General features: G+C 47.0%; 104 protein-coding genes, 1 other RNA gene and 1 pseudogene (2 of these 106 cut by a window edge). 63 read left to right on the top strand and 43 right to left on the bottom strand.

The genetic code is table 11. From position 1 onward, the window contains the following. From megL to ffs, 3 genes are all read left to right on the top strand, one after another. Positions 1-588, top strand: partial view of a methionine gamma-lyase gene (gene megL, locus K0H59_RS13355; protein ID WP_220053384.1) — the final stretch only. Its footprint begins 606 nt before the window's first position; the window shows 588 of its 1,194 coding nt (coding positions 607-1,194); its start codon lies beyond the left edge, outside the window; it ends in the stop codon at positions 586-588. A gap of 230 nt (positions 589-818) precedes the next feature. After that, a complete protein-coding gene (locus K0H59_RS13350) occupies positions 819-1,184 on the top strand; it encodes a ComEA family DNA-binding protein (RefSeq protein ID WP_088210749.1) in 366 nt (121 codons plus the stop codon). Between the two features lie 225 nt (positions 1,185-1,409). Then, an RNA gene (ffs, locus tag K0H59_RS13345) (signal recognition particle sRNA small type) lies at positions 1,410-1,507 on the top strand. Positions 1,508-1,656: 149 nt separating this feature from the next. Here ffs and K0H59_RS13340 read toward each other — a convergent pair. From K0H59_RS13340 to dinG, 6 genes are read right to left on the bottom strand one after another with little or no spacing between them, the layout of a single operon-like run. Beyond that, positions 1,657-1,944 (bottom strand): late competence development ComFB family protein, encoded by a 288-nt coding sequence (locus tag K0H59_RS13340; protein WP_011717528.1) that lies wholly within the window; start codon positions 1,942-1,944, stop codon positions 1,657-1,659. 33 nt (positions 1,945-1,977) lie between these two features. After that, a complete protein-coding gene (locus K0H59_RS13335; RefSeq protein WP_220053383.1) occupies positions 1,978-2,880 on the bottom strand; it encodes a histone deacetylase in 903 nt (300 codons plus the stop codon). A 5-nt stretch (positions 2,881-2,885) separates the two neighbouring features. Then, on the bottom strand, positions 2,886-3,578 hold the full coding sequence (locus K0H59_RS13330; protein ID WP_220053382.1) for a DUF2057 domain-containing protein: 693 nt from the start codon (positions 3,576-3,578) through the stop codon (positions 2,886-2,888). A gap of 9 nt (positions 3,579-3,587) precedes the next feature. Further along, a complete protein-coding gene (locus tag K0H59_RS13325; RefSeq protein ID WP_220053381.1) occupies positions 3,588-4,256 on the bottom strand; it encodes a primosomal replication protein in 669 nt (222 codons plus the stop codon). After that, on the bottom strand, positions 4,247-5,020 hold the full coding sequence (locus K0H59_RS13320) for a TSUP family transporter (RefSeq protein ID WP_088210758.1): 774 nt from the start codon (positions 5,018-5,020) through the stop codon (positions 4,247-4,249). The genes K0H59_RS13325 and K0H59_RS13320 overlap by 10 nt, the downstream gene beginning before the upstream one ends. Positions 5,021-5,029: 9 nt before the next feature. Continuing rightward, positions 5,030-7,102: an ATP-dependent DNA helicase DinG gene (dinG, locus tag K0H59_RS13315; protein WP_220053380.1), complete on the bottom strand. Its 2,073-nt coding sequence runs from the start codon at positions 7,100-7,102 to the stop codon at positions 5,030-5,032. Between the two features lie 140 nt (positions 7,103-7,242). On the opposite strand from dinG, the gene K0H59_RS13310 reads away from it, so the two are divergent. From K0H59_RS13310 to K0H59_RS13270, 9 genes are all read left to right on the top strand, one after another. Beyond that, positions 7,243-9,675 carry a DNA polymerase II gene (locus K0H59_RS13310; protein WP_220055606.1) on the top strand — a complete coding sequence of 811 codons (2,433 nt, stop codon included), beginning with the start codon at positions 7,243-7,245 and terminating at the stop codon, positions 9,673-9,675. A gap of 220 nt (positions 9,676-9,895) precedes the next feature. Then, positions 9,896-11,104, top strand: a complete 1,209-nt coding sequence (locus K0H59_RS13305; protein WP_220053379.1) for a porin — start codon at positions 9,896-9,898, stop codon at positions 11,102-11,104. A gap of 281 nt (positions 11,105-11,385) precedes the next feature. Continuing rightward, positions 11,386-14,286 carry a TonB-dependent receptor domain-containing protein gene (locus K0H59_RS13300; protein ID WP_088210761.1) on the top strand — a complete coding sequence of 967 codons (2,901 nt, stop codon included), beginning with the start codon at positions 11,386-11,388 and terminating at the stop codon, positions 14,284-14,286. Between the two features lie 464 nt (positions 14,287-14,750). Then, positions 14,751-15,533 (top strand): DUF3450 domain-containing protein, encoded by a 783-nt coding sequence (locus K0H59_RS13295; RefSeq protein ID WP_011717519.1) that lies wholly within the window; start codon positions 14,751-14,753, stop codon positions 15,531-15,533. Beyond that, positions 15,533-16,888, top strand: coding sequence for a MotA/TolQ/ExbB proton channel family protein (locus K0H59_RS13290; protein ID WP_011717518.1), 1,356 nt, complete (start codon positions 15,533-15,535; stop codon positions 16,886-16,888). Before K0H59_RS13295 ends, K0H59_RS13290 begins: the two co-directional genes overlap by 1 nt. Next, complete coding sequence (locus K0H59_RS13285) at positions 16,888-17,415, top strand: MotA/TolQ/ExbB proton channel family protein (protein WP_011626575.1); 528 nt, start codon at positions 16,888-16,890, stop codon at positions 17,413-17,415. Before K0H59_RS13290 ends, K0H59_RS13285 begins: the two co-directional genes overlap by 1 nt. 13 nt (positions 17,416-17,428) lie before the next feature. Next, the gene (locus K0H59_RS13280; RefSeq protein ID WP_011623215.1) at positions 17,429-17,833 is read left to right on the top strand and encodes a biopolymer transporter ExbD; all 405 of its coding nucleotides are present in this window, start codon (positions 17,429-17,431) and stop codon (positions 17,831-17,833) included. A gap of 1 nt (position 17,834) precedes the next feature. After that, entirely contained in the window at positions 17,835-18,458 is a 624-nt protein-coding gene (locus K0H59_RS13275) for an energy transducer TonB (protein WP_011717517.1), read from the top strand. A gap of 2 nt (positions 18,459-18,460) precedes the next feature. Continuing rightward, positions 18,461-19,708, top strand: a complete 1,248-nt coding sequence (locus K0H59_RS13270) for a tetratricopeptide repeat protein (protein ID WP_220053378.1) — start codon at positions 18,461-18,463, stop codon at positions 19,706-19,708. A 51-nt stretch (positions 19,709-19,759) separates the two neighbouring features. Here K0H59_RS13270 and K0H59_RS13265 read toward each other — a convergent pair whose 3' ends face one another. Further along, positions 19,760-20,269, bottom strand: a complete 510-nt coding sequence (locus K0H59_RS13265) for a diguanylate cyclase domain-containing protein (RefSeq protein WP_011717515.1) — start codon at positions 20,267-20,269, stop codon at positions 19,760-19,762. An 80-nt stretch (positions 20,270-20,349) separates the two neighbouring features. Here K0H59_RS13265 and K0H59_RS13260 point away from each other — a divergent pair, with 80 nt between their 5' ends. The 5 genes from K0H59_RS13260 (at position 20,350) to K0H59_RS13240 (ending at position 23,959) form a co-directional block, all read left to right on the top strand. After that, positions 20,350-22,179: a DUF885 family protein gene (locus K0H59_RS13260; RefSeq protein WP_220053377.1), complete on the top strand. Its 1,830-nt coding sequence runs from the start codon at positions 20,350-20,352 to the stop codon at positions 22,177-22,179. Between the two features lie 180 nt (positions 22,180-22,359). Beyond that, entirely contained in the window at positions 22,360-22,638 is a 279-nt protein-coding gene (locus K0H59_RS13255) for a peptidylprolyl isomerase (RefSeq protein WP_011623210.1), read from the top strand. Positions 22,639-22,712: 74 nt separating this feature from the next. Then, positions 22,713-23,249, top strand: a complete 537-nt coding sequence (locus K0H59_RS13250) for a GNAT family N-acetyltransferase (RefSeq protein WP_011717513.1) — start codon at positions 22,713-22,715, stop codon at positions 23,247-23,249. Between the two features lie 70 nt (positions 23,250-23,319). After that, the gene (locus tag K0H59_RS13245) at positions 23,320-23,550 is read left to right on the top strand and encodes an RNA-binding S4 domain-containing protein (protein WP_011623208.1); all 231 of its coding nucleotides are present in this window, start codon (positions 23,320-23,322) and stop codon (positions 23,548-23,550) included. Positions 23,551-23,572: 22 nt separating this feature from the next. Beyond that, a complete protein-coding gene (locus tag K0H59_RS13240) occupies positions 23,573-23,959 on the top strand; it encodes a ribonuclease E inhibitor RraB (protein WP_037417296.1) in 387 nt (128 codons plus the stop codon). 53 nt (positions 23,960-24,012) lie between these two features. Here K0H59_RS13240 and K0H59_RS13235 read toward each other — a convergent pair whose 3' ends face one another. Beyond that, positions 24,013-24,921, bottom strand: coding sequence for a LysR family transcriptional regulator (locus tag K0H59_RS13235; RefSeq protein ID WP_220053376.1), 909 nt, complete (start codon positions 24,919-24,921; stop codon positions 24,013-24,015). Between the two features lie 142 nt (positions 24,922-25,063). On the opposite strand from K0H59_RS13235, the gene K0H59_RS13230 reads away from it, so the two are divergent. The 4 genes from K0H59_RS13230 (at position 25,064) to K0H59_RS13215 (ending at position 31,930) form a co-directional block, all read left to right on the top strand. Then, positions 25,064-25,834, top strand: a complete 771-nt coding sequence (locus tag K0H59_RS13230) for a TSUP family transporter (RefSeq protein WP_220053375.1) — start codon at positions 25,064-25,066, stop codon at positions 25,832-25,834. A 278-nt stretch (positions 25,835-26,112) separates the two neighbouring features. Continuing rightward, a complete protein-coding gene (locus K0H59_RS13225; RefSeq protein WP_220053374.1) occupies positions 26,113-27,315 on the top strand; it encodes an exonuclease SbcCD subunit D in 1,203 nt (400 codons plus the stop codon). Continuing rightward, the gene (locus tag K0H59_RS13220) at positions 27,312-30,368 is read left to right on the top strand and encodes an SbcC/MukB-like Walker B domain-containing protein (protein WP_220053373.1); all 3,057 of its coding nucleotides are present in this window, start codon (positions 27,312-27,314) and stop codon (positions 30,366-30,368) included. Before K0H59_RS13225 ends, K0H59_RS13220 begins: the two co-directional genes overlap by 4 nt. A 266-nt stretch (positions 30,369-30,634) precedes the next feature. Continuing rightward, positions 30,635-31,930, top strand: coding sequence for a peptidoglycan DD-metalloendopeptidase family protein (locus K0H59_RS13215; RefSeq protein WP_088213063.1), 1,296 nt, complete (start codon positions 30,635-30,637; stop codon positions 31,928-31,930). 352 nt (positions 31,931-32,282) lie between these two features. On the opposite strand, the gene K0H59_RS13210 is transcribed toward K0H59_RS13215, so the two are convergent. The 4 genes from K0H59_RS13210 to K0H59_RS13195 all read right to left on the bottom strand — a co-directional run bounded on the left by K0H59_RS13210 (position 32,283) and on the right by K0H59_RS13195 (position 35,319). After that, positions 32,283-32,741 (bottom strand): hypothetical protein, encoded by a 459-nt coding sequence (locus K0H59_RS13210; protein WP_220053372.1) that lies wholly within the window; start codon positions 32,739-32,741, stop codon positions 32,283-32,285. Positions 32,742-32,866: 125 nt separating this feature from the next. Beyond that, positions 32,867-33,376: a M48 family metallopeptidase gene (locus K0H59_RS13205; protein WP_011623200.1), complete on the bottom strand. Its 510-nt coding sequence runs from the start codon at positions 33,374-33,376 to the stop codon at positions 32,867-32,869. Between the two features lie 57 nt (positions 33,377-33,433). Further along, entirely contained in the window at positions 33,434-33,871 is a 438-nt protein-coding gene (locus K0H59_RS13200; RefSeq protein ID WP_011623199.1) for a DUF3010 family protein, read from the bottom strand. Between the two features lie 98 nt (positions 33,872-33,969). Continuing rightward, positions 33,970-35,319: a DEAD/DEAH box helicase gene (locus K0H59_RS13195; protein WP_220053371.1), complete on the bottom strand. Its 1,350-nt coding sequence runs from the start codon at positions 35,317-35,319 to the stop codon at positions 33,970-33,972. Positions 35,320-35,620: 301 nt separating this feature from the next. Between K0H59_RS13195 and rssA the strand changes: the two genes are divergently transcribed. From rssA to K0H59_RS13160, 7 genes are all read left to right on the top strand, one after another. Continuing rightward, positions 35,621-36,568: a patatin-like phospholipase RssA gene (rssA, locus tag K0H59_RS13190; protein WP_088213058.1), complete on the top strand. Its 948-nt coding sequence runs from the start codon at positions 35,621-35,623 to the stop codon at positions 36,566-36,568. Positions 36,569-36,732: 164 nt separating this feature from the next. After that, complete coding sequence (locus K0H59_RS13185) at positions 36,733-37,443, top strand: hypothetical protein (RefSeq protein WP_220053370.1); 711 nt, start codon at positions 36,733-36,735, stop codon at positions 37,441-37,443. Positions 37,444-37,779: 336 nt separating this feature from the next. Beyond that, complete coding sequence (nrdD, locus tag K0H59_RS13180; protein WP_086902592.1) at positions 37,780-39,897, top strand: anaerobic ribonucleoside-triphosphate reductase; 2,118 nt, start codon at positions 37,780-37,782, stop codon at positions 39,895-39,897. Between the two features lie 105 nt (positions 39,898-40,002). Further along, complete coding sequence (nrdG, locus tag K0H59_RS13175; protein ID WP_088213056.1) at positions 40,003-40,464, top strand: anaerobic ribonucleoside-triphosphate reductase-activating protein; 462 nt, start codon at positions 40,003-40,005, stop codon at positions 40,462-40,464. A 125-nt stretch (positions 40,465-40,589) separates the two neighbouring features. Further along, complete coding sequence (locus K0H59_RS13170) at positions 40,590-40,946, top strand: YibL family ribosome-associated protein (protein WP_011717500.1); 357 nt, start codon at positions 40,590-40,592, stop codon at positions 40,944-40,946. 263 nt (positions 40,947-41,209) lie between these two features. Next, the gene (ribA, locus tag K0H59_RS13165; RefSeq protein WP_023267813.1) at positions 41,210-41,821 is read left to right on the top strand and encodes a GTP cyclohydrolase II; all 612 of its coding nucleotides are present in this window, start codon (positions 41,210-41,212) and stop codon (positions 41,819-41,821) included. Positions 41,822-41,935: 114 nt separating this feature from the next. Next, a complete protein-coding gene (locus K0H59_RS13160) occupies positions 41,936-42,805 on the top strand; it encodes a hypothetical protein (RefSeq protein ID WP_258405843.1) in 870 nt (289 codons plus the stop codon). Between the two features lie 64 nt (positions 42,806-42,869). Here the strand turns inward: K0H59_RS13160 and K0H59_RS13155 are convergent, their stop codons facing one another. Next, positions 42,870-43,319, bottom strand: coding sequence for a FlxA-like family protein (locus K0H59_RS13155; RefSeq protein ID WP_088213070.1), 450 nt, complete (start codon positions 43,317-43,319; stop codon positions 42,870-42,872). A 425-nt stretch (positions 43,320-43,744) separates the two neighbouring features. On the opposite strand from K0H59_RS13155, the gene K0H59_RS13150 reads away from it, so the two are divergent. Beyond that, complete coding sequence (locus tag K0H59_RS13150) at positions 43,745-44,788, top strand: sorbosone dehydrogenase family protein (RefSeq protein ID WP_220055604.1); 1,044 nt, start codon at positions 43,745-43,747, stop codon at positions 44,786-44,788. Between the two features lie 131 nt (positions 44,789-44,919). Here the strand turns inward: K0H59_RS13150 and K0H59_RS13145 are convergent, their stop codons facing one another. The 4 genes from K0H59_RS13145 to K0H59_RS13130 form a co-directional block, all read right to left on the bottom strand. Further along, on the bottom strand, positions 44,920-45,288 hold the full coding sequence (locus tag K0H59_RS13145; RefSeq protein WP_220053369.1) for a VF530 family DNA-binding protein: 369 nt from the start codon (positions 45,286-45,288) through the stop codon (positions 44,920-44,922). 138 nt (positions 45,289-45,426) lie between these two features. Next, positions 45,427-46,875 (bottom strand): carbon starvation protein A, encoded by a 1,449-nt coding sequence (locus tag K0H59_RS13140; protein WP_220053368.1) that lies wholly within the window; start codon positions 46,873-46,875, stop codon positions 45,427-45,429. Between the two features lie 195 nt (positions 46,876-47,070). Then, positions 47,071-47,781, bottom strand: a complete 711-nt coding sequence (gene btsR, locus K0H59_RS13135) for a two-component system response regulator BtsR (protein WP_220053367.1) — start codon at positions 47,779-47,781, stop codon at positions 47,071-47,073. After that, positions 47,778-49,460 carry a sensor histidine kinase gene (locus tag K0H59_RS13130; protein ID WP_220053366.1) on the bottom strand — a complete coding sequence of 561 codons (1,683 nt, stop codon included), beginning with the start codon at positions 49,458-49,460 and terminating at the stop codon, positions 47,778-47,780. Before K0H59_RS13130 ends, btsR begins: the two co-directional genes overlap by 4 nt. Before the next feature lie 128 nt (positions 49,461-49,588). Between K0H59_RS13130 and K0H59_RS13125 the strand changes: the two genes are divergently transcribed. Continuing rightward, entirely contained in the window at positions 49,589-49,840 is a 252-nt protein-coding gene (locus K0H59_RS13125) for a YecH family metal-binding protein (RefSeq protein ID WP_088213051.1), read from the top strand. Between the two features lie 281 nt (positions 49,841-50,121). On the opposite strand, the gene K0H59_RS13120 is transcribed toward K0H59_RS13125, so the two are convergent. The 6 genes from K0H59_RS13120 to K0H59_RS13095 form a co-directional block, all read right to left on the bottom strand. Beyond that, positions 50,122-50,463 carry a replication protein RepA gene (locus tag K0H59_RS13120; RefSeq protein WP_088213050.1) on the bottom strand — a complete coding sequence of 114 codons (342 nt, stop codon included), beginning with the start codon at positions 50,461-50,463 and terminating at the stop codon, positions 50,122-50,124. Beyond that, on the bottom strand, positions 50,450-51,118 hold the full coding sequence (locus K0H59_RS13115) for an AAA family ATPase (RefSeq protein WP_086902600.1): 669 nt from the start codon (positions 51,116-51,118) through the stop codon (positions 50,450-50,452). Before K0H59_RS13115 ends, K0H59_RS13120 begins: the two co-directional genes overlap by 14 nt. 77 nt (positions 51,119-51,195) lie before the next feature. Continuing rightward, a complete protein-coding gene (locus K0H59_RS13110; RefSeq protein WP_011717488.1) occupies positions 51,196-51,498 on the bottom strand; it encodes a PilZ domain-containing protein in 303 nt (100 codons plus the stop codon). Between the two features lie 151 nt (positions 51,499-51,649). Next, positions 51,650-52,054, bottom strand: coding sequence for a phosphate-starvation-inducible protein PsiE (locus tag K0H59_RS13105; RefSeq protein WP_011623180.1), 405 nt, complete (start codon positions 52,052-52,054; stop codon positions 51,650-51,652). Positions 52,055-52,203: 149 nt separating this feature from the next. Then, a complete protein-coding gene (locus K0H59_RS13100) occupies positions 52,204-53,376 on the bottom strand; it encodes an NnrS family protein (RefSeq protein WP_220053365.1) in 1,173 nt (390 codons plus the stop codon). A 409-nt stretch (positions 53,377-53,785) separates the two neighbouring features. Next, the gene (locus K0H59_RS13095; RefSeq protein WP_011717486.1) at positions 53,786-54,295 is read right to left on the bottom strand and encodes a DUF2062 domain-containing protein; all 510 of its coding nucleotides are present in this window, start codon (positions 54,293-54,295) and stop codon (positions 53,786-53,788) included. Positions 54,296-54,327: 32 nt separating this feature from the next. Between K0H59_RS13095 and K0H59_RS13090 the strand changes: the two genes are divergently transcribed. Genes K0H59_RS13090 through K0H59_RS13075 form a run of 4 tightly spaced genes read left to right on the top strand, consistent with a single transcriptional unit; the run spans position 54,328 to position 59,661 of the window. Further along, on the top strand, positions 54,328-56,649 hold the full coding sequence (locus tag K0H59_RS13090; protein WP_220053364.1) for a DNA internalization-related competence protein ComEC/Rec2: 2,322 nt from the start codon (positions 54,328-54,330) through the stop codon (positions 56,647-56,649). Positions 56,650-56,681: 32 nt separating this feature from the next. Beyond that, the gene (msbA, locus tag K0H59_RS13085; protein ID WP_220053363.1) at positions 56,682-58,484 is read left to right on the top strand and encodes a lipid A export permease/ATP-binding protein MsbA; all 1,803 of its coding nucleotides are present in this window, start codon (positions 56,682-56,684) and stop codon (positions 58,482-58,484) included. Beyond that, entirely contained in the window at positions 58,485-59,492 is a 1,008-nt protein-coding gene (gene lpxK, locus K0H59_RS13080; RefSeq protein ID WP_220053362.1) for a tetraacyldisaccharide 4'-kinase, read from the top strand. Next, positions 59,482-59,661, top strand: coding sequence for a Trm112 family protein (locus K0H59_RS13075; RefSeq protein WP_011623174.1), 180 nt, complete (start codon positions 59,482-59,484; stop codon positions 59,659-59,661). The genes lpxK and K0H59_RS13075 overlap by 11 nt, the downstream gene beginning before the upstream one ends. 129 nt (positions 59,662-59,790) lie before the next feature. On the opposite strand, the gene K0H59_RS13070 is transcribed toward K0H59_RS13075, so the two are convergent. Beyond that, complete coding sequence (locus K0H59_RS13070) at positions 59,791-60,255, bottom strand: hypothetical protein (RefSeq protein ID WP_220053361.1); 465 nt, start codon at positions 60,253-60,255, stop codon at positions 59,791-59,793. A gap of 165 nt (positions 60,256-60,420) precedes the next feature. Between K0H59_RS13070 and K0H59_RS13065 the strand changes: the two genes are divergently transcribed. Further along, positions 60,421-61,110 (top strand): energy-coupling factor ABC transporter permease, encoded by a 690-nt coding sequence (locus tag K0H59_RS13065; RefSeq protein ID WP_220053360.1) that lies wholly within the window; start codon positions 60,421-60,423, stop codon positions 61,108-61,110. Positions 61,111-61,198: 88 nt separating this feature from the next. Here K0H59_RS13065 and K0H59_RS13060 read toward each other — a convergent pair whose 3' ends face one another. The 3 genes from K0H59_RS13060 to K0H59_RS13050 form a co-directional block, all read right to left on the bottom strand. Beyond that, positions 61,199-61,555, bottom strand: coding sequence for a glutathione S-transferase N-terminal domain-containing protein (locus K0H59_RS13060; protein ID WP_011717480.1), 357 nt, complete (start codon positions 61,553-61,555; stop codon positions 61,199-61,201). Positions 61,556-61,789: 234 nt separating this feature from the next. Further along, positions 61,790-65,008 carry a DUF748 domain-containing protein gene (locus K0H59_RS13055; protein WP_220053359.1) on the bottom strand — a complete coding sequence of 1,073 codons (3,219 nt, stop codon included), beginning with the start codon at positions 65,006-65,008 and terminating at the stop codon, positions 61,790-61,792. Between the two features lie 230 nt (positions 65,009-65,238). Beyond that, positions 65,239-65,619 (bottom strand): VOC family protein, encoded by a 381-nt coding sequence (locus K0H59_RS13050; RefSeq protein WP_011717478.1) that lies wholly within the window; start codon positions 65,617-65,619, stop codon positions 65,239-65,241. Positions 65,620-65,969: 350 nt separating this feature from the next. Between K0H59_RS13050 and K0H59_RS13045 the strand changes: the two genes are divergently transcribed. The 3 genes from K0H59_RS13045 (at position 65,970) to K0H59_RS13035 (ending at position 67,282) form a co-directional block, all read left to right on the top strand. Further along, positions 65,970-66,674 carry a DUF445 domain-containing protein gene (locus tag K0H59_RS13045; RefSeq protein WP_220053358.1) on the top strand — a complete coding sequence of 235 codons (705 nt, stop codon included), beginning with the start codon at positions 65,970-65,972 and terminating at the stop codon, positions 66,672-66,674. A gap of 73 nt (positions 66,675-66,747) precedes the next feature. Next, positions 66,748-67,095 carry a VOC family protein gene (locus K0H59_RS13040; RefSeq protein WP_011717476.1) on the top strand — a complete coding sequence of 116 codons (348 nt, stop codon included), beginning with the start codon at positions 66,748-66,750 and terminating at the stop codon, positions 67,093-67,095. Further along, positions 67,076-67,282: a DUF1289 domain-containing protein gene (locus tag K0H59_RS13035; RefSeq protein ID WP_220053357.1), complete on the top strand. Its 207-nt coding sequence runs from the start codon at positions 67,076-67,078 to the stop codon at positions 67,280-67,282. The genes K0H59_RS13040 and K0H59_RS13035 overlap by 20 nt, the downstream gene beginning before the upstream one ends. A gap of 94 nt (positions 67,283-67,376) precedes the next feature. Here the strand turns inward: K0H59_RS13035 and cdd are convergent, their stop codons facing one another. Beyond that, positions 67,377-68,267: a cytidine deaminase gene (gene cdd, locus K0H59_RS13030; RefSeq protein WP_220053356.1), complete on the bottom strand. Its 891-nt coding sequence runs from the start codon at positions 68,265-68,267 to the stop codon at positions 67,377-67,379. A gap of 212 nt (positions 68,268-68,479) precedes the next feature. Continuing rightward, positions 68,480-69,892 (bottom strand): exodeoxyribonuclease I, encoded by a 1,413-nt coding sequence (gene sbcB, locus K0H59_RS13025; RefSeq protein ID WP_220053355.1) that lies wholly within the window; start codon positions 69,890-69,892, stop codon positions 68,480-68,482. Between the two features lie 175 nt (positions 69,893-70,067). On the opposite strand from sbcB, the gene K0H59_RS13020 reads away from it, so the two are divergent. The 3 genes from K0H59_RS13020 to K0H59_RS13010 all read left to right on the top strand — a co-directional run bounded on the left by K0H59_RS13020 (position 70,068) and on the right by K0H59_RS13010 (position 72,239). Then, on the top strand, positions 70,068-70,874 hold the full coding sequence (locus K0H59_RS13020; protein WP_220053354.1) for a hypothetical protein: 807 nt from the start codon (positions 70,068-70,070) through the stop codon (positions 70,872-70,874). A 33-nt stretch (positions 70,875-70,907) separates the two neighbouring features. Further along, the gene (gene rlmA / locus K0H59_RS13015; protein WP_220053353.1) at positions 70,908-71,723 is read left to right on the top strand and encodes a 23S rRNA (guanine(745)-N(1))-methyltransferase; all 816 of its coding nucleotides are present in this window, start codon (positions 70,908-70,910) and stop codon (positions 71,721-71,723) included. Between the two features lie 306 nt (positions 71,724-72,029). After that, positions 72,030-72,239, top strand: a complete 210-nt coding sequence (locus K0H59_RS13010) for a cold-shock protein (protein ID WP_011072720.1) — start codon at positions 72,030-72,032, stop codon at positions 72,237-72,239. 371 nt (positions 72,240-72,610) lie between these two features. On the opposite strand, the gene K0H59_RS13005 is transcribed toward K0H59_RS13010, so the two are convergent. Further along, the gene (locus K0H59_RS13005; RefSeq protein WP_220053352.1) at positions 72,611-74,170 is read right to left on the bottom strand and encodes a SulP family inorganic anion transporter; all 1,560 of its coding nucleotides are present in this window, start codon (positions 74,168-74,170) and stop codon (positions 72,611-72,613) included. Between the two features lie 145 nt (positions 74,171-74,315). Further along, entirely contained in the window at positions 74,316-77,603 is a 3,288-nt protein-coding gene (gene rne, locus K0H59_RS13000; protein WP_220053351.1) for a ribonuclease E, read from the bottom strand. A gap of 595 nt (positions 77,604-78,198) precedes the next feature. Between rne and rluC the strand changes: the two genes are divergently transcribed. Beyond that, positions 78,199-79,158, top strand: coding sequence for a 23S rRNA pseudouridine(955/2504/2580) synthase RluC (gene rluC, locus K0H59_RS12995; protein ID WP_088211697.1), 960 nt, complete (start codon positions 78,199-78,201; stop codon positions 79,156-79,158). Positions 79,159-79,270: 112 nt separating this feature from the next. After that, complete coding sequence (locus K0H59_RS12990) at positions 79,271-79,942, top strand: HAD-IA family hydrolase (RefSeq protein ID WP_408733581.1); 672 nt, start codon at positions 79,271-79,273, stop codon at positions 79,940-79,942. A 160-nt stretch (positions 79,943-80,102) separates the two neighbouring features. On the opposite strand, the gene K0H59_RS12985 is transcribed toward K0H59_RS12990, so the two are convergent. Beyond that, positions 80,103-80,690 carry a nucleoside triphosphate pyrophosphatase gene (locus tag K0H59_RS12985; RefSeq protein ID WP_220055603.1) on the bottom strand — a complete coding sequence of 196 codons (588 nt, stop codon included), beginning with the start codon at positions 80,688-80,690 and terminating at the stop codon, positions 80,103-80,105. Between the two features lie 285 nt (positions 80,691-80,975). Between K0H59_RS12985 and yceD the strand changes: the two genes are divergently transcribed. The 11 genes from yceD to K0H59_RS12930 all read left to right on the top strand — a co-directional run bounded on the left by yceD (position 80,976) and on the right by K0H59_RS12930 (position 89,691). Beyond that, a complete protein-coding gene (gene yceD / locus K0H59_RS12980; RefSeq protein ID WP_023267847.1) occupies positions 80,976-81,500 on the top strand; it encodes a 23S rRNA accumulation protein YceD in 525 nt (174 codons plus the stop codon). A gap of 17 nt (positions 81,501-81,517) precedes the next feature. After that, positions 81,518-81,688 carry a 50S ribosomal protein L32 gene (rpmF, locus tag K0H59_RS12975; RefSeq protein WP_011072715.1) on the top strand — a complete coding sequence of 57 codons (171 nt, stop codon included), beginning with the start codon at positions 81,518-81,520 and terminating at the stop codon, positions 81,686-81,688. A gap of 15 nt (positions 81,689-81,703) precedes the next feature. After that, positions 81,704-82,732, top strand: coding sequence for a phosphate acyltransferase PlsX (gene plsX / locus K0H59_RS12970; RefSeq protein ID WP_023267848.1), 1,029 nt, complete (start codon positions 81,704-81,706; stop codon positions 82,730-82,732). A 9-nt stretch (positions 82,733-82,741) separates the two neighbouring features. After that, the gene (locus tag K0H59_RS12965; RefSeq protein ID WP_220053350.1) at positions 82,742-83,701 is read left to right on the top strand and encodes a beta-ketoacyl-ACP synthase III; all 960 of its coding nucleotides are present in this window, start codon (positions 82,742-82,744) and stop codon (positions 83,699-83,701) included. Positions 83,702-83,805: 104 nt separating this feature from the next. After that, the gene (gene fabD / locus K0H59_RS12960) at positions 83,806-84,732 is read left to right on the top strand and encodes an ACP S-malonyltransferase (RefSeq protein WP_011623153.1); all 927 of its coding nucleotides are present in this window, start codon (positions 83,806-83,808) and stop codon (positions 84,730-84,732) included. 21 nt (positions 84,733-84,753) lie between these two features. Further along, positions 84,754-85,488, top strand: coding sequence for a 3-oxoacyl-ACP reductase FabG (gene fabG / locus K0H59_RS12955; protein WP_197062292.1), 735 nt, complete (start codon positions 84,754-84,756; stop codon positions 85,486-85,488). Between the two features lie 163 nt (positions 85,489-85,651). Next, positions 85,652-85,885 (top strand): acyl carrier protein, encoded by a 234-nt coding sequence (gene acpP, locus K0H59_RS12950; RefSeq protein WP_006081231.1) that lies wholly within the window; start codon positions 85,652-85,654, stop codon positions 85,883-85,885. Positions 85,886-86,092: 207 nt separating this feature from the next. Continuing rightward, positions 86,093-87,331 carry a beta-ketoacyl-ACP synthase II gene (gene fabF / locus K0H59_RS12945; protein ID WP_039978489.1) on the top strand — a complete coding sequence of 413 codons (1,239 nt, stop codon included), beginning with the start codon at positions 86,093-86,095 and terminating at the stop codon, positions 87,329-87,331. 177 nt (positions 87,332-87,508) lie between these two features. Beyond that, positions 87,509-87,877: a hypothetical protein gene (locus K0H59_RS12940; protein WP_039978490.1), complete on the top strand. Its 369-nt coding sequence runs from the start codon at positions 87,509-87,511 to the stop codon at positions 87,875-87,877. Positions 87,878-87,993: 116 nt separating this feature from the next. Beyond that, the gene (locus tag K0H59_RS12935; protein ID WP_011623149.1) at positions 87,994-88,473 is read left to right on the top strand and encodes an acyl-CoA thioesterase; all 480 of its coding nucleotides are present in this window, start codon (positions 87,994-87,996) and stop codon (positions 88,471-88,473) included. Between the two features lie 342 nt (positions 88,474-88,815). After that, positions 88,816-89,691 carry an NAD(P)-dependent oxidoreductase gene (locus tag K0H59_RS12930; protein ID WP_220053349.1) on the top strand — a complete coding sequence of 292 codons (876 nt, stop codon included), beginning with the start codon at positions 88,816-88,818 and terminating at the stop codon, positions 89,689-89,691. 97 nt (positions 89,692-89,788) lie between these two features. On the opposite strand, the gene K0H59_RS12925 is transcribed toward K0H59_RS12930, so the two are convergent. Continuing rightward, positions 89,789-90,637: a D-hexose-6-phosphate mutarotase gene (locus K0H59_RS12925; protein ID WP_220053348.1), complete on the bottom strand. Its 849-nt coding sequence runs from the start codon at positions 90,635-90,637 to the stop codon at positions 89,789-89,791. Between the two features lie 227 nt (positions 90,638-90,864). Between K0H59_RS12925 and K0H59_RS12920 the strand changes: the two genes are divergently transcribed. The 3 genes from K0H59_RS12920 to K0H59_RS12910 all read left to right on the top strand — a co-directional run bounded on the left by K0H59_RS12920 (position 90,865) and on the right by K0H59_RS12910 (position 96,504). Further along, a complete protein-coding gene (locus tag K0H59_RS12920) occupies positions 90,865-92,655 on the top strand; it encodes an acyl-CoA dehydrogenase C-terminal domain-containing protein (RefSeq protein ID WP_220053347.1) in 1,791 nt (596 codons plus the stop codon). A 336-nt stretch (positions 92,656-92,991) separates the two neighbouring features. Next, positions 92,992-95,220, top strand: coding sequence for a TonB-dependent siderophore receptor (locus tag K0H59_RS12915; RefSeq protein ID WP_220053346.1), 2,229 nt, complete (start codon positions 92,992-92,994; stop codon positions 95,218-95,220). A 276-nt stretch (positions 95,221-95,496) separates the two neighbouring features. Further along, the gene (locus tag K0H59_RS12910; RefSeq protein ID WP_220053345.1) at positions 95,497-96,504 is read left to right on the top strand and encodes a patatin family protein; all 1,008 of its coding nucleotides are present in this window, start codon (positions 95,497-95,499) and stop codon (positions 96,502-96,504) included. 149 nt (positions 96,505-96,653) lie between these two features. On the opposite strand, the gene asnB is transcribed toward K0H59_RS12910, so the two are convergent. From asnB to purM, 7 genes and pseudogenes are all read right to left on the bottom strand, one after another. Next, complete coding sequence (gene asnB / locus K0H59_RS12905; protein WP_011717455.1) at positions 96,654-98,318, bottom strand: asparagine synthase B; 1,665 nt, start codon at positions 98,316-98,318, stop codon at positions 96,654-96,656. A gap of 468 nt (positions 98,319-98,786) precedes the next feature. Next, entirely contained in the window at positions 98,787-100,460 is a 1,674-nt protein-coding gene (locus K0H59_RS12900; protein ID WP_220053344.1) for a M28 family metallopeptidase, read from the bottom strand. A gap of 197 nt (positions 100,461-100,657) precedes the next feature. After that, positions 100,658-100,798 (bottom strand): annotated as a pseudogene (locus K0H59_RS12895) (HAD hydrolase-like protein); the annotation flags it as partial. 143 nt (positions 100,799-100,941) lie between these two features. Beyond that, positions 100,942-101,757, bottom strand: coding sequence for a nucleotide-binding protein (locus tag K0H59_RS12890; RefSeq protein ID WP_258405842.1), 816 nt, complete (start codon positions 101,755-101,757; stop codon positions 100,942-100,944). Positions 101,758-102,064: 307 nt separating this feature from the next. Further along, positions 102,065-102,811: an HAD-IIA family hydrolase gene (locus tag K0H59_RS12885; RefSeq protein WP_011626525.1), complete on the bottom strand. Its 747-nt coding sequence runs from the start codon at positions 102,809-102,811 to the stop codon at positions 102,065-102,067. Positions 102,812-102,951: 140 nt separating this feature from the next. Then, positions 102,952-103,596 (bottom strand): phosphoribosylglycinamide formyltransferase, encoded by a 645-nt coding sequence (gene purN / locus K0H59_RS12880; RefSeq protein ID WP_011623140.1) that lies wholly within the window; start codon positions 103,594-103,596, stop codon positions 102,952-102,954. Next, positions 103,596-104,633 carry a phosphoribosylformylglycinamidine cyclo-ligase gene (gene purM, locus K0H59_RS12875; protein WP_220053342.1) on the bottom strand — a complete coding sequence of 346 codons (1,038 nt, stop codon included), beginning with the start codon at positions 104,631-104,633 and terminating at the stop codon, positions 103,596-103,598. Before purM ends, purN begins: the two co-directional genes overlap by 1 nt. A 327-nt stretch (positions 104,634-104,960) precedes the next feature. Between purM and upp the strand changes: the two genes are divergently transcribed. Together upp and K0H59_RS12865 are read left to right on the top strand one after the other, a co-directional pair. Continuing rightward, positions 104,961-105,587 (top strand): uracil phosphoribosyltransferase, encoded by a 627-nt coding sequence (upp, locus tag K0H59_RS12870; RefSeq protein WP_011072698.1) that lies wholly within the window; start codon positions 104,961-104,963, stop codon positions 105,585-105,587. 203 nt (positions 105,588-105,790) lie between these two features. Next, on the top strand, positions 105,791-107,197 hold the full coding sequence (locus tag K0H59_RS12865; protein ID WP_220053341.1) for a GGDEF domain-containing protein: 1,407 nt from the start codon (positions 105,791-105,793) through the stop codon (positions 107,195-107,197). An 89-nt stretch (positions 107,198-107,286) separates the two neighbouring features. Here K0H59_RS12865 and K0H59_RS12860 read toward each other — a convergent pair whose 3' ends face one another. After that, a complete protein-coding gene (locus K0H59_RS12860; protein WP_011717451.1) occupies positions 107,287-108,606 on the bottom strand; it encodes a Na+/H+ antiporter family protein in 1,320 nt (439 codons plus the stop codon). A gap of 370 nt (positions 108,607-108,976) precedes the next feature. Between K0H59_RS12860 and K0H59_RS12855 the strand changes: the two genes are divergently transcribed. Next, positions 108,977-109,582 carry a peroxiredoxin gene (locus K0H59_RS12855; protein WP_011623136.1) on the top strand — a complete coding sequence of 202 codons (606 nt, stop codon included), beginning with the start codon at positions 108,977-108,979 and terminating at the stop codon, positions 109,580-109,582. Between the two features lie 74 nt (positions 109,583-109,656). Here K0H59_RS12855 and rnt read toward each other — a convergent pair whose 3' ends face one another. Beyond that, entirely contained in the window at positions 109,657-110,325 is a 669-nt protein-coding gene (gene rnt / locus K0H59_RS12850) for a ribonuclease T (RefSeq protein ID WP_220053340.1), read from the bottom strand. 142 nt (positions 110,326-110,467) lie between these two features. Between rnt and motY the strand changes: the two genes are divergently transcribed. Continuing rightward, positions 110,468-111,340: a flagellar protein MotY gene (gene motY, locus K0H59_RS12845; protein WP_011717449.1), complete on the top strand. Its 873-nt coding sequence runs from the start codon at positions 110,468-110,470 to the stop codon at positions 111,338-111,340. Positions 111,341-111,462: 122 nt separating this feature from the next. Here motY and K0H59_RS12840 read toward each other — a convergent pair whose 3' ends face one another. Beyond that, on the bottom strand, positions 111,463-111,870 hold the full coding sequence (locus tag K0H59_RS12840; protein WP_220053339.1) for an Rrf2 family transcriptional regulator: 408 nt from the start codon (positions 111,868-111,870) through the stop codon (positions 111,463-111,465). 116 nt (positions 111,871-111,986) lie between these two features. On the opposite strand from K0H59_RS12840, the gene K0H59_RS12835 reads away from it, so the two are divergent. Both K0H59_RS12835 and K0H59_RS12830 read left to right on the top strand, forming a co-directional pair. Further along, a complete protein-coding gene (locus tag K0H59_RS12835; protein WP_220053338.1) occupies positions 111,987-112,886 on the top strand; it encodes an NAD(P)/FAD-dependent oxidoreductase in 900 nt (299 codons plus the stop codon). A 697-nt stretch (positions 112,887-113,583) separates the two neighbouring features. Further along, on the top strand, positions 113,584-115,343 hold the 5' portion of the coding sequence (locus tag K0H59_RS12830; RefSeq protein WP_220053337.1) for a prolyl oligopeptidase family protein. The gene runs 421 nt beyond the window's last position; only the first 1,760 of its 2,181 coding nucleotides appear in the window; the start codon lies at positions 113,584-113,586; its stop codon lies beyond the right edge, outside the window.

Here is a 115,343-nt window from a genome sequence, read left to right as displayed (position 1 = left end):
GATTTAGTGGTACACAGTGCGACTAAGTATTTGAATGGGCACGGCGATGTAATTGCTGGCATCGTGTGTGGCAGTGAAGAGCCGCTGCACAGAGTGAAATATGAAATCCTAAAGGATATCGGTGCAGTGATGTCTCCCCACGATGCGTGGCTGATTTTGCGCGGGCTGAAAACCTTAGATGTGCGTTTGCAGCGCCATTGTGACAGTGCCCAGCGTGTCGCCGAGTTTTTGGAGCAACATCCCGCAGTGACTCGGGTGTATTATCCCGGGCTCAAATCCCATTCAGGGCATCGATTTATCGGTGGACAGATGGCGAGAGCTGGTGGCGTGATAGCCTTTGAGTTAGCCGCCTCTCTTGAACAAGCCATGGCCTTTGTCGGTAACCTTAAGCTGTTTTCAATTGCCGTGAGTCTAGGGGATGCGGAGTCTCTTATCCAGCATCCGGCCTCCATGACCCATTCACCCTACACGCCAGAGGCACGCCAGGCAGCTGGAATAAGCGATAATTTACTGCGGATCTCAATCGGCTTAGAGGATTGTGACGATATCATCGAGGATTTAAACCAAGCTTTGGCGATGCTGGCGTAATGGTTTTGTGGTTCTTAGCCAAAGGATGCCCTTTGGCATCCTTTTTGTTTTATGGCACGACGTATTGTGTGCTACATCACCAACAACGCTATCTGCAAAGAATGGGTTATGTTAGCGATTCGCAATATTTGTTTTGAGCCGTTTGGAAATTCATAAAAGCTTCGTCTATGTTTGATTGAAGGCCACGGAAGTAGGACGAAAGGCCGAATTTCAAGGAGAGAGGAAGCATTATGAAAATAACACATCGTTTACCCGCGATGGTGAGTGCCATTGCATTTTCCACCCTATTCGCTTTACCTGCGATGGCGGCGGATCCCGCAAAAGATGTTAGCAAAGTTCAAGCGCAAGCTCAGACAGAGGTTAAAAAGGCAACTACCGATGCTAAGCAGGCCATGCCTGATTCGGCTCAGGTGAATATTAATACTGCTTCATCTGAACAGTTACAGCTGCTTAAGGGCATTGGAGCGGCTAAGGCGCAGGCCATCATAGACTATCGAACGCAAAATGGTAAATTTAAGGCCATTGATGAGCTAGCCAATGTCTCTGGCATTGGCGCTAAGTTAATTGAGCAAAATCGTCATATGATAAAGCTCTAGGGATAAGGCACCTCCAGACTCTTGGTGCTGGAGCCCTTATAAGAAAAAGCCTGCATTAGCAGGCTTTTATCATTTTCACTTGGCTAGTTTGCCTATAGATTGTCCAATTAAACCGGATATTTGCCAAACGGACGGATTAGCACTTGATCCCATAGGAGCCATGGGGGATAATCCGCGTCGTTCAGTGATCATCCACCAAGTGATACACTCGAAGTTATGGTGACCCTAGGGTCCCCCCGCAATGATAACTTGTGAACTCGGCCAGGCCCGGAAGGGAGCAACCGCAGCAAGCGACTCGTGTGCCGGGGTGTCGGCTCTAGGGGAACCTCCAAATCTCCTCATCATGTTTTACTATTCTTTATCTTCAATCCGAATTCATTATCTCTAACAACGTAAGCTCATTTATTTAGCCAATTCAGCTGAATTACAAGCTTATGGGCTAATCAACTTAGTTATGCCATTACCGCGCGACTTAGCTGTCGGCTTCTTCCTGCTGCATTCTTTTTTGTAGATTCTGTTTAAGAAAGGCACGAGATTTTTCTAATGCGGCTTGGATTTCTCGTTTCATTTCTTGTAACTCGTTGTAATCTTCGAAGAAATAGGTATCTACTAGGTGGCGAATATAGCGTACTGGCAGTTGATTAAGGGTAACACAGCAGAGATCGGCTAAATAATCCTCCGGCAATTCATCCATTAGACCTTCATCGGATAACATTTCCATTAAGAGAACTTCGTAATAGTTACGGATTTCGAGTTGCATCGCTGTGCTCCATGATGATTTTTATTGAGTTTGCTACCACAAATGGTTGGCTGCAATAAAAAGTTGGCTATGTCTTTGGCTTAATTGTAGTTCGTCTCGGCTGTAGCCGCCGCCAATTACCGCCGCAACAGGAATATTTGCCGCTTTTGCCATAGATAACACGGTTAAATCACGTTGATACAAACCCTGCTTGCTGATCATTAGGTGCCCTAAGTCGTCATCTTGGTGGATATCGACGCCAGCGTCATACAGGATGAGATCCGGCTGATGGAGGCGAATCAGCAGTTCGAGAGTCTGCTCGACGGTTTCCTGGTAAGCGCTATCATCCGAACCCTTAGTCAATTCAATATCATAGTGGGATTGCTGTTTGCGACTCGGGAAATTCTCTTTGCAGTGGATGGAGCAACTTATTATACCTTGATGCCTGTGGCTAAGGGTGGCGGTGCCATCGCCTTGGTGCACATCACAGTCAAAAATCAACACTTTATGTAACTGCTGCTCGGCCATCAGTTTGCGAGCGGCAATAATTAAGTCATTGAAAATACAGTAGCCACTGCCAAAGTCATAATGAGCATGGTGATAGCCGCCAGTTAAGTGAAGGGCGATACCCGTTTGCAAGGCTAAACGTGCGGTCAAACTCGTCCCCGATACCGAGTGCAAGGTGCGCTCGACCAAGGCTTCACTCCATGGAAAGCCGATGCGTCTTAAGGCCGCACTAGCTAAGCTGCCTTGGATAAATTGTTCGACATAATCTTGCTGATGCACTTGCATAACATCTTCAGCCGTCATCGGTGAGGGAGTATGGAATTGAGCCGGTACAGCCAGTTGATTATCGAGCAGATACTGGTAAAGACGCGCGTATTTGGTCGTAGGAAAGCGATGGTGGGAGGGTAACGCCAGCTTGGAGTAGCTGGCGTGATAAACCAATGGGATCATCTTAATTAGAGTTGAGAAATCGCCCAGCTCATAAATTCTTTACGTGTTTTCTCATCGGCCTGTAACCACCAGTATTGCAGCATTTGCTGTGGATTCGCACCAGCTGCTTTAGATGTATCAACTGGAGCGGTTAATGAGGTGGCGTTAACGGCTGCCTGCGCCGAAGTGGGGGCTGGCGCGGCAACAACCGCCGCTGTGCCTGCTGCGCCCGTTGCTGCTGCGGCAGTACCTGACACATCTACCGCTTGATTACCGCTAAAGAGACGGGAGACAAAGCTCTCTTCTTCAATATCGGTGTTTGTCACTTGGTAACTCACCTGACCTTTATCAGCACGGGTTAACACCACTTGTGGGTTTTGAGCGAAGGTTTTAGGCTTTTTAACGACCTTGCCCTCTGCGGCTTGCAAATAATATTGATGATCGCCGTCCACTTCTAAGGTCACGATAAAAGGCGATGACTTAACGAAGGTCTGGCTGTCACTGAAATCGTCTTCAACCATCTCATGGTAACGGATCGCGATTTTGTGAGTGCCGGGCGCCAACTCTAAGCTGCTTTTATGGTTGAATACACTGGACTCGACTTTTTTGCCATCGAGGGCAAGGTATTCGAAGGACATAGGGATATTCAGATCTGCGGCAAAGGCTGAGGCAGAGCCGAGTAGCACTAGCAGGCTGCTGATTGGCAAAAGTGATTTCATTGTTGCTCCTTAACGATTATGGCTCTGATGCGGACGTTCGAATGCTTGAATGCGATCTTCAATATAACTGATGGCTTGCCTGCATTTACCCAAACGACGATGCATCAAAAGGATGTCATTTTGCAAACGGATTTTGTCAGCACTATGACAGTTTTCAAGTTTTGACTCCATTTCTGCAATTCTTTGTTCAAATTTCTTCGCCCAATTCAGATGCTTGTTTAATTCGGCATAGATTTCGTGGCTATTTTGTAACACATTGCTGGCAATCCAAGCAAACCCGCTGGCTTGGTGCGACTGTGCCTGTTGCTGGGCAAAACGCGCGCGCTTACTGGCACGTTGTTGATTTTTAGACTTTATATCGATTGAGGTCGTCAGTAGCGCCCGTTTAACCGCGGTAAAACGGTCTTGAATACGTTCACAGCTTAAGGCGATGGTTTGCGGCGCGAGTTTTAGGGCGATCTGTTTCTCTAACTGGCCGATACTATTACGTATTTGTTCAATGCAGGGCATCAGCTGAGCGCCATTTTGAATAAACAGCGATTGATTAAAGCGCTCAATATCCTGCAAGAGTTTACGCTGACTCGGCGCAAGGTGACTGTCGTGTTGCAGTACTTCTTGCTCAAGGGTTATTAGCTGATTTTTCAACGTGCTGATTAGCTGCGAAGTGTTCAAAACCATGCGCTCCACGCCAGATTAGCGGCAATTGACAGGACAATTAATATAAACAAAGGCCGAATAAAAGGCATACCAAATTTTATCGCGCAGCGGGCGCCGATAAAGGAGCCGAGCATCATAGATAACCCCATCCACAGGCCGATTTGCCAATGGACTTGCCCAAGAAAGCCAAAGATCGCCAGCGCCGTCAAGTTACTGGTAAAGGTCATGGCCCTGGCAAGCGCGCAGCTATGCAACAGCGGTAATTTGTATAAAGTGCCTGAACTCACAGTCCAAAAGGCGCCAATGCCTGGGCCTGCAAAACCATCATAAGCACCCAGCAAGAGCCCTTGCAGACTTTGTTTGAGCTTAGATTGAGCTTTTGTTGGTGCCTGGCAATCGGTATCCGAGATAGCATTGGGGCTCAGTAAGCTGTATATCGCGATGCCAATAATCAATAGTGGTAAGGCTTTTTCAAGCCACTGGGCATTTAATAAGTACACCAACACACTGCCAAGTACCGCGCCAATAAAGGTGGCGATAAACGCCATATACCAAAAACTGGGTTTGAGCAGATGTTGTCGATAATAGGTCCAAGCTGCCATGGAGGAGCCAAAACTGGCGGCAAATTTATTGGTACCTAAGGCGGTGTGGGGCGGGATCCCGAGGGTGAGCAGGGCAGGAATGGAGAGCAGGCCTCCACCACCGACTACGGCATCGATAAAACCTGCAATTAAGCCAATGACAGCCAACAGGGCCCAATTACTGGGCTCGAGTAACAACTCCAAATCTTAATCCTACTCAATGACTCGTCTAAAGGGGGGCAGAGCGTCTAGTAAGGATTTGCCGTAACGTTTGGTCACTAATCGTCTATCTAGGATAGTGACTCGGCCGTAATCCTGCTCTTTACGCAGTAATCTACCACAACTTTGGATTAGCTTTCGCGATGCATCAGGAATGGTGAGTTGCAGAAACGGATTTCCACCCTTTATTTTCACATACTCGGCATGGGCTTGCTCGACGGGTGAGGTTGGCACGGCAAAGGGCAGTTTAGTGACGATGAGATTGGTGAGGTAATCTCCGGGTAAGTCTAGACCTTCAGAAAAACTGCCGGTGCCGAACAAGATACTCGGCTCACCTTTGTCGCACTTGGCTTTATGAGTCTCAAGCAATTGCTGGCGCGGGGCATTACCTTGAATAAGAATTTCCTGCGTGAGTTTGCCCTCGAGCAACTCGGCGACTTTCTCCATTTGCCAGTAAGATGCAAACAACACTAAGGTGGCCATTTCGCCTTCAATCAGCTCCAAAATGTGTTCGGCAAGCTCAGCGGTATAGGCATCGTCCGTCGGCTCGGTTTTCATCTTAGGTAAGTAGAGCGTGGCGTTATTCGGATAATCGAAGGGGGATTGCAGGGCGAGATAACGACTGCCGTCCTTTACCGATAATCCCACTTGATGGGCGAAATGGTCGAAGTTATTCAGCGCCCGAAGCGTTGCACTACATAGCACGACGCCAGCGGCCTTTTGCCACAGCATAGACTCGAGCATAAACCCGACTTCAATCGGTGAGGCGCTAAACAGATAATCGACCTGTTTGCCTGTGAGCAATTCAATCCAGCGGGCGAGGGGCGCGCCTTTCGTGGAATCTTCCTTTGCCATCATTTTCCAGAGCTTTTGTAGATTTTCGAGTCGCTGCAGCATAAAACCCATTTCGGCCTGTAACGCTTCCGCTTGATGCTTAGGAATATCGCCATCTTTTATCGCCTCGGCCAGCAATAATTGCATCTTGTTAAATTGCTTAAGGGCAAGATTAGAGGTGGCCGCGAGATTCTCGGCGGGAATTTTTAGTGCATCGGGCAATTTACCGTGTTCGAACCGATAGCGGCTCTCGGGATTGGCAAACTGTTTGGTTTGAGTGTCACAGTAGTGGGCGACTTGATTGAGCTGAGCGATTAAGTCACCTATATGATCCTGCATCGCCTGCGCTGGGGCGATGATATTGTTGCTCTTTATCTGATTTTGTAACTTTGCACTGGTCTTCCCGACTTTTTCGAGCCAATCGGCGGCGCCCCTAAGCGTTGCCTGTGCGCTAGAAAAGTCCCGGGCAACAATAGGTAAGTGGTGAGCTTCGTCAATGACGTAAAATACGTCTTCGGGATCGGGCAAAATCACCCCGCCACCCAACTCTAAGTCGGCAAACAGCAAACTGTGGTTGGCGATCAGTACATCCCAGGTATCCACATCCTCTCGGGCCTTGTGAAACGGGCAATTTCGATGACTGGCGAGTTGCCGGTGACAACTGTGTTTATCGCAGGCGATTTGTTGCCAGAGATGGTCAGGTATAGGTGTCGATAGCGTATCGATTTCACCGTTCCAGCGGCCTTCATTAAAATCGCTTAGCAGCTCCTGCAGCATGGCAATTTGGCTGTTATCCGGTTTTGTTTGCCACATGGCCATTTGGGTACTGTTATCATCGCCGATCAGCATGGCAAGTTTAGATAAACAGACATAACGCTGGCGCCCTTTAACCAGACCGAAGCGAAAGTTTAGCCCTGATTGTTCGAGAAAAAACGGTAAGTCTTTGTGCAGTAACTGCTCCTGCAGCGCCACGGTTGCCGTGGCGATACAGACCTTTTTCTTACTCGCGAGCGCAAGCGGGATCGTGCCCAAAATATAAGACAATGATTTACCAATCCCCGTACCCGCTTCGACCACTATGATGCGTCTATCTTTGTCATAGTCGCCAGCTAGGGTCTTAGAGATTTCTGCCACCATAAAATTTTGCTCGCGGCGTGGCCTAAAATTAGGCAAAGCCGCGGCAATATCTTTATAGATAGCGCGGATCTGGTTTTTTACGTTGTCAGGTAACATGCGGCACTACTTTATCGAATTAATGCTGTACATAATAACAGTGATTGCATAGCCTAAGAAACTTTTCTGCCATTTTATGGCAATTTTATTCTGTGTCCCGAGAAACAATAAACAGCGAGAGCCTTAGAGTGAAACCGCAGTTGAATCCCCCCGAGAGTCTGACGCCTGACACGGCTGCGCCTGTGAGTGTACAGGGACGCGTCCTCACGCGCCATGCTATTACGCGCGGTGCAACGCTTGTGTTGCAGTATTATCTCGCCACCGTTTCAGGCCCTGTGCTGGTGGAGTTACCGGACTCTGAGTACATTTGTTTTTGTCATCAAAGCGATATGGCGGCATTGCAGTTACAGACGCCGGGGCTGGCGCTGCGCTTTGTGCCGCTTGCACTTAAAAGCTTTAAAAGACAAAGCGTGGCGGCGATATATGCCCCATCGAGTAGTGTGTTTCGTCACTTGCAGCGGATAGCGACGGATGCGGGGATTCCCTTATTTGAGGCGGATATTCGTCCCGAACAGCGTTTTTTAATCGAGCGTTTTGTGGCGCTCGATGTGGCATTTTTAGGGCATTTTGTCGGCAAAGCAGGCATAGATGGACAGTTGCCTGTTTTTAGCGCTATACGCGCCAAAGCGGTTGCGCCGCAGCCTGCAATTAAACTGCGCTCAATCTCCCTCGATTTTGAATGCAGTTTTGACGGTTTACTCTATTCCGTGGCCCTTTATGGACGCGATGCGCAATCTCAGCCCTATGAAAAAGTCATTGTGGTGGGCGAGGCGCAGCCAGATGCTGCAATCTATATCGAATGGGTGAACGATGAGGCCGCACTTATCCATCGTCTCATCACCTGGTTTACAGAGTTTGATCCCGATGTGATTATTGGTTGGTCGGTGGTGACCTTTGACTTGGCCCTGCTATATCGACGTGCGTTACTGCACCGGATCCCGCTGCGTATTGGTCGAGGTGGCGCGCTCCTTGAGTGGAAAGTTGAGAATAAATTTCGGCCAGAAACCTTAAGTTTGCCAGGGCGTGTGGTGCTCGATGGTATCGATTGGTTAAAGGCGGCCTTTTATCAATTTGAGCGTTTCTCCTTGGAGTTTGTCGCCCAAGCTTTACTCGGTGAAGGTAAAGCGATTCATGATGTGGAAAATCGAGCCCAAGAGATTGATGCGTTATTTGCCGAAAATAAACAAGGCCTTGCGCATTATAATCTGACCGATAGTCGCTTAGTGTGGGATATTTTTGAACATACTCAATTGTGGGATTTTGCCCTCGCTCGTGCCGAGTTAACGGGGTTAGAACTGGGGCGCGTAGGCGCCTCGGTCGCCGCATTCAACCACTTGTATCTACCGCATTTACATAGAGCGGGCTTCGTCGCGCCCGCTGAGCCTGCTAGCCAAGGGATTGAAAGCCCTGGCGGTTATGTGATGGATTCTGTCCCTGGTTTTTATCAGCATATTTTAGTATTTGACTTTAAAAGCCTTTATCCATCGATTATCCGAACTTTTTTGATTGATCCTAAGGGGTTGATTGAAGGTTTAGATAATGAGGACGGATCTGCATTAGATGAGCCTGAAACTGTTCCGGGTTTTTTGGGCGCGCGTTTTAATCGGCATCAACCTATTCTGCCCAAACTCATCCAAAATCTCTCAGAGCAACGTGAGAAAGCTAAGCGGGAGGCGAATGCGCCTTTATCGCAAGCGATTAAAATCATTATGAATTCGCTATATGGGGTTTTAGGCTCCCAAGGCTGTGTGTTCCACGATGCGAAACTGGCAAGCTCCATCACCATGCGCGGTCATCAAATTATGAAACAAACCCGCGCGTGGATTGAGGAGATGGGCTACCAAGTCATTTATGGGGATACGGACTCCACCTTCGTCTATTTAGGCCCAGAACCCGATCTCAGTGATATTAATGCCTTAGGTAAGCAGATTGCCGTGCGAATGAATCAGCAATGGCAAAGTAAAATTGCGCAGGAGTTTCAGCTAGAAAGTTTTCTCGAGCTGCAATTTGAGCGCCACTACGAACAGTTTTTTATGCCGACCCTGCGGGGCTCGGAGGAGGGGAGTAAAAAGCGCTATGTTGGAGCTTGGCGTAACCATAGCGGAGCGTTAGAAATCACTTTTAAGGGAATGGAGCAGGTTCGTAGCGATTGGAGCCCCTTAGCCCGCAAGGTGCAGGCTGAACTCTATGAGCGCATGTTTAACCAACGGGATATTAGTGGTTATTTGGCTGATGTTATCGGCGAACTTCAAGCGGGCAAGCGCGATGATGAGTTAGTGTTTAGTAAACGTATGCGCCGAAATTTAGACGAATACACGGCTAAGTCTTCTCCCCATGTGAAAGTCGCGCGCCAGCTTTGTGAGTTAACAGGAAAGGCATCCTTTGGCAAGCGAGGGGCACAGATTGATTATGTAATTACTGTAAACGGTCCTGAACCCGTTTCGCATAGATCGTCTACAATTGATTATCAGTACTACATTGATAAGCAAATTGGCCCTATTGCAGAGCCTGTTTTTTCAATAATGAAACTAAATTACACCAGCATTACGTCGAATCAGCTGTTGTTAATTTAGTGTTTCCATTGTGTGTTTTGTGTTTTGTTTGCTGGTCTTTGTAGTGTTTTAACCTGTTTTATAGAGGTTAAACACGCTGTTTTTGTGATGTTTCTCTACATAATCTTTAGGTTTCGCTTGGAGAGTGTAATGAAAATTTGCTACTCTCACCGGGAAATTGTAAGGAAATATAACAACGGAATGACGTTGATAAAACATAAACGAAAAGGTTAAGCACCAAATGAACAAAACGTTAGTAGCAACTGCGCTAGCAGCACTCTTTCTCGCCCCAACAGTATCTGCAATCGAAATCTACAAAGATGATAAAAATGCGGTAGAAATCGGTGGCTTTATCGATGCGCGTGTAATCAACACTCAAGGTGAAACTGAGGTTGTTAATGGTGCTTCACGAATTAATTTTGGTTTCAGCCGTGAGTTAACCCACGGTTGGAACGCCTTTGCTAAATTGGAATGGGGTGTGAACCCTGTTGGCAGCAGCGATATTGTCTACAACAATCGCTTCGAATCTGTACAAGATGAGTTCTTCTACAACCGTTTAGGTTACGCGGGCATTAGCCACGATGAGTACGGCACTATCACTATTGGTAAGCAATGGGGTGCTTGGTATGACGTGGTTTACAACACCAACTACGGTTTTGTATGGGATGGTAACGCGGCAGGTGTTTACACTTTTAACAAAGACGACGGTGCAGTAAACGGTGTTGGTCGTGGTGACAAAGTTGTTCAATACCGTAACAGCATTGGTGATGTGAGTTTTGCGGTTCAGGCGCAATTGAAAAACAGCAGCTTCTACACCTGTGATATCGAAAACATCACAGAAGAAGCCTGTGAAGTGGAATGGAACGCAGGTAAGAAAGAAGCACAACAAGTCACTTATGATTACACCTATGGCGGCTCTGTAACTTACAAAGCGACAGATAAGCTAAGCTTGATGGCGGGTATTAACCGTGGTGAATTTGATATTGCCTATGGCAATGGCGATCAAAAAACCGCTGTTGATCTGATCTACGGCGTGGGCGCAACTTGGGGCGACTTCGATAAAGATGGCTTATATGTTGCGGCCAACGTTCACAAAGAAGAAAACCACGATACCGATAACATTGGCCGCTTGATCAAAGATGCCTATGGTGTTGAAACTTTAGTTTCTTACAAGTTTGATAACGGTTTACGTCCATTTGTGTCTTACAACATTCTGGATGCTGGTAAAGATTATGTTATTCAACCTAACTTTAACGCCGATCCTAATGATGTGTTCAAGCGTCAGTTTGTAGTCGTAGGTTTACACTTTGTTTGGGATCCAAACACGGTTCTGTATGTTGAAGCACGTAAAGATTACAGCGACTTTACCAGCTCAGATAAAGCGCAAGAAGCAAGAATGTCATTGTCAGAAGACGACGGCATCGCCATTGGTATCCGCTATACGCTTTAAGCCTCAACTGTTTATCTAGAAACTAGATAACTAAAAGTTAACAAAAAACGCCAGTCAGCAATGACTGGCGTTTTTGTTTTTACCGACGCTTCCTCAGTTCTCTTATGATTATCTTGTCTTCATTTTGTTTTATTTGTTTATTTTATGTTGATTAAAGGTTTTATATGTGATTTTATTGTTTTCGCTGAGTGCTCCGTAGTTTTTCGAGGTACTCCTGTTTGAAACTGCTTATTAAATAAGCGGATTATAATAAAGACATAATATGTCCAGGGAGATAGACAATGCATAAGAATAACTTTTTAGCCAAGTCTGTGCGTTTCGCATTGATTGGTGGCGTAGCTGCAACTGCGCTAAACGTGCCATTAGTGATGGCTGCTGATGAAGTCGGCGCTGATAAAGTAGAACGTATTGAGGTAACAGGTTCTCGTCTTAAAAGAACTGACTTAGAAACTGCAACTCCAGTAACCACTGTCACATCAGAACAAATTGCAAGTCTTGGTGTTCAGGATATTGGTGAATTTTTACAATCGACATCTGTTATGTCTGGCTCACCAATTGCGACAACTACTAACAACGGTGGTAATGGTGATGCATATGTTGAATTAAGGGGCCTAGGAGCATCTCGTACGTTGGTGCTTATTAATGGTCGCCGTCCAGTTTCATCAGATATGCAAGGTATTCCTGCATCAATGATTGAGCGTGTTGAAATTCTGAAAGATGGTGCCTCAGCTACTTATGGTGCAGATGCTGTTGCTGGTGTAGTTAACATTATTACTAAGCGTGATTTTGATGGCGTAGAGTTTAATGCTCAGACCAAGCAGAACTTTGATGTAAGTGCTGGTGAACAAACAAGCTTCAGTTTATTAGCTGGTAAGAAATTCGATTCTGGTCATTTCGTTGTAAACCTCGATTATGTTAAGCAGGATGAAGTTTATCAAGGTGATGTAACTGATATCGACTTTTTCCAACATCCATGGAATATAGATGATCCAGAAAGTTTTGCTCAAAACGGCTTAATTCCACCAGGAAGAGATGGTGCGAACGCTTTTGATGCTGGTAGTTCGATTATCCCTTGCGGTAACTTTTTCCTCTTTAGCCAATCAGGTTCATTTACAAATGGTACCTGTCGCGATAATGGTGATGTGGGTTCAGGCGTTGCTACATTAAGTGATATGAGGAAGTATTCTGGTGCAACAGATACTTATAACTATAATCCAGTAAACTACTTACAAACACCGTACGAAAAGATAAACTTTTACGTTGATGGTAGTGTAGAGCTAAATGATTCAGTAACTGTTTATTCTGAAACTCGCATAAACAAACGTAATTCTCGCCAAGAATTAGCGGCAGTTCCATTTAACACGGGTACAGATCCAGGTTACACCGTTATTAACCCGACGACAGGTATTGCTTCAAATGGTGTATCTAAAGACAACTATTACAACCCATTCGGTGAAGATGTAAGACAAGCTCGTCGTCGTATGATTGAAGGTGGTCGTTCATTTGAGCAGGATGTGCTTCGTGCTCAGCAAGTTATAGGTACTGAGATTGCTCTAAACGACACTTGGTCTTTAGATGTAAACTATAACTATGGTATTGAACAAATCCAAAGCACTGACTTTGGTCAATTGTATGGTCCTAACTTAGCTAAGGCACTTGGCCCATCTTTTGAGGATGCAAATGGAAACATCGTCTGCGGTACAGCTGATAACCCAATTGCTGACTGCGTTTCTCTAAACTTATTCGGTGGTGCTGGTAGTATTACTCAGGAGATGTTAGATTACATTACCTCTCCTTTAGTCGATACTTCTAAATACACTCTCGATACATTTACGGCATTCTTAGGTGGTGACATTTTTGATTTGCCAGCTGGCTCTGTAAGTGGTGGCTTTGGTTATGAATATCGCTCTGAGAAATTAGTTTCTCAAGTGGATTCAGGAAAGTACATGGGCCAAGTGTCTGGTAACAAAGGTCAGGGGACTTCTGGTTCTTTCTATGTGAACTCGCTTTTTGCTGAATTCCGTGTGCCATTGCTAGAAGGTTTACCAGGTGTTGAACGTTTAGAAATGCCTGTAGGTATTCGTTATGATAACTTCAATACCTTCGGTGGTGCGACAACTTACCAAGCTGGTTTAGAGTGGGCTATTTTCGATGGTCTGCTTGCCCGTAGTACATATGGTACAGTATTCCGTGCTCCTACGATTAGTAACCTCTATTCACCTGGTGGTGATTCCTTTAATGCAGGTACAGATCCTTGCCGTATAAACAACTGGTCAAATCTCACTGCGGATGCTCAAGCGCGTTGTATGGCCGATGGAGTTCCTGCTGGCGGCTTAAATAACGATGACCAACAGCAACTGGCTAAAGTTGGTGGTAACCCTGAGTTAGAACCTGAAGAAGGTGATACTTTCACTGTTGGGGTTGCCTATTCTCCTGACTTTATTGAAGGTTTAGGCCTTACTTTAGATTATTGGGCTGTAGATATTGATAACGTTATTACAGCAATCGATCCAATTGATTCTCTGGATGCTTGCTATATTGGTGGTTTGGATACTTTATGCCAAAACGTTAATCGTAAGTCCGATGGATCGATTGATTATATCGAAGCTCGTAACACAAACTTAGCTCGCATGACTGCAAAAGGTGTTGATTTTGAAGCTAATTATGCATTAGAAACTGGTTTTGGTGACTTCAGCTTCAATTTTGTGTGGACGCATTTCCTTGAACGTGGCGAAAACTCTTTCGAAACAACTGAAATGCCTGATGGCACCGTGGAATATAGCTATGGCTTTGGTGATGTAGCAGGTACGTTTATTAACGATACTAGCTATGCTAAAGACAAGTGGAACTTCACGACCGCGTACAAACTTGATGATTTAACTGTAACGTACCGTACTAACTATATCTCTAGCATGACTTATCAAGATCTAACTTACTGGACCAAGTCAGATTTACTAGGTGAGTATGGTTACTTACCAACTTATAAGATCCCAAGTGTGATGTATCATGATTTAACTGCAAGTTATGCATTTAAAACTAATACAACAGTTACTCTTGGTGTGACTAACTTGTTCAATGAAAAGCCTCCATATATTGAAACAGGCTTCAATGCTAATACAGACGAAAGTACGTATCGTTTATTTGGACGTAGCTGGTTCTTAAACCTGAATCAGAAGTTTTAATTTAGCTCTCTAATTCAGAGTATTAGTCAAATCTAGGTGCGCTCGGGAAATATCCTTGGGCGCACTTTTATTAAGTTCGGCATTAAAAGCTGCATACCTACAGATAGTTTAATGGCAATAAAAGTAGTACCTGTCAAATATTTTTAAGCTGAATTTTCTCATATTCACCAACTGCATTTACTCCCTTTGACTCAGTTTGTTTAAAAAAACACCTTTCGTAAAAAAATTCATAACTAAGACTTCTTTACACTAGTTTTTACGTGTCCCGAATGTTGACACAGGTCAACATTTTGTGAAATGATGCCAGCGGGTCTATGCCTGTAAAGGCATAGGAAAGGGAAGAAAAAACTAAGAATCACAAGAGAAAGATGGACTTACAGTAAGCATTTACTAAAGTAAGTCTTGCTTAAAGTGATGTTGCTGTTAAGTTAACTTTTTTATTCACTTCAAATTGGTTGGGAACTATGTCCAAGGTAAGCAATAGAACAAAAATCGCTACTGCACTTGTTGGCGTGCTGGCATTAGCGAGCAGCAACTTAGTAGTTGCAGATCCTCTTACCGACGTGCAAAAAGCGGATAGTATGATCCATGCTGATGCTGCTGCGTCGCAAAAGAATGTTGATAAGTATTTCGATCAAGCACAAGACATGCTTTTTGAGTATGGTTCTGTTGCTGATGAGCGTGAATCACTGAAGTCCTATAACGATTACGTTGCCAGCTTAGTCGCTGACCAACAAAAAACGATGGACGCGATTCAAACTGACATTAACGGCGTAGATAAACTGCGTCAGGGCGTTGTGCCTTTAATGTTTAAAATGGTTGAGTCTTTAGAACAGTTCGTTCAATTAGACCTGCCATTTAACTCTGAAGTTCGCGCTAACCGCGTTAAAGAGTTAAAAACACTGTTAAACACTGCTGAAGTAACTTTAGCTGAAAAATACCGTTTGATTCTGGATGCGTACAGCATCGAGCGTGAATACGGTAGTGCTGTTGCAGTTAACCAAGGTAAATTGACCTTAGACGGTAAAGAAGTATTAGTAGACTTCTTTAACTTAGGTCGCGTAGCTCTTTATGCTCAGAGCTTAGATCAAAAGACTGGCTGGATGTACAACCCAGAATCTAAGGGTTGGGATAAGTTAGATGACAGCTATTTGCGTGAACTGACCAAAGGTATCCGCATTGCCCGTAAACAAGGCGCTCTAGATCTATTCGCGTTACCAATTCCTGCTGCGGAGACTGCACAATAATGAAGAAGTTAATTACTACAGCTGTATTAGCTGCAAGTTTTTCTTTAACTGCTGGTATGGCTAGCGCTGCTGATGCGCCTAAGACCATCGATCAATTATTGCAGCAAGTTAAAGTTGATCGCGCTGCTGAAGGCAAAGTTAACAGCAAACGTGAACAAGAGTTCCAAGCTGAGCGTGGCGATAAAGCGGCTCTGTTAAAGCGTGAAAAAGATGCTTTAGCGGCTGAGAAGCAACGCGGTAAAGACCTAAACCAAGCTTTCTTAGACAACGAGCGTAAAATTGCTCAGTTAGAAGAAGACCTGAAAACTGCTCAAGGTGACTTGGGTGAGATGTTCGGTGTGGTTAAAGGTGAAGCGGGCGATTTCGCTGGTAAATTAGCGAGCTCAAACGTAAGTGCTCAATACCCAAATCGCGATAAGTTCATCGCTGATTTAGGTGCGCGTAAGCAATTACCAAAAATCGAAGAGTTAGAGCAATTCTGGCAAGAACAATTATTCGAAATGGCACAATCTGGTAAGGTTGTTAAATTCGAAGGTTCTGTAACCGGTATCGATGGTAGCGTTAAAAACACCACGATTCACCGTATCGGTACTTACAACTTAACTGCTGATGGCAAGTATGTTGTTTACAACCCTGAATTAGGTTTAATTCAAGAGTTATCACAACAGCCAGAAGGCTACCAAGTTAGTGCAGTAGGTAAGTGGGAACAAACTACTTCTGGTACTGCACCATTCTACATCGACCCAGCTCGTGGCGTTCTGTTAAACATCTTCACTAACAAAGCAAGCTTTGAAGATCGTTTAGAAGCGGGTGGTACAATCGGTTACATCATTATCGCTCTGTTAGCATTAGGTCTGTTGATCTCTATCGAACGTTTAGTGACTATGACTATCATCGGCGCTCGTGTGAACAGCCAACGTAAGAACATTGATAAGCCAGGTAACAACGCATTAGGTCGTATCCTGAAAGTGTATCAAGAGAACAAAGACGTTGACGTTGAAACATTAGAGCTGAAACTTGACGAAGCGATTCTGAAAGAAACGCCTGCGTTAGAGTCTCGCATTTCAATCATCAAAGTTCTGGCTGCTATCGCCCCTATGATGGGTCTGTTAGGTACAGTAACCGGTATGATTGCAACCTTCCAAAGTATCCAATTGTTCGGTACTGGCGATCCAAAACTGATGGCTGGCGGTATTTCTATGGCGCTGATCACTACAGTTCAAGGTCTGGTTGCGGCTCTGCCTCTGATGTTAATGCACGCAGTTGTTGTTGCTCGTAGCAAGTCAATCGTGCAAGTTCTGGAAGAGCAAAGTGCTGGTATCATCGCAGCGCACGCTGAGAAGAGGGCTGACTAATGATGATTCACCTGATGGACATATGGGATTCCGTCAGGGGCTTCATGGCCTCCGGAGGCGACGTCCTCTGGTTAGTAGCGTTTGTGCTGTTCTTAATGTGGGTATTGATGCTTGAGCGTTACTGGTATCTTAATTGGATATCACCAAAGCAACATAAAGCAATCATAGCTGCATGGGATGCTAGAGAGGAAACTACCTCTTGGTATGCACACCGTATCCGTGAAGCTTGGCTGTCCCAAGCGAAGCAAGATTTGAATGCACGTATGCTGGTCATTAAAACCTTAGTAGCGATTTGTCCTATGATAGGTTTGTTAGGTACTGTTACCGGTATGATTTCAGTGTTCGATGTGATGGCAGTTCAGGGGACGAGTAATGCTCGTTTAATGGCGGCTGGTATTTCAATGGCAACAATGCCCACTATGGCGGGGATGGTTGCAGCATTATCGGGAGTATTCTTCAGTACTCGCCTTGATGCCAAAATGAAAATCAGCTTAGAAAAGCTAAAAGACAGCATGCCGCACCACTAGAGAGAGATTGAACATGGCACGTAAAAAGCATTCCAGTGTAGACGAGGAAGCGCAAATTGATATGACACCGATGCTCGACATCGTGTTCATCATGCTGATCTTCTTCATTGTAACAACGTCATTCGTGAAACCATCTGGTTTGGACTATAACAAACCAAAAGCTTCACAAGCGACTTCTAAGCCTTCGGCTAACATCTTTATCGGCGTCAGCAAAACTGGCGTGATCATGATGGAAAACCGTCAGGTTGATATCGAGCGTGTAACTGCAAACGTTGAGCGTATGCTAGCTGAAGCGCCTGAAGCAGCTGTGCTGATCCAGGCCGACAAAGATACGCAACACGGCTTAGTTGTTAAAGTTCTAGACCAAGTCAAAGCGGCTGGTATAGATAAGATTTCGGTATCTGCGGGGAACGATTAATATGCTAAGAGCACTAGTATCAATCATTATTGGTGCTGCTGTGACTTTTGGTCTGTTCGCTTTTATGGCGTTCTTGGTCGGTGGTGGGGCGCAACGCGCTGAAACATCGGCCGAGACCCCTGTAATTGAAATCACCATGGATAGACAGGATGCAAAAGCACAGAATAAGCCAAGGGTAGTGCCTAAGCCGCCACCACCACCAGAGCAACCACAGAAGCCTGATACTACGCCACCAGACACTTCATCAAATATTGATACGTCTATGTCGTTCAATATGGGTGGGGTTGAAGCCGGTGGTCACAGTGCCGGTGGTTTCAAATTGGGTAATATGATGACGCGTGACGGTGATGCAACACCTATCGTCCGTATCGAACCACAATATCCAATTGCTGCGGCGCGTGACGGTAAAGAAGGTTGGGTACAATTACGCTTTACGATTAACGAATTAGGTGGTGTAGATGACGTTGAAGTTATCCAAGCTGAACCTAAACGTTTATTCGATAAAGAAGCAATACGTGCACTGAAAAAGTGGAAGTACAAGCCAAAGATTGTTGATGGCAAGCCACTTAAACAACCAGGCATGACAGTACAACTAGACTTCACTTTAGATAAAGGAGGCAAATAACAATGCGTAATGCAAATAAAATCGCAGTTGCGTTATTACTGTCTCTTTGTGGTGGCGCCTTATCTATTTCTTCAGCTGTTGCAGCTGAGAAATGTGAAATTGATAAGCGCCAATCTAAAGCGGTAGGTGAAAGTGCTGCCAAGAAGGTTCAGAAATCCTTTGAAGCTTACACCAATGGCCAGCTTGATGAAGCGATTGCCATATTGTTGGAAGCCAACCCAAAGAACGATTTCGATAAAGCGTATGTTGCGCGTATGCTCGGTAACTTCTATGCCGAAAAAGGCAAGATGGATACTGCGATCAAGTACCTGAAACAAGCTGTTGAAGCGGATATTTTAGGTGGAACAGATCACGCGGCAACACTGCGCCTCTATGCCGACTTGTTGTTACAAGAGAAGAAGTTTAAGGAAGCGATTCCTTACTATTACAAGTGGATGGACTTCACTTGTAAGGCTGACTCTCAAATGTATCGTCGTATCGGTATTGCTTACACTGAACTGAAACAGTGGGACAAAGTGATTGAAGTGGCTGATAAAGGTCTTTCACTCGCCGAAGCTCCTGATAAAGGTCTGTATCAGATGAAACTGACGTCTTACTTCAACCAGAAGAAGTATAAAAAAGCCGTTGGTGTGTTAGAAGTCATGGTGCCGTTATTCCCGGATGATGGCAGATTATGGGTTCAGTTAGCACAGTTTTATCTGATGGTAGAAGACTATGATAAGTCGCTTGCGACTTATGATTTGGCTTACCGTAATGGTTTCTTGGATTCTGGAGCTAACATCACTCGTTTAGCTCAGCTGATGGCACAGAAAGGTGCGCCATATCAAGCAGCTAAAGTATTCCAAAAGAACATGAAGTCGGGCCTCATCACTGAAGATGCAAAATCTTATGAGATTTTGGCTGGCTTCTACCAAAACGCGAAAGAGTTCAAAGAAGCTGCTGAGTTTTATGGAAAAGCGGCTGCTATCAATAACGATGGCAAGCTGTACCTGAAACAAGGTCGTTTACTGAGCTTGAATGAGAAATACTCTGAAGCGATCCCTGTGCTTGAGAAAGCCATCTCTTTAGGTATTGAACATCCTGGTGAAGCAAACTTCGAATTGGCGCTAGCCCATTTAAGTTTGAAACAGTACAAGTCAGCTTATAACCGCGCTGTATTAGCCGCGAAGGATAAGAAGACTGAGAAGAGTGCAAACAGCTATATCTCTTATATTAAAGAGAAAGCGCGTATGCACAATGTCGAACTGTAATTCACTGTATTCGCAATGCAGATCTAAAAAGCCCCGTAAGGGGCTTTTTCTTTATTGAAGCTTTACTAACACCTGCGATTGTTGCTGATTGCGTTCGAGTTCGAGTGACAGCTTTGAGACATTATTAAATAAGGATTCAATACGCTTTTCTTGGGTCGGTAAGCACAGGCAGGCAGCGAGTTTATAATCGATTTTCAGTTTGTGATTTTTACCAAATTCTTGATTAAATTCCTGAATATGTTGTTCTATACGCTTTAACACCACCTCAGTACCTTCCTCATCAATATTGAAAAGTCCTAACGCAAAATGGTTGTGATCTAACCTTGCAATCAAATCTGTCGCCCGTAGCAGTGCTTCTTGTACCTGTTTAGTAAAGAATTCGAGTAAATGGGGTTGTTTGACGGTTTCATGAATGTGAGGGCACAGATACAATAACGCCAAGCTTTGTTGCTCACGTATGTGCCTGTGCCACTCTCGGTTGAATACTTCCATGAAATAGGTTTGGTTATAGACCCCTGTTTCAGGATCCCTAAAACCTGAGTTACGAAATGAGTAGATCATAGATGAATCCCGTAAGCAGACTTTGAACTAAGTATAGGAAGAGTTTGGCTATCACGGACCCAAAAGGAGAAATATAAAAGATGAAATTAAGTTTATTAGCGGGAACGATAGCGTTAGTGTTTGCTTTACAAGGCTGCTCAAAGCCGGAAACAACGACAGCAGTACAGGAAGGTACGACCCAAGCCGCTCCGGCGCAAACTGAAACTCAAACCGCTGAGTCTAAATACGCAGCCTTAGTTGATGCCTATTTTAAAGATTACTTAAAGTTAGAGCCGATTTATGCCACTTTTGTCGGTATAAATGATTACAACGCGCAGTTTGGTGGAGACTTAACCGAGGAATATCTTAAGGCGCGTCATGACCTTAATACCCGTTATTTAGCGCAAGTGAGAGCGATTGACCTTGAGCAATTGCCAGCCGATTTACAACTCAGCTATGCGCTGTTTGTGTATGACCGCGAAATGGCCTTAGTGGACGAAACCTTCCCATCACGCTTTATGCCGATCAGCCAGTTCTACAGCACAGTGATCACTATGGTGCAACTGGGTAGCGGTGAGAGTGCGCAGCCCTTTAACACAGTACAGGATTATCGCAACTGGGAGCAGCGTGTTAACGGCTTTATTGATTGGATCCAATTGGCCGAGAATCGCATGAATGAAGGTATTGCCAGTAAAGTGGTGTTACCGCGCGTGTTAGTTGAGCGGATTATTCCACAGCTTGATGCCATGCTTACTACGGATGCTAGCCAAAGCATTTTCTATTCACCGATTAATCACTTCCCTGAAGGTTTTTCGGATCAAGATAAAGCTGAGCTAACGGCAAGTTATCAGGCGATGATTAATGAGCGTTTAGTGCCTGCATTAACGGGGCTGCGCGATTACTTCAAGCAGACTTATTTGCCAAAGTCCCGTGCAACCGACGGTTGGTCTGGTCTGCCAAACGGTAAGGCGTGGTATCAGCATTTAGCCAATTCCCATACCACCACAACCATGCCAGTGGATGAAATTCATCAAATCGGTCTGAATGAGGTTGCGCGCATTCTTTCTGAGATGGACAAAGTCCGTGAGCAGGTGGGTTTTAAAGGTGACTTAAAAGCCTTTTTCGCCTCCTTATCGTCTGAACCACAATACTTCTATAACGATCGCCAAGGCCTAATCGATGGCTATATGGTGTTAAAAGATAAGATTAACCAAGTTTTGCCACAGTATTTTAATGTGATGCCAAAGGCCGACTATGTGGTTAAACCGGTTGAAAGCTTTAGAGAGCAGTCGGCTGCGGGCGCATCCTATGAATCGCCGGCTGTGGATGGTAGTCGTCCAGGGGTGTTTTATATCAACACCTATAATCTAAAAGCTCAGCCGAAATGGGGCATGACGACGTTATCATTACATGAGGCCGCGCCTGGTCACCATTTCCAAATCGCCATTAAACAAGAGCTCACTGGCGTTCCTGAGTTCCAACGTTTCACTGGCTATACAGCCTTCGAAGAGGGCTGGGCGCTCTATGCTGAATACTTAGGCATCGAAATGGGGCTCTTTAGCGACCCTTATCAATACTTTGGTAAGCTGTCAGACGAAATGCTGCGTGCGATGCGTTTAGTGGTGGATACGGGATTACATGCCAAAGGCTGGAGCCGCGAGCAAGCGATTCAATATATGAAGGATAATTCGCCCATGGCCGAGTCGGATATTATTGCCGAGGTTGAACGTTACATGGCGATTCCGGGTCAAGCGCTCTCCTACAAAGTGGGCCAGCTAAAAATTCTTGCACTGCGTGAGCGTGCTGAAAAAGCCCTGGGTGATAAGTTTGATCTAAAAGCCTTCCATGATCAGATCCTCACCTCTGGTTCGCTACCTATGGCGGTGATGGAACAGAAAATTGATCGCTGGATTGCGGCGACTAAGGCTTAACACTGAGTCAATTATGTTGCGCCGTTATCGATAACAAAATTAATTACGGCGCAGTTTAAGACTTTTTAATTAAACAGAATGTTTTTATACTCAACATTCACATCCCGTTTAGATGTCATAAAAACGGGAACCATATGATATTTGGGGCAAATGTCTCAGGATTATTCAGGGAGTTTTACCATGGTTCAGGCTACAGCAAGACATTTGTTAGTGAGCAGCGAAGAGCAGTGCCAAGCACTTAAACAACAGATCCTAGACGGTGCCGATTTTGCGCAAATCGCCCGCGCCCATTCCTCATGCCCATCAGGTGCTCAAGGTGGTGAATTAGGTTCATTCGGCCCTGGGATGATGGTGCGTGAGTTTGATGAAGTGGTGTTTAGTGCGCCATTAAACGTGGTTCAAGGTCCAGTTAAAACCCAGTTTGGTTACCACTTACTCGAAGTGACCAGCCGCGGTTAATCGTCTCCTTGCCGAGACAATGGCAGCGTTTGGCTGCCATTTTTTTTAGTTCGTCCATCCATTGGGGAGCCGCTATGCTTGAACTCTATACCGACAGATTAAGACTTCGCAGTTTACAGGAGCAGGATTGGCCACACTTCTTGGCATTACATCAAGATCCTGACATCAATCGCTATGTGCGTATTCCTGAAGCTCCCGAAGTGATCCGGCAAAAGTTTGAGCAGCGCTCAGCCACCTGGGACTATGCCTCTGGCGATTGGCTCACACTGGTGATTGAAACCCTAGATAGCGGTGAGTTTATTGGTTTAACCGGACTTCATTGTCAAAGTGTGGAGGAGCAACGTGCCGAGGTCGGTTATTTGCTGGCGCACGCGGGGCACGGTAAAGGCTATGCCACTGAGAGTTTACAGGCGGTTGTTGATTGGGCCTGTTTGAGTTTGTCTGTCCATAAATTGGTTGGGCACTGCGCCAAAGACAATATCGGCTCAGCCCGGGTGATGGAGAAATGTGGCTTTCAACTTGAAGGCGTGTTTCGGCAGCATTTTAAGATAGGTGATGAGTGGCAGGATGAATGCGCCTATGGGCTGCTCGCCGATGAAAGGCAAAGATAAGTTAAATTATCTGCATCCCATTGGACATGCTGCTATAATGCCGCAGGTTTATTTTTTGAGGCGTGTTTAAGTGGCGCAAATTAATCAGTTAGCTTTGTATCCTGGCGAAGATTTTATTGAATTGTACAAAGTATTAAAGGTACAAGGCATGTCGAATGCCGGTGGCGAAGCAAAGCATGTTATTGATGAAGGTTTGGTTACCGTCAATGGCGAAGTGGAAACGCGCAAACGTAAAAAAGTCGTTGCGGGTGACATCGTCAGCTTTAATGGTGAATCGGTTCAAATCATTGCGGCTGAATAAGCCAGATACTGTGGAGTAGGATATGCAATTTCCAGACGACGATAATGGCAAAATGCTGGCTGCGATGGCCGAAGCCGGAATTGACCTCACTAAAGCCCTCGATGTTGATTTCTTTTTAGTTTTCGATGATCAGCGCGATGCTGAAACTGCACTCGAAGAGTTAGCTAACTCCGATTTAGAAGGCGAAGTTGAGCTGAACCTTAACGATGAACTTGGCAAGTGGGAAATCATCGTATGCATCAACATGGTGCCAGACTACGATGACTTGGTTGAGCAAGAAACCATTCTCAATGATTTTGCGGCCGAGTTCGGCGGCATGACCGATGGATGGGGCGTAATGCAACATCAAGACGGTGATGATGAGTTTATGGATGACGACCATGTTCACGATGAACATTGCCATCATTAAGCCTATCGCCAGATAAGCCGTTAAAAACCACCGCTCAGGTGGTTTTTTGTTATCTAGGCTTTGTCGTTATCTGACGATTGCCGATATGGGGCAAATAACTCGAGCATCCAATCGATAAAGGCCTGTACCTTTAGCGGCAGGCTAGGGGATTTGGGCGTGAGCAAGTAATAAGCGTATGGGCTGGTAAAAGGCGCTTGAAACGGGATCACCAAGCTGCCATTGTCCAATTGTTCTTCGATAAAAAAACGTGGGATCAGTGCCGCGCCCATGCCACTGGCTGCGGCTTGACTCAACATATAAAAATGTTCGACGCCAAAGGTTTGCGCCTGCGTGAGGACCAGCCCCACTTTATCCGCCCAATACTCCCACAGCTCTGGCCGAGTGGTGTGTTTAAGTAGCGTAACCTGATTGATGTCTTCGATGCTTTTGAGTTTAGGTGCGAGTGACGGCGCGCACACTAAGCACAAGTCTTCATCCATCAGCTTGATGTAATTAACCCCTCTGGGGAGTTGAGTGCTGCTGCGAATGGCGATGTCGTAACGGCCCTGGCTGAAGTCGACGGCAAAGTCACCGATCGAAAGATCCACATACAAATGCGGATGCCGAGATTTAAATTGCTCCATCCGGGGGATTAACCAGTTGATGGTTAAACTGGGTAACACATTGATCGCTAGGGTTTGTGGTCGTGAACCTTGGCTGCGTAAATCGGCTGTGGCGCTTGATAAGGTTTGCAGAGCCGCTTGCACATGGGGCAAGTAGCGTTTTGCTTCGTCCGTGAGTGCGACTTTTTTATGCAGGCGCACAAAGAGGGCAAAACCTAAGAATTCTTCTAATACACGGATTTGTTTACTGATGGCGCCGTGGGTGACATGCAGTTCTTTGCTCGCAAGTGTCATGCTTTGCAAGCGGGCGGCAGACTCGAAAGCTCGTAATGCATTGAGGGGCGGCAAGGAAGTAAACATAGGCGTATCCGAATCGAGTAAATGATAGGGGGTATTTAGTGTGAGCTTTACTCACGCTAGCGCGACAATATCTCCTTTGCGTTTATAAGGCAAACGCAGTCTAATGTGAAGCCTTAGCTCCTATTACTCAATAATAACAATCATGGAATTTGAACTGACTTTACAAATTGCAGCATTACTCTTTGGCGTGGCTATGGTGGCGGGGTTTATCGACTCTATCGCTGGTGGCGGGGGCTTGCTGACTATCCCTGCGTTAATGTGGGCGGGTTTACCGCCGGCGGTGGCACTCGGGACTAACAAATTACAGGCCTGCGGTGGCAGCTTTTTTGCGAGTTTGTACTTTGTGCGTAAGGGATTGGTCGATTTGAAGGCCGTTAAACTGTCCCTTATCTGTGCCTTTGCGGGCGCCGCCTTAGGCACGATTCTGGTGCAGTTGGTCGATGCCAAAGTACTGGAGTTAGTCTTACCCTTTTTAATCCTCGCTATTGGTTGTTATTTCCTGTTTTCGAAAAAGATTTCGGAAGATGACCGTCATCAAGTGTTAACACCTACCGCCTTTGCCTTTACCGCCGCGCTCGGTGTGGGTTTGTACGATGGCTTTTTTGGCCCTGGCACAGGGAGTTTCTTCGCGCTGGCCTTTGTGACGCTGGCCGGTTTTGGTCTGGCAAAAGCGACGGCACATGCCAAGGTATTAAACTTCTCGACCAATATCGCTTCGCTTATCTTCTTCACCTTGGGTGGCAAAGTGATTTGGGTGCTTGGTTTAGTGATGCTTGCCGGGCAGGCAATCGGCGCCACCTTAGGCTCGCGCTTAGTTGTGACCAAGGGCACTAAGATCATTAAGCCATTAGTGGTGACTATGTCCTTGGCCATGAGCGTGAAACTGTTAGCGAGCCAATATCAACTGTTTTGATATAGCCGCTATCGTATTTGCCTCTCCGTTGATAAGGCCGAATATGTGGTTGTATAAGTGCAGTAAGCACAGTTTTCGGCCTTATTGCTGTAAATCTCTTCACTCCCTTGGTATTCGCTATACTCCGCAGCAATGTTTAGGGTAACCTAGTATTTTTAAAGCGTTTTTAGGGTCAATTGGCGGTGTTATTGCCAAGCGTTTGTGCCGGAACTTCGCAAGTTAAACGGTAAGCACCAGTGCGATAGAATCGGCTTAGTATCCATTAAGGTTTAACAACGATGAGATTTATCCATACCTCGGACTGGCACATTGGCCGCCAGTTACACAATCAATCACTCTTAGAAGACCAAGCCTATGTGCTTGATCAGATTGTGACATTGGCAGAGCAGCACTCTGTCGATGCGGTGATTATTGCCGGGGATATTTACGATAGGTCGATTCCTCCCGCCAGCGCCGTGACTCTGCTCGATGAGGTGCTTAATCGCCTTATCACAGAGTTAGGAGTACAAGTGCTGATGATTGCCGGTAACCACGACGGGCACGAACGCTTAGGTTTTGCAGCTAAGCAAATGGCGGCAAGTGGTTTGCACATTATTGGGCCATTGCAGGCTGATTTAACGCCGATCCGCTTAACCAGCCCAAGTGGCGATGCTTACTTTTATCCGCTGCCTTACGCCGAACCTGCAACCGTGCGCCAAGTATTTGGGGCGGAAGCTAATGGGCTTAGTGTATCCAGCCATGAAGAGGCGATGGCGCTACTGTTAGAACAAATCCACTCCCACGATAGCCAAGGGTTACCTAAGGTCGTTGTTAGTCATTGTTTTTTAGATGGCGGTAGTGAGTCCGAGTCCGAGCGGCCATTGAGTATTGGTGGCGCCGATAAAATTTCCCCACGGCTTTTTAGTGAGTTTGACTATGTCGCCCTTGGCCACTTGCACGGACCGCAATATAAAGGTTGCGAGCATGTACGTTATTCCGGCTCGATTTTGAAATACTCCTTTAGCGAACAGCATCAACACAAGTCAGTCACTTTAGTGGACGTTGCTGCGCAAACTCCGGCGCAGATCCAACTCTTGCCCTTAACCGTACTACGCGATGTGCGGATTATCGAAGGGGAATTGGCACATTTGTTAGACCTTGGGAAAACCGATGCCAAGCGTGAGGATTATCTGATGGTTAGACTCCTCGATAAACACGCCATTTTAGATGCTATGGGCAAACTGCGTAGTGTCTATCCCAATGTGCTGCATCTAGAACGCACAGGATTAATGGCGGGCGAGCAGGCCGTGGCACTCAATCGTGACCATATCAAAAAAGGTGAAATGGCCATGTTCCGTGATTTTTTCAGCCAAGTCTCTGGCGAGGCGCTGAGTGATGCGCAGCAAGCGGTTATGGATGAGATTTTAACTAAGCTTCACAGGGATGAAGGGGATAGCGTTGGATCTACTCGCGTTGTAGCAAAAGGGGAGCAATCCGCATGAAGCCACTCACGCTATCAATGTCGGCCTTTGGCCCCTTTGCCTCGACTCAAACCATTGATTTTACTGAACTGGGGGATAATCCCTTATTCCTGATCAACGGGCCAACTGGCGCGGGCAAAACTACGCTGCTCGACGGAATTTGTTTTGCACTTTACGGCAAAACCACAGGTAACGAGCGCGAAGGCAGCCAGATGCGCTGTGATATGGCCGATGATAACTTGCTCACCGAGGTGACTTTTAGTTTTCAATTAGGTAGTACGGGTTATCGAATTCGCCGCGTCCCTGAGCAGGAAAGATTAAAGAAAAGCGGTGATGGCTCAACGGTACAAAAGAGTGAGGCTCAGCTGTATAAGATTGCCCCAGACGGCAGTGAAACCCTTATCGTCGCCAGTAAAGTATCAGACGCCACGGCCGAAATCGAGGCATTAACCGGCTTAGATGTGGAGCAGTTCCGTCAAGTGATGGTGCTCCCGCAGGGGAAGTTTCGCGAATTGCTGATGGCCGACTCTAAGGCGCGTGAGCAAATTTTTAGCCAGCTATTTCAAACTCATATTTATAAACGCATCGAAGATACCCTAAAAGCCAAGGCGGCGGATATTCGCAACCTTGTCAAAGAGCAGCGCGCCCGCCGCGACGGTATTTTGCAAACGGCAGCACTGACATCCGATGATGAACTTGCCGCAGAGTTTAGTCACATTGAACCCGAATTCGCGGCGGCAACGGCGGCAAAGGAGCAGAGTGTTGCGGCGCATTTAGCGGCATTAAAACAGCGTGATAGCGCGCAGCAACTCTTTGCTGAATTTACTCGCTTACAGGAATTGGAGGCTGAGGCATCTCGCCTTAATGAGCAACAAGGGAAGATTGCAACCCAAACGGCACGGCTTGACATCGCCAAGCAAGCACTGCGTATAAAACCCTTATTAGATAACGCCTTGTCGCGGGAGCAAGAAGCGAGTCTCGCCGCCACTCAGCGCGATAGCGCGCAGTCGACACTCGATGCTGCTAAGCTCGCACTCGCTCATGCTGAAACCGCGGCGCAGGAAATCATTCCCCTCGAACATAAGTTGCGCGACCTTGAGCAGCAACACAGTCATCTCAGTGCGTTAGTGCCACAGCTGGCAGAGTTTGCCAGCCTTGAACAAGCTTTAGCGCAGGCTAAAGAGATACTACAACATACCAAATTGCAGGGGCAGGAGAGTAAAAATGCGCTTGCAACGTTAGTTGAGCAGCGCAGCCATTGTGAGGCTCAACTGCCAGCCTTGCAATCGCAAAGTGAGCAGCAACTTGCCACTGCGCAGGCGCTGCAGCAGCACCGTCATATGCTCGAGCAGTTCAAGCAGTGGCAGCAGATCTGTGCCAAAGTCGCGCACACTCAAGGGATTCTTGAGCAGGTCGGCTCACAAGGAAAAGCACTTAATACCCAATATCAAGGAGCCTCAACGGCTTACAAGTCTTTGCAGCTGACATGGTTTCAAGGTCAGGCTGCTATTTTAGCTAGAGAGTTAAAACCCCATGAGCCATGCCCAGTTTGTGGCAGTTCGGCCCATCCTCAACCCGCGGTGAGCCATGAGGAGTTGCCAACGGATCTACAATTGCAAGCGGCGCAGGATGCCGAGGCCTTGGCGCTCGATAATCTCAATAAAGCGCGGACAGAATATCGCGGGCTGCAAAAGCAATTAGAAACACAGCAACAGCAGGCGAATGAGCTGGCAACAGCCCTTGGTGATAAGGTTGAGTTGTCGCTTGAATCCCATCGCCAAACGTTAGACGAACTGACACTGCAAGCCAAACAGGCAGACGCTGCGGCGCAAGCGCTACAGCAGTTACAGGAACAGATCAAAACCTTGCAACAGCAAGAGTCGACATTGACGCAGCAATTAGAACTTGAGCGTGAGCGTTACCGTGAACAAGAAGGCAAAGTCGAGCGCTTATCGGGTCAATTTGCGGAAAAAGCGCTGCGGATCCCAGAAGAATACCGAACTCTGGAGGTATTGAACCAAGCGATTGCGAATAACCTGCAGCAACTCGAGCAGATAAAACATCAGATAGATACGCTCAGAGCCGCGCAGCAGCAGGCGGCGCAGCAGAGTGTGGCGGCGCAAACGGCATTATCGGCGGCGATAGAGCGTTGTAATGGCGCGGCAGAGCTGCAGGCGCAAGCACAGCAGGCACTATTGGCGGCGCTGGATAATGCAGCCTTTACCGATAGAGATGCATTGCGCGAGGCCTTGCTAACGGATGAACAAATGCAGGTGCTGGCTGAGGGCATAGAGACCTATCATAGGCAGTGCGCCTTAAATCAGTCGCAACTGACTCAGCTTAAAACCAAGTTGAGCGAGTCGACATCACCCGATCTTGATGCCTTAGAGGCCTTGCTCTCGGAGCGACTCGCACAGCTTAAAACGGCGGAAGAGGTATGGAGTCAACTCAATACTCGGCTCACCCTACTTAACAATACCCAAACTCAGCTGGCGATTGTCGATCAAAAGGCCAAATCCCTCGAGGATGAATACGCAGTGATTGGCACTTTGGCCGATGTTGCCAACGGTAATACCGGCAACAAAATTTCACTGCAACGCTTTGTACTTAGCGTATTGCTCGACGATGTGTTACTTGCGGCAACGCAGAGGCTGCATTTAATGAGTAAGGGGCGCTACCGATTATTGCGCAAGGAAGACAGAGCGAAGGGCAATAAGGCTTCAGGGCTGGAGCTTGAAGTCGAGGATGCCTACACCTCTAAAGTGCGTCCCGTGGCGACCTTAAGTGGTGGTGAGAGTTTTATGGCGGCCTTGTCGATGGCCTTGGGCTTATCGGATGTGGTTCAAGCCTACGCGGGGGGGATAAAACTCGATACCTTATTTATCGACGAAGGCTTTGGCAGCTTAGATCAGGACTCACTCGAACTTGCCATTCGAACCCTGATGGATTTGCAGTCGGCGGGCAGGATGATTGGGGTGATTTCCCATGTGTCTGAAATGAAAGAGCAGATAGGCACCCGAATTGATATCTTGAAAACCTCCCATGGGAGTGAAATCAAGGTGATTTTGCCTTAGTGTGACTTAAGTGGAGAAGTATTAGCTTAACACTTTGTTTTTATTGAAATGATAAACGATACTTTGCGCTATTTAACATCTATATACAGAACACACAATCGGTTTAAAGTGCTAACTGACGCATGTTTTTAGTAAATAGTGCTATAAAAGTGCAAAATAGCGTTTGTCATAATCGGTTTTTTGGGATAAGTTGACAAAATTCGGGCTTCCCCCTGTGGGACTGGTTCAAAAATATAACGCAATAACGATAACAAAAGGTGAAAGCGTTGCAGACAGGTAAACCCAATTTGGCTAATTTTCCGCAAATTCGTTTGCAGAATTTATCTTCAGCCCATAAAAATATTCTCCTAGTTGGTGGTTTATTAATCGGTGCGGCGATGTTAATGCCGAATGCCAACCATGTGGTTCCTACAGCTCAACGTATTCCCGTCGCGCTCGATCTTGAGACGATTTTGCCACAGGTTTCTGAGCCTGTTGAAACGGCTCCAATTGTCGATAATACCCCTCATTTTGAACGTGTCATTGCCTCAGGCGATACCTTAAGTGCTTTATTTTCTAAAGCCGGTGTTGACCAACAAACCATGTATAAAGTATTAGAAGCCGACTTAAACATTCTGGCGCTTGATACCTTATTACCCGGTAACCGTATTCAATTTTGGCTGGATAATGAAGGCCAACTGCAAAAGTTAGAACTGTATTTTAACGCTGCCCGCCAAGTGGTATTTACCCGTTACGAAGATGGCAGCTTTAACGTTGAAGAAATTAACGTTGAAGGTGTATGGCAAAACCGTATTGTTACTGGCGATATTAAAGGCTCATTCTATGTTTCGGCGCAAAAAATGGGTTTAGCGGCGGCCGATATTCAGCGGATTGAAGATTTACTCAAAGAGAAAGTGAATTTTGCTCGGGATTTACGTGCGGGTGATAAATTTTCTGTTTTGGTAAATGATCAATATGTTGAGGGCGAAGCAACCGGAAGCAGCCAAATATTAGGCGTGAGCATTAAAACGGGTCGCTCCGAAATTAGTGCATTCCAACATACCGATGGCAGTTATTATGATGCGAAAGGCCAAAGCTTAGTGCGTGCCTTCCAACGTATTCCATTGGCTAAACAACCACGCATGAGTTCTCGTTTTAACCCGACTCGTAAACATCCAATTACTGGCCGTATTTCACCCCATAACGGTACCGACTTTTCAGTGCCTATTGGTACTAAAGTTATTGCCCCTGGCGATGGTGTCGTAAGTTTAGTCACCGATCACCAATTCGCGGGTAAATATATTGTGATTGAACACGGTGGTAAGTACCGTACACGTTATTTACACCTTTCTAAGGCATTAGTGCGCAAAGGTCAGAGAGTCACTCGTGGCCAAGTGATTGCTTTATCAGGTAATACCGGACGTTCTACTGGTCCACATTTACATTATGAATTCCACGTTAATGGTAAGCCAGTGGATCCAATGAGAGCCGATATCCCGATGGCAAGCCAATTAGCGAACCAAGAATTACGTACCTTCACCAATATCGTGAAGAGCCGCCAAGCGTTAATGAATTTAGGTTAAGCCATTCATTAATCCGAGCGAACCGAATATAAAAACGCCGATGAATCTGATGTCATCGGCGTTTTTATTTGCGCTGCGTTTAGTATAACCGCTGGAAAGCGCGGTGTTCATCAACATACAAGCTTAATAGGGTTGGTATTGGGACGAATACGGATTGAGCTTTACTGCTTTAATAAGTGATGGATAGAGTGAAGTAGGCCGCATTAACACGTATATACACAACTGAAAGGATAAAAGTAGATATCGGCTTATAGATGTGTCAGTGCCGAAATAAGCGAGTCACATGGCTTGCGCTAGCTAGCTTGTATTGAGTTTGATGGATTACGGCTAATAAGTCGTTAACTCAAATGAATTAACTAGCCTGACGTTTCTGCATTGCCTTTAACGCACATTTACACAGGCGACCTTTTAAAGCTGGGCAGCCTCCGCAGGGGGATTTTTTAAAGGGACGAAGTGCAAAACTGCGTTCAGTGGGTAATGGACGAATACGCTTAATAACGGCGGATGCTAAAAATTTAGCATCATTCGCGGCACTAAAATGGGCTTTAGCTAATTTAAGTTGTTTCTTGCGGGCGGTCTTATCGAGGGTTTGGATATGCTGTTTTGCCAGATATTCGGACAATAATTGGCTTAAGTGTTTACGCTGCTGTTTTTTATTTTGAGCATGAGTCGTATGCATTATTGGTGTATTTGCCGAAAAAAGGTTTTGCAATTCAATAGGGCGATTGGATTTTGCCTGCTGCTTTTGCAGTTTCTTGGCCTGTTTGTTACACCACTTTTCTAGCTTTTTACTAATCTTTTGCTTTTTCATACGACTTTTACACGGCTGTAGTGCGGTAACGGATAAGACAGATTCATTCTAAATGAAAATTATTATCAGTCAACTGTGCGTGATAAATCGATGAGTAAAATGCGAGCCTAGTCGAATAAGTTTGTTTAGTTTGAGTAGGGCGATTGATTAGCGTCGATACAGGTTAGCAGTAAACGCAGATCGAATTCGAATTGATGGTAATCGGGCTCCATATAAGTACACAACTTATAGAAAGCTTTATTATGATCCTTCTCTTTTAAGTGGGCGAGTTCGTGTACAACCACCATTCTGAGCAAGGGTTCGGGGACGCGCTTTAAACGTGAAGAGATACGGATTTCGTTCTTAGCCTTGATTTTATTCCCTTGCACTCTGGAGACGTAAGAATGTAAGCCAAGTGCATGATGACTCATGCTAATTTTATCATCGAAGATCACTTTCGACAGGGGAGAGGATTGGCGTAAAAACTGATTTTTTATCCCTTGGGTATAGTCATAGAGGGCTTTGTCGCTGCGGATCTCGTGGACTGTGGGATGACGACGCAGCAAAACATCCGCAAGCTTCCCACCTTCGAGTAGCTGTTGAACTTGGCGTTGGATATCCGGACTATAACCGCTTAAATATTTTAAGGTTTGCATTGTTTTGAGCTGTGGGGAAACGAGCTTAGCGCTACTGCCGCGCTAAGCTCACAGGCTTTAAGCTTTACCGAAGATACGGCGATTTTGCTGAGCGTAGGCGGCCTCAAAGGCGGGTTGTTGGACGCGTTTGAGATCTAAGCTGTCAAAATCAACTTGAGGCGGATTACGCTTGTTTTGTTCCTTGATCGCAACAGGCGATAACAAGGTCACCGGCAGATCGCCGAGTTGAATTGCGGCTTCGAGTTTAAAGCTGGTGGCAGAGCCTGCCAGTTTGCCTTTTTGCTCGCGCTCGATAACGACGATTTCATCGACCTTATAATCTTCCATTAACTTATGGAAAGCGAAGTGAAATTCACGGATAGTTTCCGCTGAGGCTGATTGAGCGACGCTAAAAGACACTTTACGGCAGCTTGGTACGTTGAAGGTTTCACCTTCGTAGCTCAGCAGACTGATAATGGCTTCGCCGCCTTTTAATTCAACACCACAAATTCGCATGTTACACCTTTAAATATCAACATTTCTTACATATGGCAGGAGCATATTCCCACCCGTAATGTCGAGAGTCTGCACTATGGACTCTCGCGAGTAAATCATTAACGCTCGTCGTCATAATCCTGCAGCAGAGGCGCCGCAGGTTTTTTACGCATGGGCGCATCACCCACATCAACCCCAGTGATAAAGCGTTTGTCACGGGAGGCGGCTGTTTTAACCGTTTTTGACTTGGTTTTCGCTTTGGCTTTTGTACTAGCCTTAGCGACCGCTTTAGTTGCGGCAGTCTTTGGCTTGTCTTTTAAACCACTAAATTTAGCTTCGAGGCCCTGAATGACACTGATCTCAAAGGTCTTTCTGAGGAAGAGTTGTACTTTCTTAAAGTTATCCCAATCCTTAGGGCCAACGAGGGAGATAGCATCACCTTTTGCGCCCGCGCGGCCGGTACGACCGATACGGTGGACATATTCTTCGGCAAATTTTGGCATGTCGAAGTTAATGACGAGGGAGACATTGAGTAAGTCTAAGCCACGGGATGCCACATCTGTGGTCACCAGAATCTGCTGCTGACCGCGGGCAAATTGGTCCATGATTTGATTACGGGCCGCCTGCTTCAGCTCGCCGCTTAACGCCGCGGTGGCAAAACCTTGCGCCGAGAGTTTGCTGGCTAAGCGCTCGGTATCGGCGCGGGTGGCGGTAAAAATAATCACTTGTTTGTGGGTTTCATCGCTGAGCAAACGCGTGAGCAGGGCTTCTTTGTGATCTAAATGATCACACAGATAAATCCGTTGGGTAATGTCCTGATGCTCAGTGTGGGCTGCACCAATCGCCACATGTGATGGATTTTTGAGTAATGCGGCGGCAATCTCATTGATTTCACTGTGATCTAAGGTGGCCGAAAACATTAAGGTTTGACGGCGCTTATGATCTGCAGCGGCGTTAATGGCTTTTAATTGCGGCGCAAAACCCAGATCCAGCATACGGTCGGCTTCATCGAGGACAAGCAGTTCTAATCCATTGAGGAAGAGGTTTTTTTGCTCTAAATGATCGGCGATACGTCCCGGCGTTGCCACGATAAAATGCGGCTCTTTTGCCAGCGCCTTGGCTTGATCGTTAAAGTTCTCACCGCCCAACACGCTAATGGCTTTGTACTGAGTGTTGGCAACCAGCAAACGTAGCTGGCTATACACTTGGTGGGCCAATTCGCGGGTTGGTAATAAAATCAGTACTCTAGGATCGCGCTTGGTTAAGGCGCGGGTGGAGATAACCCTTTGCATCGCTGGCAACAAAAACGCTAAGGTCTTACCCGATCCTGTTTTTGATGACGCCATTAAATCTTTACCTGCCAATGCGATAGGCAGTGCTTGTTCCTGGATGGCGGTTGGGGTCGCAATCCCCATATGCTTTAAGCTTTGTAACAGACGCTGGTCCAGAGAAAAATCAGTAAACTGCAAAGGTATATCCCCTAAATCTGAGTGAGGGCAGATTATAGCCTTAAATCACTATGCTCAGCTATCTTGATTGGTCATTATCTTACTGGATCCGTTAAATCGCCGCAGATATGGCTAGCCGCCATTGGTTCTTCACTCTCGATATGCAGAACCGTTTCATAGGTTCGTTAGGTAGGCTGGTTGTTAAAATGCTCTTAATGCCACCCATTACTTGAGTTCACAAATAATCAGCTATTAATCATTGACAGTGTTCAGAGCGGAACTTAGCTTATTCAAATCAGTGAGTTGTTAAGGGAAACATATTATGGGCAAGGGGACAAAACCCACCATTGGCATCGCTCTTGGAAGCGGAGCCGCCAAGGGCTGGGCTCACATCGGTGTACTCAATGGCCTTGCCGCCATGGGAGTCAAACCCGATAAAGTGGCCGGATGTTCAATCGGCGCGCTCGTCGGGGCGGCCTATGCCCATAATCATTTGACCGAGCTTGAGGAGTGGGTGCGCAGTTTTTCGAGCTGGGATGTCCTCGGGTTAATGGATATTCGTTGGCGTAAGGGCGGTTTGATCGGCGGCGAGAAAGTCTTCGATGTGCTGCAATCGCGCATCGGTGATATCAATATTGAAGAGCTCGAGCGACCCTTTGCAGCAATCGCGACTGACTTGTATTCGGGGCAAGAAATCTGGTTTCGCCATGGCGATTTACGCCAAGCCGTGCGCGCCTCTTGCTCAATGCCGGGGATATTAGCCCCAGTGCGTCAAGGAGACCGTTGGTTAGTCGATGGCGCTGTGGTGAACCCTGTGCCTGTGTCAGTGAGCCGCGCGATGGGCGTCGATATTGTGATTGCCGTGGATTTGCACGGGTTTCATTCGGGGCGGCTGCAGGTATTGCCCGTCAATATGACCAGCCATAAGGCGCCGAAGGAAGAAACCGAAATGCCCGCGCGCCAAGAAACTGGCTTTATGGATTTATTTGCTAGGGGGCGGGAGTATGTCAGCAGCTTAACCGACAAGTTTTCCCTCGGCACTAAATCTAACCCCGGTATGATTGCGGTGATGTCTCAGTCGATGGGGATTTTAGAGCAGCGCCATAAGCGGGCACGTTTGATGGGAGATCCGCCCGATGTCCTAGTTGTGCCAGAAGTTGCCAATATCGGTACTATGGAATTTCACCGTGCCGATGAGGCCATAGCGGCGGGGGAGGCGGCTGTTGCTAAAGTCGCGCACTTGATTGAAGCCGCGATCTGGAAAGGCTAAGTCGCGAGGATACTTAGGGCGTGTTGACGTTTCGAGATTAGATTTTGTTCGTTCTGGCAAGCACGTGATCGCGAAACGAATAATAATTTAGGCAAGTGACTGTTTGATTGGCTTATTTTTTGCTTTAACCCCATCACACAGTGTTAGATGCCGAATTATTGACGATGAATCCTCTTTTAAATGCCTTAAATCTGAACCGTAGCAGTGTTGCCGATGCCTATGGCCTGAACAGCAAGAAGACGGACACGAGTAAGACAGACACAAGTAAGACTGACGCAAGTAAGACAGAGTCCAGCACGGATGCCAACTCATCCACCAAGGATACGCCTAAAACTGAAGCGAAACCGAGTGATGAGATTGCCTTGTCGCCCCGTGCGCTTCGGGCACAAAAAATCCAAGCCATGTCGAAGGACTTTTTTGCCGATGGCCAGTTTAGTGTGTCCGATATTCCGGCCCTAGTGTCTCGGCTGCAAAAGGACGGCATTTTGTCCGATGCACAGGTTGAGCGCCTGTCACAAAACGGCATTAATTTGCCGAGCCAAAAGCCGAGCAAGCAATCTCTGCAGGATTTTATCGACGACGAGCTGAAGTCCTTAGCGGAAAAGTCACCAAACAGTCCGATGATCAACACCTTAGTTGATGCTAAAAACGTGTTGTCGAATATGGATGATGCGCAATCCCCAGTGCTTGCACAAAAAGCCACCAAGGTATTTGGCCAGTTAACCGATTATCTAAATAGCAATCCAACACTGAGTGACAGCCAAAAGCAGTTATGGCAGGGGCTTAAATCGACGATGCAAGTGGCTTCCTCCATGGGGATGCAGCAATCGGCATCGGGGCAACTGAGTAGTTATCTTGCCTTAGCCAAGCGTTAACCCTGTCTGAGTGTAACCTGAGCTAAGGGCAAACGCCGAGCTAAGGACTTCTTTTCTTCCAAGGACTTTGGCTTTAGGGCCAAGGTCCTTTGTCGTTATTAGCGTTCATTTTTAGCGTCCGCTATCCTGCTTTATGGCCAAGGTCAAGGCTTAAAACTGAGATCATTGGGCTTGGCTACAGTTCTTCTTTGTTCTTTTTATCCATCCGATAAATCATGATCTGGATCATGGAATTTTAGGTGTTAATGCCGCTTAATTGCCTAGATATTGTGTTTGTTGATTATCTAAACACTATATGTAGTGTTAATTTTAATCGGAATGGAGAGGAACTGAACAATGCCAGTCGTGATCAAGCGGGATGGTTGCCGCACACCTTTTGATGAAACAAGGATAAGAGATGCAGTGATAGCGGCTGCAAACTCGGTTGGGATAGAGGATGCAGACTACGCCGCGACGGTTGCCGCCTGTGTGAGGGAGCGAGTGGCCAATCTGGCAGAAGTCGAGATCCACCATTTACAGGACGCAGTTGAAAATCTCTTGATGGAAGGTCCTTACAAATCCTTGGCGCGGGTCTATATCGAGTATCGCCACGACAGAGATATTTGCCGCGATGCGACCAGTAAGCTCAATCTCGAAATCCGTGGTTTAGTCGAGCAGAGCAATGCGGCACTGTTAAATGAAAACGCCAATAAAGACTCTAAAGTGATCCCAACCCAGCGGGATCTGCTCGCGGGTATCGTCGCGAAACATTACGCCAAGAGCCATATTCTGCCTAAGGATGTAGTGGCCGCCCATGAACTTGGCGAAATCCATTATCACGACCTCGATTATTCGCCGTTTTTCCCGATGTTTAACTGTATGTTGATTGATTTGGCGGGCATGTTGACCCACGGTTTTAAGATGGGTAACGCCGAAATTGAGACCCCAAAATCCATCTCCACCGCTACGGCGGTAACAGCACAGATTATTGCCCAAGTGGCGAGCCATATTTATGGCGGCACCACGATTAACCGTATCGATGAAGTGCTCGCACCTTTTGTGGCGAAGAGCTATGACAAGCACTACCAAGTGGCACTCAATTGGCAGATAAAAGATGCCAAGGCCTATGCGACGGCGCTCACCGAAAAAGAATGTCATGATGCTTTCCAATCTCTCGAATATGAAGTGAATACCTTACATACCGCCAATGGGCAAACGCCCTTTGTGACCTTTGGTTTTGGTCTTGGTACCTCGTGGGAGTCGCGCTTAATTCAACAATCCATGTTGAAAGTGCGTATGACGGGCCTAGGTAAAAATCGTAAGACAGCCGTGTTCCCTAAGTTAGTGTTTGCGATTCGTGATGGCATTAACCACAAGGCCGGTGATTGCAACTACGATGTCAAACAAATGGCCCTAAAATGCGCCAGCATGCGTATGTATCCAGATATTTTGAACTACGAGCAAGTGGAAAAGGTCACGGGTTCATTTAAAACCCCAATGGGCTGTCGCAGCTTTTTAGGCTCCTATAAAGAAAATGGCGAGCTGGTCCATGAAGGGCGCAATAACCTTGGAGTTGTGAGCTTAAACTTGCCCCGTGTAGCTCTCGAGGCCAATGGCGATGAAGCTGAATTTTACCGCATTTTAGATGAGCGTTTACTGCTTGCCCGCCGCGCATTAGACACCCGCATCGAACGCTTAAATGGCGTTAAAGCTAGAGTTGCGCCGATTCTGTATATGGAAGGTGCCTGTGGTGTGCGCCTGCGCGCCGATGATGATATCGCCCAAATCTTTAAAAATGGTCGGGCATCGATTTCATTAGGCTATATAGGTTTACATGAAACCATCAATGCGCTCTATGGCACTGAAACCCATGTGTTTGATGATGCCAAGCTTAGAGAAAAAGCGGTGGCGATTGTCGCGCACCTTAAAGCGGCCACCGATGCATGGAAGGCCGAAACTGGTTATGGCTTTAGCCTTTATAGCACTCCGAGTGAGAGCCTCTGCAGCCGTTTCTGTAAACTCGATGCGCGCCAATTCGGTGTGGTTGCAGGCGTAACCGATAAAGGTTATTACACCAATAGCTTCCACTTGGATGTGGAAAAGCGGGTGAATCCTTACGATAAAATTGATTTTGAGCAGCCATATCCTGCGATCGCCAATGGCGGATTTATTTGCTACGGCGAATACCCCAATATGCAGCACAACATTGAAGCGCTCGAAAATGTGTGGGATTACAGCTATAGCCGCGTGCCTTACTACGGCACTAACACGCCGATTGATGAATGTTATGACTGCGGTTTTACCGGTGAGTTTAGTTGTACCAGTAAAGGTTTTACTTGCCCTAAATGCGGCAACCATGAGCCAAGTCGGGTATCTGTCACCCGCCGTGTATGCGGTTACTTAGGTAGCCCCGATGCCAGACCATTCAACCATGGCAAGCAAGAAGAAGTGAAACGCAGGATCAAACACTTGTAACACTTTTGCCTTGTTTGTTTTGTTACACTGGCACAATCGCACTGGTGGCGACTGTGCTTTGATGTTTAGCCCGTGATCATATTGGGCTCTAGCGCGGACGCAGCAATGAACTATCACCAATATTATCCCGTTGACGTGGTGAACGGCCCCGGTACCCGGGTCACCCTATTTGTGTCAGGTTGTGAGCACCAATGCCGAGGTTGCTATAATCAAAGTACTTGGGATGTGCGCTCAGGCCATTTATTTGATAAGGCGATGGAAGATACGCTTATTGCGGATCTGCAGGATGAGCGCATTGTGCGCCGCGGCTTGTCACTCTCTGGGGGCGATCCACTCTTACCCGCCAACCTTGAGGGAATACTCGCGTTAATAAAGCGGGTGAAAACCGAATGTCCGGGTAAAGATATTTGGCTGTGGACAGGTTATACCTGGGATGCGCTAACGGATAAGCAGCGTGCGGTACTGGAATATGTGGACGTGCTGGTGGATGGTAAATTCGAGCAGAGCCTTGCCGATCCGAGTTTGCCATACCGTGGCAGCAGCAATCAGGTGATCCGTTTCTTATAAAAGCGGTAACGAGGATCGCTAACTTGCTGTTATAATCCCACACCTTGACACAGTGACCCAGACATTCAGGCCCAAAATGGTGCAAATATTGACTGGGATTCACTTAAGTAATTTAAGGTAACATGATGAATTTAAAGCAAGAACTGCAGCAGCTTAACGATAAGTTAGACAAGTTTCGTCGTAAACTGGCGGCAGCAGAGCAACGTGGCGATGCCGTTATTGTGGCGCAATTTAAACGCGAGATTGCGGCGGTCACTAAGCAAATCAATAGTGTAAAAACGCAGCAGTCGCGTCTTTTACAAAAGCAAGGTACAGATATTCAACACTTGCCATTCCACCGCGCCCTCACCAAAGCTGAGCAAGCCGACATGGGTCAACTGAAAAAGTCAGTCAAAGGCCTAGTGGTTGTGCATCCTATGACGGCATTAGGACGCGAAATGGGCTTAACCGAAGTGACGGGTTTTGCTCCAGCAAAGTTTTAAGTTTTATTGGCAAGTTATTCATTGAGTTGCAAAATAAGGTACATGCCTATTTTGCAGCGCCTTGAATGGTTGTTCGACGGATTGAGTTATAGCCGTGATAGCGCCGCAGGTTTCGATTTATAGTTGATTAAATTACTAAAGTATTTCGTGATTATGGAAAACGCTTTAGAATAGGCGCTCAGTAGGCGAAGAGCCCAATCATCGTTTTGTTTATGGATGTTCCTTCCGTCTCATGGAATGAGAGTAGTCGTTAAGGTTAAGTCATGTCGATAAAATATGTCGCGACGTCAAAATTACCCACTCCCTGGGGCGTTTTTGCCATGCACGGTTTTGAAGATACCGAAACCGGTAAAGAGCATGTTGCCCTCACATTTGGCACCCTAAGTAGCGATGCCCCCGTATTAGGCCGTATTCACTCTGAGTGTCTTACGGGCGATGCCTTGTTTAGCTTACGCTGTGACTGTGGCTTCCAGCTGCAAACTGCGATGCAAAACATTGCCGAAACCGGCAGTGGATTTATCTTATATTTGCGCCAAGAAGGCCGCGGTATTGGTCTGCTGAATAAGATCCGTGCCTATGAATTGCAGGATAAAGGCGCCAATACGGTTGAGGCGAATGAGCAATTAGGTTTCCCGGCGGATATGCGTAAATACGATATGATCCAACCTATGCTTGAACAAATTGGCGTGAAGCATGTACGCTTAATGACCAATAACCCTCGCAAAGTCAAAGCGATGAAAGAAATCGGCATCGAAGTGGTTGAACGTGTTCCCCTGCAAGTCGGTAAAAACCGCTACAATGAAGCTTACTTAAAGACTAAATCCACCGAACTTGGGCATATGATGTCTGAGTATCATTTTACGGATGAAGAGTAATCTTTAACCAAAGCGATAACCGATTAGGCTTAGCAAATCAGGATCTGTTTGCATAAATTGAAGACCATTTTTAGCCGGTTACTCGTTAAATGCTTTTCCTGTTCGGCGCTATCAATGGGGTGCGTCTTCCCACTGTTGGCGTCGACCGCTCCCATTGCAAGCTATGCACCACCGCAGGCTGCGCAGCTATCTCAGTCGTTTGCTCAAATGAGCCCCGAATCACCGATTGATGGCCAAAATAATCCCAACTCTGTTTATGCCTTTGGCAGTTATCTAGGTACGGGTGTGTATCGGGCCGCCGATCAAAATGCCACTGTGGTGAGCATTCCCTTAAGCTTTGATTTCTTAAAGGACGAAAGTAGTCAAACTTGGCTGCGTTTACCCTTATCCTTCGGTTTTTTTGACTACTTAGCCAAAGACATTACCGATGGTGAATTGCCTTCCTCGGTTGGCACTATGACCATGACACCCGGCATCGAACACCACTGGCAAGCAACGGTAAACACGCGGATGGAAGCCTATCTGGATGTGGGGTTTGGGACGAATTTCGATACCGATGCGAACGTGGCGATTTTAGCCTCGGGCGTGAGTAGCCTGTATGATTTCAGCCTAGCGGGTGAAGACAGCGTTTGGGTATCTAGGCTAAGGTTTGCGGGCTACAGTGAGCGGGTAGGAAAATTAACCGACCAATTTGCGGTATTGCAAACCGGAGTCGATATTGGCCTTTCACCCCGCTGGCAATGGTTGAATATTCAGATGCAGCCGAGAATTTTTGCAGTCGGTTATTGGTATTTCAACGAGCTGGACTTTAGCCAAAATGCTGAAGATGAAACCATAGTCTCCGGCAGCTACGAGTTTGGCGCTACACTCGCCTTTGCTAAGCCTTTGGGTGGCGATCTCCTCGGCATAGATAGAATTGGGATCAGTTATCGCACTGGCGACGGATTAAATATCTGGCGTTTATTATTTAGTTTCCCTATTTAGTCTGTTTCAACCCAAGCTCATGAAGTTTTGATATACAAACACTAGCGCAGATTATCGCTAAGTCTTAGCCTGCGGATTTTTGTGCATCCCGCATTTTCTTATCCATTAACACGGCGATTTGATTGCTAAGCTGCATAATCTGTTCCTGCAGCTGCTTACGTTGCTGATCTGCAGCTTCAGAATCATCACCTTCGAGCTTAGTGAGCATCTCCTGCAATGCTTTGATCTGCTCCTTTATGCGCTTAATTTGTTCATCGATAATTGATGTGGACTCTTCGGTGTCAGTACTCTCCGTCAGTTGCAGTTTTTCTGCCGCTTGACCCCTTAAAGCTGCGCCCACTTCGGTGGCGAGAGCTTGCCTTCCTGCACTAGAGATATTGACGGTTTCTTCAGTCGCAAAGTTTGTTGACTCGCTTGTGGAGGCGTTGGTTGCTGGCGATGTGTTGATATAGGCATTGGACACTGACTTAAAGGCGCCGCTGTTTGCGGTAGTATTTAATCCATTAATGTTCACGATAGACTCCTTTAATACTTCAATGCGATCGCTCAACTATGTTCAATAGAGTAACAAATGTGAGTGCCAAGTGTGCTTTATCGAGTTATCGGCTGATAGATAAAAAACTCAAGCAGATTTTCATCCTTATTTTACAAAGGGCGCGATATGTGGGATTGAGTACATGGCAAACAGAGAGTGAGTTATCGCTTAAGGGGGCGCATAGTCGGATTGACCTGCTAAATCAGAGGATTTGGTAATACGGTATATCTAAGGTAACGTAACAAAGTTAAACGAAGCTAAGTTAATTGTACGACAATAATTTTACCCTACTAGGATGCGAGTCAATGGATCATAAAAAACGCGCCGCACTACTTACGACAACCAGTTTTAAGGCGGTTTCTCTCTTATCACTCAGTGTCTTGAGTGGTATTTCTGCGCCAGCAATGGCTAAGAATATCTTAGATAAATTGACGGTTGCCGAAGGCTTTCACGTAAGTCTATTTGCTGATGATGTTGAAAATGCGCGCGAAATTGCCGTATCCGATAAAGGCATTGTCTATGCGGGCTCAATGAAGGCGGGGAATGTTTATGCCCTTATCGACCGTAACCAGGACGGCGTTGCCGATGAGAAAATCCTAGTTGCCTCAGGACTTAAGCTACCTTCGGGTGTGGTCATTAAAGATGGCGATCTGTATGTCTCCGAAGTCGAGCGCATCATTCGATTCAAAGATATCGATAACAACTTAAACTCACCCAAATTTGAGGTTGTCTTCGATGGTTTTCCAAGTGAAACCCACCATGGCTGGAAGGTGTTAGGCGTTTCCCCGACAGGCGAGTTAATCATTCCGGTGGGCGTACCCTGCAATGTGTGCGCGGAGAGTGAACGCTATGGGCGTATTTTCTCGCTTAATCTTGAGACCAAAAAATTAACGACGATTGCCCAAGGGGTTCGTAATTCCGTTGGGTTTGATTTTCAGCCTGGCACTCAAACCCTTTGGTTTAGCGATAATGGCCGCGACATGATGGGCGATGATATTCCTCCCTGCGAAATCAATAAGGTCAGTTACTTGGGTGAACATTTTGGCTTCCCCTATGTGCATGCAGGTACGATTCTTGACCCTGAGTTTGGCCAAGGTAAAGATCCAGCCAAATACACAGCACCGGCGCTCTCACTAGGGGCGCATGTGGCGCCGCTCGGCATTCATTTTTATTTGGGTAAACAGTTCCCTAGCGACTATCAACAGCAGTTATTTGTGGCCGAGCATGGTTCGTGGAATCGCACGAAGAAAGCGGGTTATAAAGTGGCTGTGGCGACGATAGAGCAAGGCAAGGTGGTCAAATACACCCCGTTTTTAACCGGCTTTATGCAGGATGAACAAACCTTCGGTCGCCCTGTGGCCTTTGCTGAATTGGCCGACGGTAGTTTACTGGTGTCGGATGATTATGCGGGGGCGATTTACCGAGTGACTTATCCGCAGTCAAAGTAGCCGATAGCTAGGCTTAAAGGTAAATCCTACAGATAAACTGCTTAAAAAATAATGCGCGGGATAATCGAGTGAATTATCCCACGCATTTTTTGTCTGCTCTTGTGAATACGCTTTTGAATTTTCTCGCGAAATTAATCGCGCTTACCCCAGATATGGCTATTGATCTGGCCATCCGTTGCGGTTGTGGATGTGGCTGCATTCGCCTGAGCAGGTTTTTGTGCTGGTTTTGCAGGCTTCTTGGCCGCAGCTTTCGCCGGAGCGTTAGATAATTTTGCGGCTGGCAGTGGCAGTTTATTGGTTTTTAAATACAAATATTCCACTTTTTCCCGCGCCCAGTCGGTTTTTCTTAAAAAGCGCAGGCTCGATTTGATACTCGGATCTTCGGTAAAACAACGGATTTTGATGCGCGCGCCGAGTTCTTCCCAGCCATAGTGTTCCACCAGTTGGGTGACTATGGCTTCGAGTGTGATGCCGTGTAATGGGTTATTTGATTGAGTCATCTTGAATAAACTGCCGTGAACAATGGCGGGATTATACCAGTATTATGGGCTTAGGCTTAAGGTGATGGATAAAAAAACGGGCACTGATGAGTGCCCGTTTAATTTTAGTCGCGATATTTCTAGCGGTTTTGCTAGAAATTAGGCTTCATCGGGTAATTCGCTGTCGCTATCGACTTCGCCTTTACCTTTGGTTTTCACAATCAATAACGCAGTGATTACCAAGGTTGAAATGCTTCCTGCAATGGTCGACAGGGTCATAGGCAAACCTGCGCCTAGGGTTGCCGAGTTGAGCAGGAAGGTGATAACCACAGTAGTCATAAACATCGCTGGAATAGTGGTGATCCAGTGCAGCTTGTTATGACGCAATAGGTAAGCAGAAGCCGTCCAGAGCATTAATACAGCGGTCGCTTGGTTAGCCACACCGAAGTAGCGCCAGATCACGCCGAAGTCGACTTGAGTCAATAAACCACCAATCACAAACAATGGGATGGCCAAGACTAAACGTTTTGGTAACGCAACCTGTGGCATTTTAAAGAACTCAGCCAAGATCAAACGGGCAGAGCGGAAAGCGGTGTCGCCTGAGGTAATGGGCAGAATGATTACCCCAAGAATGGCCATAAAGCCACCGACAGCACCTAATAGACCGGTAGAGGCTTCGTATACTACGTTTGCAGGGTTGCCCGCCATGCCAGTGCTTAACCCTTCAACACCGTGGAAGTAAGACAGCGCAATCGCACACCAGAGCAGGGCGATAATACCTTCACCGATCATGGCGCCAAAGAACACGAAACGGCCGTTCTTTTCGTTTTCAACACAACGTGCCATCAGCGGTGATTGTGTCGCGTGGAAGCCTGAAATCGCACCACAAGCAATGGTGATAAACAGTGCAGGCCACAGTGGCATGTCTTTAGGGTTTAAGTTTTGGAAGAAGTCACCCGCTTGCACATTAGGCAGCAGTGTATGTTCGCTCGATAATATGATCGCAAAGGCTAAACCAAAGGACATAAAGAACAGCAGCGCGCCAAAGAAGGGATACAGGCGGCCGATAATTTTATCGACAGGTACCACTGTAGCAATCAGGTAGTAAACGAAGATAATCGCAACGAAAATGCTGACATCCCAACCCGTTAGCTTGCCTAACAGACCCGCTGGCGCAGAGATAAACACCACGCCCACAAGTAACAGCAGTATGATGGCAAACACGTTCATAAAGTGTTTGGCACTCTTACCTAAGTATTTACCCGCAAGGTTAGGCACAGATTGGCCGCCGTTACGGACCGACAGCATACCCGAGAAGTAATCGTGCACTGCACCGGCAAAAATACAACCGATCACAATCCACAGCATGGCCGCTGGCCCGTAAAGCGCACCTAGGATTGGGCCGAAGATTGGACCCACACCCGCGATATTCAATAGTTGGATTAAGTACACTTTACCTTTCGACATAGGCACATAGTCTACGCCGTCGGTTTGGCTAAAAGCCGGTGTTTGACGTTTTTCGTTGATACCAAATACCTTCTCAACAAAGGTACCGTAGATAAAGTAACCGCCGATCAATAGACCGACGCAGAGTAGGAACCACATCATTTTAGTTATCTCCCCATTTTGAGTTGTGCAGAGTGTAAACAAGTTGTTTACACAAAACAGGGCTAACTGGGTGAGAGGTCGATAATGCTGACTCAGCGGCAATAGAATGGGGCGAGCGGTTGCATACGTATGTCATTCATAAGTATTAACCGTCCCGAGCGGTTAGGAGATGAGCATAAGCGGTTAATAATCGGACTATTGGAAGCCAAACAATTGCTTAAGGCTTTTGAGGTAGCGGCGGGATACGGGCACTTTGTCGCCAAGTAGGGTGGTGACTTCGGCGCCGGTATCGAGCAGTTCTATCTCAGCAATGGCCTTGGGCGAAATTAGATATTGACGATGACAGCGCACCAGCGGCGTTTTTTCCTCTAATACCTTCAGCGTGAGCTGGGTGTGGACCTTGCCTTTGGTGCAAGCGACATGAATACCGCTTAAATCGCTAAACACATATTCAACATCTTGAATGGGGATGACTTTTAACTTACTGCCGCTGTAACAGGGCAAATGCTCCAGCGTCGCTGGCGCGATCAGGTTCACTGCTTGTGGCGTCAGATCCTTACGCACTCGTTTCAAGGTTTGGCTGAGACGTTCGGCATCTATGGGTTTGAGTAGATAATCAAAGGCATGATTATCAAAGGCTTTGACTGCAAACTCATCGAACGCGGTCACAAACACGATTTTCGGCAAAGTGTCGGGATCTAGCATGGCAATCAACTCCATGCCGGAAATCCGCGGCATTTGGATGTCGAGAAAAATCAATTGAGGTTTTTCTTTGGCAATGGTTTGCAGCGCTTCAATCGCATTGGAGCATTGGCCGATAAGCTCAATATCGGCTTCTTGGCCGAGCAGATCGGCCAGTTCCTCGCGGGCAAACAATTCATCGTCGACAATTAAACAAGTGATCACGTGTTAGTTTCCGTCTGTTCTATGGGTAAGCGAATGGTGACTTTGGTGTACTCATCCGGCTCGCATTCCACCTGAATGCCGTACTGCTCGCCAAACAGGTTTTGGATCCGTTTATGGACTAAGTTCATGCCTAGCCCTTCAGAACCCATAATGGGTTGATAAAGCCCTGCATTATCAGTGACTTCTAAGACTATTACCTGTTCATCCATCCGGCCTGTCACCTTGATTTGCCCTTGTTCAATCATATGTGAGGTGCCGTGTTTGACGGCATTCTCAATGATCGGCTGCAGGGTAAATGCAGGTACTTTGCAGTGATAGAGTGACTCAGGGATAGCGATATTGACCTGTAATTTATCAATAAATCTCGCTTTCTCAATGGTGAGATAGGAGGCGATGTGATCGAGCTCATCCCCGAGTGTCACTAAACCCGTGGTACGCTTTAAATTGATCCGCAAAAACTGCGATAACTGCTGTAGCAGTTGCTTCGACATATCGGGATCGCGCTTAATAATCGCACTGATGGTATTGAGTGCGTTGAATAAAAAATGGGGATTCACTTGAGCTTGCAGCAATTTGAGTTCGGCTTGGGTCAGCAGATTTTGCTGCTGTTCAAAGCGGCCATAGAGGATCTGGTTTGACAATAGCCGCGCAATCCCTTCGCCTAAGGTGCGATTAATATTCAAGAACAATTTATTTTTTGGCTCGTATAACTTGATGGTGCCAATGACTTCGGTGTCGCTACGAAGTGGGATCACTAGGCTCGAACCGAGTTTACACTGGCTCGAAATCGAGCAGGAATAGGGCATTTCTACCCCATCGGCGAACATCACTTTGTTCTGGTTAATGGCCTCAAGGGTTATTTTTGAGGAAATCGGTGTGCCGGGAATATGATGGTCAGCCCCTATGCCAATAAAAGCCAAGAGTTTTTCGCGGTCGGTAATGGCCACTGCGCCGACATTGGTTTCTTGGATCACAATTTGCGCAACCTTACCGCTACTCTCTTCGTTAAAGCCCTTGGAGAGTAAGCCCACGCTGCGCTCGGCGATCTTGAGCGCCTTGGTCGAGAAGCTGGAGGAAAGCTTATCGAACATGGTTTTTTGGTCACGGATCATGCTCATAAACAGCGCCGCACCGATGGAATTAACTAAGAGCATCGGCGGTGCAATCTGTCGAACTAATTCCCAGGCATCATCTAAGGGGCGGGCGATCAGTAGAATAATGCTCATCTGCATCATTTCGGCGTAAAAGGTCACTAGGCAAACTAACAGTGGATTGTAGATAAGCTCGCTCTTGCCCGCGCGGCGCAGGTAAAAACTGATCATGCCCGCTGACAGGCCTTCGAGGGTAGTGGAAATGGCGCAGGCTAAATCGGTAAAACCACCCATACTGTAGCGGTGCAAACCTCCCGTGATACCGACTAAAAATCCCGTGACAGGACCGCCGAGTAAGCCACCTAATACGGCGCCCATCGCGCGAGTATTGGCAATGGCGCCCGAGGTTTGCTCGCCAAAATAAGTCGCCATGATACAAAAGCTTGAAAAGATAAGATAAATAAATACCTTGTGCGGTAGGCGGGGGGAGGTTTCGGCGAACAGTTTAAAGAGTGGCGTTTTACTGACCAAATACACTATCACTAAGTAGAGTGACATCTGTTGAGTCAGGAGCAAGATCAAGGACATAGTGGCTCACTTTATCGTCATTGCAGTCGGCACAGGCATTGAAATCGGCAGTATGTGCGCAAGATCAGGGTTAAAATTCAACAGTTCGGATATAAAGCTTAATCTTTTTTACATCTTTTGGAGAGACTATGTCCGATTCTGTTCACGGTCATGACGTTATGGCGCTGATGGTAGCGCAAGAAAATCCGCTTTTAAAGCCTGAGTTTATCGCCTTGATGGCACAAACCTTTGGTGACAATGCACGTTACCACACTTGCAGCGCCGATAATCTACAGGCGGAAGAGCTGATTAGCTTATTACTGCGCAAAGGAAAAATGCTGGAGTCTGCGCAAGGTTTGACATTGGTTGTGGGCCGGCAGTGTAATCATTCACACCACTAGATGATTTAAAGTACTCTTGCTAATCGAAGCCTAGCTAATCGAAGCTTAGGCAATAGAAGTTGAGCCTAATTGCAGTCTAGGTCATATGAGCTTGGGCGAACTGACCTTAGTCGATATAGCGTCGGTCCAGTTTAGAACCATTGGCCGCATTAGGTTGCGGCCAATTAAATCTCCCGAAAGCGGAATTTTATAGAGGTTTGCATCGCGGCAGTTTTATTGCAGAAAACTTAAGCAGTTATCACTCACCGATAACCGCTAATATCAATGCATAAATAGTCGAGTTAACCTTCATTTTTCTTACTTTTATTGACTACTTTGAGTTGTTCTTCAGCTGTTCTGTGGCTGAACTCATCAATCAAAATCCGCAGCAGCCGCGATTTAGCAATCTTGGTTTCCTTTGCCAAGCCATCGAGCTGGGAAATACTGGTTTCGGTTAAGGTAAAAGTGGCATGGCGGTAAATCTTGGCGGACTTTTTATCTAATCCCTTAGGCTCGGCAGTGGGGAGGTTAAGAATACTCGCCTTGCCAAGAGCATAGTTATTGGCATCTTCAATAAAATCATCAACAGAAACCGACTTGATGACTTGTTTGGGTTTCTTACGTTTAAGATCAGTTAAGCTCATAACTATTTTCTGGAGGTAAGGTGAACAGCTCATCCACAATTGCGCGGATTTCATCGGCCGCTTTTCCATCGGGCTCAATTTCCATCACGGACGATCCTTTTTCCTCACTGTCATCGTAAATATTGCGGCAGAACGTCACCGAATTGAGCACGCGTAACCCGAAGGATTGCACCACTTCTTTGGCCTCTAAAATACGTTTTACCTGTGTGGGCAGCGCGGGGCATTGGGTGAGCACTATGGTGGCCACCATTTTGGGGTTAACCATTTTACAGGTGCTGAGCATGTCTTCCATATGGGGTAAGGTTTTTAGATCGCGACGCTTTGGTCTTAAGGGGATCACCACATAAGTGGCCACCGACATCGCGGCGCGCATCGCAAGGTTATCTTGACCACCACAGTCGACAATCACATAGTCAAAACGCTCATTGAGACTAAGCAAATCGTTACGAATTTTACCGTAGAGTTGAATACAGTTAATGGCAGGGAGGCTAGGGTCGTTGTTTCGGGCTTGGATCCAATCGGATGTGGTACGTTGTGGGTCACAGTCGACCATCAGCACATTGGCGTCAAATTTCTGTTTTATGTAAACCGCCAGATTTTGCGCGAGGCAACTCTTGCCACTACCACCTTTTTCACCACCCACCAGCAATATCATAGCTATGTCCCCTGTACGAATAGTTCAACTAATTCAGTGTAGAACAGCTCAATCGACCCTGCGTAGCTGGATTGAAATTAAAGCAATTGCATGGCGACATGATAGCTTTGATCATGACGTTTAGAGCAGCGGCAGACCTGACCTTTAACGCTATTCTCATGATCGGTGTCAGGATTAAAGGTCACAGTGACTAAATCACCCAGCGAGAACGGTTTTTTATAATCAAACAAAATGCCTCGACGGGCTAAATCGATGCACACGCCTTGGTCGGTATGGTTTACATCGTCGTTATCTGTCCAATGTAAGAGTACGCGCTCAGCTTCCATATCCACGCGAAGCGACCCACGTTTTTCTTCAAATCCTGTTGGATGGTCACCCATAACTCAATTGCCCCGTAAATAATTGATCTCAGTAAAACTAGCATAATTGCTTTTTGGCAGAATACCAATGTGAAAGCGAGGTCTTTGGTGGGGATTTTACTGGCAAGAACATGGCGCCATTGCCTTTGGCTGGCAATGACGCGCGTGAGAATTAATTATCGTATTCTTGATTTTTAGGGTAGGGCATTTTTAATTGGCCCCAACGGATAACGATAACCGTGGCCGCTAAGATCAAAGTCGAGAGTGAAATGGCGGCAATGCGCCAGTCATCCATGCTCTTCATATCTAAGATTAAGTACCGCGCTAGGGCGACAATCGCAATGTACAGCGGCATACGCACGGGTAATTTGCCCGATTCGGCGTAGTTAGCCACCATGGCGAGCACTTCAAGGTAAATAAACAATAACAGTAGATCGGCAAGCGCGACGGCGCCGACGTTAAAGACATGAACAATTTCTTGGCCGATGGCGACAACGGTCGCAATGGCGATGATGATTAATACCAGATGCTCAACGGCTTTTAAGCCCTTGGCACCGTATTGACGATAAAATGGCATAGGTACTCCCTACTGAATATTTTTATAAATAGTAACAGTAAAAATACCTTAGGTAGGGAAAAGAGGCGTGATTCTCTGTGACTCAATTCACAAGATAACAATTGCTTGTTGAGCCACAGAATCAAAGCGCCGTGATTTTAGACGCCGCTTTAGCCTGGGCGACCATCGGCCCTTACGCGACAAAGCATAGGTCCATAACAGTAACAGAAACAACCAAAGGCTAAGATCCACAGCGCAATGGCGGCGAGCATGAGTTCGATAAACCAGGCACTAAGTAAGCCCGCGAGGACGCGCAGCACTGTGGCGAGGAGGATTAAAGCAAAAGCCAGCGCCATTGGTCGCGGCGGCGTCAGTGTACGCCCCGTATGCCCGAGCGAGACCCGTGACATCATCGCGAGGATCATTCCGCCCAATCCCCCAACAGTAATGGCATGCATGCCAACGGAAAGTGGCAATCCCGCGGCAATCAGCCCTAAACCGATGGGGATACATAAGTAACTTAAATGCAGCGACCATAATAGTGGCACTGGCCAACTGGCATTCCATCCCCAGCGAGACCAACGAATGAAGAGCACTAAGCCTGCGACACCTGCAAGAATACGGGTCAATAATATTTCTGTTAAAAAGAGACTTATCACTAGGGCTAATAGGCTAGCAAAACTTAAATACTCTATTGCTTGGATAGGAGACTGTTTTTGCCATTGGGTCGCTCGCTCAGTAAAAAACGGGATCACCCGTCCGCCGAGCAGCGCAACAATAACCGCGACCAATATCACTGCGGCATAGAGTCCGTTATTCATCCAATTCAATTGATTAGTCATTAAGCTGTAATAACTCACGCCGTTGAAAACGGTGAGTAAACTCAGAATGGGGATAAACACAAAGTTGCGCCACTGGCGAACCTCAATCACCGAAATGGCTAATAAGACCGCCGTTAAGGGTAAAAACAGCAGATCGATGACCATAATGGCCACAAGCGGAATGTTGAAGGGCAATATGAACAACAAACGAGGCAGTAGCCATACTAAAAATAGTCCAGCTAAAGGCATACCTTTAATGCTAGGGCGTCCCGTCCAGTTTTGAACGGCCGTCAGTAAAAAGCCTGCAACTACAGCGCAGACAAAGCCAAAAATCATCTCATGACCATGCCACCAAAGAGGATTGAGTGTGCTTGGCAGTAACGACTTGCCTGAGAGCAATCCGCCCCATATGCCCAAACTTAAGAGACTAAACAGGCTGGCAAACAGGAAAAAGGGTCTAAAACCTAAGCGAAACAAGGCCACTTTGGGTTGTAAGTGTGCGGGTTCATCAATATTCAGCATACAGAGCAGTGGTGAAGGTGAACATAGGAATATTTTAAGCTGCAAATAAAATGAATGTATATATCTCCTTATGAGTAACAGTCAGTTTACTGCAGTGAAAGCTGTTTATTTTGCGGTTAGATGTGATGGATTAGCTCTTAGATCCGAGACGAGATACAGGCTGCTTTACGATTCGAGTTTAGCTAGTTGCAGGTGTGACAAGGTATGGGAGGGGAATGCATATAGGAGTTAACTTGTTCAATATCTAGAGCTGGTGAGCCAGAGAAACTCGATACTACAGGTTAAGCAAATGTATCTAAGCTGGACACTAACAAGACATCTAAGCGCTTATCAAAGTGATTAAATGCGCTTAGATGCTCTTAAATAAAATACGGGTGAGCCACTGGATGGTGCGGCAAAGATTCGGCAATTATTTTGTCTTACGTTTTTGCCATTTAAACATGATGGAGTATTTCCACAGATTACTGATCGTCAGGTATCCCAAGGCGGAAAATATGACTCCCAACACTAAGCAACCAAGCAAAAATGCAGGGCCAATGGTGGCCAATGAAGATTCAATCCATTGCCAGCTGGCTTCAAAGGCAAACTCCTGCGGCGCATGGCCAAGAATTTTTGCGCCCAATAAATAAGCGCCATAAAACATCACTGGCATGGTGAGCGGGTTGGTGATCCACACTAATGCGACAGAGACAGGAATATTGACATTAAACAGGATGGCGAAAGCGGCGGCGACGACCATTTGAAACGGCATTGGGATCCAAGCGACAAACAAACCTATGGCAAAGGCCCCCGGGGCAGAGCGGCGATTAAGCGCCCACAGATTGGGGTTATGTAATAAGCGACCGAAAATGCGTAGGTGTTTGTGCTCACGCAGGGTTTCAGGCTTAGGCATATATTTTTTGATTAATTTTTTTGGCATAGGCTGAAATTGCTGTCTTAACTTAATTCACTATGAATGGATTCATTTTTGGCTTTAGTGCCACCTTATTATCAGCGATGTTGTGGCCCTCGCTGCTGCCAATCAATTCTTTACCCTACCTTTGCCTTGGGGCACTCATCTTATTCAAAAAAGCGCCTAGTTTGTCTGGCGTACTTTTCGCGATGTGTTGGCTTACGGGGTTTTGCTTAGTCTTATCTCGGCAGGATCTTCCTTTATCGCAACAGCCAATTCAAGTGAGGGCCGAAATCATATCACTAGTTAGTCAAAACAGCGACTGGGTTAGCTTCGATATTATTGTCGATAAACCAAATTTAATCTTTTGGCCAAGGGCGAAGTTGCGACTCACTTGGCAATCTCCCGAAGCGGTGCAAGTGGGGCAAGTTTGGACATTCACGCTGATGCCTAAAACTATTTCTAGCGTGTTAAATCAAGGTGGCTACAACGAGCAAAAGCAATTGATTAGTCAGCATATTGTTGGCAAGGGCAGGGTACTACATGCAACGTTAGAAACATCGCATTTTTCATTAAGAAATTATCTGATTAGCCAATTATCCCCTAAGTTGTCGACATTTGCGCAGGGGGATATTTTGCTCGCGCTGATCTTGGGCGATAAGCAACTCATACCAGCCAGTAAGTGGCAGGCATTAAGGCAAACCGGAACTGGGCATTTAGTGGCGATATCTGGGCTGCATTTATCTGTGATCACCGCTTGGGTTTATGTATGCACGCTGTTTCTATTAAGCCGCTTCGCGGCGCATCCGAGCAGGCGAAATCTAGTGATTGCGCTATTGCTCGCCGGAGGTAGTGCCTTATTTTATAGCTATTTAGCGGGGTTTGCCGTTTCGACTCAACGCGCGTTAGTGATGATTTTATTGATCATGCTGCTGAGTTTATTAAGACGCTACTCGAGTGCGTGGGACCGTTTACTGTTTGCACTCTTTATTGTGCTTTTGCTCGATCCGCTTGCCTGTTTGAGTGCTGGCTTTTGGCTGTCGTTTTGCGCCTTGGCGATTATTTTATATACCTTGGAAAGCGCGCCGTGTATTCAGCCCGTTAAAGGTAACGCTACCTTTAGGGCAAAAGCGAGAGGGAGACTCACGCAGTTTTGGTCGATTCAATGGCGTTTAAGTCTGGTGTTAGGGCTGGTACAGGCGGTGTTTTTCGGCGGCCTAAGCGTACACAGTCTGTGGATGAATATGCTGGTGGTGCCGTGGTTTAGCTTAATCGTTATCCCCTTGTCTATGCTGGCGTTTATCCTCTGGTGGTTAAGCACGCTTTTTGGTCAAGCATGGTTTGCGTTGTTCCATCTGGCTGATTTAACACTGTTACCCTATGGCAAGTTATTGGAACTTAGTGGTGATTTACCCGCCCATTGGCATTCGGTCTCTGAGACCTTGCTCGGGGCCAGTCTGTGCGTACTGTTGGCCCTAATACTGTTGCGTTATCTTCCGCATCATAGTCGGTATTGGCTCTGGCATTTACCTTTAGCCTTGCTGTTTATTCCGTTCATATTAGTGATTTTTCCACGAGTGACTGAGTCCTCGTCCCCTCAGTGGACACTACACCTACTCGATGTGGGGCAGGGATTGGCCGTGGTGATTGAACAGGATAAACGCGCACTTATCTATGACACGGGCGCCGCCTTTGGTGAGGATTTTAGCTATAGCGAACGGGTGATTATCCCGTTTATTAACAGCAAAGGCTTAGCTCAGGTGGATTATATTGTTGTGAGTCATGGGGATAACGACCATGCTGGCGGTGCCGAAGTGCTGGCTAAAGCCTATCCAAGGGCAAACTGGATAACCGATGTGGCTCATTTAGAGGGGATGCCCTGTGTGCCGCAGCAAATTCAGTGGCAGCAATTAACGTTAAACTTTATCTCGCCTCAGACTGCCAAGGGAGGGAATAACGCCTCTTGCGTGCTGCGTATTGATGATGGTGTGCACAGTCTGCTACTGAGTGGTGATATTGAAAAGGAAACCGAAGCGGTACTGATTGAACAAGCGCTCGCAGGCGCCGAGCTTAAAAGCCAAGTGCTCATTGCGCCGCACCATGGCAGCCGCACCTCATCAATTCCTGCCTTTATCGATGCAGTCGCCCCTGAATTAGTGTTGTTTCCGGCAGGTCTTAATAATCGTTATGGTTTCCCCAAGCCCGATGTGGTTGCGCGCTATCAAGCGCGTGATATTCATTATTTAACGACGGGGCGAGAAGGGCAGCTCAGCGTTTCTTTTGCTGCTGGACGGCTCGAGGTGAAGACCTATCGGCGTGATTTGGCGCCATTTTGGTATAACCGCTTGTTTAGATTTGGTGACTTGATTAATCCAGAGTAGAATGGCCACTTTGCCATAATTTAGTGTTTTCAATGACAGCATCTCCTAAAGACGAAATGTGGACAGTTTTCAAACGACTACTGGGCTACCTCAAACCGATGAAGGGCATGTTTTTGCTTTCAGTTGTCGGCCTGATTGTATATGGGCTTGTCGACGCGGCCTTTATTTCTTTTATCGGTCCTTTTATCGATAAAGGCTTTTCCAGTACACCGGCGATCAGTAACGGTATCGCACTCCCCACTAGCCAAGGTTTTCATGCCGATAACCAAGTGTTATTAATGGCGCCGATAGTGGTTATTTTGATGTTTTCCCTGCGTGGTTTTGCGAACTTTGTCTCCACCTACGGCATTTCTTACATGAGTGCGCGTTTGATCATGGATATGCGCCAGCAGGTGTTTGAGCATTATCTGAGCTTGCCCGTGAGCTACATGGATAAAGAAAACACCGGGAACTTGATTTCAAAAGTCACCTTCGATACCGAGCAAATTGCCCGCGCATCGGGCAGTGCCTTGATCTCCATCGTGCGAGATGGGGTGACGGTTATCGGTATGCTTGCGCTGATGTTTTATAACTCGTGGAAGCTTTCCCTCTGTATTTTAGTAATTGGCCCGATTATGGGATTGGTGATCACTATTGTCAGTCGCCGCTTCCGTAAGGTATCGAAACAAATCCAAACGGCGATGGGTGATGTCAGTGCCGCCACCGAGCAGATGATCAAAGGTCATAAAAACGTCTTGGCCTTCGGCGGACAAGAAACCGAAACGGCGCGTTTCGCCAAAGTGAATGACAGAAACCGTCATCAAAATATGAAACTCGCCGTGGCGCAGGCCATTAGCCAGCCTCTGATCATGGTGATTGGCTCCTTTGCCTTGGCCTTTGTGCTCTATGCGGCGAGCCTAGATAGCATGAAAGCCGATTTGACCGCAGGTACCTTCGCGACCATCCTCGGCGCTATGATGGCCATGTTACAACCCATCAAAAACCTCACGCGTGTGAATGCCGAATTTCAGCGCGGTATCGCAGCCTGTACCACGGTTTTTGAACTGTTAGACATTTTGCCTGAATCCGATACGGGTACTTATAGCGTCAAGCGTGCTAAGGGCAACTTACGTTTCGATAATGTGTCCTTCAGCTACGACGGGCAGGAGCGTCGCGCCTTAGATAATATCGACTTCGAGGTGACTCAAGGGCAAACCTTGGCTTTAGTCGGTCGTTCTGGTTCGGGTAAATCCACCATTGCCAGTCTGGTGACACGTTTCTACACGGGCTTGGAATCTGGCGACATTCTGCTTGATGATGTCAGCATCTATGATTACTCATTGAAATCGTTACGTAATCAAGTGGCACTTGTGTCGCAGCAAGTGACGCTGTTTAACGATACTATTGCCAACAATATCGCCTATGCCTATCCCGGCGAAGCGACCCGCGAGCAGATTATCCAAGCGGCGACCTTAGCCCATGCGATGGAATTTATCGAGCAACTGCCCGAAGGTTTAGATACCCAAGTGGGTGAAAACGGCGTGTTATTATCGGGCGGTCAGAGACAACGTATCGCGATTGCCCGCGCTATGCTGCGCGATGCGCCTGTGCTGATCCTCGATGAAGCCACCTCAGCACTCGATACCGAATCTGAGAAGGCGATTCAGCAAGGGCTGGATAATCTTCGTCAAAACCGCACCTCGGTCGTGATTGCCCACCGTTTGTCGACCATTGAAAGTGCCGATCAAATTTTAGTGGTCGATCAAGGTCGTATCGTTGAGCGCGGTACCCATAAATCCCTGCTGGAACTTGGCGGCATGTATGCCAAGTTATACCAAATGCAGTTTGGTAGCTAAATGCAGGCGCTGGTAAATAAAATTTGGTACGAGGGCCACCCATTGTGGTGGCTCTTGCTGCCGTTTTCTGTGCTATTCGCTTTAATCACCGCGATTCGTCGCAGCCTGTTTCGCTTAGGACTCAAATCCCAAACCGCATTACCCGTGCCCGTTATCGTCGTCGGCAACATTACCGTTGGCGGCAGCGGTAAAACCCCCACAGTCATCTATTTAATTGAGTTGTTACGGCAACATGGGTTTAATCCAGGTGTGATCAGCCGAGGTTATGGCGCGGATATTCAAGGGGTCAAAGTTGTTACTGCGGTGGATAGCGCGGCGGCTGTGGGCGATGAGCCCGCCATGATAGTAGCGCGCACCAGTGTGCCTATGGTGGTGGGAGCCAAACGTGTCGATACCGCCAAGGCATTGCTGGCAGAGTTTGCCGTGGATGTGATTATCTGTGACGATGGCTTGCAGCATTACGCCCTCGGCCGTGACATTGAGCTGGTGGTGATTGATGGAAAGCGCGGTTTAGGGAATCGTCATTTGCTGCCCGCAGGGCCGCTACGGGAAGGGGCTTGGCGCCTTAATCAAGTGGATTTTGTGGTGGTCAATGGTGGGCCCGCTCAGGCCAATCAATTTGAGATGCAGCTGAGTCCGAGTGCAGTGTTACCAGTCAACCCTAAGGCTGAGGCCGTGTTTAACCCGACGCAGCCCGTGGTGGCAATGGCGGGTATTGGTCATCCGGCGCGCTTTTTTGAGACGTTAACGCAGCAAGGCATTCAACTCGCGTTATCCCATGGTTTTGATGACCACCAAGCCTACGATAAACACGTGTTATGCGAGCTTGCGGCATCTCGCCCGCTGATGATGACAGAAAAAGATGCGGTTAAATGTCGCGATTTTGCACAAGAAAACTGGTGGTATTTGGCTGTGGATGCCAAGCTATCGCCACAATTTGATCAACAGCTGCTGAGCCGTGTGCGCTCTGTGGCTGCAGCTAAACAAGGAAAATCCCATGGCGTTTGATAAAAAACTGTTAGACATAGTCGCTTGCCCTGTGTGCAAGGGAAAATTGGAATACGATAAAACAACGCAGCAATTGATTTGTAAGGCAGACAAATTAGCCTATCCAATCACGGATGGGATCCCTGTGTTACTCGAAAACCGTGCAGTTCCCTTAAACGAAGCGGTTTAATTGCAGACTGAATGAATTGAGGCTTTGATTTAGCGTTCAGTGAGTTAGCTAAGTAAAGCGTTGAAATAAGGGCGATAACTTCGCCCTTATTTTTTTCTTTTTACTGGTAAAGATAAGCACTCAAACTTGCTAAAAGCGCGCAAATTTTTGTTTGTCTTCCTCGGTGGCACCTTCTTTACATTCTCCGCGAATTTCGCCGCGTCCCGATTCAATATTTCGACTCAATTCGAAATAACCCTCGCGGCAATAGCCTGTCATTTCTAAGGTTTTTTCTAAGCCCAGCTCCACCTGTTTACCCCAAATCTCGAGTGAGTCGGCCTGCTCTTTACGACTGCGGCGCTGTTCTCTAGGATCTTGGGCGACTTGGCGCATGCGTTCTTCGTGGGGGAAGGGGCGCTCGGCATTATCCTTTTTCGATTTGTCTTCGGCTAAACCGGCTTGATAGGTAAAGAGTTTTAGGCCATCGGCGCGCAGATCTGTGGTGAGCTTATCTTTAAACTTACCCGCAAACTCAGCGGGATCTATCGGGGCGCTGCTACAGGCGAGTAGGGTAAAGCAGCTCAGCAGTGTCAGACTTATCGATCTTAATGGCATATGAAGGATTACTCTTAGGTGATTCACTTATCGAAGAATACCTTAATATGCCGCGAAATATCATGCAATTATGGGTTTTATTCACGATATACTGACTCTCGTATACCGTGATTATCTTTACCGCTTTATCACGCCGAATGGCGCTGTACTGAGGGAGCCTTTGTCATGTTGGACTTTTGGGCGAATCGTTTGGCACAAATCGAATGGGATATCAGCCCATTGCAGTGCCTAAGTCTATTGCTACTGGCGCTGTGGATTTATGCCATCTGGCCTAAGGAGGAGCTACAGCAAGTACTGAAGGATAAAGGCCTACAATGGCGGCTGTTATTGACCCTGATTGCGGTAAATACCCTGTGGTTGCTCAATGCCAGTATTCAAGTGGGATTGCATTTACACTTCTTAGGCATAGTCACTTGCCTACTGATGTTTGGTTGGCGTTTAGCCACGGTTGCCTTGCTGCTACCGAGCGCATTTTTCAGTGTGTTTGTGTTAAAACAGCCCGCCGAATTTGGTGCCTTTAGCTTGTTTGCTATCGCTATTCCGCTGTTCTGTGCCTTTATCCTCTACAGCCGTAGTTATCATTTGTTTCCTAAGCATATTTTTGTGTTTATTTTTGTCGGCGCCTTTATTAACGCAGGATTGTCGACGGTTTTTCATCAATTCAGTTGGGCGTTCTGGCTGTGGTGGTCAATGGATTATGACTGGGGCGTGTTGATTGATAACTATCTGATGTTAATCCCGCTATTAGCGTTCCCTGAAGCGTTACTCAATGGCATGGCGGTGACGCTGCTCGTGGTGTACCAACCCCAATGGTTGTTTGACTATTCCGATCGCGAATATCTTTGGCGTAAGTAAACGTGGCGTAAGTAAAGAAAGGCGCAAATAAACCTGGTGCTTAAAGCTAGGCGTAAATAAAAAGCGCGCCATAGGGCGCGCATTTCATTTAGGCAAAGCGTTGATCTAAGTAGTTAATAATTTCTTTCGACTCATACAGCCATTGTACTTGGCCATTTTCTTCGATGCGTAAACAAGGAACCTGTTGTTTACCGCCCTGAGCGATCAGCTCATCTTTGTGCGGAGATTGTTTTGCATCAACCGTTTGAATATTCAGTCCTTGACGACGCATAGCGCGGCGCACTTTAACGCAGAAAGGGCAGGCATTGTACTGATATAAGGCCAGCGCTTGGGTCTGGGCGTCAATCTGTTGTTGTTCTGCCTGTGGGCGTTTACGCTTCTTTGGGGTGAACACAAAGTTCAGTAACAAAATGATCCGGCCTAAAATCCAGCGAATAATAAACATAATTACCTCGAATAAAGTGTGTTAGCGCGCCGCAGTATGGGTAGTGCAAAAGGGCATTTCGTTGTCGAAAAGACTTGGCGAAATGTGATTCCGCTCGCATAAAGCCGCAGAGTGTAACCTAAGGGATGCGTGAGGCCAAGTAATTGAGACTGAGGCTGTTAGTCGACTTTAGTTATAAAAACGCCCAGTGGTCACTGGGCGTTTTGTTATCCATGTTTTGGTGTCGGTGAGTATTTAGTTTGCGTCGATACTCATATTCACCTGCGCCGCATCTTGGCTCAGAGTCACGCGGCTCTCGAGTAGGAAAATCCGCTCTGGCGCGATTCCTTTACTGTCGACAAGGTAGGCTTTAACCGACTTAGCCCGCTCTTGGGCTAAATCGCCTAACATGCCAGGGCTAACTGTTTGCGCTTTTACCGTGAGGTTATACAGTGCAATATGCCAACGGGTGGTGAGTTCCTCTTTGCTCAGTGGCGCATCTTTGGTCTCAGCAACAATAGTGTCTTTCACATCATCCGGATTGGTTTTGACTTCCTGCTCATACAGTTTGACCAGCGCATCGGCCAGTGGGCCTTCGGTTGGGAATTGGCTCGGGCTGAGATCCGCGGGTAATTCCGCCAGTGGCAGATTGGCTAGCGTGGCCAGCTTGCGTTTCATCATGCGCTCGGCAATCGCTTGGCTATCCTTGATGGCATCGACGCTGCCCTCAAGACTCAATTTGAGCATTGGGCGATCGTCTAAGCCTTTAGCGAGTTTATCTAAGCTTTCTAGCTCATGTGGGCTGAGTACAAATTGCCCCGGATTGAAGGGGATTTTATCCAAGGTTTCATCTGAACCTACAAGACCCGCAAGGAAAGAGAAGGGCGCTGTCACGGCCTTAGTGATCACATTGGTGATGGCCGTCATGATAATGCCGCCGACACTAAAGCTGGGTGAGTCTAAGTCGCCGGAGACTTCCATCCCAAGGTCAATCACGCCGTGGCGGTCCTGTAACAGGGCAATCGCTAATGTCACGGGCAAACTAGTGGCTAAGTCACTGTTGCTGCGTTTACCCAGTTTGAGCTGATCAATCACTAAGTGGTTGCTGCCCTTGAGTTGGTTTTGCTCCAGTTTGTAGTTGAGCGCTAAGGACAATTGCCCCTTATCGATGTAATAGCCTGCATAGGTGCCTGAATAAGGATTGACAGAGGTTAGCTCGACACTCTTAAACACTAGGTCTAAGTCAAGATAAGGCTTATCCAGCAGTGGGTTAATATCCCCTTTTAGGGTCACTGGCGCATAACGATCGATTTTCCCTTTAATATCGACCGATGCTGTCGTGCCGGGTTTGGAGGATAAGTGACTGATATTGCCTTCAAGCTGCTCAATGCCTGAGGCAAAGTTAGGCGTGAGGGAGTTATCGGCGAAAAATGCCGAGCCTTGGTTAAAGCTGATTTTCTGAATATCTAAGCTTAACTCGGGCTGCTGAGCCGTTGCATCGGGGCTGCTCTGCGGCTTGGCCTCTGTCTTGGCCGTTGTCGCAGTCGTCTTAGACGCGTCAGTCGCAGGCGTTTCCACAATCAGATTACTGATATTGGTCGTGCGATCCTTAGCGATAACCACCTTAGCGTAGGGCTGATTAAAGCTTAGATGGTCGATATTAATTTTATTCAGCTGCTGGTCGAAATCGAGCTGATTAATATGCATTTTTTGCCATTTAACCAAGGGGGCTTTACGAATGTTGTCGAGGATACTCAAATCATCCAGCTCAACACTGCCTTGATAAATCGCTTTGCCTTTGCCGTCGGCATTTAGCTTGCCATCACTGCTGAACAGGCCGCTGCTGAGCTGCATATTCACATAGGGCGCAAGGTAGGGTTGGAATTGGGCTAAGGCGAGCTGCTCGACTTTAAGGTCGGCGTTAATTGACTCACTAGGCACATCGACTTGCCCCTTAGAGATAAAGCGTCCTTTATCATTTAGAGCAAAGGAAAGTTCGTATTCGATAGGCGCCTTTAAATCGCTCACTATGGTTTGTGTTGCAAAATTAAGGGGATAAACACGCCATTGCTGTGCGGTTTGGGTGAGTTTATGTTCCGCAAGTTGAATATCGTAGTTTTCTATACTCAGTCCGCCCAGTGTCACTAACCAGGCATCTTGCTGTTCAGCTGCGCTCGTATCCGAGGCTGCTTGTGAAGCCGATGCGGCTGACGCGTTCGTTTCAGCTGGTGCTTCTGGTGTTTGTGCTTCAGCTGATGTGTTTGGCGCTGCGGTATCTGTGCTGGCAGCCATAGATTTTGGCATTAACAGCTGCGCTAAATCGATGCCTTGTTCGTCCAGCTTGGCTTTAAGGCTTAAACCTTCACTGTGGATTTGCTTAATGTCGACGCGCTGTTTGGCGAGGTTGAGGTTTATTCCATCAATCGCCAGCAAGGGTAAGGCGATAACGGACTGGTCGCCATTGAGTAAATCAACTTTCTCTACAATCACTTGGCCTCGGTCGGCCGTGAGTTGTACGTTTCCATTCGTTGTCAACTCAACTTGGTAATGACTGTTGATACTGAGTTCACCCGCCGCCAGTTTTACCTTGAATTGGTCGGCTACAAATTGCCAGAGTGGTGCGAGTTGCAGTTTGGCGAGCTGTGCATCCCCGATAAGCTTAAAGGGGAAAAGCTGGAATTGTCCGGCAAGGCTGACTTCGCCCGCATGGGCATCCTGCAACTGGGCGACAAATTGGTTGTGCAGAATACTCGGAGGATTCGATGTTGAGTTGGCCTGAGTCGTAGGCGTATCTGTCGCGGGCTTATCCTGAGATGTCGTCGCTTGGCCTTTTGTTGGGCTTGCAGGATTGGCCGTCATCAAATACTCAGTATCTAACTGACTGAGTTTGAAGTTAATATTGGGGTAATCAATCAAGGCCTGGGTGATGTTATCATCAAATTTGAGCTTGCCCGCACTTAAGCTGAATTCACCTAATATCACTCGCGGTGGGTGGGTATTTTCAGCTGCGGTTTCAGGCTCACTCGGCGTTTTAGCCTGATTGAGGGTGGTAATAATATCATCGAAGTTAAACTGGATTTTCCCTTGGGTTTGAAACCGACGGATATTGGCGAAGGGGCCTTGTAGCTGGATATGGTCAATCACCACGGCTTGATTAAACACTGACTGCCAAAAGTTGACTTCAAATTGCAGCTGAGATAATCCTGCAAAGGCTTGATTATCTTTCTCTTTAACTTCGAACTGTTCGATATTGACTTGGAAGGTAAAAGGATTGACCCGCATATCCTGCAGCGTCACAGGACGGCCCAATACTTCTGCAAGCTTCTCTGGGGCGAAAGACACTACGGCCTTGGGGAGTACCAGTCCAAGGATAATCAGGTAACTTAAGTAGATTATCGTTAAATAGGCGAGAATTCGGTGGTATCGAGGACGGCTAAAGAACGCCAGTTTTAACCGTGATAGCTGAGTCAACATAGTGAGATTAAGGCTCCAATACGCACGCAGGCGCGAAATCTATCAATAAATGCGACTATTCTAGCGAATAATGCTCAGGTGTACATGAGTTGTTTTTAGTTTTTCCAATTAAATCTGAGCATTACCTTATGGTAACGAGTTTGAACGTCAAGCAATATTAAACAATAACCCTCTGTTCACAGCAGTAACGTTTCTGCCAATCAAACGCAATTAGATGCAGTCGAAACGGCTTAGGCTGAGAGGTAACTAATTGCGGCGATAATGGCGCCCTGTGGATCTTTTATCCAACAAAAACGACCCACTTTAGGAATATCCTCTGGGCCGAAGAGAATATCACCGCCGAGTTTTTTCGCATTAATAGCGACCAAATCGACGTCGGCCACTGTGACGTACCCCGTCCAATGTGAAGGCAAGGCTGGGATCAGATTATCGGTAATACCGCCAATACCTACGCCTTGATTTTCAATGAGATGATACTGACCATGGGGCATTTTGACCGTTCTAAACTGCCAACCAAACACTTCTCCATAAAAGCGCATGGCTTCTTCGGTATCGTGGGTCGTGAGTTCATGCCAACCTAAAGCACCAGCGGTATTAAATGCAGAGTCCATAAGCACATCCCTTATGTTTACGTGATTGAGCAAGGTTGTGGAGTTTTTGTCCCCTTGAGTGTAGACGATGCTTTTCAATAATTCCTAAGCGCGTTGAGAAATGTGCAATTATTTTTCCTTAAAATCATTAAACTAAGTTAATGTTAATTAATGAAATAACCTCATTGACGCTACTCGCCGTTAGCGGTGTAAGGCTAGCCCGGCTAGCGCTTGAGTTAGCTGGGTTTGCACAATGTTTTATCGGTATTTGGCTGCGTTTTCATCCTTTTTCTGCATTAGACCTGCATCCCCTTCACTTGCTAAACTAGCGCCATTTGCAATCGCATCGATAGCTTAAGAGGGGAGTAAGATTGAATAAGAGTTTAGTGACAAATGTGCTAGCGGCCATTTGCGTTGCATTGGGATACGCATTGAGCCAACCCATTCTGTTTAATGTTGGTTTATTTGCTTTATCTGGCGCCATTACTAACTGGCTTGCGGTGTATATGCTGTTTGAGAAGGTCCCAGGTTTATACGGTTCAGGCGTCGTGCCATCGCGTTTTGAAGAGTTCAAAGCGGGGATTGCACATCTTATGATGAAGCAGTTTTTCACCACTGAGAATATTGACCGTTTTCTGTCGGAAAAAGAGGGAATTAGCCAAATCGATTTAGCGCCTGTGATTGATAAAGTGGACTTAGCGCCATCCTTCGATGCTTTAGTTAACACTGTGGCTCAATCCTCCTTCGGCGGCATGTTATCCATGTTTGGCGGCACTGAGGCGTTAATGCCGTTAAAGGAACCCTTTATCGAGAAGATGAAGGCCTCTTTGGTGGAAATGTCCGAGAGTGAGCAGTTCCGCAACCTATTGAAACAAGAGATTGAACAGCCGAGAGTGATGGCCGATCTACAAACGAAGATCGCTAATATCGTTGAACAACGCCTAAATGAATTAACGCCGCAAATGGTTAAACAAATCGTGCAGGAGATGATCCAGACACATTTAGGTTGGCTCGTAGTGTGGGGCGGGGTATTTGGTGGCGCTATCGGACTTGTCGCCGCCTTAGTACAAGGTTAATCTGGCAATAGCCAGCATACTAAAGGGAGCATTGGCTCCCTTTTTGTTTGATTAATCATGAGCAGGGAAGATTATGGATCATCACAGCATTAATTATTTAGAAATCCCCACCACAGATATTGGTCGCTCGAAGGCCTTTTTTAATACGGTATTTGGTTGGCGCTTTGAGGATTACGGCCCGCAATATAGCTGTTTTATTGATGCGGGGATCACGGGAGGTTTTTATCAAGCAGAGGTAAGTTTTAACCTCGAAAAAGGTTGTCCGCTCATCGTGTTGTACAGCAAGGATTTAGAACAGACACAAGCGGCTGTGAAGGCGGCGGGCGGCGCTATTAGTACAGATATTTTCAGCTTTCCCGGTGGACGGCGTTTCCATTTTATTGAGCCTGCTGGCAACGAATATGCGGTCTGGTCAGAGTAATCACCTCGAACATCCCTGTGTGCGAAATTGCTGCCTCGATCAGCAAGATATCTGTATGGGCTGCTTTAGGCATTTGGATGAGATCTTAGCCTGGCGCACCATGACACAGGCGCAGCGCGAAGATTGTTACTTAAGAATGGCTGAGCGTAAGGTTGCATTCGAGGCAAAACGTAGCGCTAATCGTTAGCTAAGTGACTTAGCACCGCTAGAGGTAAGAGATGAGAAAAACGCGGCGCCCAGCAAATACAATTGTGTAAAGCTAAAGCGCCGCTGGACTCTCGTTAAACGGGGTCGACCACTATATGCTCAAGTTCGATGGCCGCAACGGCATGTAACGCATCCATGGTTGCGCCCACTAAACTGATTTTCCCCTGTGATGACTCGACCAGCACCGCGCGGCGGATCTCGCCAAAATCACGGTTATGTCGAGTCAGATTCGATAAGGCCATTTGCATTGGCAGCATGGAAGGGTTAAACGCCGCGTTTTCAGCGTAGCGACCACAATAGGTTGCGCCGTCCGCTGTTTCTAATACTACGGCCGCATAACTTTGGGTATAAGGGGCATAGCTTAAACCCGCATGATCTAACGCCTCAATCACCATAGGATCGCTGCTATCGAGGGCAAATTCGGTTTCCTGCTTGACCAGCAAGGGCGACTGCACATTTAAATCCTTAGGCCCAAACGCGTAGGGCAGGTAATAGGACAGTAAATGGCTGTCTTGCGATGGCAAATGGATCTTAATTTGGCCACCCTCGACCAGTTCGTTCATAAACTGACGGCAATGACCACAGGGACTAGCATTGACTATCATATCGACAATTTGGCTCTCGCCACTTAACCAAGCGTGACTGATGGCGCTTTGCTCCGCATGTACAGAGTGAAACAGGGCCTCGCCGGGCAGTTCAAGGTTGGCGCCCATATAGATGTCACCACTTTTCCCTTTGGCAATCGCGCCGACATAAAACTCGCTAATAGGCGGTTTCGCCAAGGCGGCGGCAATAGGCAGTAGCGCCAGTAATACTTCGGCTTCGGTCATTTTGCTGCTTTGGACTAACTCTGCCAGTTGCTGTGCATCAATATGTCCCGCAAAGTTTTGATGTAATAGGGAAATTAATGCGTCAGCCAATGGTGTTGGCAGCTGGGTTATGCTTTTGATAAATCTATCTTGCATTTCCCGACTCCTTGTTTGTTAAGTTCATGGAAGAACATTCTAGTAATTTTGTTACGGTATAAATGCGAGTTAGTTCGCGTTTATACCTCAATTTAACGCCAGTTAAGTGACAACTGAAAGAAGTTATCAATGTCTGGCGTTAAATAACTGTCTTATCTAATTGAACTCTCTGCTTAGCGATTGGCTATCGGTGTTGTAGAGTCCGCGTAACTTTAGAGCCCGCGTAGGTAGTGACACAGGGCCGCGAGTAACTTCTGTTTGTGTTCATCACCCTCGGTATCTTGCAGCAGATTTTCAAGTTTGAGTAAATAATCCTGATCGCTCAAACGTTGTTGGCAGAAGGTACGCCAACGCTGAGCTTCTTGATCATTCAGCAGTTCAGGGTAGTTACGTGCTCGGTAGCGAAACAGCATCTCGGGTATGCGTCCATCATCGAACTGCAGATCCAGCGCCGCTAAATTTTGTGGCAAGGTATGGCGAATGATCTCCATCTTGGCTTTATCGGCGGGGCTGAAAAAACCACCCGAATACAGCATCAAGTCAGGATCTGTGGTTGTGACTTCGCCTTCATGCTCAAAGAGTTGGGCCAGTTTTTCACGCAATTCTGGGTGAGCCTTTAAGCGTTTGTATTGCTCTCTCGCAAAAGCTTTATCGATATTAAGTCTTTCTGCCTGGGCATCATCCAAAATTTTGGCCGAGGTAATAAAAGGGCATTTGTTAAGATGAACTTGTTTGACCGGGATAGGTAACTCATCTGCAGCAAGCTCGGCTCTCGGTGTATACATGCGAGTCTTTATTTGCTCGGCATCCAGCTCAAACAGCGGGCTTAAATCCATGGCTAAGTTAACGCAAATAATGGCGTTTTTGTTGCTTGGATGGTGGGCAACAGGGGCAATCAGCGTCGTACAGCCCTGCAGTGCACTGATTTTGGAACTCACATGGGCAAGCGGCTGCATATTCAACACATCGATTTGGGCACTCACGGCCTGTTTACGGCGTAGCTCGAAATAGTATTGATATAACTTGGGTTGCTTTTCTTTAATTAGCTTGGCCATGGCGATGGTGGCGTACACATCAGACATGGCATCGTGGGCTTTTTCATGGCTTAAACCATTGGCTTGCGTTAGGTGCTCTAACTTAAAGCTGGGCGAGCCATCTTCTTTTAATGGCCAATGTATCCCGTCAGGTCTAAACGCATAGCAAGCTCTGACTAAATCGATGATATCCCAGCGTGTATTGCCATTTTGCCATTCGCGGGCATAGGGGTCGATAAAGTTACGGTAGAAACCATAGCGGGTGACTTCATCGTCAAAGCGCAAGGAGTTATAGCCTGCGACACAGGTATTCGGTTGGCTAAAGAGTGTATGAATACGGCCCATAAACTCGGTTTCAGGCAACCCCTTTAAATTGGCTAATTGTGGTGTGATCCCTGTGATTAAAATGGCTTCGGGCGAGGGGAGATAATCCGTTGATTGTTTACAGTAAAAAGTCTCGGGTTCACTGATGATGTTGAGATCTAAATCTGTGCGGATCCCGGCAAACTGGGCGGGTCTATCCTTGGCGGGATTGGCTCCGAAGGTTTCATAATCGTGCCAAAAAATACTTGGCTGAGATGCTGTATACATAATTTCAATCAAATGACGGTTTTGTCGAATAATAGCATCTTAACACTTAAACTCACCGCAATATTCATTAGCAAAAACCGAGATTGAGAAATTATATTGAAAAGATAAGCGCTTAAGAGGTGATCTTTACCTCGGTTGGCAGTTACAATTCCCTTTAGAACAGGGAATAAGTCTTATGCATCATCAATATCTTAATGAACCTATGGTACTCGATGTTGGGCAGAGCTCGACGCTGACCTTAACCTTGCCCAGCAATATCAGCGATTTTATTGTGCTTGAGGCGATGGGGGCACCATTGCTTGAGTTGATTGTGGTGTCTGAAACACCGCAGCCGCAGATTGCCGTCCGCTTTCAACCTATTTTGGGACTCAAACTCAATGCCGAGATAGTGGAATCGACAAGGTTTGCCGCATCGGCATCAAGAAGCTTGGGGCAAGGAGTTCGGCTTTACCATCGTCTAGGCACTGCACCCAAATTTTGCGCGCAGGAACTGCGCGCGGGCATTGTCATTAAAGTCGATGCGCAGGCTGGGATCAGAGTGTCACTGCAAGCAGCCTCTAAATTTGAGCTCGTCGCACTCGAATCCGATGGCCGAGGTTTGCATGAGCCGAAAGTGTTGATGATGGCGAAAGCGATATTAGCGCGGGAATATGACTATAATGCTACCGCTGAATCCTTGGCCGTATGCTTGACTGAAATAGAACAAGTTCGGCTCGAGCTACAAGCGTTTTTACGGGGAGAGTTGGGGCATTGTCATACGGGGTTAGCCGAAGAGGCGGTGCGACTTGATCCCTTGCTGCAACAAAAGCGCCAATGGTTATTTCGCACTTATACTCATATGTTCGAACGACCAAATTTTAGCCGTGCAGCGAATGACGGTTTGAATATTGATAAAGCCTTAAGGAAGCTCGAATGTTTTGAGCTGCTCGCTTCCCCAGAATTACTGCAAATGGTGGAGCGACTCATGGAAGATGAGGCATAAGCCAGCCATTCCAATCATTTATAGAGTTAACCAATGCAATATATATGTCCTTTGTGTGCCTTACCGCTCACCTTGACTGAACGAACTTGGGGATGCCCGCAGGCACACAAGTTCGACATGGCCAAAGAAGGTTATGTGAATCTGCTTCCCGTGCAGAAGAAAAATTCCAAAGATCCTGGCGACAATCAACAGATGATGTTGGCCCGCAGGGAGTTTTTAACTGCGGGTTACTATCAAAGCTTAAGTGACAGAGTGAATGCGTTGGCACTTGAGTATGCCAGCGGGGCGCTGCAGGTCCTCGATATCGGCTGTGGTGAGGGGTATTACAGCCATCGTTTGTACAATACGCTTGTCGCCGAGCATCCTTGCCAGTTACAGGGCGTGGACATCTCCAAATCGGCGATAAAATATGCGGCTAAACGGTACCCGAACCTCAGCTTTTGTGTGGCGAGCGCCTACGAAATGCCGATCCCATCACAGAGTATCGATTTAGCGATTCGTATCTATGCGCCATCGAAGCAGGAAGAGTTGCAGCGGGTCATGGCGCCCAATGGCATTTTGATCACAGTATCGCCTGGGCCTTTACATCATTTTGCGCTGAAACAGCAAATTTATGCCGAACCGAGATTGCATCCTGCGTCCGATGCCAAGATTGCGGGGTTCGAATGTTTACACCAAGAGCGGCTTAGGTCACAACTTGAGCTAAATAATAGCCAAGATATTAGCCATTTTCTGGAAATGACTCCCTACGCTTGGAAGTTTACAGCCGAACAAAAGCACACATTTGCACAGAGCGGATTAAGCTGCGAATTAGACTTTCAGATTGAAGTACATCGCATTTCAGTCTAGAGGTTGATTTTAAGCTATTGAAATAAATTATTTAAAATGCTTAACTGTCGATGCTTACGCCGTAAGAACATGCTGTTCTGCGAGCCGGTGGCAAAACCTGAGATGGGCTTGGTTTAAATAAATTTTTCAAAGTGTCGCAGTATGTTGACTTATCTTTAGAATGGTTTATAGTCTTACTAGCTTGAAGGTTGGGCTTATATTTATGTGTTCAATACGACCAGTTCGTCCTGTAAACATAAGTAATACCGGCATTTTCCAGCTCCACCGCCGTTAAGGCTTTAATTTTTTATTTACAGGATTTATATCATGTCTCAAGTTACTGGTGTTGTTAAGTGGTTCAACTCTGACAAAGGTTTCGGCTTCATCGAGCAAGAATCTGGTCCAGACGTATTCGTACACTTCCGTGCAATCAACTCTGACGGTTTCAAAACTCTTGACGAAGGTCAAAAAGTGTCTTTCACTGTGACTCAAGGTCAAAAAGGTCCTCAAGCTGAAAACGTAACCGTAATCGGTTAATTTTCAGTGCTGTTAGCCTAGCGCTGATAGCAAGGGATTTAAGAGCTGTGGTTTATACCACGGCTCTTTTTATTTGTGTCGTTTTTAAGTTTTCTACACTCTTGCTTTGTATATCTGTGAGTGGATTAGACGATATTCTTTCTTAACCTCTTAACCTCTTAACCTCTTAACCTCTTAACCTCTTAACCTCTGTTCTGGAGCCTATTTATCTGGCCAAAGTTGAGTTCTGAAAGATGAGTTTGATTGTTAAGCTATCAGCTATCGGTGCACATCAAGTCTTGTTTTGCCAGCAATAATAAACCCACAATCTTTTGCGAAGTTAGCCTTCAGATCGTGGGTTAGCAGTTATTGCAGCCTTATTAGGTGCTTATTTAAGAATCGAGCTTATCGTCCGCAACTTTATAGTGGGGATCGTCTAGCAAATTCACTTCAACCAGATCGCCTGCTTTGTGAAGTAAGGCTTTACAATCGGCACTTAAATGCACCAAATGCAGCTTTTTCCCCAGCGCAACATAACGTTCGGCAAGGGTATCTATGGCTTCTAATGCTGAATGATCGGCTACGCGTGAATGTTTGAAATCGATAACGACATCCTGGGGATCCTGCGAGGCATCAAATAATTCGAGGAAACTGGCCACTGAGCCAAAAAACAGTGGGCCGTTCAGCTCATAGACTTTCCAGCCCAGACTATTTGAGGTCACTTTCACACTGATGTGTTTAGCATGTTGCCATGCAAACACGAGTGCGGATACCACGACGCCGACAAAGACAGCAAAGGCGAGATCGGTAAAAACGGTTACTGTGGTCACGAGCACAATCACAAAGGCATCATGTTTAGGGACTTTGCCCATAAATTTAAAGCTTGCCCATTCGAATGTGCCAAGCACCACGATAAACATCACCCCAACCAAAGCGGCAAGCGGAATGATTTCGATAAAAGATGCGCCAAACAGAATAAAGGTCAGTAAACCGATAGCCGCGGTAATACCGGATAATCTGCCACGACCACCCGAGTTAATGTTAATCATCGATTGACCAATCATAGCGCAGCCGCCCATGGCCCCAAAAAAGCCACTGGTGATGTTGCCCACGCCTTGGCCTATACATTCTTTGTTGCTACGTCCGCGGGTATTAGTCATCTCATCGATAACCGTCAAGGTTAACAGGGATTCGATTAATCCGACGGCGGCTAAAATAAAGGAATAGGGGAGAATGATATAGAGCGTCTCAAGGTTAAACGGCACCTGTGGAACAGCAAAGCTTGGGAGTGAACCTGCGATGGTTGCATGCTCATCGCCACTCATGGTTTTAAGAAAATCCAACACATTACGGGTTTCTAAGTCAAAACCCACGACGATGGCGGTCACGCTTAGAATCGCAACTAACGATGAGGGGACTGCTGTAGTTAGTTTGGGTAAAAAGTAAATAATTGCCATGGTCAGAGCGACTAACCCTAGCATCAGCATCAAAGGCTCTTGCGGTAACCAGACTAATTCCCCCGCGGCATTTTTGACTTTAAATTGCCCGAGCTGAGCCAAGAAAATTACAATGGCGAGGCCGTTAACAAAACCTATCATCACAGGATAGGGCACAATGCGGATAAACTTACCCAGTTTAAATATCCCTGCGCTGATTTGGATTAACCCCGCCAGCACCACAGCGGCGAATAAGTATTGCACGCCATGTTCAACCACAAGGGACACCATCACCACAGCCATGGCTCCTGTTGCGCCCGAAATCATGCCTGGGCGGCCGCCAATCAGTGCGGTAACCAATCCCATAATAAAGGCTGCATAGAGGCCGACCATAGGTTCGAGATTAGCGACAAAGGCAAAGGCAACGGCTTCAGGGATAAGTGCAAGTGCGACCGTCAGCCCCGAGAGAATATCGGCTTTGTGACTAGATGTTTTGTGGCGAAAGAGATCGAACATGAAACCTCTGTTAATGACTTGTGTTGGCAAAATAGCCGCGCATACTAACAAAAAAGCCGATTGAGCTAAACCTTAAATATGGCTTAATTTGCTGAAAATAAAAAAGCCACGCAAGAGCATGGCTTTTTTCGCAACGGGTTGAGGATTATGGACGAGCCATATCCGATTCAGCGCTGTTGCTGTGTTTCAGTTTAGGCGCAGCCGCTTCGGCGGAGGCGACACTGTCATACTCGCGACCTTTTGGTACTTCTACCTGAGCTCTAACTTCTACCGTTGGCTTGGTCATTTCTGATGACACCATAGAACCAAAACGACTCGTCGCTTTGGGTTTGCTCACCACCGCTTCTGCTGTAGGCGCTGCTGCGGCTTGAGTCACAACGGGTTTTGCCTGTGGTTTAACGATAGGTGCAGGTTTTGCCATTGGCGCAGAGGCCACAGATTTTACGGCTTCTTTTGCTTCGGCTTTGTCTGCTTCAAGCGTTACGGCTTCGACGGCAACGGCCTTTGCCTCAGCCTTCGATTGAGCTGGAGTTTCGGCTGGGGTAACAACAGCATCAACTGCTACTTCTACGGCTTTAGCTGGCTCAACAGCAACTTCTTCAGTTTTAACGCTTGTCTCAGCCTTGTTGTTTACTGCCGTGTCTGCTGGAACTTCTGTTGGTTCAGCTTTAATCTCAGCCACATGCTCGGTAGCGACAGCCTCAATAACTTCAGTCTCAACAGCGTTATTGGCGGTGGTTTCAGTAACCACATTGACATCTGCTGCTTCGACTACAGTTGCAGGAGGAGTCACAGTCGGTTCAGCCGCAACTTCAATTGCTTTTGCTTCAGTGGTCTCAGCTGCTTCTGCCGTTTGAGCGCTTGGAGCTGGGTAGTCCTGATCTTCACCCAGTGCGTCGTTTGGTACGAATTGTGCAGGTGCAGAGGCGCCTTGCTCATCTTCATCACGGCGACGACGTTGACCAGCTGCTCTTAAATGACGTGGGCTGCGGCGACTACGACGTTGTCCATCGCGAGATTCACGTTTCGCTTTATCATCTGCATCGGCGCTGACGTCTGCGTTATCCGCATCGGTCTCGGCTTCAGTCTTTACGCTTTCTGCTACGTTAGCAGGCGCATCAGCACGGTTTTCTACTACAGGCGCTTCTACAGCCACTTCAGCACTTGCTTCAGCTTGGCTTACTGCATCTGCCGCTTCTACTGTTTCGTTGGCAACCGCAGCTTCTTTGCGTGGTTGGCGACGTGAGCGAGGTGCTTTGGTTTCAGCTTGTGGTTCAGTTGCAACGTCAGTATTGGCAGCATTAACAGCGGCCACTTCGGCTAATACCACTTCTTCTTGAATTGGCGTTTCAGTGGTGTCATTGGCGTTATCGATGCGTACTTTACGACGCATGTTACGGCGCTGACGACGCTCACGGGCCACTTCTTGCTTTGGCGTGTCGTCTTGAGATTCTGCTACTACTTCTTTTGGTGCTTGGTTACGGCTTTTAGGCTCTGGCTTAGTGCGTTTTGCATTCTCGTCTTTTTCACGAGCTGGACGCTCCTGAGCCTGAGGTGCATCAGCCGACTTCTTGGCATTGCGGGTGCGTGGCTCGCGGGTGCCTTCTTTCGCTTTGTCTGCATCTTGGTTATTGCGAGTACGGCGAGTGTCATTACGACGATTACGACGGTTCGCATTGGCCGTTTGGCTGTCAGACTTTTTGGTTTCTGTGGTCTTTTCAGCCGCAGGCTTATCGCTTGAGCTGAAGAAGGCGCCAATAGCACTGAACAGTTTGCTGAAGAAACCTGGCTCGGTTGCTTCCACTTTGTTGGCAGCTGGTGCGGCGGCTTGTTCTACTTTCTGTGGTGCAGTGAAGCCTTTTAGGGCTGGTGCTGGCGCAGCAGTGCGTTCCAGTTTACGGGGCTCGTATAACTTGGCTTCTGGCTGTTCGATGCGCTTGTAGCTGGATTCATCGATTTCATCGTCAGTGCGGTGACGAATCACACGATAATCTGGAGTCATCATGTGCGGATCTGGGATCACATAGACTTCCACATCATGGCGTTGCTCTGTGATACGAATCGCTTTGCGTTTTTCGTTCAGCAGGAAGGCCGCTACATCGACAGGCACAATGGCTTCGATTTGTGAGGTGTTTTCTTTGATGGCTTCTTCTTCCATCAAACGCAGAATCGACAGTGCTAAAGATTCGGTACTGCGGATAGTGCCTTGGCCATGACAGCGAGGGCAGATATGCGCAGCCGATTCTTCTAACGAAGGACGCAGACGTTGACGCGACATTTCCATCAGACCGAAACGAGAAATGCGGCCTAATTGCACGCGGGCACGGTCGTGGTGCACGGCATCACGCAGGCGGTTTTCAACTTCACGTTGATGGCGCACTGGCGTCATATCGATAAAGTCGATAACGACTAAACCACCTAAGTCTCGCAGACGTAATTGACGGGCAATCTCATCGGCGGCTTCAAGGTTGGTGTTTAATGCGGTTTCTTCGATATCGCCGCCCTTAGTTGCGCGGGCAGAGTTGATATCGATTGAGGTTAAAGCTTCAGTCGGGTCGATAACAATCGAACCGCCCGATGGCAGACGCACTTCACGTTGGAACGCCGATTCGATTTGCGACTCGATTTGGAAGTGAGTGAACAATGGCACTTCGGCTTCGTAGAGTTTTACACGCTCAACAAAATCAGGGCGTACCAATGCGATATGCTGTTTGGCTTCTTCAAAAATACGTGGGTGGTCGATTAAAATCTCGCCAACATCGCGGCGCAGATAGTCACGAATTGCACGCACAATCACGTTACTTTCTTGGTGAATTAAGAAAGGCGCTGGTTTACTTTGCGCCGCTTCGGTAATCGCAGCCCAGTGGTGCTGAAGAACTTTTAAGTCCCACTTCAGTTCAGTCGATTCTTTGCCAACACCTGCGGTGCGCACGATAAGGCCCATACCCGCTGGGACTTCTAAATCGGCCATCGCTTCTTTTAATTCTGTGCGCTCGTCACCTTCGATACGGCGAGAAATACCGCCAGCACGAGGGTTGTTTGGCATCAAGACTAAGTAAGAACCCGCTAAACTAATAAAGGTCGTCAGTGCCGCACCTTTGTTGCCGCGCTCTTCTTTGTCAATTTGAACAATAACTTCTTGTCCTTCACTGACCACTTCTTTGATGTTTGGGCGACCTTGGAAAGAATAACCTTTAGGGAAGTATTCTCTGGCGATTTCTTTTAGCGGTAAAAAGCCGTGGCGCTCGGCACCATAATCAACGAAAGCGGCTTCTAAAGAGGGTTCTACGCGGGTAATTTTACCCTTGTAAATGTTGGATTTTTTTTGTTCGTGACCAGGACTTTCAATATCCAGATCGTACAGTTGTTGCCCGTCAACCAGGGCAACACGCAACTCTTCTGATTGAGTTGCATTGATTAACATACGTTTCATGATGACGTCATTCTTCTTTAAATGGAGGTCATCAAACAATCGCGTTTCGCTGCATTACGGGCCTAGCAGTAGGTCAACGAAGCCTCACGGCTGGTGGCTAGGCAAGGTGCGCATTACTGTTAGACGCAGTCGCTGCGTGTCGCATCCTATTTATGGCTTATTTTTTAATGATTACAAAAACAAGGAATTCGTTGTAAAACATCAACCAACCCCATAAATTCTTTCATTTCGTTCCGGTAATGCCCAAGTCGAATCGGTTTGTCTGACGACAAGTTAAAATATATTTCGAAATCGGTGAGAAAAACTTTAGATAAACCTAGTCAAAGTAAGGTTAGATTCTCGATTTAATCGTAAAAAACGCATTTGTGGTATTTTTACTCAGTATACGATTTGCAAATCAATGAGTTGCTATCAAGAAAATCTTTTTTAATCTATAAAGCTTTTCACTTGGGACTGGGACCTTGTGAACACTTTATTCACGGCTTATCCCTAATCGCTGGTGAAATATAGCAATAATCAAAAAATTCAGCAATGGAAAGGCACAATTCTTCTTAAGTGTTGTACAATGGCCGCCGTTTTAAGCAGATGGCACATCATGAATACAGAATCTCCACAGCTACAGGTGCAGTTGATCACGATTGACGAAGACCACCTCGACCAACGAATCGACAATTTTTTAATCACAGTGCTCAAGGGCGTTCCTAAGAGCATGATTTACCGTATCGTCCGTAAGGGCGAGGTACGGGTGAATAAAAAACGCATTAAGCCCGAGTACAAATTGCAAATCGGTGATGTGGTTCGCGTGCCGCCGGTCAGAATGGCTGAGCAGGACAATCGCACCGCGCCTTCAGCAAACTTGAGCAGAGTGTCACAGCTTGAAGACCGTATTTTGCATGAAGACAATCATCTGATTGTATTAAATAAACCTGCGGGGATTGCGGTGCATGGTGGCAGTGGCGTCGATTATGGTGTGATTGAAGCGCTACGGTCGTTACGTCCACAACAAAAGTTTTTAGAACTGGTTCACCGTCTCGATAAAGACACCTCGGGCGTGTTACTGGTGGCGAAAAAACGCAGTGCGCTTAAGCATATGCATGACCAACTGCGTTATAAAAAGATGCAAAAGGATTACTTGGCCTTAGTTAAAGGTGAGTGGTCGGCGCAGGATAAAGTGGTTAAGCAACCACTGTTAAAACTGACACTTAAGTCGGGCGAGCGTATCGTTCGAGTCAATGCCGAAGGTAAACCTTCTGAAACGCGTTTTAAAATTGTACAGCGTTATCAGGGTTGTACGCTTGTGCAGGCGAGCCCTGTAACAGGACGTACCCACCAAATTCGGGTGCATTGCCAATATATGGGACATCCCATCGCCTGTGATGAAAAATACAGCGAGCAGGCGTTCGATGACAGTATGCGCTCACTGGGTCTGACTCGACTGTTTTTACATGCGGCAGAGTTAATGTTTATTCATCCTGAAAACGATGAGGTGATGCGAGTCTCAGCGCCGCTTGATGATAATTTGCAACAACTGCTCGGCAAGTTAAAGCGCGCTTAGCGTTTTTTCTGCGCCTATTACCCATGGATAACTTGAGAGCGTGAAAGTGTCAGAGAGCCATTCAACCCAACGAAAATATGATTTAGTGATTTTTGATTGGGATGGCACGTTAATGGATTCCATCGGCAAGATTGTTGTTTGCATTGAGAATATGGCAAGGGCGCTGGCGTTACCCGTGCCTGCTGAGGCGGATATTCGCAATGTGATTGGCTTGTCGATGACGAAGGCGTTACAGGTGTTATTTCCCGCAGGTTTGACTTCAGGGCAGCCGATTAACGCAGCTGCGAGTGCAACACAAGAAAATGCTGCTCAAGCGCTTGTGGGCACCGATGATTGCTATATTAAGATGCGCGCCGAGTTCAAGACGCAGTATTTGCACCTTGATACCACGCCAACGCCGATTTTTAACCAAGCCCCCCAATTACTCGAATCATTATCAACTGCAGGGTACCAACTAGCCGTCGCGACGGGTAAGGCGAGAGCAGGTTTAGTGCGTGTATGGGAGCAATCCGACTTAGGTCACTATTTTATTGCTTCACGCTGCGCCGATGAGGCGCAGAGTAAACCCCATCCTGAAATGATCTTAAGTCTGCTGCAGGAGTTAGGTGTTCAGCCTGAACGAGCCTTGATGGTCGGAGACTCTTTGTTGGATTTGACCATGGCGGCGAATGCGGGGATTGACGCTGTGGGCGTGACTTACGGCGCCCATAATGAAGCAATGCTCCAGCAAGCCAATCCTATTGCCTTAATTGATTCCCCAGAAAAACTCTTGCTGCATTTATAGTGATGGACTCATTAGTGCAGATTAATGAGCACTGAAAACTTGCACCGTGAGTAATCCAAATGCTTTTTGAATCATCTGAGCAAGCGATATGGCCAAGTGTCATCTAGCTTGCCCATATTGAGTCGCACTTGCGTCATGTAACCTTAATAACCGCTTCACGCTAGTCGGCTAAGACATCGATTCCTTGAGTGAGCAGCATTTCAGTTAACAGTATTAAGGGCAGCCCAATCAGGGTGTTAGGATCTCGGCCTTCTAAGCGATTAAACAAGGCAATCCCTAATCCTTCACTCTTAAAGCTACCCGCACAATAAAAAGGTTGCTCTTTATCGACATAAGCGGCGATTTGCGCGGCCGTCAGCTGACGAAAATGCACGGTGAAAGGTTCGACCTGAGCTGTCACTTCTCCAGTCTTGGCATCATAGAGCGCAAGACCCGTATAAAAGGTGATTGCTTTGCCCGAGGCTTGGCTGAGCTGCTTGATCGCATTGTCTCGATTTAATGGCTTACCAATAATCTTGCCGTCAATCACGGCGACCTGATCTGAGCCTATAATTAATCCATGTGGAAAATGGCTTGCTCCTGCCTCAGCCTTGGCTTTTGCGAGTCGTAAGACTAAGTCTTGGGCGGACTCATTTGCCATGGGGCTTTCATCGATATCCGGATTGCAAGTTTCAAAGGCTAAGCCTAACTTTTGTAATAGTGCTTGTCGGTAAACAGAGGTGGAAGCGAGGATTAACTGGGGCGTCATCGGTAAAATCCATAAGAAAACCTGACTCATTGTCGCTAACCTAGCCGCTTGAATGCAAGCGAGTGGTGGCAGATAGCATGACTTTGGGGCGGTAATCGGGGATTCTTACGATGAGTGCGGCTATTTTAGACGGCTTACGCTTGTGCGCCGCCCCGTGCTTGGGTAAAATTTCGCTTCCGTTAATTTCAATGTTGGGGCTAGAGAATCACTTAAGTCGCAAACTGGGACTTAAGTTAGAAATTTTTCTTTGACTCTAGCGTTTTCAAACTATAATATGCGCGCCTTATGCAAACAGTAAAGATACCGGTTTCAATTGATCCTTTTCGCGCCGCCTCGAGCCGTTCTACCTATGAGGGGATAGTGCCTGGGCAGCAATTGAGAAGATTAAATGAGTTATGTGCCGGCGACTGTTCCGATGTGGCAGTGTCGATTGAATGTGGCGTAGATTTGCAGGGGATAGTCTACCTGAAAGGGAAGGCTGTGACGGAGCTCACTCTGGTTTGTCAACGTTGCATGACGCTATTTACCACTGAGGTTACGGTCGAGTTTTGCTTCGGTCCATGCCGGACTAAGGCAGAAATCGATGAGCTCCCGGATGCGTATGACCCAATTGAGTGCAATGAGATTGGCGAAGTACGTCTGCATCAATTGATCGAAGATGAATTGATAGTCGCTATGCCTATCATCCCGATGCATGAAGAAACTGATTGCAACATCGGGTCAATGGACATAGTTGTAGGCGAGATCGAACCCGCTCAAGAGGAGCGTCCAAATCCGTTTGCAGTGTTAGAAAAACTGAAGAGCAAGTAATCTAGGAGACAGGGCCAATGGCTGTACAACAGAATAAAAAATCTCGTTCTAAGCGCGGTATGCGCCGTTCACATGACGCACTGAGCACTGCTCAGCTGTCTGTTGACGCTACCAGCGGTGAAGTCCATATGCGTCACAACGTGACTGCTGATGGTTTCTATCGCGGTAAAAAGGTAATCAACAAGTAATTTGTTGGTTTCCTAATGACGAGTCTGACGCTCGCGTTAGATGCGATGGGTGGCGATCATGGCCCCCACGTCACGGTGCCTGCAGCCTTGCGGGCACTAAAATCTCACTCTTCCCTTAAAATCATTTTAGTCGGCGATAAGACTGAAATTGATGTCTATCTGCGTCAAGCAGAACAACCGTTACTCTCACGTATTGAAGTCATTCACACCGATGAAGTGGTGAGTATGTCCGATAGACCCGTGCACGCTTTACGTACCCGCAAGAATAGTTCGATGCGCTTATCGATTGAACTGGTGCGAGATGGACGCGCTGCGGCGTGTGTGAGTGCGGGTAATACTGGTGCCTTGATGGCCATGGCCAAGGTGTTATTGAAGACCTTGCCCGGTGTAGACAGACCTGCGTTGGTCAGTTGTTTACCCTCGGTCACGCAAAAGCCAGTTTATTTATTGGACTTAGGTGCCAATATCTCCTGCGATTCAGAAACGCTTTTCCAATTTGCCGTGATGGGCTCTGTGTTGTGCGAGGCGGTGGATAAAAAATCCCGCCCTAAAGTTGCACTCCTTAATGTGGGCACAGAAGAAATCAAAGGCAACGATCAGGTTCAACAGGCGGCGCAAATACTGCAAAACACCGATCAGATTAATTACACCGGCTTTATCGAAGGTGATGAAATCTATTCGGGCAATGTGGATGTGATCGTTTGTGATGGTTTTGTGGGTAACATCACGCTCAAAACCTCTGAAGGCATTGCCAAGTTATTGGTTCATCAGTTAAAACGTGGCCTAACCCAAGGTTTCTTCGTGCGTTTTTTGGCAAAACTCATCGCCCCACGCATTCAGGCGGTCCTCAGCCAGATGAACCCCGACCACTATAATGGTGCAAGTCTGATAGGATTGCGCGGCATAGTTGTAAAGAGCCATGGAAATGCGGATGAAACTGCCTATTTACAAGCAATTAGTTTGGCAGTGACTGAAGCGCAACGTCGACTCCCCGAAATGATAAAAGATCGTTTGGAGTCGATTCTTTTAGATATAAATAACTGATTTCTCCTTATGCATACAAAAATTCTCGGAACTGGTAGTTATCTGCCAGTGCAGGTGCGTAGCAATCAAGATTTGGAAAAAATGGTGGAAACCAGTGACCAATGGATTGTTGAACGTACAGGTATTTCAGAGCGTCGCATCGCGGCGCAAGACGAAACTGTCTCAACTATGGGCTATCAGGCGGCATTAAAGGCGCTCGAAATGGCCGGCATAGAAGCATCAGAGTTAGATATGATCATTTGTGGCACCACCAGTGCGGCAAATGCGTTCCCTGCGGCGGCCTGCGAAATTCAAGCCATGCTCGGCGTACACACCATTCCAGCCTTTGATATTGCGGCGGCTTGTTCAGGTTTTGTGTATGCCTTATCCGTGGCGGACCAATTCGTTAAAAATGGTACCGCGAAAAAAGTCCTCGTGATTGGCGCTGACGTATTATCCCGTCTGTGTGAGCCAGAAGATCGCACTACTATTATCCTATTTGGTGATGGTGCTGGGGCGGCGGTTATCGGTGCTTCCGATGAGCCAGGGATTATTTCAACCCATATTTATGCGGATGGTCGTCAAGGTGACTTGCTTAAGTGCGCCTTCCCACCTCGTCAGGGAGAAACCTCTGAGGCGGTTGGTTTTATGACCATGAAAGGCAATGACGTCTTTAAAGTGGCGGTGACTCAGTTATCCCATGTTGTCACTGAAACATTACGCCTGAATAATATCGATAAGTCGGAAATCGACTGGTTGGTTCCCCATCAGGCTAACTTCCGCATTATTAATGCCACGGCGAAAAAGTTAGACATGAGCTTAGATAAAGTGGTGTTAACCCTTGCCAAACACGGTAATACCTCGGCGGCGTCGGTACCGATTGCCTTAGACGAAGCTGTGCGTGATGGCCGGATCCAACGTGGCCATCTATTGCTGCTCGAAGCCTTCGGGGCCGGTTTTGCGTGGGGCAGTGCGCTCGTCCGTTTTTAACCGTATCTGGATACGACTAAATTCCTAACTATCGTTATCTTGGCTTGCTGTCCAAGATAGCGGTTTAGTGTTCAATAAATTAAGTTCGCCATAGGTAATTTGATATGGAAAATGTAGCTTTTGTATTCCCAGGCCAAGGTTCACAGGCCCTAGGCATGTTAGCCGAGCTGGCTGGTGCGCAGCCGATTGTGGGACAAACCTTTGCCGAAGCGAGTGAAGTGTTAGGGTATGATCTGTGGGCATTAGTGCAAGATGGCCCCGTTGAAACCTTAAATGAAACCGATAAAACCCAGCCTGCCTTATTAGCCGCAAGTGTGGCGATTTGGCGTGCCTATGTTGCTTCTGGCAAGGCCATGCCAGCGATGTTAGCGGGCCATAGCTTGGGTGAATATTCTGCATTAGTTTGTGCTGGTGTAATCGACTTTAAAGATGCGATCAAACTGGTTGAGCTCCGTGGTCAACTGATGCAGCAAGCCGTACCAGCCGGTACTGGCGCCATGTACGCGATTATCGGCCTGGATAATGACGGCATTGCTAATGCGTGTATTGAAGCCGCCCAAGGCGAAGTGGTGAGCCCTGTTAACTTTAACAGCCCAGGCCAAGTGGTTATCGCGGGTCAAAAAGAGGCGGTTGAACGTGCTGCTGCGGCCTGTAAAGCGGCGGGCGCCAAAATGGCGGTTGCGTTGCCTGTCAGCGTGCCATCACACTGCGCATTAATGAAACCTGCCGCTGATAAATTAGCCCTTGCGTTAAACGATGTACAGTTTAATGCGCCAAGCATCACTGTTATCAATAACGTAGATGTGGCATCACCCACTGCGGTTGCCGACATTAAAGATGCGCTAGTTCGTCAACTGTATTGCCCAGTACGCTGGAGCGAAACCGTTGAATTAATGGCCGAAAAAGGTATTACCCAGTTAGTTGAGTGTGGTCCTGGTAAAGTATTGACAGGTCTTGCGAAACGCATTAATAAATCTCTTTCTGCCCAAGCAGTTAATGACGTTGCATCCCTTGCCGCGTTAACTGAATAAGGAGTTTGTATGAGTATCAATCTGAGTTTAGCGGGCAAAGTTGCCTTAGTGACAGGCGCGAGCCGTGGTATTGGCCGCGCGATTGCCGAAACCTTAGTCGAAGCCGGTGCGATTGTGGTAGGAACTGCCACAAGTGAGAAGGGCGCCGCAGCAATTCAAGAATATCTGGGTGACAAAGGTTTTGGTTTAGTGCTTAATGTTACCGATAGTCAATCCGTCACCGATTTATTCGATTCGATCAAAGAAAAAGCGGGTGATGTTGATATTCTAGTCAACAACGCGGGTATCACCCGTGATAACTTGCTGATGCGAATGAAAGATGATGAATGGAACGATATCATCGATACCAACCTGACATCATTGTTCAGACTATCAAAACCTGTGATGCGTACCATGATGAAAAAGCGCTTCGGCCGGATCATCAATATTGGTTCAGTGGTAGGCACTATGGGCAATGCAGGTCAAGTTAACTACTCGGCTGCAAAGGCTGGTTTGATCGGATTTACAAAATCTCTTGCAAGAGAGGTTGCATCTCGTCAAATTACAGTTAATGCTATCGCTCCTGGATTTATCCAGACCGATATGACTGATGAGCTGACCGAAGATCAGCAAAAAGCTATCATGTCTCAGGTTCCGATGGAACGATTAGGGCAAGCGCAAGAGATTGCTAATGCCGTACTCTTCTTAGCGTCGGATTCTGCCGCTTATATCACAGGCGAGACCTTGCATGTGAATGGCGGAATGTACATGGTTTAAGGGCGGATGGCAGGGATACTGTCGCAACTGAGTAGTGATCTGTATCAATTGGTCGCTAAATTTCGTGGTTAGACCACGAAAACTAAGCTTGCATTGTCAGCCAAATCTAATAAACTACTCGCAATCTTACGCAAGTGCGTAATTTGAATAGGAAAGAAAACTAATGAGCAACATCGAAGAACGTGTAAAGAAAATCATTGTAGAGCAACTGGGCGTTAAAGAAGAAGACGTTAAACCAGCGGCATCTTTCGTTGACGATCTGGGTGCAGATTCTCTGGACACTGTTGAGTTGGTTATGGCTCTGGAAGAAGAGTTTGATACCGAGATCCCTGATGAAGAAGCTGAAAAGATCACTACTGTTCAAGCAGCGATCGATTACGTTTCTAAGAATCAGTAATTCTGAATTCTAGAGAACAGGCGGCAAATATGCCGCCTGTTTTTGTTTTAGCCCCGCCCAATTCTGCAATAGTGCCATTCAATCGTCTCTGGAAGCTGTGTTGCATTTGTCCATGAGATGCTCGCCGCAGATTGGCGAAGACTCTTTATGATAGAAACACCGTTATCTGTCATAACCTTATCTATTTAGCATTAAAAGGTGACTGCCGTGTCTAAACGTCGTGTAGTGGTAACCGGTTTAGGGTTAGTAACTCCCGTGGGTAATACTGTCGATACTACTTGGAAGGCGCTGCTTTCGGGTAAGAGTGGTATTGCACCTATAACCAAATTTGATGCCAGCGAATTCACCACTCGTTTCAGTGGTTCTGTAAAAGATTTTGATGTTGAGCAGTACTTAACCAAGAAAGACGCCCGTAAAATGGACCTCTTTATTCAGTATGGTATGGCTGCTGGCATCCAAGCTATCCAAGACTCGGGTCTGGATATGAGCAAAGTAAATCCTGGCCGCGTCGGTACCGCAATTGGTGCGGGCATGGGCGGCATGTGGTTAATCGAACAAAACCACAGCGCGCTATTAAGCGGTGGCCCCCGTAAGATTTCGCCTTTCTTCGTGCCTAGCACCATCATCAATATGATTGCTGGCCATTTATCGATTATGTACGGTATGACTGGCCCTAACTTTGCCGTTACGACCGCTTGTACTACTGGTGTGCACAATATCGGTTTTGCGGCGCGTACTATCGCCTATGGCGATGCCGACGTGATGGTTGCCGGGGGCGCCGAAGATGTCACTTGTCCATTAGGCGTGGGTGGTTTTGGCGCAGCTAAAGCGCTGTCGACCCGTAACGATGACCCAACCGCGGCCAGCCGTCCGTGGGACAAAGACCGTGATGGTTTTGTCATCGGCGATGGCGCGGGTGTGATGGTGATGGAAGAATACGAGCACGCTAAGGCGCGCGGCGCGACCATTTATGGTGAGCTGGTCGGCTTTGGTATGAGCGGTGATGCGTTCCATATGACATCGCCACCAAGCGATGGTGCGGGCGCTGCTGCGGCTATGGTCAATGCAGTGAATGATGCCAAACTGCCATTTGAGAAAATTGGCTATATCAATGCCCACGGCACTTCAACTCCTGCGGGCGATAAAGCCGAAGCGGCCGCGGTGAAATCTGTGTTTGGTGACCACGCTTATAATCTGCTAGTCAGCTCGACTAAGTCTATGACGGGTCACTTGCTGGGCGCTGCGGGTGCGGTGGAAGCGATTTTCACCCTGCTTGCACTACGCGACCAAGCTGTACCACCGACCATCAACCTCGATAATCCAGACGAAGGTTGTGATTTAGACTTCGTGGCGCACACCGCCCGCGATGTGAAGTTAGAGTACGCTCTATGTAACTCCTTCGGTTTTGGTGGTACTAACGGTTCATTGCTGTTTAAGAAAGTTTAAACAGCGGTTAGCTCGATAAAAAATGCGCCAATTGGCGCATTTTTTATGCTCGAATTGTGCCGAATGTCACTTTCTAACGTGCTGATATCCAAATAGTTAACCTTTGTTCATCAAGCTTGTTTAATCCAGCTTGCCGCCGATAATGACAGGCATATATCGCTTAAAAGGATGCTTGTCATGTTAAACCCTCTGGTGATCCCGCTTGTGCCAATCGTTGGCGCCGTAACCGCAAATTTGACCGAACTTATCCGTGGTGAATCCAAAGTTTGGCATCCTAATATGGATATCGGCATGAAGACCTTCACCTTTGCGATTGCGGCATATGTGCTGGTGTGGTTCGCGTTGTTGGTGACTGCCATCAGTGTCGGTGGCAGCAACCATATGTCATCGGGATTTGAAGTGATTGGGCTGTTTTTGGCTGGGTTGGGTATTTACACTTATGGCAAGGGCACTCGCTTTGTCAGCAGTCAATTACAGCTGTGGTTGTATCGCCTGGCGTTGCCGGGATTATTGCTCTCCTGCGGGCTGATAAGCTACTTTGGCTAAATCAGTTCTCTTCACTGGGACAATCGCAATTATCTTTACGCTATTGCGCATTTCTATCGTAAACTCAACTTATTGCAAAATCATTGAGCCACAGAGGCTGAATAAGTTGAGGTTATATGGCTGGTATCGATAGACAAATTACCCTGAGATTTTTGTCTGAGCCTGCGGATGTGAATTTTGGTGGTAAGGTTCACGGCGGCGCTGTGATGAAATGGATTGACCTTGCAGCCTATGCCTGCGCCGCAGGTTGGAGTGGTAAATATTGCATTACCGCCTATGCGGGGGGAATTCGATTTGTACAACCGATCCTCGTGGGCAATATTGTCGAAGTCAGTGCCAAGGTGATTTATACTGGCAAGACTTCGATGCATATCGGTATTGATGTGCGTGCAGGGGATCCTAAGGTCTCTGAGCGCCATCTCACGACTCACTGTATCGTTATCATGGTGGCCGTAGATGAAAACGGACAACCGACACCTGTGCCTGAATGGGTGCCGCAGACTGAGCATGATATTCACCTGCGTGATTCTGCGCTGCGTTTAATGGAAATGCGTAAGAAAATTGGCGCCGAAATGGAAGCCCACGTGCAAAAGTGATTTTGGTTTGTGATTAAAATACAAAGGCGCCTTAGTGCGCCTTTGTTGTTTCTGTCGAACACTGCGTTTGCTGCCAAGGGCGCTTTTGCTCTGACGCTCGCCTAAGCGAGTGCTACACTGCCGCCAGCGTTTTCTCTACCGATTGACCCTGTAAGTTGAAACACTTGCTCGCATTTTTTTAGTTTAGGTCGGGTCTTTCTCGGAGTAACATAAGCGCGCATCCTGCGTGTCGTTAGTCCATTGTGGTCAACTCAGTATTGTCAATCTGGCGGTGTTAATGAACGCAGTCCAAATGTGTGGTGTAAAACGTTTCATCTTGTTTATCAATTAAAGGAATTCCTCATGGCAAAAGTCGCATTTATTGGTTTAGGCGTAATGGGTTACCCCATGGCAAGACACTTACTCAACAAGGGCCATGAGGTTACTGTGTATAACCGCACTTTTGCCAAGGCACAAACTTGGGTCGAGAATTACGGCGGTCGTTGCTGCCCAACGCCTAAAGAAGCGGCTATTGGCCAAGATATTGTTTTTACCTGCGTAGGCAACGATAACGACTTGCGTGAAGTGGTATTAGGCAATGATGGCGTGATCCATGGCATGGCGCCAGGCACAGTATTAGTTGACCATACGACGGCATCTGCCGATGTGGCCCGTGAATTACATAAAGTGCTGGCCGAAAAAGGCATCGATTTTCTCGATGCGCCTGTATCGGGTGGCCAAGCTGGCGCCGAAAATGGCGTACTGACCGTAATGGTCGGTGGCGATCAAGCCGTGTTCGAGCGTGTTAAGCCCGTTATCGAAGCGTTTGCGCGCTGCGCAGAGCGTTTAGGTGAGGTTGGTGCAGGCCAGCTCACTAAGATGGTCAACCAAATTTGTATCGCAGGTGTGGTTCAAGGCCTTGCCGAAGCGCTGCAATTTGCCCGTAAGGCAGGTCTTGACGGTGAAAAAGTGGTTGAAGTGATCAGTAAAGGCGCGGCGCAAAGTTGGCAGATGGAAAATCGCTACAAAACTATGTGGGGCCAAAGCTATGATTTTGGTTTTGCCGTCGATTGGATGCGTAAGGATTTAGGCATTGCCCTAGAAGAAGCTCGCCGCAATGGCTCGCACTTACCCTTAACCGCGCTAGTGGATCAGTTTTATTCTGAAGTTCAAGCGATGGGCGGTAATCGTTGGGACACCTCAAGCTTGTTAGCGCGTTTTGAGAAAAGCACTAAGTAGGTTGTTGCCTAATAGATGGCCATCATAAATTTGATGGCATAAAAAAGCCCAGTCATGCACTGGGCTTTTTCATTGATGGTGTATCAACAAAAACGGATTAGTCTGCCCAGCGAATATGGGTGACTAAACTGTGGCTCTCACCGGGAGCCAGCGTTAATTTATCTTCGAGCACATTGGCGGCTTCTAAACACACCATAGTCAGATAGTCATCGTCATTAAAGCGGGCAAGGCGAGTCGATTTTTCAATCCATGGATTCCACAGCACGGCTGAGTGGCTATTTTCGCGGCTCACTTCAATCACACCTTGGGGCGTATGTAAGTGTTGTACTGGGCCTAGGTTGGTGTACACACGGTCGGTTTCGCGGTCGAATAGCACATCATCTGTCGTTTGCGGGTAAGGCCCTTCGGCAAACTCAATATATTGAGCACCACTAAAACCCGTGGCTTTAAGTTGGTGAATATCTTCAATTGGAAAATAGCTGTGTAATGCTTGAGTGAGCGTTACGGGCACATCGCCAAGGTTAGTATTAACTAAGCTGATACTTAAGGTTTCACCTAAGGTAAAGAGGACGTTGACTTGGGTATGGTGCGGCCAAAAGACCTTATCTTCTTCGCTGATCGTTAAGCTGAAACGCAAATCTACCAATTGATTACGCATCTCAACCGACTCGAGTGTCCAAATACGGGTACGGGCAAAACCATGTTGTGGAAAATTAGCTTGGTTGCTCATGCCAAACCAAGGCCAGCAGACAGGTACACCGCCACGGATCCCATTACCGGGTTGATAGTCATCCGCCGAAGACACCCATAACAAGGGCGGCTTACCTACGGGTTGAAAATGATCGATTTGCGCGCCCTGTAAAAAAATCCTTGCTTGGCATAACGCAGTGTTTACTTCGACATAATCGAGTCCGTTTGCGTGTTTTTTGGTGGTAACAGAACCCATAGTAACAATATCCTTAACCTGATGACGTATCAGCAATACAGGCACTTAGCTTACAAACTTTTGCACTTGAGCATAAGCCTTTGTTGCGATCAATTTACGGTTTCGCTGTTCGATTGTGTAAACAAAAGTCATTGTGCCAAGGTCCAGATGCTTCCTTTTTCAACAGATTTAGCTAAAGTGGTCAGAGCACTTAGTTCATTGCCATAAAACAAGAAAGGGAAGCGATTATGCCAGTCTATCAAGCACCACTACGTGACTATCAATTTATCCTCGATGAAATGTTGCATATTTATCAGCAAGATGCCCTAAAAGGCTTCGATGAAATCGACCCCGATCTGGTCGATGCCATCCTCCAAGGAATGGCGGATTTCAGTACTGAGGTGATGTTACCGTTAAATAGCGTGGGGGATGTGCAGGGCTGCAAACTCGTTGATGGCAAAGTGGTTACTCCCGAAGGTTTTGCCGACGCCTATCAGCAGTTTGTCGACAATGGCTGGCCTACACTGACCTGCGATCCCGCCTATGGCGGCCAAGGACTGCCCGAAGTGGTCGGTATTTTCGCCACCGAGATGCAAACCTCGACCAACATGGCCTTTGCCATGTATCCCGGCCTTACCCATGGTGCCTATGCGGCCATTCATGCCCACGGCAGTGAGGCGCTGAAACAGAAGTATTTAGCCAAATTAGTGAGTGGTGAATGGACTGGCACCATGAACCTAACCGAATCTCATGCTGGAACTGACTTAGCACTGCTGCGTACTAAGGCCGTTCCCGCGGCGGACGGCTATTTTGCCATCACTGGCGAGAAGATTTTTATCTCCTCGGGCGACCATCAATTTACCGATAACATAGTGCACTTGGTGCTCGCCCGTTTACCCGATGCCCCCGAAGGGGTGAAGGGGATTTCGCTGTTTGCCGTGCCCAAAGTGTTAGTCAACAGTGATGGCAGTTTAGGTGAGGCGAACAGCCTCTATGCTAGCGGCCTTGAGCACAAGATGGGGATCCACGGCAATTCAACCTGCGTGATGGTATTTGAGGGGGCACTCGGTGAGTTAGTCGGCGAACCCCATCAAGGGCTGCGTGCCATGTTTACCATGATGAACCAAGCGCGCCTTGGTGTCGGGATGCAGGGATTAGGCGTGTCCGAAATCGCCTATCAAAATGCCTTGGCCTACGCCAAAGACAGATTGCAGAGCCGTGCTATCAGTGGGGCTAAGGCGCCCGAAAAAGCCGCCGATCCGATTTTGGTTCACGGTGATGTGCGCCGAATGTTGTTATCGCAAAAAGCCTTTAATGAAGGTGCCCGGGCACTCGTTGGTCAGCAGGCGCTGTGGCTCGATGAGGCAGAGCGTCATAGCGATCCTGCCAAGGCGAAAGTGGCTGCCCAGTTAGCGGCGTTATTTACACCTGTGGTGAAAGGCTTTATCACAAACCGGGGTTTTAACGCCTGTGTGGATGCCCAGCAAGTGTTTGGCGGCCATGGCTATATCCACGAGTGGGGAATGGAACAATTCGTGCGTGATAGCCGTATCGCTTTGATTTATGAAGGCACAAATGGCATTCAGGCGCTCGATTTAGTTGGGCGTAAATTGCTGAGCGATCGCGGCGCTGCCATGCAGCAATGGTCTGCGCTAGTGACTGAGTTTATTCAATCACAGGGCAAAGATCCGCAAATGCAGCCCTATGTCAGTGGGCTAATGGATTGTGCCACCGATTTACAAAAGGCGAGCGGTTATTTAGCGACCCATGCGGCCAGCAATCCCGACATTATCGGCGCGGCATCGATGGCGTATCTCGAGTTATTTGGCATTACTGCCCTTGCCTGGATGTGGGCGCGTATGGCGAAGATTGCCCTGACTGCGCTCGAAAATGGCACGCAAGAGGCCGACTTTTACCAGGCTAAACTGAAAACGGCGGAGTTTTACATGGCGTATTGGGCCGTGCAGAGCCGCAGTCTGCGTAAACAATTGGAGCAGGCGAGTGAGATGTTAACCACGCTCGATGAGGCGATTTTTTAAGTTTACCTTCAAAGTGTTACAACCAGTCAAAGCCAGCAGCGTGATGCTGGCTTTTTTATTAAGATGGCTTTTATTAAGCGCCATTCAGTAAGAGCTATGCACTAAGATCCAGATACTAAGAACTATGCACTAAGATCCAGATACTAAGAACTATGCACTAAGAGCCATGCAGCTATATCCATACATAAAGAGTGGACTCTCTTTACAATTGTTACAAATCCCGACCGATGTAAATTTAAATGAGAATTATTGTCATCTAGTAATCAAACTTTATAATGACGGCACATTTTAGATGACATGGGTAAACCACAGGTTTGCTCAAGGTTGGGGGACTTTGTGAAATCACGTTTTGCCTATTCAATACTAACGCTTGCCCTGATGCCGCATATGGTCTTTGCGGCTGCGCCTAACGCTCAAGAGCGTCAACCCGAACAAGAAAGTGCTTCAACGGCACAAGCCGATATACAAACCAACACACAGGCCGAAGCACAAGCCAGCGCACAAGCTGAGACTAAGGCGCCAGAGCGCATTGTCGTGCGTGGTCGCGCCATGCAGATGTATGTCGATAAAGAGACGGAAATCGGCACTAAAACGGCAATTAATGTGATGGAGCTGCCGCAGTCAGTACAAGTGCTGACCGAGCAACTGATTGACGACCAAGCCGCCCGCAATATTACTGACTTATACCGATCCATTGCCGGTGTGAGTGAATTTAGCTATTCCGGCGTGACTTTTCGTGGCTTTCGCGACGATGCCAACGTGTTTTACGATGGCGTGCGTGGCGACCCGTATTCGGGATTCTCGGTGCCACAACTGTTCAACGTGCAGCGGGTTGAGGTATTAAAAGGCCCGGCATCGGCACTCTATGGCGGCGGTGAACCCGGCGGCATGATTAACTATGTGACGAAAAAACCAACCTTTGTCGAGCGTAAAGAGCTCACTCTAAGCACGGGCAGCTACGACATGATGGGCGGCTCGCTGGATTTCACCGGCGGCTTAACCGAGGATTTAGCCTATCGATTGGGAGGCTATTATCAACAGGAAGATAGCTTTCGTAACAATGCCGATAGTTTAAACGCCGAAGTGGCTGGTGGCTTACTGTATGAAATCAGTGACGATACTAAGCTGACCACCACATTCGATCTGATAAGACAGGATTTGGGCGGTAATCGACTCCGTGGTGTACCCGTGGATGATGCGGGGAATTTCCTCGTTGACCCTTCCTACAATGCCAACGAGAAGAGCGACTTCCAGAAAATGGATGCCTTGGTGCTGCAAGCGATTCTCGATCATCAATTTAGTGATGATTTTTCGGTAAAAACTCAAATTCGTTATCTGAATAATGAATCCGATCAGCAATATCACGAATCCCGTGGTTGGGTCGATGTGAACGGTGATGGTAAGGCAAACAGCGCCGATGGCACCATCAAACGTGAATATCGTGTCCAATCCCGTGCCAATGACGAAATTAGTTTAACCAATGATTTTGTTTATCGTTTTAATGCCTTAGGTTTTGAGCATGAGTTCCTGTTTGGTGGTGATTATCATTATGTCGAAACCGAATACCATTACAAGTTGGCGACCAGCAAGGAAGGCGTGGGTAATCTCAATATCTTTGAGCTGAATTACGGAGAAACTAATCCGAGTACTTATCAGTTAAAAGACATGGATACCGACGGTACTCGCTCCAACCGTTTTGGCCTTTATCTGCAAGAACATCTGCATTTCAACGAGCAGTGGTCTTTAATTGCGGGTCTACGCTTTAGCCAGTTTGATGATTACGATAAAAAGACCGGATTCTCCTTTAGCGATAATGCTATTACCCCAAGGGCTGGGCTGAATTATCGTCCAATCGAATCTATGTCTTTCTATTTGAACTACTCAGAGAGCTTTAATCCGGCATCATTGTCGGATCAAGAGAGTATTAAAAGTGACGGCGCACTCGAACCCGAAACCGGTAATCAAATAGAACTTGGGATGAAAAACGAATGGCTCGATGGCCAGTTTATGACCACGCTTGCACTCTACCGCATTGAAAAACAAAATGTGGCCCAGGCAAACCCTCTAGATACCGGGGATGACGATGGTATTCCTAACTTAGTCAATTTAGGTGAAGTACGCAGCCAAGGGGTGGAATGGACGCTGGTGGGGGATCTCACAGATAACCTTACCGTAACGGCCAACTATGCCTATAACGATACCGAAGTAATTAAAGGCGTGACCAACGACAGTTTGACCAACACCTTTGGCGACGGCAAACACTTTGCCAATGCGCCGCGTCATCAAGCGGGTTTATGGACGCGTTACGATATTCAAGCGATTGATTCGGCGATTGCTTTTGGGATGGACTATGTGGGCGAGCAATTTAGCCTCAATGGTCAAACGGTGAAACCCCATACAGTGTTTGATATGAGCTGGACGACCCAATGGGATCAAACCCAAGTGCGCGTAAATCTGAAGAATATCTTCGACAAGGAATATGCTGTTAGCGGGTTTAGTGAGCGCAATGGCCATTTCCCCGGTGAGCCACGTAATGTCACCCTCGAATTGACCCATAAGTTCTAGGGTAAAGCTTCCAAGTGTAATCTATGCCCGCGTGATGATGCGCGGGCGTAGGTTTCTTATCAAGGTATTGTATCTAAAGATAAATTTAACTATACCTTTTAATGTGCATGCGTGTTTTAGCATTGCTGCTAACCATGCCATGATCCGCATGAAACGCTTCTCATATTTCATTTATCGATTACAACGATAGGTTCTATCCGTTTTTGACTGTGACAATCTTTGTTTAGACTGAGCTTATCTATTCTCCATTGCGTCTTTGTTGCGATAAGGTCAGTTATGCCGCCGATTAGCCATTTATCTTCTGCCTCTCAATCTGTTACCGCGCCGAAAGTGGCGTTAATTGCAGAAGGCGGTGGCCAGCGCGGCATTTTTACCGCGGGCGTACTCGATGCTTGGCTCGAGGCGGAATTCGACCCTTTTGATTTATTGATTGGTACCTCAGCAGGCTCGCAAAACTTGACCAGTTTTTTAGCCAGGCAAAAGGGTTACGCCAAAAAACTCATCCGGGGTCTTACGCGCCATAAACGCTTCTATCAGTTAGGGCGTGGTTTGATTGGTGCCAATGTGATCGATCTCGACTGGTATTTCGAGCAGACTCAGCGTGGCAGTTTTAAGCTGGATTTAGCGGCGGCCAGTCATTCCCTTAATGGGCGAGAGCTCCTTATCACCACCACGCGAGTCTCTGATCGTCAAGGGTATTTCTTGAGTCCAACCAGTCATGAGCACTGGCGTGAACTACTCAAAGCCTCTAGCGCCTTGCCTTTTTTATATAAACAGGGGGTCAAGTTAACGCCTTGGTTAGGGATTGGATCTGCTAATCATAGCGATGCGACACTCGAGCCCGAGCAAGACTTTTACCTCGATGGCGGCTTAGCGGCCCCGCTGCCCGTGCGTGAGGCGTATAAACGTGGCGCCCGCAAAATTGTGGTCGTGAGAACAGTCAATGAGGACTTTCAAGCCCAATCGGCTTGGGTACATAAGCTTAAATCGTGGATCTGTGTCTCTGGTTTTTGCCCCAAGACCATTGATTACTTAGTGCAGCATGAAGAGGCCTATCAAGCCGAGTTAGATTTTATTGCCAATCTTCCCGATGATGTTGAAATTGTGCAGATTTTTGCGAAGGCGCCCTTACAGAGCAAGTTGTTAGGTAGCACAGATGCGGATTTACGCATTGATTACCAGCAGGGGATAAAGGCGGGGAAGGCGTTTCTTGCAACGTCTTCTTGGCAAATTGCCAAGGCTAACGATGCGACGCCCGTTGCACCGTTGGCGATATCGGCCTAGGTTATTTGTTCGATCTCAAGGTGATATTTCAAAGCAGCATTTATGTTTGGCGCCATGTGGTCAAGCTAAATCCAAGTCTTAAAGAGTTAGATAGTTAAAGATAAAAGCCACCCTAGGGTGGCTTTTATCTTGATGGCATGCGTCAGCGATTAATAGCTGGCGGCATGCACTGAGCGTACGGCGCGGCCAGAGGGGTCGATAATGCCACGTAGGCTTTCATCCCATGCCAGCGCTTCTGGAGTAGAGCAGGCGACCGACTTGCCACCGGGAACCGTTTCGGCGGCGCTTGGCAATGGATAATGCTCCTCAAAGAAACAACGGTAGAAATAGGCTTCCTTGGTTTCTGGCGTGTTGTACGGGAAGCGGAACTTCGCGTTAGCCAGTTGTAAGTCGTCTACTTGCTCTGCAGCATGGGCCTTTAAACCATCGATCCAAGAGTAACCCACGCCATCGCTGAATTGCTCCTTTTGACGCCAAGCGACTTCTTTTGGCAATTTATGCTCAAAGGCTTGGCGCAGAATGTGTTTCTCAATGCGGCCATCCTTAGACATTTTCGCCTCAGGGTTGATACGCATCGCCACATCCATAAATTCCTTGTCGAGGAAAGGCACGCGGGCTTCGAGTCCCCACGCCGCCATGGCTTTGTTGGCGCGCAGACAATCGAACAGATGCAGTTTATCCAGTTTACGCACGAGTTCCTCGTGGAAGGCCTGCGCGTTTGGCGCCTTATGGAAGTACAAGTAACCGCCAAAGAGTTCGTCGGCGCCTTCACCCGATAACACCATTTTGATCCCCATCGCCTTGATTTTACGCGCCATTAGGTACATAGGTGTCGCGGCACGAATGGTGGTCACATCATAGGTTTCTAAGTGGTAGATGACTTCTTTAATCGCATCTAAACCCTCTTGGAAGGTAAAGTTGATCTCGTGGTGAATGGTACCAATCGCATCGGCGACCTTCTTAGCGGCGGCTAAATCCGGCGCGCCTTTTAAACCGACAGCAAAAGAGTGCAGCTGCGGCCACCAAGCGCCACTTTGATCGTCATCTTCGATACGGCGCTTGGCAAAGGTTTGGGTAATGGCTGAGATCACCGATGAATCTAAACCGCCAGACAACAACACGCCGTAGGGCACGTCGGACATCAATTGGCGCTTAACGGCGGCTTCGAGGGCATCACGTAATTCTTCTTGGCTGGCGCCGTTATCTTTCACTGCATCGAAGCTCTGCCAATCGCGAGTGTAGTATTGCACTGGCTCACCGATGCTTGAGTACAGATATTGCCCTGGCTGGAATTCGGCCACGGTTTTACAGACAGGCATCAGTGCCTTCATTTCGGAGGCAACGTAGAAGTTACCCGCCGCATCACGCCCAGTGTAGAGCGGGATAATACCCATATGATCGCGGCCAATAAGGTAGGCGTCTTTGGCTTTATCGTAGAGTACGAAGGCGAAAATACCGTTTAATTTATCAAGGAATTCAGTGCCATATTCCTGGTAAAGTGCCAAGATGACTTCACAGTCAGAGTTGGTTTGATAGCTGTATTTATCGCCGAGTTGGGCTTTGAGTTCTTTATGGTTGTAGATCTCACCGTTGACCGCGAGGATAAGGCTGCCGTCTTCGGTTAGTAGTGGCTGCGCACCGTGTTCAATATCGACAATCGCCAAGCGCTCATGGGCCAAAATTGCTTTATCGCTGGCGTAAATGCCTGACCAATCGGGGCCGCGATGGCGCATCAGTTTGGACATTTCCAGTGCCACTTGGCGCAGCTCTTTCGCATCGGATTGAATATCTAAAATTGAAAAAATCGAACACATAATCCCACTCCTAAACCGCTGTATTTCATTTGAGGATGTCTCAATTGAGTATCAATGTGCCAGCGATTCGGAATTTTGCCAAATACTATTTTTGATGATTTGTTCTATTTATGGTGTTTTTGCTGTGTTTAATTTATTTTAAAAATACTTTTATTTGATGTTTATTTAATTAATTTCGTATTTTTATGAATAAAGTGTTTTTGATTGTTGGTTCCGAAGCGGGATATTGGCAAATACATAATGTTGACTCAAGAAAATCCGTTTTTGGCAAAATCATGATAAATGTGAGCAAGATAGTGGTCCAAGCGCAAATATTGCTGATTTAATAAGCAACTTATCGGCTGTCATTGCACGTGTTGTTACAGTTAAGCTCAAACAGTGAGTCTAAAGTGGGGCGGCTCATCAAATAATAAGGCACCTCTCAAGGTGCCTTATGTGATGTTTCAGCGATGAATCGTTTTCAAGTGTTTACTTTGCGGCCGTGGCAAGTTCCGTTTTGGCAGGACGCAGGCTGTTGAACTCAGTGCCTTGATAATAGCCAGGCCAATCTTGGCTGTTACCTAAGGTGCGAGTCACCTGATAGTAAACTTCGAGATCTTGAATCGCACCGCTCAGATCCCAGTCTTCATGGTATTCATCGCAGACATTGTGGTAGCAGCCCTTCATGGTCGCTTGCATTTGAGTCTTATAGCTTGCGGTTGCAGCATCTATGGGTTCGCTTCCTCCACCGGCAAAGACCGCAGGCACGCCAAGTTTGGCAAAGCTGAAGTGATCAGAGCGGAAGAATCCGCCCGACGCAGGATTCTTTTCACCCAAAGCAATACGGTTTTGCTGTTTGGCGGCATCGACTAAGTAGTTTTCAAGCTCGGACTTGCCTTTACCGACGATAGTGAAGTCCTTGGTTTTTCCATAAATATTGGTGCTATCTAAGTTGAGTACTGCCACTGTTTTATCAATGGGGTAGATTGGGTTGGCAGCGTAATAGCGTGAGCCGAGTAAACCTTGCTCTTCACCTGTCGTCGCGATAAAGGTCACCGAGCGCGCTAAGCCGTGGCCCTGTTTGGCGTTATCGGCCAGTTGTCTGGCGATTTCTAAAATGCCCGCAATGCCCGATGCGTTATCCATGGCACCGTTGTAAATCTTATCGCCTTCTTTACTGTCATCTTTGCCAATATGGTCCCAGTGGCCCGTAAACAGGATTTGCTCATCGGCTTGCTTAGTGCCAGGAAGGGTGGCGACAACGTTATAGCTGTTGGCGTATTCGGCTTTGTTTTTAAAGGCGATGTTGGCCGTTTGCTCAAGGGGTAAGTTAATTGGACTATCGGCGGCGCGCGCCATCAGTGTTGGTAGGGATAAACCCGCTTTTTCAAATAATTGTGTTGCAGCATCTAAGGTTAACCAGCCTTCGACTTGCACGCGACTGTCTTGCTCGGCTTTGCTGAGGACTAAATCCTGCTGCGCGCCAGTCCAGCTGTTTTCAACCACGGACCAAGGATAAGAAGCAGGCTCTGTATCGTGAATGATCAATGCGCCGAGCGCGCCTTGGCGGCTGGCTTCTTCAAATTTGTAACTCCAGCGACCATAGTAGGTCATGGCTTTACCGTTAAACTTGCCAGAGTCAGGGCGGGCAAAGCCGGGATCGTTCACAAGGATCACCGCAATTTTGCCTTTCATATCCACATCTTGGTAATCGTTCCAGCCATATTCAGGTGCATTCACACCGTAGCCAACAAACACTAAGGGCGCGTTTTCGATATTGACGCCGCCATTATCGTGGCGACTGTTTAAGACGATATCTTTGCGATAGGTTAATGGAAGTCCCGCCAAGCTGATTTGCTGCGCTTCGGCGGCGGTATAACTCACCATAGGTACAGGTTGTAAAAAACTGCCTTGGTAGGCGCCTTTGAGCCCCATTTCGGCAAAGGCTTTAGACAGATAGTCTAAGGTGAGCTTTTCACCGTGGGTGGTGGGGGCGCGGCCTTCAAACTCATCGGAGGAAAGGTTTTTAATATCGTCTCTAAAGCGTGCTTCATTCATTTGCACGGGTTTCAGTGCTGTACTGCTGTTGGCATCGGGCTGGGCCGAATTAGGGCTGCAGGCGCTGAGCATGGCTAGCGCGCAGACAGGATACAAACGTCGCATAGGTTAATCCTACTGTTGTTTTTAGGGCGTATTTCACGCATATATCAAAGGGGTATGTCGCGCCTTATCATGAAGCAAGCGATATTGGGGAACAAGGGAGAGCCAAGGGGAAAAATGTTACTTAATGTTGCTTTACCGTATCGAGTCTGTTGTGGTTCTCAGCACGCTAAGGTGCTGAGAATCGGGCGATTTAAGATTTAAACTACATCAATATCGCCGGCGCAGGCGAATACATGATTGGGTCGGAATGGCTCTTTATCGATATCTTCAAGCTTGCTCACGTCGCTGGTGACCAGAATGGTCTCCAGCCCCGCTTGAAAACCCGCCAGAATATCGGTGAAAACAGGGCATCACAGACAGGACTGTAAGTGGTATCGTGAGGGTTGGGGAAATGTCGGTGATGATTGGCATCTGACTTAGGAGGTAACCCTTACTATAACAACAAGACGCTGATGTGTTAGTAAGGGCTTTCAATCAAAACTTAGAAAAGCTTGTTGAAGTCGATCTCGTAACCTGCTTTCTTCATTTCTTTAGCTATAGCTGTTTGCCAGTCATCTTTAACGTATACCACACCACTAATGTCGTTTGGTATTTCAATGTTATCAGCAACTAATGGCACAACATTTTCTCGCTTAAGTAGGCCAATCAACAAGCCATGTTCAAAGACAACATTTTGTCGTGCTCTTGGTTTAAGATCGTTCGGTTCTGTATTCTTTATTCCACCTACATCATCAGCGGTGTAGAGGACAATCGCGAAGCCAGTTGTCTTGGCATACTCCAAGATCTTCTCGATGATTGTAGTACTGCCGCCACTAGCTTGTTCGTGAAGAATGATTGGTTCAAAACCTAGCTTTTGTATAAAACGTGCGGTTCGCTCTTTGACTTCGTTGTTGTGCCCGTGCACGATGAACACTTTTTTTGATTTTTCTTTAGGTGAAGCTTCCACTTGGGTTACTTCCTTGTTGATTGGGGTGAAATCATATTCATCATTTTGGATATCAAGAATTAACGAATCTAAAAATGAATCAACTTTGACACCCGTGGTTCTAATAAAGTAGTCAGCATCCGACTCGCCATACCTAGTTTGATAAATTTCATATGGAGAGAATAATTGATTGTAGTTTTTTATTGCTCTTGGTAATTGTTTTTTGAAGTATTGATTTAATGCTCTTTGCCAAGCAGAGAAGCGTTGTTCCCCAAATTCTTTATTGCGTTTTTGGTAGGCTGCTACGACGACTTCGTCTACTAAACGCTCTCTAAATTTTGTTAACTCATTGATAATTTCTTGCTTATTCATCCATGCCTCACAAAACAATTCTATTAGAAGCATTCTATCGCGTTATATGGATATGGCAATAAGTAGGGAGGTAACTAGCTGTTTTAAAATGAGGTTTGTGATGTCGTTCTAGAGGTATTACTAGCAATTTGATCCACAATTGGAATTTGACACTGTCACAGGTTTCAAACCATTTTAAGGGACGTTTAGAAAACCACATCAATAACCTAACACAGAGTTATAAACAGCTTCTATTTAGTTTATGGTGCCCAGCGGCGTAAGCATTGGGCACACATTGGGGAAATGAGCTTAATCAAAGAGAGAAGAGTTAAACCACATCAATATCGCCGGCACAGGCGAATACATGATTCGGGCGGAATGGCTCTTTATCGATATCTTCAAGCTTACTTACGCCGCTGGTGACCAGAATGGTCTCAAGCCCCGCTTGAAAACCCGCCAGAATATCGGTGCGCATATTGTCGCCAATGATCACGGTATTTTCGGAATGGCCGTCGATATGGTTGAGCGCCGAGCGGATAATCCACGAACTGGGCTTGCCCACATAAAAGGGCTTTTTGCCAGTAATACGCTCTATCGGTGAACACAGGGCGCCGCAGGCTGGACTGTAAGCGGGGCCGTGAGTGTCGGGATTGGTGGCAATAAAACGGGCGCCGCGGGCGACGAATCCTGCGGCCTTATGGATCATATCCCAGTTATAGGAGCGGGTTTCACCCACAATCACGAAGTCGGGATTAATGTCAGTAATGGTAAAGCCAGCCTTGTAGAGCTCATGGGTGAGGGCGCCTTCGCCAATCACAAAGGCTTTACTGCCTTCCTGATGCTTTAAAAAGTCGGCGGTGGCCATGGCTGAGGTGTAAAAACATTCTTCTGGTACGTCTATCCCGGCGGCGCTGAGGCGGTTTTGCAGATCTTTACCCGTTTGTACTGGGTAATTGGTCAGAATAACGAGGGGATTGCCTTGGTCGAGAACGCGGTGGATAAATTTATCACTGCCGGGGATCAGTTTATTGTCGTGCAGGAGTACACCATCGATATCGCAGATAATATTTTTCATCTAATAGTCTCTTGTATGCCGAACAAAATCACTTTTCGTTAGCTTATCTAATGCCACATTAGGCGAGAAAACAATGATTTTGTATGACAAGACGAAAAAAAAGAGACCCTTAAGGTCTCTTTTTTTTCGCGAGGCAATGTTTAATCGGGGGCGTAGCCGTTAGGTCCGATTAAGGTGCCATCGAGATAGGCTTGGCCGTCCTGCATCTTGAGGCGCTGATGGCTGAACCATTTCACCACTAAAGGATAAATCGCATGCTCTTGCTCATGGACACGAGCGGCGAGCATCTCTGCGGTATCATCCTCATAAACAGGGACTTTTGCCTGTAATATCACCGGGCCTGCATCCAGCTCTGGCGTGACAAAATGCACACTGGCGCCATGTTCAGTGTCTTTCGCATCGATGGCGCGCTGGTGGGTGTTTAATCCGGTATATTTAGGCAGCAATGAAGGATGGATATTGATCATGCGTCCTAAGTAACGATTCACAAAATCGTTGGTCAGAATACGCATAAATCCGGCCAACACGATCAAATCGGGTTGGTACTTTTCAATCGTTGCCATTAACCGTGCATCGTAATCAGAGCGAGATTCACCTGAATGAGCAATCACGCAGCTGGTATCAATTTCACTATGATGGGCGCGAATTAAACCGTAGGCATCGGGTTTATTACTGATCACTCCGACAACTTCGGCCTGCAGATTATCGTCACAACCGTCGATAACGGCTTGCAGGTTACTGCCATTTCCGGAAATTAATACAACTACACGACAGCTTTGGGGCATTACAGGATCTCCACTTGCTCTTCATTGCCTTCGCGAGCAGCGATAGCACCGATTAGCCAAGCTTGTTCGCCTTCGGCGGCGAGCAGTGCCAGTGCGGCATCGACTTTATCGGCTGGCAGCGCAACGATCATGCCGACACCACAGTTAAAGGTGCGGTACATTTCATATTCTGCAATGTTACCGTTTTCCATTAACCAATTGAAAACGACAGGCCACTGCCATGAATCACCTTGGATAACGGCTTTGCAGTTTTCAGGCAGTACGCGGGGGATGTTTTCCCAGAAACCGCCGCCAGTGATGTGCGCCATTGCGTGCACGTCTGATGCTTCGATCAGCTTGAGCAATGATTTAACGTAAATTTTGGTTGGTTCTAACAGATGTTGGATCAATGGCTTGCCATTGAGATCCTGTTGAGGGTCCGCTTGGCTGACTTCTAATACTTTACGCACTAATGAATAGCCATTTGAATGAGGACCGCTTGAGGCTAAGGCGATCAGCGCATCACCCGCAGCCACTTTACTCCCGTCAATGATGTCGGCCTTTTCAACCACGCCCACACAGAAACCTGCGAGGTCGTAATCTTCGCCTTCATACATGCCTGGCATTTCAGCGGTTTCGCCGCCGATTAACGCACAACCAGATTGGAAACAACCTTCGCCGATGCCGTTAACAACAGAGGTTGCTGTTTCTACATCGAGCTTGCCTGTTGCGTAGTAATCGAGGAAAAACAACGGCTCAGCGCCTTGAACGATCAAGTCGTTCACACACATGGCCACTAAGTCGATACCGACTGTGTCGTGTTTTTTGTAATCGATAGCTAAACGCAATTTAGTACCAACACCATCGGTGCCTGACACTAAAACAGGTTGCTTGTATTTAGTGGGTAATTCACACAATGCGCCAAAACCACCTAAGTTGCCCATTACCTCTGGACGACGGGTACGTTTAACAGCCGCTTTAATGTTACTTACCAGTGCATTACCAGCATCAATATCAACGCCAGCGTCTTTATAGCTCAGTGGGGTAGGAGTGCTCACGGAGGATCCTCTCGGGTACATCGTTATTGGATTTTTATGCGGCGGTATTCTACCAGCTTGTGCTAGGGGTCGAAAGCCATGATTTGGATTTATCGACTTGCGGGGAGTATTTTTAGCTTCACAGGGGGATATTTCACATTTTCTATCCTGCGATTGGTCATAAAATAGTAGATGAATGGGTGTATCTTAAGCGATAGGCAATAATTCTTGGGATATTGCTCACGATTAGCTCGAATGGCAAAACTTTATGTTTTACCCAATAAACAAATCATCTAAAATCTGAAAAATTTGCCTAAGATATTTCGCGAACAACAGTAGGAGAGAAAAATGAAAGTTGTCGAGGTTAAACACCCGTTAGTGCGTCACAAAATCGGCCTGATGCGTGAAGGCGACATTAGCACTAAACGTTTCCGTGAGCTAGCCGCCGAAGTGGGCAGCTTGTTAACCTATGAAGCTACCGCAGATTTCGAAACCGAAACTGTTACGATTGAAGGCTGGAATGGTCCAGTGGATGTGGATCAGATCAAGGGCAAAAAAGTGACTGTTGTGCCAATCCTGCGTGCGGGTTTAGGCATGATGGACGGCGTACTTGAGCATATTCCAAGTGCGCGTATTTCGGTTGTAGGTATCTACCGCGACGAAGAAACCTTAGAGCCTGTGCCATATTTTGAAAAGCTGGCCAGCGACATGAACGAACGTATCGCGCTGATCGTTGACCCTATGCTGGCAACTGGCGGCTCTATGATTGCGACTATCGACCTGCTGAAAAAACGCGGTTGTACATCAATTAAAGCCCTAGTGTTAGTTGCCGCGCCTGAAGGGATTAAAGCCCTTGAAGCGGCTCACCCAGATGTAGAGCTGTATACTGCCGCTATCGACAGATGCTTAAACGAGAAAGGCTATATTCTGCCTGGTTTAGGCGATGCTGGTGATAAAATCTTCGGTACTAAATAAAAACGAGATGACTTAACCGTCATTAAGATTCGATAGGGGAGCTTAGGCTCCCTTTTTGTTTTTGGCGTTCGTAATACAATATTCATCGCCCCTTCCCAGTGCTTGAACTAGAGTTAACAATAAGATTTATTTCAATTTAATACTTGAACAATGCAATTGTTCGTTATATTCAATTCATTTTAAGTAAGATGATCGCAGGGATTATGATTAGTACAAAACTCAGTTGGGCACTGGTTCGTCAATCCTGTTCACTGGCAACATTGATATTTGTTGTCCTGCTGCTGATCCTCTTACCCTTCAAAATCGACAAGGAACATAAGGCCTTCGTTCATTTCCTGAGGGCAAAACACACTGTGCCAAGTTATGTGGAGCTGCTAGGAAAAGGCTTGTCGTTACACGATATTATTGATTTTGATAGCGCGCTACTTGGGCCCTTTAAGCTCGACCCTTCGCGCTTATTATTGCCTCCCGGGAGCCATTTGCTACCGGAGGAAGAGCAAATTATTCGTTATTTTGACTACCTCTACTCGAGTCGCAAGAATGCGGTTCGCGGGGCTTTTGTCTATATCGGCTTATATAAAAGCAATGCCTTGTATGTGGCATCCCCAATTCCGGAAGAAGTGAAAAACCGATTAATTCACGATCATATTTTGACCAATGAGTTCTGTCAGCGGCTGCATTATTGCAGTAAGGACGCATCGGCGGAGTCCTTGGCGGACGGTATCGTGTTATCGATTCCTTACGTCGATGAAATTACAGGAAATGTTATTTTCTCTATGGCGGCGCCGATTTCATCTTCCCACGATCCTGCGCATATGTGGGGGGATGTGATTGCCGATACGGCATTTATGGCATCGGGATTTATGCGGGGTAAAGACTATGAGTCGGTGATGACCCCTTATGGCACCGATATCGTGATCACTGGCGACAGCCTCTGGACGCGTATTACGCCCGAGTTCTTGTTTTATCCCATGAGTAATCATTTGGATAACCTCACCACATTAACCTACAAAGTCAGTGTATTACGCTTTGTGGTTCAGTATGTTCCCCTATGGTTCTTGTTGTGCGTGTTAACTGTTATCTTCCAACTCAGGTATATGCGCCTTAAACAGCTGCGAGTAGAACGTCAACGATTCGGCGAGGCGATGCTGCAGGATCCTTTTACTAAAACCTACAATAAGAAGGTCTATGAGACACTGACATTCAAGGCGGCGACTGAGGGCCTGTATGCGGTGATCTGTATCGATGGCGATAAAATCAAAACCATCAATGACACCTACGGACATAAACTGGGCGATATGGCAATTCTGCAAATTGTTGAAGCCATGCGGGCGGTATTTCGGGAGAATGACTTGTTCATCCGCACTGGTGGGGACGAATTTGTGGTGATCCTCAGTAATTGCTCCCAAGATAAAGCGTTACAACTTGCTCATAAGCTTAAAGAGAATGTTGAGCAGCGCCAGTTCTTAAGCATGCTAACGGTATCGTGCGGGGTGGCCGATTCGAGCGACTATCCATCCTTTGACTCAGTGTTACAGGCGGCGGATAAGGCTTTATACGTGGATAAGGCCAAAAAGGGTGGGCATGTGTCCGATAATAGCCAGCGCTGAGTTCCTTTTATTGAGCTAGCTAGAGCTAGACATTAAAAATTAGGCATAAAAAAGCGTGGTCTTGCCACGCTTTTTTATTGCTATCAGCCCTAGAGCACCATGGCGGCAATCCAACCAAAGACCAGTAAAGGAATATTGTAATGGATAAAGGTTGGGATCACGCTGTCGCGAATATGGTCGTGCTGACCATCGGCATTTAAACCCGAGGTCGGGCCCAATGTTGAGTCAGATGCTGGTGAGCCAGCATCGCCCAAGGCCGCAGCGGTGCCGACTAACGCGATAGTTGCGGGCACTGAAAAACCAAAGCTTAAGGCTAAGGGCACGTAAATCGTCGCGATAATCGGAATGGTCGAGAAGGACGAGCCAATGCCCATGGTGATCAAAAGGCCGACCAGTAACATCAAAAAGGCGGCGAGGGCTTTATTGTCGCCAATCAATGAACTTAATGACGAGACAAGTGTGCCGACTTCGCCGGTTTCTTTGACTACCGCAGCAAAACCTGCAGCGGAGATCATGATAAAGCCGATATTGGCCATCATGCGCACGCCTTGAGTGAAAATATCTTGATCGGCAACGTGCTTGAGCGCGCCCGAAAAACTGAAGATCATAAAGCCGACTAAGGCGCCGAAGATCATCGAATCGGTTTCAAGTTGCACAAACAGGGTCGCCAGAATCGCAAACGCAGCGATAACAATATTGCGTTTATTGAGGCTTTCTTCAGGCTCGGCGGTCAGTACCTTAGCTTCGTCGTAAACCCTAGGTTTGCGGTAACTGAAAAATACTGCGATCAACAAGCCAACCACCATACCGGCGGCGGGGATCAGCATAGCAGGGGGAATTTGATCGCGTACGGCGACCAATCCATTGCCCGTCAGGTTAGAGAGCAAAATATCATTCAAGAAAATCCCACCAAAGCCCACGGGTAAAATCATGTAGGTGGTCACAAGGCCAAAGGTCAGCACGCAGGCGACCAGACGGCGGTCGATATTCAGCTTGGTCATCACATGCAGCAGCGGCGGCACGAGTATCGGAATAAAGGCAATATGGATCGGCAGGATATTTTGCGACGCCATCGACATAGCAAGCAGGGATAACAACAATAACCAGCGCACCCAGTTGGTGTTGGTGGCATTGGGGTCCTTGCCAAGGCTTTTAATGATGGAGTTGGAGATCAGTGTAGTTAGGCCCGAATGGGAGAGTGCTACGGCAAACGCCCCGAGTAAGGCATAACTGAGGGCGATTTGTGCGCCGCCACCTAATCCCGTATTGAAGGCATCAATCGTTTGATGCAGATCCATTCCCCCGACCAAACCGGCAACGAGGGCACTGATAGTGAGTGCAATCACCACATTCACCCTCGCTAAACTGAGGGCTAACATTAAACACACCGCAATAACGACTGCATTCATAGACAATATCTTAATTCTGTAAACCAAAGGGACTATTTTTGACTGCAAAGGCCGTGTCTGTCCAGTTTACGGCGGCTTAATCTGAAAAATATCTGAAAATGTGAATTGGGTGGGTTTTTACTGTTAGACGAATGTGTTCTCGAACGCTTACCAGTCGTCCAGATTGCTCTATCCTTAAGCAGTAGTGGCAAAATGCCCTTGAAAAATGTGATATTGGTCTTAAATAGGTTGTAAGGCAAAACGCACGACTTATAATGCCTAAAGATTTGATTGGTAAGCTCCCTCAAAGACACTCGCGCAAATCGGTGCAAGCGTGTTTAAGGGATGTTTTACTTTAATAGTTAGTTCAACTCATAGATGGAGATATAAAATGAGCGTATTAGTAGGCCGTCCGGCTCCTGATTTTACTGCTGCAGCTGTATTAGGTTCTGGCGAAATCGTAGATAGCTTTAACTTAACTGCGGCCATCAAAGGTAAGCCAGCGGTTGTATTTTTCTATCCACTTGACTTCACTTTCGTTTGTCCATCAGAGTTGATCGCTTTCGATCACCGCATGGAAGAGTTCACTAAGCGTGGTGTTGAAGTGATCGGTGTATCTATCGATTCTCAATTCACTCACAACGCATGGCGCAACACCCCAGTAGAAAAAGGTGGTATTGGCCAAGTGAAATACACTTTAGTTGCTGACGTTAAACACGACATCTGTAAAGCATACGATGTTGAGCACCCAGAAGCTGGCGTGGCTTTCCGTGGTTCATTCCTGATCGACAAAGAAGGTATGGTACGTCACCAAGTGGTTAACGATCTGCCATTAGGCCGTAACGTTGACGAAATGCTGCGTATGATCGACGCTCTGCAATTCCACGAAGAGCACGGTGATGTATGCCCAGCGGGTTGGGAAAAAGGCGACAAAGGTATGAACGCAAGCACTGAAGGTGTTGCGGCTTACTTAGCAGAAAACGCAAGCTCTCTGTAATTTGCAGATTTTCTTGTAATAAAAAAGCTGCCTCAGGGCAGCTTTTTTATTGGACGGTCGATAAGCATTAACGCTTATTCCTCACCATCTGCATCCTCTGACTTACCCGCGGCTAATAATGGCCAACCACCTAACTGCTTCCAGCGGTTGACGATATGGCAAAACAGCTCTGCGGTGCGCTCGGTATCGTAAAGTGCTGAGTGAGCCTCTTTATTATCGAAGGGGATCCCCGCCATGATGCAGGCTTTGGCCAGCACGGTATGGCCAATCGCTAAGCCCGCGAGTGTTGCAGTATCAAAGGTGGCAAAAGGGTGGAAGGGGGATCGTTTTAAGTCACAGCGCTCAATCGCTTTACTCACAAAGCCATGATCGAAAGCGGCATTGTGCGCCACGATAATACTGCGGTGACAATCTGAGGCCTTCTGCGCCTTTTTAACGGCTTTAAAAATCTCTAAAAAGGCTTCTTTTTCGCTTACGGCACCGCGTAATGGATTGGTGGGATCAATACCATTAAAGGCCAGTGCCTCAGGTTCTAAGTTGGCGCCTTCAAAGGGTTCAATATTGAAATGCAGGGTTTTATCAATGCCGAGCAAGCCTTCATCATCCATTTTTAACAGCGTGACGGCTATTTCCAGCAACGCATCGGTTTGAGAGTTGAAGCCCGCGGTTTCGACATCTATCACTACCGGAAAGTAGCCTCGAAATCGGTGTTTCAATTTGTTTGCGTCGCTAATATCGCTCATTAAAGTACCCAAGAAAAATGATAGGGCGCTATTATGCTAAATGTACTAGGATGTGTCATGTTTGATTGGTGGTTTTATGAGCTAAAGGAACTAAAAAGTTTGCCGATAAAACTTTGTAACCGAATAAACACGAGTAAGGGCTATGTGGCGAAAACTGATATTAGTATCAATTTTATGCGTTCCAGCAACTGCAATGGCAGAGTTGCGCCACTATGTGGCCTCTTTGGGGGAGTCCCAATGGCGAGTCAGTCAAAACAGCCCCATCGTATGCCGTCTTGAGCATGATATTCCGTCCTACGGTAAAGCTATTTTCACCAGCGAAGCGGGTAAACAGTTAAATCTTAACTTTACCTTGGACATGTGGGTGAAACCGGACCAAGTCACACAGGCGACCTTGATGAGTCGCGCCCCCCAGTGGCGTCCTGGTGTGGTATCGAAAGAAATCACTTCATTACGTTACCAAAAATATTTTAATGGTGAAGTACCTAAGCGTGCCGCTTGGTCGATGTTGAGCGAACTGAGCCGTGGCATGGAGCCTACTTTTTATTATGCCGATTGGTATAACGAATCGAATAAAATTGCGGTAGGGCTGTCGGCGGCGAACTTTGGCCGTAAATATGCTGAGTTTAAGTCGTGCCTATCACACTTATTGCCATACAGTTTCGAGGATATCGCCTTTACCGTACTTAATTACGAAGAAGGCGGCACCGATTTAACCCGTTTCTCACAGCAGCAGCTTTCCCGCATTCAGGAATACTTGTCCTACGATCCGGATGTGGAGCTAGTGCTAGTCGATGCCTATACCGACAGTTACGGTGGCCGCTCCGTTAACCAAAAAGTCTCGGACAAGCGCGCTGAATCGGTAAAAGATTTCTTTGTCGCCAGTGGTATTCCGCAGGATAGAATAGTCACAGTCGGCCATGGTGAGCGCCGTCATGTGGCGTCGAATGATGATATTGAGGAGCGAGCACTCAACCGCCGCGTCGTTATCCGGATCAGTAAGCCGCTGATGTGATATTTGGCTCTAAGTTCTAGTTTCGTTTAGTTTAAATACACCTCATTTAAACCAACAATGCCAAGTCTTCGGACTTGGCATTGTTGGTTTCTTTCTTCTCACAGTTTATGCGTTCATTATACCTATTGAGTAAACGCCAATTTATCTAAGGTGATCTCACCAAATCGTTGCAGTAACAATGACTCGGCTTCTTGCATCACGTCCTTTAATGCGTCGTTGACGGCTATTTCAATAGGGCAGTTATTGTGTTCATCAGTCAGGCCAATCGTAAACAAGGCACTGTCTCCTAGTGCTTGATGAATTTCCAACAGAGTGATCTTGGCAAGTGGTTTTGCCAAAGCCCAGCCGCCAGCATGCCCTTTACTTGAGGTGACATAACCTTGATCTCGCAGTAGCGCCATTGTTCGGCGAACCACCACGGGGTTAGTTCCAATCATTTCGGCCATTTTTTCGGAAGTGAGCTGCGTTGCAAATGCATCTAAATGCACAAGAATGTGTAATACACGCGATAATCGACTGTCTTTTCTCATACAACACCTATGGCTATTTCGTCGAAGCATATCATGAAACTTTTGAAGTTACATGTGTTGATTCTCACAATATTATCATGTAACAATAAAAGTTACACAAATGAAAGGGGTGATTTATGCAAGTCGAAATTGTCATTATTGGTGGTAGTTTTGCTGGGTTAGCAGCCGCTTTGCAATTAGCAAGGGCGCAGCGAAAGGTTGTGGTCATTGATGCTAATCAACCACGGAATAGGTTTGCCCATGCCTCACATGGGGTGTTTGGCCTAGATGGTAAGACGCCAGCGGAAATAAGAACGACTGTCCTTGCACAGTTGGAGCAGTATCCAAGTTTTTCGTTGCAGGAAACGCAAGCCATTGGTGTCGAACAAACACAAACGGGTTATGCGGTCTTAACGGCTGACGGTATGAATATTCGTTGTCAGAGGTTGATTTTAGCTATGGGTATTCAAGATACATTGCCAAATATTGAGGGGGTAGCGACATATTGGGGGAAAGCCGTTGCTCACTGTCCTTATTGCCATGGTTATGAATTGCGGGGCAAATCCTTGGGGGTTCTGGCAAGTAGCGAATTAGCCATGCATCAAGCCCTTATGCTGCCTGATTGGGGGCCGACGACATTATTTACGCAACAAGCCTTTGTTCCCAACGATGTTGAACGTCATGCCCTTGCCAAACGGCAAGTGCAAATTGAAACCACCCCAATAGTTTCAGTGCATGGTGATGGTGAATTACTCACCCACGTGGTACTCGCAGATGGGCGCATGGTTGCATTACAAGGTTTATTTGTTGCGCCGCAAATCCAGTTACCAACGCCTCTGATTGATATGTTAGGTTTAGCGCTTGAAGCAGGCCCATTTGGAAATATTGTTAAAGTGGATGCGCAGAAGGAAAGCTCTTTGTCTGGGGTGTTTGTTGCAGGTGATCTATCCAACCAGATGCAAAGTGCAACACTTGCCATCGCCTCGGGAACTATGGCGGGAATAGCGGCTCACCGTAGCCTTATTTTTACTTCCTAACTGACAAGTGCTCATTTTGGTGCTATAGACGCACGTTAATCCGATTGTTTATAGCGTCTCACAGTGGATTACTATTTGTCATGGTTTGCTGTTGTGGGACTTAGGCTGAACACGATTCTTGCCATATGGCTTGTATCGCGTGTGGTTCTCGGGGATTTTTATGTAACAAAAAACGACTGAAAATCGCTAGAGTTTAGCTGTGTGTTTGAATCGAGATAAAAAAAAGCCCGCTTAAACTAAGCGGGCCGCAAAAAATGCATTTGCAATCAACAAATTGAAGGAAGGAAGTCAAGCATAAGAACCAGGGATGAACTGACATCTTAAAAAGACACCAGTTTAAAAGTTCTTTGTTTTCCATATCCGCTAGCGGATATCTCCTGAAAACAAGCACATTCTAGTGTGTCCCAAAGGCTCAAGCAAACGAGAAAAATTGCCCTGACACATTAGCAAAACTAATGGATAATTAAGTGATCTGGCTCACTTAAGTCACTATTTAGCTTGATTAACAACTTGTCAGTCAGAATTAATGCATAAAAATACACTTCAATAAACTCATCATTGCTACCACTTTGTTAAATCTTGCCTCTTAGCGAGAAAAGCTCATCTTTTGCTGTGGCATTGCCATGAAAAATTTTGCTTGTATAGTACTTGCTGCAAAAGAGCGTTAAGCCGGACATCACCAAAAGGACGATAAAAGATGGCATTAAGATTTCGCCTTGCCCAGCAAGGTTTATTAGTGGCCACATTGGGCATGGCGTTGGCCGCCTGCCAGAGTGGCAATACGCCAGAAGAGGCCGCACAGCAGGTCAGCGCCAACAAATTGGTTTACCCTGAAACCCGAAAAGACAACTTAGTCGAGACGATTCACGGTGTTGCAGTGGTGGATCCTTACCGTCACCTTGAAGAAAACACGCCAGAAACCGAAAGCTGGGTAAAAGAACAACAGGCCTTTGGTCAAGCATACTTGGCGAAGATCCCCAACAAACAAGCCGTGGTTGACCGTATCACAGAGCTGTGGAACTACGAGAAAATCTCAGCTCCTTTCGAGAATGGCGATAACCAGTTTTATTACCGTAACGATGGTTTACAAGCGCAATCTGTACTCTATGTAAAAGGCAAAGACGGCGTTGAGAAACCTGTACTGGATCCAAATGGTTTTTCAGCCGATGGAACTGTGGCGCTTTCCGGCGTATCTGTCAGTAATGACGGCAAGATTTTAGCCTATGGAGTGTCTAAGTCAGGCTCTGACTGGCAGCAGTGGCAGTTTATCGATATTGCCACGGGTAAAAAGCTTAAAGATGAACTCAACTGGATTAAATTCTCCAGCGCAGTGTGGGATAAGGAAAACCAAGGTGTTTTCTATGCCCGTTACGATGCGCCCGCGGGCGGTGATTTACTGGCCGATGTGAATTTTAATCAAAAAGTGTATTACCACAAATTAGGCACTGATCAGCGCCAAGATTTATTGATTTACGAACGCCCACAAAATAAAGATTGGGGCTTCGGCATCGATGTGTCTGAGCAGGGCGAATATTTACTGTTGTCAATTTCCCAAGGCACAGACAAACGTAATCGTTTCTTCTATAAATCACTGTTTGAACCTAAAGCGCAGGTGGTGGAATTAATCCTTAACCTCGAAGCGGAATATGAGTTTTTAGGTAATGATGGCGCCGTATTTTATTTCAAGACCGATTTAGATGCGCCAAACGGTAAAGTGATTGCCATCGATACCCGTAATAGTGATAAATCCCAGTGGCAAACCATTATTCCAGAATCGAAAGATCCTATTAATAAAGTGGCCATTATTAATGACCATTTAGTCGTGAGTTATTTGCACGATGTATTGGGGCAGTTATCGATTTTCAGCATGGGCGGACAAAAGCGTCAGGATGTCACTTTACCTGGTAAAGGTAATGTCGCCGGACCTTTCGGCAAGGCGAGCAAAGACTATTTCTACTATGTCTTTAACAGCTATATTCAACCCGAAACTACTTATAAGTTCGATTTTAAAACCGCAGAGTCGACAGTGGTCGCTAAGCCGCAGGTGTCGTTCAATCCCGATGACTATGTGTCTGAGCAAGTGTTCTACACCAGCAAGGACGGTACTCGCGTCCCTATGATGGTGTCCTACAAGAAGGGGCTGGTGAAGAATGGTCAAAACCCAACGCTGCTCTATGCCTATGGTGGTTTTGCGATTTCAATGACGCCGCGTTTTAGTCCTGCCAACATCGCTTGGTTAGATATGGGCGGCATTTACGCCGTACCAAGTTTGCGTGGCGGCGCGGATTACGGTGAAAGCTGGCACCAAGCAGGGATGTTCGATAAAAAGCAAAATGTGTTTGATGACTATTTTGCGGCGGCCGAATACCTAATCAACGAAAAATACACCAACAGCACTAAGTTAGGTGCCTATGGTCGCAGTAACGGTGGTTTGTTGATGGGCGCTGCTGTCACTCA

The organism is Shewanella sp. FJAT-51649 (assembly GCF_019457435.1).
GTDB lineage: Bacteria > Pseudomonadota > Gammaproteobacteria > Enterobacterales > Shewanellaceae > Shewanella > Shewanella mangrovisoli.
This window is presented reverse-complemented; position numbering and strand designations above follow the sequence as displayed.

What these genes read in the sequence shown, in the direction of transcription:
- K0H59_RS13350 (WP_088210749.1), top strand. Translation starts at nt 819, where the DNA reads ATGAAAATAACACATCGTTTACCCGCGATGGTGAGTGCCATTGCATTT.
- K0H59_RS13340 (WP_011717528.1), bottom strand. Translation starts at nt 1,944, where the DNA reads ATGCAACTCGAAATCCGTAACTATTACGAAGTTCTCTTAATGGAAATG.
- K0H59_RS13335 (WP_220053383.1), bottom strand. Translation starts at nt 2,880, where the DNA reads ATGATCCCATTGGTTTATCACGCCAGCTACTCCAAGCTGGCGTTACCC.
- K0H59_RS13330 (WP_220053382.1), bottom strand. Translation starts at nt 3,578, where the DNA reads ATGAAATCACTTTTGCCAATCAGCAGCCTGCTAGTGCTACTCGGCTCT.
- K0H59_RS13325 (WP_220053381.1), bottom strand. Translation starts at nt 4,256, where the DNA reads ATGGTTTTGAACACTTCGCAGCTAATCAGCACGTTGAAAAATCAGCTA.
- dinG (WP_220053380.1), bottom strand. Translation starts at nt 7,102, where the DNA reads ATGTTACCTGACAACGTAAAAAACCAGATCCGCGCTATCTATAAAGAT.
- K0H59_RS13305 (WP_220053379.1), top strand. Translation starts at nt 9,896, where the DNA reads ATGAACAAAACGTTAGTAGCAACTGCGCTAGCAGCACTCTTTCTCGCC.
- K0H59_RS13300 (WP_088210761.1), top strand. Translation starts at nt 11,386, where the DNA reads ATGCATAAGAATAACTTTTTAGCCAAGTCTGTGCGTTTCGCATTGATT.
- K0H59_RS13295 (WP_011717519.1), top strand. Translation starts at nt 14,751, where the DNA reads ATGTCCAAGGTAAGCAATAGAACAAAAATCGCTACTGCACTTGTTGGC.
- K0H59_RS13290 (WP_011717518.1), top strand. Translation starts at nt 15,533, where the DNA reads ATGAAGAAGTTAATTACTACAGCTGTATTAGCTGCAAGTTTTTCTTTA.
- K0H59_RS13285 (WP_011626575.1), top strand. Translation starts at nt 16,888, where the DNA reads ATGATGATTCACCTGATGGACATATGGGATTCCGTCAGGGGCTTCATG.
- K0H59_RS13280 (WP_011623215.1), top strand. Translation starts at nt 17,429, where the DNA reads ATGGCACGTAAAAAGCATTCCAGTGTAGACGAGGAAGCGCAAATTGAT.
- K0H59_RS13275 (WP_011717517.1), top strand. Translation starts at nt 17,835, where the DNA reads ATGCTAAGAGCACTAGTATCAATCATTATTGGTGCTGCTGTGACTTTT.
- K0H59_RS13270 (WP_220053378.1), top strand. Translation starts at nt 18,461, where the DNA reads ATGCGTAATGCAAATAAAATCGCAGTTGCGTTATTACTGTCTCTTTGT.
- K0H59_RS13265 (WP_011717515.1), bottom strand. Translation starts at nt 20,269, where the DNA reads ATGATCTACTCATTTCGTAACTCAGGTTTTAGGGATCCTGAAACAGGG.
- K0H59_RS13260 (WP_220053377.1), top strand. Translation starts at nt 20,350, where the DNA reads ATGAAATTAAGTTTATTAGCGGGAACGATAGCGTTAGTGTTTGCTTTA.
- K0H59_RS13255 (WP_011623210.1), top strand. Translation starts at nt 22,360, where the DNA reads ATGGTTCAGGCTACAGCAAGACATTTGTTAGTGAGCAGCGAAGAGCAG.
- K0H59_RS13250 (WP_011717513.1), top strand. Translation starts at nt 22,713, where the DNA reads ATGCTTGAACTCTATACCGACAGATTAAGACTTCGCAGTTTACAGGAG.
- K0H59_RS13240 (WP_037417296.1), top strand. Translation starts at nt 23,573, where the DNA reads ATGCAATTTCCAGACGACGATAATGGCAAAATGCTGGCTGCGATGGCC.
- K0H59_RS13235 (WP_220053376.1), bottom strand. Translation starts at nt 24,921, where the DNA reads ATGTTTACTTCCTTGCCGCCCCTCAATGCATTACGAGCTTTCGAGTCT.
- K0H59_RS13230 (WP_220053375.1), top strand. Translation starts at nt 25,064, where the DNA reads ATGGAATTTGAACTGACTTTACAAATTGCAGCATTACTCTTTGGCGTG.
- K0H59_RS13225 (WP_220053374.1), top strand. Translation starts at nt 26,113, where the DNA reads ATGAGATTTATCCATACCTCGGACTGGCACATTGGCCGCCAGTTACAC.
- K0H59_RS13220 (WP_220053373.1), top strand. Translation starts at nt 27,312, where the DNA reads ATGAAGCCACTCACGCTATCAATGTCGGCCTTTGGCCCCTTTGCCTCG.
- K0H59_RS13210 (WP_220053372.1), bottom strand. Translation starts at nt 32,741, where the DNA reads ATGAAAAAGCAAAAGATTAGTAAAAAGCTAGAAAAGTGGTGTAACAAA.
- K0H59_RS13205 (WP_011623200.1), bottom strand. Translation starts at nt 33,376, where the DNA reads ATGCAAACCTTAAAATATTTAAGCGGTTATAGTCCGGATATCCAACGC.
- K0H59_RS13200 (WP_011623199.1), bottom strand. Translation starts at nt 33,871, where the DNA reads ATGCGAATTTGTGGTGTTGAATTAAAAGGCGGCGAAGCCATTATCAGT.
- rssA (WP_088213058.1), top strand. Translation starts at nt 35,621, where the DNA reads ATGGGCAAGGGGACAAAACCCACCATTGGCATCGCTCTTGGAAGCGGA.
- K0H59_RS13185 (WP_220053370.1), top strand. Translation starts at nt 36,733, where the DNA reads ATGAATCCTCTTTTAAATGCCTTAAATCTGAACCGTAGCAGTGTTGCC.
- nrdD (WP_086902592.1), top strand. Translation starts at nt 37,780, where the DNA reads ATGCCAGTCGTGATCAAGCGGGATGGTTGCCGCACACCTTTTGATGAA.
- nrdG (WP_088213056.1), top strand. Translation starts at nt 40,003, where the DNA reads ATGAACTATCACCAATATTATCCCGTTGACGTGGTGAACGGCCCCGGT.
- K0H59_RS13170 (WP_011717500.1), top strand. Translation starts at nt 40,590, where the DNA reads ATGAATTTAAAGCAAGAACTGCAGCAGCTTAACGATAAGTTAGACAAG.
- ribA (WP_023267813.1), top strand. Translation starts at nt 41,210, where the DNA reads ATGTCGATAAAATATGTCGCGACGTCAAAATTACCCACTCCCTGGGGC.
- K0H59_RS13160 (WP_258405843.1), top strand. Translation starts at nt 41,936, where the DNA reads ATGGGGTGCGTCTTCCCACTGTTGGCGTCGACCGCTCCCATTGCAAGC.
- K0H59_RS13150 (WP_220055604.1), top strand. Translation starts at nt 43,745, where the DNA reads ATGGCTAAGAATATCTTAGATAAATTGACGGTTGCCGAAGGCTTTCAC.
- K0H59_RS13145 (WP_220053369.1), bottom strand. Translation starts at nt 45,288, where the DNA reads ATGACTCAATCAAATAACCCATTACACGGCATCACACTCGAAGCCATA.
- K0H59_RS13140 (WP_220053368.1), bottom strand. Translation starts at nt 46,875, where the DNA reads ATGATGTGGTTCCTACTCTGCGTCGGTCTATTGATCGGCGGTTACTTT.
- K0H59_RS13130 (WP_220053366.1), bottom strand. Translation starts at nt 49,460, where the DNA reads ATGTCCTTGATCTTGCTCCTGACTCAACAGATGTCACTCTACTTAGTG.
- K0H59_RS13125 (WP_088213051.1), top strand. Translation starts at nt 49,589, where the DNA reads ATGTCCGATTCTGTTCACGGTCATGACGTTATGGCGCTGATGGTAGCG.
- K0H59_RS13120 (WP_088213050.1), bottom strand. Translation starts at nt 50,463, where the DNA reads ATGAGCTTAACTGATCTTAAACGTAAGAAACCCAAACAAGTCATCAAG.
- K0H59_RS13115 (WP_086902600.1), bottom strand. Translation starts at nt 51,118, where the DNA reads ATGATATTGCTGGTGGGTGGTGAAAAAGGTGGTAGTGGCAAGAGTTGC.
- K0H59_RS13110 (WP_011717488.1), bottom strand. Translation starts at nt 51,498, where the DNA reads ATGGGTGACCATCCAACAGGATTTGAAGAAAAACGTGGGTCGCTTCGC.
- K0H59_RS13105 (WP_011623180.1), bottom strand. Translation starts at nt 52,054, where the DNA reads ATGCCATTTTATCGTCAATACGGTGCCAAGGGCTTAAAAGCCGTTGAG.
- K0H59_RS13100 (WP_220053365.1), bottom strand. Translation starts at nt 53,376, where the DNA reads ATGCTGAATATTGATGAACCCGCACACTTACAACCCAAAGTGGCCTTG.
- K0H59_RS13095 (WP_011717486.1), bottom strand. Translation starts at nt 54,295, where the DNA reads ATGCCAAAAAAATTAATCAAAAAATATATGCCTAAGCCTGAAACCCTG.
- K0H59_RS13090 (WP_220053364.1), top strand. Translation starts at nt 54,328, where the DNA reads ATGAATGGATTCATTTTTGGCTTTAGTGCCACCTTATTATCAGCGATG.
- msbA (WP_220053363.1), top strand. Translation starts at nt 56,682, where the DNA reads ATGACAGCATCTCCTAAAGACGAAATGTGGACAGTTTTCAAACGACTA.
- lpxK (WP_220053362.1), top strand. Translation starts at nt 58,485, where the DNA reads ATGCAGGCGCTGGTAAATAAAATTTGGTACGAGGGCCACCCATTGTGG.
- K0H59_RS13075 (WP_011623174.1), top strand. Translation starts at nt 59,482, where the DNA reads ATGGCGTTTGATAAAAAACTGTTAGACATAGTCGCTTGCCCTGTGTGC.
- K0H59_RS13070 (WP_220053361.1), bottom strand. Translation starts at nt 60,255, where the DNA reads ATGCCATTAAGATCGATAAGTCTGACACTGCTGAGCTGCTTTACCCTA.
- K0H59_RS13065 (WP_220053360.1), top strand. Translation starts at nt 60,421, where the DNA reads ATGTTGGACTTTTGGGCGAATCGTTTGGCACAAATCGAATGGGATATC.
- K0H59_RS13060 (WP_011717480.1), bottom strand. Translation starts at nt 61,555, where the DNA reads ATGTTTATTATTCGCTGGATTTTAGGCCGGATCATTTTGTTACTGAAC.
- K0H59_RS13055 (WP_220053359.1), bottom strand. Translation starts at nt 65,008, where the DNA reads ATGTTGACTCAGCTATCACGGTTAAAACTGGCGTTCTTTAGCCGTCCT.
- K0H59_RS13050 (WP_011717478.1), bottom strand. Translation starts at nt 65,619, where the DNA reads ATGGACTCTGCATTTAATACCGCTGGTGCTTTAGGTTGGCATGAACTC.
- K0H59_RS13040 (WP_011717476.1), top strand. Translation starts at nt 66,748, where the DNA reads ATGGATCATCACAGCATTAATTATTTAGAAATCCCCACCACAGATATT.
- K0H59_RS13035 (WP_220053357.1), top strand. Translation starts at nt 67,076, where the DNA reads ATGCGGTCTGGTCAGAGTAATCACCTCGAACATCCCTGTGTGCGAAAT.
- cdd (WP_220053356.1), bottom strand. Translation starts at nt 68,267, where the DNA reads ATGCAAGATAGATTTATCAAAAGCATAACCCAGCTGCCAACACCATTG.
- sbcB (WP_220053355.1), bottom strand. Translation starts at nt 69,892, where the DNA reads ATGTATACAGCATCTCAGCCAAGTATTTTTTGGCACGATTATGAAACC.
- K0H59_RS13020 (WP_220053354.1), top strand. Translation starts at nt 70,068, where the DNA reads ATGCATCATCAATATCTTAATGAACCTATGGTACTCGATGTTGGGCAG.
- rlmA (WP_220053353.1), top strand. Translation starts at nt 70,908, where the DNA reads ATGCAATATATATGTCCTTTGTGTGCCTTACCGCTCACCTTGACTGAA.
- K0H59_RS13010 (WP_011072720.1), top strand. Translation starts at nt 72,030, where the DNA reads ATGTCTCAAGTTACTGGTGTTGTTAAGTGGTTCAACTCTGACAAAGGT.
- K0H59_RS13005 (WP_220053352.1), bottom strand. Translation starts at nt 74,170, where the DNA reads ATGTTCGATCTCTTTCGCCACAAAACATCTAGTCACAAAGCCGATATT.
- rne (WP_220053351.1), bottom strand. Translation starts at nt 77,603, where the DNA reads ATGAAACGTATGTTAATCAATGCAACTCAATCAGAAGAGTTGCGTGTT.
- rluC (WP_088211697.1), top strand. Translation starts at nt 78,199, where the DNA reads ATGAATACAGAATCTCCACAGCTACAGGTGCAGTTGATCACGATTGAC.
- K0H59_RS12990 (WP_408733581.1), top strand. Translation starts at nt 79,271, where the DNA reads ATGGATTCCATCGGCAAGATTGTTGTTTGCATTGAGAATATGGCAAGG.
- K0H59_RS12985 (WP_220055603.1), bottom strand. Translation starts at nt 80,690, where the DNA reads ATGACGCCCCAGTTAATCCTCGCTTCCACCTCTGTTTACCGACAAGCA.
- yceD (WP_023267847.1), top strand. Translation starts at nt 80,976, where the DNA reads ATGCAAACAGTAAAGATACCGGTTTCAATTGATCCTTTTCGCGCCGCC.
- rpmF (WP_011072715.1), top strand. Translation starts at nt 81,518, where the DNA reads ATGGCTGTACAACAGAATAAAAAATCTCGTTCTAAGCGCGGTATGCGC.
- plsX (WP_023267848.1), top strand. Translation starts at nt 81,704, where the DNA reads ATGACGAGTCTGACGCTCGCGTTAGATGCGATGGGTGGCGATCATGGC.
- K0H59_RS12965 (WP_220053350.1), top strand. Translation starts at nt 82,742, where the DNA reads ATGCATACAAAAATTCTCGGAACTGGTAGTTATCTGCCAGTGCAGGTG.
- fabD (WP_011623153.1), top strand. Translation starts at nt 83,806, where the DNA reads ATGGAAAATGTAGCTTTTGTATTCCCAGGCCAAGGTTCACAGGCCCTA.
- acpP (WP_006081231.1), top strand. Translation starts at nt 85,652, where the DNA reads ATGAGCAACATCGAAGAACGTGTAAAGAAAATCATTGTAGAGCAACTG.
- K0H59_RS12940 (WP_039978490.1), top strand. Translation starts at nt 87,509, where the DNA reads ATGTTAAACCCTCTGGTGATCCCGCTTGTGCCAATCGTTGGCGCCGTA.
- K0H59_RS12935 (WP_011623149.1), top strand. Translation starts at nt 87,994, where the DNA reads ATGGCTGGTATCGATAGACAAATTACCCTGAGATTTTTGTCTGAGCCT.
- K0H59_RS12930 (WP_220053349.1), top strand. Translation starts at nt 88,816, where the DNA reads ATGGCAAAAGTCGCATTTATTGGTTTAGGCGTAATGGGTTACCCCATG.
- K0H59_RS12925 (WP_220053348.1), bottom strand. Translation starts at nt 90,637, where the DNA reads ATGGGTTCTGTTACCACCAAAAAACACGCAAACGGACTCGATTATGTC.
- K0H59_RS12920 (WP_220053347.1), top strand. Translation starts at nt 90,865, where the DNA reads ATGCCAGTCTATCAAGCACCACTACGTGACTATCAATTTATCCTCGAT.
- K0H59_RS12910 (WP_220053345.1), top strand. Translation starts at nt 95,497, where the DNA reads ATGCCGCCGATTAGCCATTTATCTTCTGCCTCTCAATCTGTTACCGCG.
- asnB (WP_011717455.1), bottom strand. Translation starts at nt 98,318, where the DNA reads ATGTGTTCGATTTTTTCAATTTTAGATATTCAATCCGATGCGAAAGAG.
- K0H59_RS12900 (WP_220053344.1), bottom strand. Translation starts at nt 100,460, where the DNA reads ATGCGACGTTTGTATCCTGTCTGCGCGCTAGCCATGCTCAGCGCCTGC.
- K0H59_RS12890 (WP_258405842.1), bottom strand. Translation starts at nt 101,757, where the DNA reads ATGAATAAGCAAGAAATTATCAATGAGTTAACAAAATTTAGAGAGCGT.
- K0H59_RS12885 (WP_011626525.1), bottom strand. Translation starts at nt 102,811, where the DNA reads ATGAAAAATATTATCTGCGATATCGATGGTGTACTCCTGCACGACAAT.
- purN (WP_011623140.1), bottom strand. Translation starts at nt 103,596, where the DNA reads ATGCCCCAAAGCTGTCGTGTAGTTGTATTAATTTCCGGAAATGGCAGT.
- upp (WP_011072698.1), top strand. Translation starts at nt 104,961, where the DNA reads ATGAAAGTTGTCGAGGTTAAACACCCGTTAGTGCGTCACAAAATCGGC.
- K0H59_RS12865 (WP_220053341.1), top strand. Translation starts at nt 105,791, where the DNA reads ATGATTAGTACAAAACTCAGTTGGGCACTGGTTCGTCAATCCTGTTCA.
- K0H59_RS12860 (WP_011717451.1), bottom strand. Translation starts at nt 108,606, where the DNA reads ATGAATGCAGTCGTTATTGCGGTGTGTTTAATGTTAGCCCTCAGTTTA.
- K0H59_RS12855 (WP_011623136.1), top strand. Translation starts at nt 108,977, where the DNA reads ATGAGCGTATTAGTAGGCCGTCCGGCTCCTGATTTTACTGCTGCAGCT.
- rnt (WP_220053340.1), bottom strand. Translation starts at nt 110,325, where the DNA reads ATGAGCGATATTAGCGACGCAAACAAATTGAAACACCGATTTCGAGGC.
- motY (WP_011717449.1), top strand. Translation starts at nt 110,468, where the DNA reads ATGTGGCGAAAACTGATATTAGTATCAATTTTATGCGTTCCAGCAACT.
- K0H59_RS12840 (WP_220053339.1), bottom strand. Translation starts at nt 111,870, where the DNA reads ATGAGAAAAGACAGTCGATTATCGCGTGTATTACACATTCTTGTGCAT.
- K0H59_RS12835 (WP_220053338.1), top strand. Translation starts at nt 111,987, where the DNA reads ATGCAAGTCGAAATTGTCATTATTGGTGGTAGTTTTGCTGGGTTAGCA.